102 protein-coding genes and 2 tRNA genes (1 of these 104 only partly in view) are annotated in these 113,302 nt (G+C 60.9%); 46 read left to right on the forward strand and 58 right to left on the reverse strand.

Translation table 11 applies throughout. The features are described from left to right. Positions 1-42 precede the first annotated feature (42 nt). The 5 genes from M0808_RS04265 to M0808_RS04285 form a co-directional block, all read right to left on the reverse strand. On the reverse strand, positions 43-369 hold the full coding sequence (locus M0808_RS04265) for a DUF3077 domain-containing protein (protein WP_247840038.1): 327 nt from the start codon (positions 367-369) through the stop codon (positions 43-45). A 735-nt stretch (positions 370-1,104) separates the two neighbouring features. Beyond that, positions 1,105-2,397 (reverse strand): AcvB/VirJ family lysyl-phosphatidylglycerol hydrolase, encoded by a 1,293-nt coding sequence (locus M0808_RS04270; protein ID WP_247840040.1) that lies wholly within the window; start codon positions 2,395-2,397, stop codon positions 1,105-1,107. Continuing rightward, complete coding sequence (gene mprF, locus M0808_RS04275) at positions 2,397-5,036, reverse strand: bifunctional lysylphosphatidylglycerol flippase/synthetase MprF (RefSeq protein ID WP_007964392.1); 2,640 nt, start codon at positions 5,034-5,036, stop codon at positions 2,397-2,399. The genes M0808_RS04270 and mprF overlap by 1 nt, the downstream gene beginning before the upstream one ends. 279 nt (positions 5,037-5,315) lie before the next feature. Beyond that, a tRNA-Met gene (locus M0808_RS04280) sits at positions 5,316-5,392 on the reverse strand. Positions 5,393-5,612: 220 nt separating this feature from the next. Continuing rightward, a tRNA-Met gene (locus M0808_RS04285) sits at positions 5,613-5,689 on the reverse strand. A 280-nt stretch (positions 5,690-5,969) separates the two neighbouring features. Here M0808_RS04285 and dinB point away from each other — a divergent pair. After that, positions 5,970-7,031 (forward strand): DNA polymerase IV, encoded by a 1,062-nt coding sequence (dinB, locus tag M0808_RS04290; RefSeq protein ID WP_247840042.1) that lies wholly within the window; start codon positions 5,970-5,972, stop codon positions 7,029-7,031. A gap of 118 nt (positions 7,032-7,149) precedes the next feature. Here the strand turns inward: dinB and M0808_RS04295 are convergent, their stop codons facing one another. The 4 genes from M0808_RS04295 to M0808_RS04310 form a co-directional block, all read right to left on the reverse strand. After that, positions 7,150-8,103 (reverse strand): hypothetical protein, encoded by a 954-nt coding sequence (locus M0808_RS04295; RefSeq protein WP_027614341.1) that lies wholly within the window; start codon positions 8,101-8,103, stop codon positions 7,150-7,152. Positions 8,104-8,120: 17 nt separating this feature from the next. After that, entirely contained in the window at positions 8,121-9,836 is a 1,716-nt protein-coding gene (locus M0808_RS04300; protein WP_041070725.1) for a proline--tRNA ligase, read from the reverse strand. A 129-nt stretch (positions 9,837-9,965) separates the two neighbouring features. Beyond that, the gene (locus M0808_RS04305; protein WP_247840044.1) at positions 9,966-11,525 is read right to left on the reverse strand and encodes an AmpG family muropeptide MFS transporter; all 1,560 of its coding nucleotides are present in this window, start codon (positions 11,523-11,525) and stop codon (positions 9,966-9,968) included. A 43-nt stretch (positions 11,526-11,568) separates the two neighbouring features. Next, positions 11,569-11,922, reverse strand: a complete 354-nt coding sequence (locus M0808_RS04310; protein WP_247840046.1) for an MGMT family protein — start codon at positions 11,920-11,922, stop codon at positions 11,569-11,571. 166 nt (positions 11,923-12,088) lie between these two features. Between M0808_RS04310 and M0808_RS04315 the strand changes: the two genes are divergently transcribed. Next, complete coding sequence (locus tag M0808_RS04315) at positions 12,089-13,096, forward strand: DUF481 domain-containing protein (protein WP_027614345.1); 1,008 nt, start codon at positions 12,089-12,091, stop codon at positions 13,094-13,096. A 116-nt stretch (positions 13,097-13,212) separates the two neighbouring features. Here M0808_RS04315 and M0808_RS04320 read toward each other — a convergent pair whose 3' ends face one another. Continuing rightward, positions 13,213-13,422, reverse strand: coding sequence for a cold-shock protein (locus tag M0808_RS04320; RefSeq protein ID WP_002554837.1), 210 nt, complete (start codon positions 13,420-13,422; stop codon positions 13,213-13,215). A 353-nt stretch (positions 13,423-13,775) separates the two neighbouring features. Here M0808_RS04320 and dcd point away from each other — a divergent pair, with 353 nt between their 5' ends. Next, positions 13,776-14,342: a dCTP deaminase gene (dcd, locus tag M0808_RS04325; protein ID WP_003222308.1), complete on the forward strand. Its 567-nt coding sequence runs from the start codon at positions 13,776-13,778 to the stop codon at positions 14,340-14,342. 102 nt (positions 14,343-14,444) lie between these two features. Beyond that, the gene (locus tag M0808_RS04330) at positions 14,445-14,654 is read left to right on the forward strand and encodes a hypothetical protein (protein ID WP_027614346.1); all 210 of its coding nucleotides are present in this window, start codon (positions 14,445-14,447) and stop codon (positions 14,652-14,654) included. 46 nt (positions 14,655-14,700) lie between these two features. Here the strand turns inward: M0808_RS04330 and pdeM are convergent, their stop codons facing one another. From pdeM to M0808_RS04380, 10 genes are all read right to left on the reverse strand, one after another. Then, positions 14,701-15,357, reverse strand: coding sequence for a ligase-associated DNA damage response endonuclease PdeM (gene pdeM, locus M0808_RS04335; RefSeq protein WP_223007597.1), 657 nt, complete (start codon positions 15,355-15,357; stop codon positions 14,701-14,703). After that, complete coding sequence (locus M0808_RS04340; protein ID WP_247840048.1) at positions 15,354-17,843, reverse strand: ligase-associated DNA damage response DEXH box helicase; 2,490 nt, start codon at positions 17,841-17,843, stop codon at positions 15,354-15,356. The genes pdeM and M0808_RS04340 overlap by 4 nt, the downstream gene beginning before the upstream one ends. Before the next feature lie 191 nt (positions 17,844-18,034). Beyond that, on the reverse strand, positions 18,035-18,799 hold the full coding sequence (locus tag M0808_RS04345) for an ATP-binding cassette domain-containing protein (protein ID WP_123586990.1): 765 nt from the start codon (positions 18,797-18,799) through the stop codon (positions 18,035-18,037). Positions 18,800-18,812: 13 nt separating this feature from the next. Next, a complete protein-coding gene (locus tag M0808_RS04350) occupies positions 18,813-19,931 on the reverse strand; it encodes a succinylglutamate desuccinylase/aspartoacylase family protein (protein WP_247840050.1) in 1,119 nt (372 codons plus the stop codon). Between the two features lie 11 nt (positions 19,932-19,942). Further along, the gene (locus tag M0808_RS04355; protein WP_041070638.1) at positions 19,943-20,653 is read right to left on the reverse strand and encodes an ABC transporter permease; all 711 of its coding nucleotides are present in this window, start codon (positions 20,651-20,653) and stop codon (positions 19,943-19,945) included. Beyond that, positions 20,650-21,378, reverse strand: coding sequence for an ABC transporter permease (locus M0808_RS04360; RefSeq protein ID WP_003222319.1), 729 nt, complete (start codon positions 21,376-21,378; stop codon positions 20,650-20,652). Before M0808_RS04360 ends, M0808_RS04355 begins: the two co-directional genes overlap by 4 nt. 57 nt (positions 21,379-21,435) lie before the next feature. Beyond that, the gene (locus M0808_RS04365; RefSeq protein ID WP_003222321.1) at positions 21,436-22,218 is read right to left on the reverse strand and encodes a transporter substrate-binding domain-containing protein; all 783 of its coding nucleotides are present in this window, start codon (positions 22,216-22,218) and stop codon (positions 21,436-21,438) included. 457 nt (positions 22,219-22,675) lie between these two features. Beyond that, entirely contained in the window at positions 22,676-24,364 is a 1,689-nt protein-coding gene (locus tag M0808_RS04370) for an ATP-dependent DNA ligase (RefSeq protein ID WP_247840051.1), read from the reverse strand. Next, the gene (locus M0808_RS04375; RefSeq protein ID WP_247840054.1) at positions 24,361-25,395 is read right to left on the reverse strand and encodes a ligase-associated DNA damage response exonuclease; all 1,035 of its coding nucleotides are present in this window, start codon (positions 25,393-25,395) and stop codon (positions 24,361-24,363) included. The genes M0808_RS04370 and M0808_RS04375 overlap by 4 nt, the downstream gene beginning before the upstream one ends. Before the next feature lie 264 nt (positions 25,396-25,659). Continuing rightward, complete coding sequence (locus tag M0808_RS04380) at positions 25,660-28,107, reverse strand: penicillin acylase family protein (protein WP_247840056.1); 2,448 nt, start codon at positions 28,105-28,107, stop codon at positions 25,660-25,662. A 190-nt stretch (positions 28,108-28,297) separates the two neighbouring features. Here M0808_RS04380 and M0808_RS04385 point away from each other — a divergent pair, with 190 nt between their 5' ends. After that, complete coding sequence (locus tag M0808_RS04385) at positions 28,298-28,855, forward strand: cysteine hydrolase family protein (RefSeq protein ID WP_247840058.1); 558 nt, start codon at positions 28,298-28,300, stop codon at positions 28,853-28,855. Positions 28,856-29,004: 149 nt separating this feature from the next. Here M0808_RS04385 and M0808_RS04390 read toward each other — a convergent pair whose 3' ends face one another. From M0808_RS04390 to M0808_RS04405, 4 genes are read right to left on the reverse strand one after another with little or no spacing between them, the layout of a single operon-like run. Next, positions 29,005-29,208, reverse strand: a complete 204-nt coding sequence (locus tag M0808_RS04390) for an SEC-C metal-binding domain-containing protein (protein ID WP_003198420.1) — start codon at positions 29,206-29,208, stop codon at positions 29,005-29,007. Beyond that, positions 29,205-29,699, reverse strand: a complete 495-nt coding sequence (locus M0808_RS04395; protein WP_027614355.1) for an LEA type 2 family protein — start codon at positions 29,697-29,699, stop codon at positions 29,205-29,207. Before M0808_RS04395 ends, M0808_RS04390 begins: the two co-directional genes overlap by 4 nt. 43 nt (positions 29,700-29,742) lie before the next feature. After that, on the reverse strand, positions 29,743-30,219 hold the full coding sequence (locus M0808_RS04400) for a YchJ family protein (protein ID WP_027614356.1): 477 nt from the start codon (positions 30,217-30,219) through the stop codon (positions 29,743-29,745). A gap of 4 nt (positions 30,220-30,223) precedes the next feature. Then, positions 30,224-30,721 carry a DUF6231 family protein gene (locus M0808_RS04405; RefSeq protein ID WP_027614357.1) on the reverse strand — a complete coding sequence of 166 codons (498 nt, stop codon included), beginning with the start codon at positions 30,719-30,721 and terminating at the stop codon, positions 30,224-30,226. 197 nt (positions 30,722-30,918) lie between these two features. Between M0808_RS04405 and M0808_RS04410 the strand changes: the two genes are divergently transcribed. From M0808_RS04410 to M0808_RS04425, 4 genes are all read left to right on the forward strand, one after another. Further along, positions 30,919-31,614, forward strand: a complete 696-nt coding sequence (locus M0808_RS04410) for an OmpA family protein (RefSeq protein ID WP_027614358.1) — start codon at positions 30,919-30,921, stop codon at positions 31,612-31,614. 90 nt (positions 31,615-31,704) lie between these two features. Next, the gene (locus M0808_RS04415; RefSeq protein WP_007961895.1) at positions 31,705-32,427 is read left to right on the forward strand and encodes an OmpA family protein; all 723 of its coding nucleotides are present in this window, start codon (positions 31,705-31,707) and stop codon (positions 32,425-32,427) included. A 162-nt stretch (positions 32,428-32,589) separates the two neighbouring features. Beyond that, positions 32,590-32,865, forward strand: a complete 276-nt coding sequence (locus M0808_RS04420) for a DUF1145 domain-containing protein (protein WP_027614360.1) — start codon at positions 32,590-32,592, stop codon at positions 32,863-32,865. Further along, positions 32,858-33,616: a hypothetical protein gene (locus M0808_RS04425; RefSeq protein WP_098967549.1), complete on the forward strand. Its 759-nt coding sequence runs from the start codon at positions 32,858-32,860 to the stop codon at positions 33,614-33,616. Before M0808_RS04420 ends, M0808_RS04425 begins: the two co-directional genes overlap by 8 nt. Before the next feature lie 180 nt (positions 33,617-33,796). On the opposite strand, the gene M0808_RS04430 is transcribed toward M0808_RS04425, so the two are convergent. Further along, positions 33,797-34,261 (reverse strand): DUF2269 family protein, encoded by a 465-nt coding sequence (locus M0808_RS04430; RefSeq protein ID WP_247840060.1) that lies wholly within the window; start codon positions 34,259-34,261, stop codon positions 33,797-33,799. 99 nt (positions 34,262-34,360) lie between these two features. Here M0808_RS04430 and dinG point away from each other — a divergent pair, with 99 nt between their 5' ends. From dinG to pdxH, 5 genes are all read left to right on the forward strand, one after another. Beyond that, on the forward strand, positions 34,361-36,505 hold the full coding sequence (gene dinG, locus M0808_RS04435; protein ID WP_003222341.1) for an ATP-dependent DNA helicase DinG: 2,145 nt from the start codon (positions 34,361-34,363) through the stop codon (positions 36,503-36,505). A 92-nt stretch (positions 36,506-36,597) separates the two neighbouring features. Then, the gene (locus M0808_RS04440) at positions 36,598-39,093 is read left to right on the forward strand and encodes a beta-galactosidase (protein ID WP_247840062.1); all 2,496 of its coding nucleotides are present in this window, start codon (positions 36,598-36,600) and stop codon (positions 39,091-39,093) included. Between the two features lie 214 nt (positions 39,094-39,307). Beyond that, a complete protein-coding gene (locus tag M0808_RS04445) occupies positions 39,308-40,453 on the forward strand; it encodes a serine hydrolase domain-containing protein (protein ID WP_134785587.1) in 1,146 nt (381 codons plus the stop codon). Positions 40,454-40,566: 113 nt separating this feature from the next. Continuing rightward, positions 40,567-41,703: an OmpA family protein gene (locus M0808_RS04450; RefSeq protein WP_247840064.1), complete on the forward strand. Its 1,137-nt coding sequence runs from the start codon at positions 40,567-40,569 to the stop codon at positions 41,701-41,703. A 24-nt stretch (positions 41,704-41,727) separates the two neighbouring features. Further along, a complete protein-coding gene (pdxH, locus tag M0808_RS04455) occupies positions 41,728-42,375 on the forward strand; it encodes a pyridoxamine 5'-phosphate oxidase (protein WP_098967557.1) in 648 nt (215 codons plus the stop codon). A gap of 5 nt (positions 42,376-42,380) precedes the next feature. Here the strand turns inward: pdxH and M0808_RS04460 are convergent, their stop codons facing one another. After that, the gene (locus M0808_RS04460) at positions 42,381-42,617 is read right to left on the reverse strand and encodes a hypothetical protein (protein WP_096797521.1); all 237 of its coding nucleotides are present in this window, start codon (positions 42,615-42,617) and stop codon (positions 42,381-42,383) included. A 167-nt stretch (positions 42,618-42,784) separates the two neighbouring features. On the opposite strand from M0808_RS04460, the gene M0808_RS04465 reads away from it, so the two are divergent. Further along, complete coding sequence (locus M0808_RS04465) at positions 42,785-43,249, forward strand: glycine zipper 2TM domain-containing protein (RefSeq protein ID WP_007969461.1); 465 nt, start codon at positions 42,785-42,787, stop codon at positions 43,247-43,249. Positions 43,250-43,323: 74 nt separating this feature from the next. On the opposite strand, the gene M0808_RS04470 is transcribed toward M0808_RS04465, so the two are convergent. Further along, on the reverse strand, positions 43,324-43,575 hold the full coding sequence (locus tag M0808_RS04470) for a pyocin S6 family toxin immunity protein (RefSeq protein ID WP_027614368.1): 252 nt from the start codon (positions 43,573-43,575) through the stop codon (positions 43,324-43,326). 11 nt (positions 43,576-43,586) lie between these two features. Then, on the reverse strand, positions 43,587-44,780 hold the full coding sequence (locus M0808_RS04475) for an S-type pyocin domain-containing protein (protein WP_247840066.1): 1,194 nt from the start codon (positions 44,778-44,780) through the stop codon (positions 43,587-43,589). Positions 44,781-45,109: 329 nt separating this feature from the next. Here M0808_RS04475 and M0808_RS04480 point away from each other — a divergent pair, with 329 nt between their 5' ends. After that, entirely contained in the window at positions 45,110-46,210 is a 1,101-nt protein-coding gene (locus tag M0808_RS04480; protein WP_247840068.1) for a PLP-dependent cysteine synthase family protein, read from the forward strand. Between the two features lie 139 nt (positions 46,211-46,349). On the opposite strand, the gene M0808_RS04485 is transcribed toward M0808_RS04480, so the two are convergent. The 3 genes from M0808_RS04485 to M0808_RS04495 form a co-directional block, all read right to left on the reverse strand. Continuing rightward, positions 46,350-47,963 carry an NAD(P)/FAD-dependent oxidoreductase gene (locus M0808_RS04485; protein ID WP_247840070.1) on the reverse strand — a complete coding sequence of 538 codons (1,614 nt, stop codon included), beginning with the start codon at positions 47,961-47,963 and terminating at the stop codon, positions 46,350-46,352. Positions 47,964-48,060: 97 nt separating this feature from the next. Continuing rightward, positions 48,061-48,714: a hypothetical protein gene (locus tag M0808_RS04490; RefSeq protein WP_247840072.1), complete on the reverse strand. Its 654-nt coding sequence runs from the start codon at positions 48,712-48,714 to the stop codon at positions 48,061-48,063. A gap of 59 nt (positions 48,715-48,773) precedes the next feature. Next, a complete protein-coding gene (locus tag M0808_RS04495; protein ID WP_247840074.1) occupies positions 48,774-49,373 on the reverse strand; it encodes a short chain dehydrogenase in 600 nt (199 codons plus the stop codon). Between the two features lie 103 nt (positions 49,374-49,476). Between M0808_RS04495 and M0808_RS04500 the strand changes: the two genes are divergently transcribed. Continuing rightward, on the forward strand, positions 49,477-50,391 hold the full coding sequence (locus tag M0808_RS04500; protein WP_027614374.1) for a LysR family transcriptional regulator: 915 nt from the start codon (positions 49,477-49,479) through the stop codon (positions 50,389-50,391). A gap of 107 nt (positions 50,392-50,498) precedes the next feature. On the opposite strand, the gene M0808_RS04505 is transcribed toward M0808_RS04500, so the two are convergent. The 4 genes from M0808_RS04505 to M0808_RS04520 are packed head-to-tail and all read right to left on the reverse strand — an operon-like array spanning position 50,499 to position 52,948. Then, positions 50,499-50,975, reverse strand: a complete 477-nt coding sequence (locus tag M0808_RS04505) for a DoxX family protein (protein ID WP_247840076.1) — start codon at positions 50,973-50,975, stop codon at positions 50,499-50,501. Continuing rightward, on the reverse strand, positions 50,972-51,730 hold the full coding sequence (locus M0808_RS04510; RefSeq protein ID WP_247840078.1) for a DNA-binding domain-containing protein: 759 nt from the start codon (positions 51,728-51,730) through the stop codon (positions 50,972-50,974). The genes M0808_RS04505 and M0808_RS04510 overlap by 4 nt, the downstream gene beginning before the upstream one ends. After that, a complete protein-coding gene (locus tag M0808_RS04515; protein ID WP_247840080.1) occupies positions 51,727-52,614 on the reverse strand; it encodes a DUF692 domain-containing protein in 888 nt (295 codons plus the stop codon). The genes M0808_RS04510 and M0808_RS04515 overlap by 4 nt, the downstream gene beginning before the upstream one ends. 25 nt (positions 52,615-52,639) lie before the next feature. Further along, a complete protein-coding gene (locus M0808_RS04520; RefSeq protein ID WP_007969475.1) occupies positions 52,640-52,948 on the reverse strand; it encodes a DUF2282 domain-containing protein in 309 nt (102 codons plus the stop codon). 305 nt (positions 52,949-53,253) lie between these two features. Here M0808_RS04520 and M0808_RS04525 point away from each other — a divergent pair, with 305 nt between their 5' ends. Both M0808_RS04525 and M0808_RS04530 read left to right on the forward strand, forming a co-directional pair. Beyond that, positions 53,254-54,627 carry a DUF2599 domain-containing protein gene (locus M0808_RS04525; protein WP_247840082.1) on the forward strand — a complete coding sequence of 458 codons (1,374 nt, stop codon included), beginning with the start codon at positions 53,254-53,256 and terminating at the stop codon, positions 54,625-54,627. A 30-nt stretch (positions 54,628-54,657) separates the two neighbouring features. Continuing rightward, on the forward strand, positions 54,658-55,896 hold the full coding sequence (locus tag M0808_RS04530; RefSeq protein WP_247840083.1) for a DUF2599 domain-containing protein: 1,239 nt from the start codon (positions 54,658-54,660) through the stop codon (positions 55,894-55,896). 184 nt (positions 55,897-56,080) lie between these two features. Here the strand turns inward: M0808_RS04530 and M0808_RS04535 are convergent, their stop codons facing one another. From M0808_RS04535 to M0808_RS04555, 5 genes are all read right to left on the reverse strand, one after another. Then, the gene (locus M0808_RS04535; protein WP_003222380.1) at positions 56,081-56,782 is read right to left on the reverse strand and encodes an ABC transporter ATP-binding protein; all 702 of its coding nucleotides are present in this window, start codon (positions 56,780-56,782) and stop codon (positions 56,081-56,083) included. Beyond that, entirely contained in the window at positions 56,783-57,550 is a 768-nt protein-coding gene (gene livG / locus M0808_RS04540) for a high-affinity branched-chain amino acid ABC transporter ATP-binding protein LivG (protein ID WP_007969480.1), read from the reverse strand. After that, entirely contained in the window at positions 57,547-58,803 is a 1,257-nt protein-coding gene (locus M0808_RS04545; RefSeq protein WP_007969481.1) for a high-affinity branched-chain amino acid ABC transporter permease LivM, read from the reverse strand. Before M0808_RS04545 ends, livG begins: the two co-directional genes overlap by 4 nt. Further along, a complete protein-coding gene (gene livH, locus M0808_RS04550) occupies positions 58,800-59,723 on the reverse strand; it encodes a high-affinity branched-chain amino acid ABC transporter permease LivH (RefSeq protein WP_027614381.1) in 924 nt (307 codons plus the stop codon). The genes M0808_RS04545 and livH overlap by 4 nt, the downstream gene beginning before the upstream one ends. Positions 59,724-59,953: 230 nt before the next feature. After that, entirely contained in the window at positions 59,954-61,081 is a 1,128-nt protein-coding gene (locus M0808_RS04555; protein ID WP_247840084.1) for a branched-chain amino acid ABC transporter substrate-binding protein, read from the reverse strand. A gap of 351 nt (positions 61,082-61,432) precedes the next feature. On the opposite strand from M0808_RS04555, the gene M0808_RS04560 reads away from it, so the two are divergent. Further along, positions 61,433-61,738 carry a DUF2288 domain-containing protein gene (locus M0808_RS04560; RefSeq protein ID WP_047292130.1) on the forward strand — a complete coding sequence of 102 codons (306 nt, stop codon included), beginning with the start codon at positions 61,433-61,435 and terminating at the stop codon, positions 61,736-61,738. 295 nt (positions 61,739-62,033) lie between these two features. On the opposite strand, the gene M0808_RS04565 is transcribed toward M0808_RS04560, so the two are convergent. Then, complete coding sequence (locus M0808_RS04565; protein ID WP_027614384.1) at positions 62,034-64,232, reverse strand: hypothetical protein; 2,199 nt, start codon at positions 64,230-64,232, stop codon at positions 62,034-62,036. 195 nt (positions 64,233-64,427) lie between these two features. Here M0808_RS04565 and M0808_RS04570 point away from each other — a divergent pair, with 195 nt between their 5' ends. After that, positions 64,428-65,324, forward strand: coding sequence for an NAD(P)-dependent oxidoreductase (locus tag M0808_RS04570; protein WP_247840086.1), 897 nt, complete (start codon positions 64,428-64,430; stop codon positions 65,322-65,324). Here the strand turns inward: M0808_RS04570 and M0808_RS04575 are convergent. After that, positions 65,215-67,497: a bifunctional diguanylate cyclase/phosphodiesterase gene (locus M0808_RS04575; RefSeq protein ID WP_247840088.1), complete on the reverse strand. Its 2,283-nt coding sequence runs from the start codon at positions 67,495-67,497 to the stop codon at positions 65,215-65,217. The genes M0808_RS04570 and M0808_RS04575 overlap by 110 nt on opposite strands. A gap of 148 nt (positions 67,498-67,645) precedes the next feature. Then, entirely contained in the window at positions 67,646-68,014 is a 369-nt protein-coding gene (locus tag M0808_RS04580) for a YkgJ family cysteine cluster protein (protein ID WP_098967577.1), read from the reverse strand. 301 nt (positions 68,015-68,315) lie between these two features. On the opposite strand from M0808_RS04580, the gene M0808_RS04585 reads away from it, so the two are divergent. Next, positions 68,316-69,665: an MFS transporter gene (locus M0808_RS04585; RefSeq protein WP_027614388.1), complete on the forward strand. Its 1,350-nt coding sequence runs from the start codon at positions 68,316-68,318 to the stop codon at positions 69,663-69,665. 162 nt (positions 69,666-69,827) lie between these two features. Here the strand turns inward: M0808_RS04585 and rapA are convergent, their stop codons facing one another. After that, positions 69,828-72,674 carry an RNA polymerase-associated protein RapA gene (gene rapA / locus M0808_RS04590; RefSeq protein ID WP_150370417.1) on the reverse strand — a complete coding sequence of 949 codons (2,847 nt, stop codon included), beginning with the start codon at positions 72,672-72,674 and terminating at the stop codon, positions 69,828-69,830. Between the two features lie 252 nt (positions 72,675-72,926). Here rapA and M0808_RS04595 point away from each other — a divergent pair, with 252 nt between their 5' ends. The 3 genes from M0808_RS04595 to ccoM all read left to right on the forward strand — a co-directional run bounded on the left by M0808_RS04595 (position 72,927) and on the right by ccoM (position 73,804). After that, positions 72,927-73,268: a hypothetical protein gene (locus M0808_RS04595; protein ID WP_003222394.1), complete on the forward strand. Its 342-nt coding sequence runs from the start codon at positions 72,927-72,929 to the stop codon at positions 73,266-73,268. Positions 73,269-73,290: 22 nt separating this feature from the next. Further along, positions 73,291-73,542, forward strand: a complete 252-nt coding sequence (locus M0808_RS04600; RefSeq protein ID WP_247840299.1) for a hypothetical protein — start codon at positions 73,291-73,293, stop codon at positions 73,540-73,542. A 148-nt stretch (positions 73,543-73,690) separates the two neighbouring features. Continuing rightward, entirely contained in the window at positions 73,691-73,804 is a 114-nt protein-coding gene (gene ccoM, locus M0808_RS28455; protein ID WP_003222396.1) for a cytochrome c oxidase subunit CcoM, read from the forward strand. 1,046 nt (positions 73,805-74,850) lie between these two features. Here the strand turns inward: ccoM and M0808_RS04605 are convergent. Continuing rightward, the gene (locus tag M0808_RS04605) at positions 74,851-76,326 is read right to left on the reverse strand and encodes an inorganic phosphate transporter (protein WP_003222397.1); all 1,476 of its coding nucleotides are present in this window, start codon (positions 76,324-76,326) and stop codon (positions 74,851-74,853) included. A gap of 376 nt (positions 76,327-76,702) precedes the next feature. Further along, positions 76,703-76,903: a hypothetical protein gene (locus tag M0808_RS04610; protein WP_003222398.1), complete on the reverse strand. Its 201-nt coding sequence runs from the start codon at positions 76,901-76,903 to the stop codon at positions 76,703-76,705. A gap of 653 nt (positions 76,904-77,556) precedes the next feature. Between M0808_RS04610 and pcaR the strand changes: the two genes are divergently transcribed. The 11 genes from pcaR (at position 77,557) to pcaC (ending at position 88,574) form a co-directional block, all read left to right on the forward strand. Further along, a complete protein-coding gene (gene pcaR / locus M0808_RS04615; protein WP_098967581.1) occupies positions 77,557-78,399 on the forward strand; it encodes a pca regulon transcriptional regulator PcaR in 843 nt (280 codons plus the stop codon). Positions 78,400-78,693: 294 nt separating this feature from the next. Then, positions 78,694-80,040 carry an MFS transporter gene (locus tag M0808_RS04620; protein ID WP_247840090.1) on the forward strand — a complete coding sequence of 449 codons (1,347 nt, stop codon included), beginning with the start codon at positions 78,694-78,696 and terminating at the stop codon, positions 80,038-80,040. A 273-nt stretch (positions 80,041-80,313) separates the two neighbouring features. Next, positions 80,314-81,171: a CoA transferase subunit A gene (locus M0808_RS04625; protein ID WP_003222404.1), complete on the forward strand. Its 858-nt coding sequence runs from the start codon at positions 80,314-80,316 to the stop codon at positions 81,169-81,171. Continuing rightward, on the forward strand, positions 81,171-81,950 hold the full coding sequence (locus tag M0808_RS04630; protein ID WP_027614392.1) for a CoA-transferase subunit beta: 780 nt from the start codon (positions 81,171-81,173) through the stop codon (positions 81,948-81,950). Before M0808_RS04625 ends, M0808_RS04630 begins: the two co-directional genes overlap by 1 nt. Further along, positions 81,947-83,152: a 3-oxoadipyl-CoA thiolase gene (gene pcaF, locus M0808_RS04635; RefSeq protein ID WP_247840092.1), complete on the forward strand. Its 1,206-nt coding sequence runs from the start codon at positions 81,947-81,949 to the stop codon at positions 83,150-83,152. Before M0808_RS04630 ends, pcaF begins: the two co-directional genes overlap by 4 nt. 37 nt (positions 83,153-83,189) lie before the next feature. After that, a complete protein-coding gene (pcaH, locus tag M0808_RS04640) occupies positions 83,190-83,894 on the forward strand; it encodes a protocatechuate 3,4-dioxygenase subunit beta (protein WP_027614394.1) in 705 nt (234 codons plus the stop codon). A gap of 1 nt (position 83,895) precedes the next feature. After that, complete coding sequence (gene pcaG, locus M0808_RS04645; protein ID WP_247840094.1) at positions 83,896-84,462, forward strand: protocatechuate 3,4-dioxygenase subunit alpha; 567 nt, start codon at positions 83,896-83,898, stop codon at positions 84,460-84,462. 198 nt (positions 84,463-84,660) lie between these two features. After that, positions 84,661-85,956, forward strand: coding sequence for an MFS family transporter (locus M0808_RS04650; RefSeq protein WP_041070509.1), 1,296 nt, complete (start codon positions 84,661-84,663; stop codon positions 85,954-85,956). A gap of 46 nt (positions 85,957-86,002) precedes the next feature. Beyond that, positions 86,003-87,367, forward strand: a complete 1,365-nt coding sequence (locus tag M0808_RS04655; protein WP_247840096.1) for a 3-carboxy-cis,cis-muconate cycloisomerase — start codon at positions 86,003-86,005, stop codon at positions 87,365-87,367. 12 nt (positions 87,368-87,379) lie between these two features. Then, entirely contained in the window at positions 87,380-88,171 is a 792-nt protein-coding gene (gene pcaD, locus M0808_RS04660) for a 3-oxoadipate enol-lactonase (RefSeq protein ID WP_247840098.1), read from the forward strand. Positions 88,172-88,181: 10 nt separating this feature from the next. Beyond that, positions 88,182-88,574: a 4-carboxymuconolactone decarboxylase gene (pcaC, locus tag M0808_RS04665; protein WP_027614399.1), complete on the forward strand. Its 393-nt coding sequence runs from the start codon at positions 88,182-88,184 to the stop codon at positions 88,572-88,574. A 122-nt stretch (positions 88,575-88,696) separates the two neighbouring features. Here the strand turns inward: pcaC and M0808_RS04670 are convergent, their stop codons facing one another. The 5 genes from M0808_RS04670 to emhA all read right to left on the reverse strand — a co-directional run bounded on the left by M0808_RS04670 (position 88,697) and on the right by emhA (position 97,224). Continuing rightward, complete coding sequence (locus M0808_RS04670; RefSeq protein WP_247840099.1) at positions 88,697-89,503, reverse strand: methyltransferase domain-containing protein; 807 nt, start codon at positions 89,501-89,503, stop codon at positions 88,697-88,699. Positions 89,504-89,782: 279 nt separating this feature from the next. Next, positions 89,783-91,042 (reverse strand): OprD family porin, encoded by a 1,260-nt coding sequence (locus M0808_RS04675; protein ID WP_247840101.1) that lies wholly within the window; start codon positions 91,040-91,042, stop codon positions 89,783-89,785. 417 nt (positions 91,043-91,459) lie between these two features. Continuing rightward, the gene (gene emhC, locus M0808_RS04680; RefSeq protein WP_027614404.1) at positions 91,460-92,920 is read right to left on the reverse strand and encodes an efflux RND transporter outer membrane subunit EmhC; all 1,461 of its coding nucleotides are present in this window, start codon (positions 92,918-92,920) and stop codon (positions 91,460-91,462) included. After that, positions 92,917-96,066 carry an efflux RND transporter permease subunit gene (gene emhB, locus M0808_RS04685; protein ID WP_210557946.1) on the reverse strand — a complete coding sequence of 1,050 codons (3,150 nt, stop codon included), beginning with the start codon at positions 96,064-96,066 and terminating at the stop codon, positions 92,917-92,919. Before emhB ends, emhC begins: the two co-directional genes overlap by 4 nt. 3 nt (positions 96,067-96,069) lie before the next feature. After that, positions 96,070-97,224 carry an efflux RND transporter periplasmic adaptor subunit EmhA gene (gene emhA, locus M0808_RS04690; protein ID WP_115988058.1) on the reverse strand — a complete coding sequence of 385 codons (1,155 nt, stop codon included), beginning with the start codon at positions 97,222-97,224 and terminating at the stop codon, positions 96,070-96,072. Positions 97,225-97,491: 267 nt separating this feature from the next. Between emhA and emhR the strand changes: the two genes are divergently transcribed. After that, the gene (gene emhR / locus M0808_RS04695; RefSeq protein WP_027614407.1) at positions 97,492-98,124 is read left to right on the forward strand and encodes an efflux system transcriptional repressor EmhR; all 633 of its coding nucleotides are present in this window, start codon (positions 97,492-97,494) and stop codon (positions 98,122-98,124) included. Positions 98,125-98,489: 365 nt separating this feature from the next. Here emhR and M0808_RS04700 read toward each other — a convergent pair whose 3' ends face one another. From M0808_RS04700 to M0808_RS04715, 4 genes are all read right to left on the reverse strand, one after another. Next, on the reverse strand, positions 98,490-98,939 hold the full coding sequence (locus M0808_RS04700; RefSeq protein ID WP_247840103.1) for a hypothetical protein: 450 nt from the start codon (positions 98,937-98,939) through the stop codon (positions 98,490-98,492). Positions 98,940-99,098: 159 nt separating this feature from the next. Then, entirely contained in the window at positions 99,099-100,148 is a 1,050-nt protein-coding gene (locus M0808_RS04705; RefSeq protein WP_096797051.1) for an alkene reductase, read from the reverse strand. A gap of 30 nt (positions 100,149-100,178) precedes the next feature. Next, entirely contained in the window at positions 100,179-101,345 is a 1,167-nt protein-coding gene (locus tag M0808_RS04710) for an MFS transporter (protein ID WP_003222434.1), read from the reverse strand. A gap of 5 nt (positions 101,346-101,350) precedes the next feature. Further along, positions 101,351-101,671, reverse strand: a complete 321-nt coding sequence (locus tag M0808_RS04715; RefSeq protein ID WP_003222436.1) for a helix-turn-helix transcriptional regulator — start codon at positions 101,669-101,671, stop codon at positions 101,351-101,353. A gap of 169 nt (positions 101,672-101,840) precedes the next feature. On the opposite strand from M0808_RS04715, the gene M0808_RS04720 reads away from it, so the two are divergent. Then, positions 101,841-102,419 carry an ACP phosphodiesterase gene (locus M0808_RS04720; RefSeq protein WP_247840105.1) on the forward strand — a complete coding sequence of 193 codons (579 nt, stop codon included), beginning with the start codon at positions 101,841-101,843 and terminating at the stop codon, positions 102,417-102,419. A 110-nt stretch (positions 102,420-102,529) separates the two neighbouring features. Here M0808_RS04720 and M0808_RS04725 read toward each other — a convergent pair whose 3' ends face one another. Together M0808_RS04725 and olsB are read right to left on the reverse strand one after the other, a co-directional pair. Then, positions 102,530-103,324, reverse strand: coding sequence for a lysophospholipid acyltransferase family protein (locus M0808_RS04725; protein WP_247840107.1), 795 nt, complete (start codon positions 103,322-103,324; stop codon positions 102,530-102,532). Continuing rightward, positions 103,324-104,079, reverse strand: a complete 756-nt coding sequence (gene olsB, locus M0808_RS04730; RefSeq protein ID WP_007963187.1) for an L-ornithine N(alpha)-acyltransferase — start codon at positions 104,077-104,079, stop codon at positions 103,324-103,326. The genes M0808_RS04725 and olsB overlap by 1 nt, the downstream gene beginning before the upstream one ends. Positions 104,080-104,232: 153 nt before the next feature. Here olsB and M0808_RS04735 point away from each other — a divergent pair, with 153 nt between their 5' ends. The 5 genes from M0808_RS04735 (at position 104,233) to M0808_RS04755 (ending at position 108,594) form a co-directional block, all read left to right on the forward strand. Continuing rightward, entirely contained in the window at positions 104,233-105,111 is an 879-nt protein-coding gene (locus M0808_RS04735; RefSeq protein WP_247840109.1) for an acyl-CoA dehydrogenase family protein, read from the forward strand. A gap of 149 nt (positions 105,112-105,260) precedes the next feature. After that, positions 105,261-106,340 (forward strand): serine hydrolase, encoded by a 1,080-nt coding sequence (locus tag M0808_RS04740; RefSeq protein ID WP_247840111.1) that lies wholly within the window; start codon positions 105,261-105,263, stop codon positions 106,338-106,340. After that, positions 106,337-106,654, forward strand: a complete 318-nt coding sequence (locus M0808_RS04745; protein WP_225137814.1) for an amidase — start codon at positions 106,337-106,339, stop codon at positions 106,652-106,654. The genes M0808_RS04740 and M0808_RS04745 overlap by 4 nt, the downstream gene beginning before the upstream one ends. 190 nt (positions 106,655-106,844) lie before the next feature. Beyond that, positions 106,845-107,435 carry a YceI family protein gene (locus M0808_RS04750; RefSeq protein WP_096797056.1) on the forward strand — a complete coding sequence of 197 codons (591 nt, stop codon included), beginning with the start codon at positions 106,845-106,847 and terminating at the stop codon, positions 107,433-107,435. Position 107,436: 1 nt separating this feature from the next. Continuing rightward, positions 107,437-108,594, forward strand: coding sequence for a phosphatidylserine/phosphatidylglycerophosphate/cardiolipin synthase family protein (locus M0808_RS04755; protein WP_115988050.1), 1,158 nt, complete (start codon positions 107,437-107,439; stop codon positions 108,592-108,594). Positions 108,595-108,747: 153 nt separating this feature from the next. Here the strand turns inward: M0808_RS04755 and bglX are convergent, their stop codons facing one another. Beyond that, positions 108,748-111,039, reverse strand: coding sequence for a beta-glucosidase BglX (gene bglX, locus M0808_RS04760; RefSeq protein ID WP_098967613.1), 2,292 nt, complete (start codon positions 111,037-111,039; stop codon positions 108,748-108,750). Positions 111,040-111,297: 258 nt separating this feature from the next. Here bglX and M0808_RS04765 point away from each other — a divergent pair, with 258 nt between their 5' ends. The 3 genes in view from M0808_RS04765 to M0808_RS04775 are tightly spaced (at most 33 nt apart) and all read left to right on the forward strand, a layout consistent with a single transcriptional unit that may run on beyond the window. After that, positions 111,298-111,906, forward strand: a complete 609-nt coding sequence (locus M0808_RS04765; RefSeq protein ID WP_007963199.1) for a LemA family protein — start codon at positions 111,298-111,300, stop codon at positions 111,904-111,906. Positions 111,907-111,919: 13 nt separating this feature from the next. Further along, positions 111,920-112,678: a TPM domain-containing protein gene (locus M0808_RS04770; RefSeq protein ID WP_247840113.1), complete on the forward strand. Its 759-nt coding sequence runs from the start codon at positions 111,920-111,922 to the stop codon at positions 112,676-112,678. A gap of 33 nt (positions 112,679-112,711) precedes the next feature. After that, a protein-coding gene (locus M0808_RS04775; RefSeq protein ID WP_095138499.1) for a hypothetical protein crosses the window boundary here: on the forward strand, positions 112,712-113,302 show its 5' portion. The gene runs 27 nt beyond the window's last position; 591 of the gene's 618 nt are visible here — the first part of the coding sequence; its start codon is at positions 112,712-112,714; the stop codon falls past the right edge of the window.

The following is a 113,302-nucleotide window of genomic DNA, read 5'->3' on the forward strand; positions in this document are numbered from 1 at the left end:
GGTGGTTGATCCACCGCATTCGCGAGCAAGGATTCTGTGGTGTCAGTGGCTTTCAGGCAATTCTTCTTCAGATTCGGTCTTCGTCCGCGCAGGTCGCGGCATCAGCGCTTGGATCACGTCATCAATCAAGGCTTTGCCCATCACCGTCAGGTAATGCGCAGCCCAGGCATGGCGGTCGGTGTCTTTGATGAAGGCAGCGTCTTCGGTGAATGATTTGGCGAGGGACAGCAGGTCGGAGGATTGGGACAGTGCATCGAGAATCGGGATGCCAGAGCGGACATTGAAGAACGCTTGATCCGAGTGGTAGAGGAAGGGGGTGAAGCCGATGGTTTTAACGTTTGCGGGTCCGTGCAGATCAGTTTCGGTCATCGTGTTACTCCTTGGTTCGAAGTGCCGAGACTTTCGTTACCACACGAAAGGGAGGCAACTGTACGCAGGGTGGTAAACCGGGAACCAAGGAAACCGGCACGCTCGAAAGCGTCCCACGCACAGCCGCCATTACTCGATGAGCGGGCTCTTGCGCTGGTTTCTCCGGGTTACCACACCCGATCGCTGAATGGGTCAGCGACGTCCGGAGAGTATCCCGTCAAAAAACAGCGCAATAGAGCCGCAAAGCGCCCGAACACGAGTTTCGGAGTTTGCCTACAAGGTCTGTGGGCGTCATCCGATATTGCGAAACTGGAAGTAAACGATACTAAACGTCTGACACGAACTGGCGTGTGCAAATAAGCGAGGCATGTATGACGGCATCATCGGAACAAGAAAAGCATGATGATCTCGAGAACTTTCGGATTGAAGCGCAAGCTATGGAGCGATTGATCAACTTCGATCCGGCTCAAGCGATCAGCCATGACTATATGCGGGCAAGATACGCTTGCCAGGACTAACGATTATTTGGGTCCAGCGTAATTCCCGAGTGGGAGCGGGCTTGCTCGCGAAAGCGGAGTGTCAGTCGACGAATAGGCTGACTGATAAACCGTATTCGCGAGCAAGCCCGCTCCCACAGGGGATTTGGGATGTTCCCGAGAATGGGGTGATCCCCTTGAATGTAAAAAGCCCCCGCAACTGCGAAGTTGCGGGGGCTTTTTGTTCTGCCGGCGCAGATCACTCTGTCGGCTGATCCTTGCTCTGACGCTTCTCGATCAGGTCCACCAGACGCTTGGCCAGCGCCGGGTAGTTCTCGTCGAAGTGGTGGCCGCCGGGCAGTTTCACTGCTTCGCCGACTGCTGTCTTGTCGGTGCAGCCGCTTTCGTCGGTTTCTTCGGCGCCGTAGATGCACACCACTTTGGCGGCAGGCAGCTTGGCCATTTCCGGGCCGGTGGCGGCTTCTTTGCCGGCGTTGCCGAGCCAGCCTTCGACTTCGATTTCGAAGCTGCCGGTGCGGGCGAAAGCCAGCAGAATGATGGCGTCGACGCGTTGCTTCTCGGTGTCCGGCAGGCGGTTGTAGATCGCTGGCAGGACGTCGGCACCGAACGAGTAACCGGTCAGGATGAAGCGTTTGGTGCCCCATTTCTGCCGGTAGTGCTGCATCAGTTCGGTCAGGTCCAGCGCGCTTTGCTCGGGGCTCTTGTGCTGCCAGTAGTAGCGCAGGGTGTCGATGCCGACCACCGGGTAGCCAATCTTGGCCATCTCGCCCGCTACGTCGCGGTCGAGGTCGCGCCAGCCGCCGTCACCGGAGAGGAACAGGGTCACGGTGTCCTTGGCTTGACCGGCCGGCACTTCCACCACCGGGATCGCCAGACCGCCGTTGGCCTTGTCGCCGCCGACGAGGATCTTGCGCAGCTCGTTGTTCAGCACTTGCGGCAGGTTGATGTCGTAGTCGCTGATGCTGGTTTCGGCGTTCGGTTGATCGCGCACGAAACCGGCGCTGGTGTCGTCCGGGTTGTCGTTCCACGCCACCAGCCAGTGGCCATGAGCCGCGGATTTCGGCAGCAGGTGAGTGCAACCGGGTTTTTCCAGCGCCAGGTCAACCGAGATCGCCTGGGCCTTGTCGTCCTTCTGCTCGGACAACCAGCGCCAGGCCAGTACCGCGCCAGGGCCAATACCGCTGACCAGCGTGGCCGGGCCATTCAGTTCGCGCAGGCCGGTTTGCAGGGCGCGGCTCTGTTGCAGGCAGTCCTTGGGCAGAATCACCTGAACGATCTGCGCCGAGGCGCTGCGGCTCAGGGTGCTCAGTTGGTTGTCGGTCAGCTTCTGGTCGTCATTGACCGCGACCAGCACCTGCGCTTTGGGCTGAGTGCCGGGTATGACGCGGGTCATGACCGTGCCGTCGGTGGCCGTCAGTGGTTGCAGACTCGGTTGCGGTGCCGGGCGTTTGAGGTACCAGTAACCGCCGCCGGCAATCACGGCCAGCACGATCAGTGCGGCCAGGATGTACTTCAGGGAGCGTTGAATCATCAGCGTTTCACCAATCCAGTCAAGCCGCCCGCGATCAGGGCAGCAGTATCGGCCAGCGCCACCAGCGGATCGAGTCCGGCGGGCACTGCCATATAACGGGGTTCCCAGTCAGGCTGGAACTTGTCTTTGAAGCGGCGCAAGCCTTGGAAGTTGTACAACTGCTCACCACGGCGGAAGACCATCGAGCCCAGGCGCTGGGTCAGCGGTGCACCACGCCGGGGTTGCAACCCCGACAACGGCACCATGCCCAGGCTGAAGCGCGCGTATCCGTGACTCTTATAGTGTTGAATCAGGCCGACCATCAGGAACTCCATGGTCAGCTTGGGGGCGTCCGGGTGCGAGCGCATCAGGTCGAGACTGGCCAGGTCATGGCTGAAGGTCTCGAGCAGGTTGGCGAACGCCACCGGGCGACCTTCGAAGCGAATCACCGCAATACGGAAATGCTTCAGGTAATCGTCGCTGAAACGACCGAGGGAGAAACCTTTCTCGCGCACATTCTTGCCGGTCAGCCACGCATCGGAAATCACTTTCAACTCGTCCATCGGCGCCTGGCCCGGCTCATGGATTTCCAGCGACAGACCATCGCGGGTACCACGGTTCCAGGTGTAGCGCAGGTCCTTCATCTCTTTGCCCTTGGCTTCCAGGTCAAAGCGCTGCAGATCGACCCGGGCTTCTTCGCCGAGCTTGATCGCGGTCAGGCCGATGTCCATGTAGTACGGCAGGTTTTCCGCACGTACCTGATAGAACACAGGGCGAGCGTGATGGATGTCGCACAGGTCGCGGAACTGCCAGATCATCTCGGCGCGTTGCTGGCCGGGGCCGATCGGGTCGTACAGCGCCACCAGGCTGCGGCCACGGCGGGCATACATCAGGAAGGCTTCGTCGTTCTGGTGAAACAGCAACGCCTTGTCACCGGTCAGCGCGAGGCCGCCATCGGGTTGCGACGAAGCCATCAGGATTTTCGCGGCGCGATCCAGTTCGTCCGGGGTCGGCAGGTGGATCACCGGGCGCGCGGTGCGCAGCAGCCAGGTCAGCGCGATCACCAGTAACAGCACGGCGGCGCCGAGCAACGAACGCAAGCCGCGCGGGGCGTCTGCGTCGAGGGTGAACTGCCACCACAGTTGATGGCTGTACGGCACGTCCTGATAGGCGAACAGCAGCAACCAGGTCGAAGCGCCGAGGACACAGAGGCTGGCCACCAGATACAGCGGCGAGAACGGCAGTTCGGTCAGGCGGCTCGGACGATAGAACGAACGGCGGAACACCCCCAGCAACGCTGCGGTGAGTGTCATCAGCGTGGCTTCTTCCCAGTCGAAGCCTTTGAGCAGCGAGAGTAGGGCGCCGACCAGCAACAGAATGGTGGTCAGCATCCACGCCGCCGACAGGCGCCGGCGCAGGCCCTGCGCCAGCATCAGACACAACACACCGATCAGACTGGCGCCGAAGTGCGAGGCGTCGACCAGGCGATGCGGAATCAGAAAACCGATGTGTTCGAGACGGGTGTCGATCTCCGGGGTCGCGCCGGAAAACAGCAGCACCACGCCGGACAGAAACACCAGCACCGCCAGAATCGGCGCGGCCAGACCGGATGCGGCGCGCATGGTCTGGGTCTGGAACAGGCGCTGGCCTTCGTTGATCAGCAAGAACAGGCAGGCCACCAGCAGCGGCAGCACGACGTAGATCAGACGGTAGAGCAGCAGGGCGGCGGCGAGTGGCGCGGCCCCGAGGGTGTCGGCAAACGCGGCCAGCAGGATTGCTTCGAAGACCCCGACACCCCCCGGCACATGGCTGAGGACGCCGGCGGCCAGGGCCAGCAGGTACACCAGCAGGAAGGCGCCGAACGGCGGGGCTTCCGGCAGCAGCAGATAGAGCACGGTGGCCGCTGCGGCGACGTCAAGGGCGGTGATGATCAGTTGCAGGAAGGTCAGGCGTCGGCCGGGCAGGCGCAGCGTCCGGCGACCGGCCCTGACCAGCAGGTTGTCGCGGTACGGTTGCTCCGGCAGACGGCGGCGATAGATGCCGATCGCCAGAATCGCGCCCAGACCCAGCACCACCATGGCGATCGTGCCGAGCAGGCCTTCTGACAGGCCCAGCGCGGCGGAGGCGGCGGGCAGGTCGCTCAGGGTCGCGAGAGCCGCCAGCGGTGGCAGGGCGCAACCCAGCGACAGGCTGGCGAACAGGGTCATGTGCGCGACTTCGGAGGCGCCCAGCCCATGGCGTGCATATAAACGGTAGCGCACCGAGCCGCCGGACAGCAGCGACAGGCCGATGGCGTTGCCAATCGCAAATGCGGTGAAGCCGCCCAGCGCCAGAGTGCGCGGCGGCAGTGTCACGCCGGCATAGCGGCTGGCCGACCATTCATAGCCCAGCAATATGATGAAGCCGACCACCGTCGCAGCCACTGCGCCGAGCAGGGCCGGTTTCGGCACCGCCAGAATCGAGTCATGCAGGGCATACAGATCGAGTTCGCTCAGCAGATGGCGGCAGGCAATCAGCGCAATGGCAAACAGCAGCAACGTGACCGCCAGACCGATCGGCTGGCGATATTTGCTCAACCGATCCAGCAAGCGCAGGCGCTCGGGTTTGATCGGATGTTCTGCTGTGACGGTGTCTTGTGAATCAGACGAGTTGGCGCGCATCAATCACCTCTTGGATTGTGCGCGACAGGATGGAGGTATCCAGCCAAGTTACCAATCCCTGTAGAAAAAAATAATCACAAAATACTACGCCTCTCATCCGGGATCGGCGAGGGCGGGTCATGGATTGCAGACGTCTTGCCTGCGACTCAAGCATAGTCGCAACGGGGCGGGTCTGATGATCCTGAGCGTTTCACTGCAGCGTGACAGATCATTGTTGCGAAAGGACTTTTTCCACAGATACAAAAAAGGCCACTCTTTCGAGCAGCCTTTTTTGATGTTTGGTTGCGGGAGCCGGATTTGAACCGACGACCTTCGGGTTATGAGCCCGACGAGCTACCAGACTGCTCCATCCCGCGTCTGTGTGGCGGCATTCTACAGGCGAACGGCGAGGTGTCAACCGCTAATCCCGTAAAGGGTCAAATAAGTGTGAATTTGCGTCAAACGGTCGCAGCGGCGCGGTAAGTTTCGGAAATGCAACGAATTCCTGTTCGCCCCGATGTGCGTGATGCAGAGGCTGGTCTGAAAAACAGACAGACACAAAAAAGGCCACTCTTTCGAGTAGCCTTTTTTGATGTTTGGTTGCGGGAGCCGGATTTGAACCGACGACCTTCGGGTTATGAGCCCGACGAGCTACCAGACTGCTCCATCCCGCGTCTGTGTGTCGGCATTCTACAGAGGATCGCCGGGGTGTCAACCTTGAATCTGGATAAATCTGTTCCTGTTCAATCGGTTAGCGCTATTTTCTGTGCGGATGAAGAGGGCGCAGGGCAGGCGGGGCAAGGGTTTCAGCTCTATCGGCGGGAGATTTTCGATTGAGAAAATAAATTCGTGGTTGTTTTCCTACAGCGTGAAAAGAACATTCAGACCACTGGTGCTATATACAGGTGTCAGTGAGATACTGCGTTTCCGGCTCGCCATGTTTCCTTTTCTGTCATGACCCAGCGAAAAATCATCCACGTCGACTGTGACTGTTTCTACGCCGCCATCGAGATGCGCGACGACCCGAACCTGGCCGGCAAACCGCTGGCGGTGGGCGGGTCGGCGGATCGGCGTGGGGTGATCGCCACCTGCAACTATGAAGCGCGGGCGTACGGCGTGCGTTCGGCAATGTCGTCCGGGCATGCCTTGAAGCTCTGCCCCGACCTGACCATCGTCAAGCCGCGCATGGAGGCCTATCGCGAAGCCTCGAAGGAAATCCACACGATCTTTCGCGATTACACCGACCTGATCGAGCCACTGTCGCTGGACGAGGCCTACCTCGACGTCTCCGACAGCGCGCATTTTGGCGGCAGTGCCACGCGCATCGCGCAGGATATCCGCCGGCGGGTCTCCAATCAGTTGCACATCACCGTGTCTGCGGGCGTGGCCCCGAACAAGTTTCTGGCCAAAATCGCCAGCGACTGGAAGAAGCCCAACGGGTTGTTCGTGATTACTCCGGACCAGGTCGAGGATTTCGTCAGTGGCTTGCCGGTGAGCAAGTTGCACGGCGTCGGCAAAGTCACTGCCGACAAGCTGGGCAAGCTCGGTATCGTCGATTGCCTGCAACTGCGCGAGTGGGACAAGTTGGCGCTGGTGCGTGAATTCGGCAGTTTCGGTGAGCGACTGTGGAGTCTGGCCCGTGGGATCGATGACCGGTTGGTGCACAACGACAGTCGCCGTCAGTCAATCAGCGTGGAAAACACCTACGACGTTGATCTGCCCGATCTGCGCAGTTGCCTGGACAAATTGCCGGAGCTGCTGGAAACCCTGAAAAATCGCATGGAGCGGATCGACAGCAGCTATCGTCCGGGCAAGCCGTTCGTCAAAGTGAAGTTCCATGACTTTACCCAGACCACACTGGAACAGGCCGGGGCGGGGCGCGATCTGGGCAGTTATCAGTTGATGTTGACCCAGGCGTTCAACCGTGGCGGGAAACCGGTGCGGTTGTTGGGGGTTGGGGTCAGGCTGGAGGATTTGCGGGGTGGGTTTGAGCAGATGGAGTTGTTTGAGCGCTAATTGCTGCGGTGTTGCTGATGCCGCTTTCGCGAGCAAGCCCGCTCCCACATTTGATCGAGTTCCTTCAGTGGAATGCAATCAACTGTGGGAGCGGGCTTGCTCGCGAAGCTTTTCAGCCTTAATTCGGTCCCGGATCCGCCACCAGACGCCCCGCATCCTTGGTCAGCGACTTGAGAAACTCGGCCTGCAACTCAGGATCGTTGCGCGTCAGTTCAATGAGGCTTTGTTCCAGCTCGCTGGCCTCTTCCTCCAGACCCAGTTCCGACAGACGTTTGACCCGGTGAACCCACTGGCTCACTTCGTCGTCTTCCAGATCGTCGTAAATCAACCCGTGCGCTTCGAGCAACTTGCTGCGCAAATGGCTGCTGATCGCCAGGGATGAGTCGCTGTGCACGTCATCCTTGCCGTCTTCGACGCTGATCTGCAGCTTGCCGATATGATTCAGGTCATTTTCGGCGAACGGACTGTCCAGCAGGTTCAGGCGCAGCACGCCGTTGCGGTCGGTGGTCATGTCGAAGGTCTGCTTGCCGGCCTTGACCTGCACCGGACGCTCGCTCCACGGCAGGCTCGAATACTCCGTGCGCTTGTCGCGCTGGACTTCATCGATACCGGCCAGGTTCTGTTGCGCACGACCGTGGGACTGCACGTTCATGAACGGGTTGACCCCGGCAATGCCGTAGTTCAACCAGTCCTTGGTCACGCTGTCCGGCAGGTTGCCCAGAGCGAATACGTTGACCACATTGGCGCCAATACCGGCGACCACGGCCACTGCACCCAGCGGTATCTCGTAGATTTCGCGCCAGGGCTGATATGGCGTGTAGCGATCGTAACGACGGGTGACCTCAAACTCGGTGACTTCGAAGGTCTTCTGTTCGTTGATTTTCACGCGACGCTGCGGCAGTTCGAGCACCTTAGGCTCACCGACATCGATCTGCAGGCTGTGATCGAGCAATTTGCGCTCGACCCGCTCTTCGTGCTCGCTGCGCTGTGACATCTGATTGGCACAGCCGCTGACCAGCAGGGCGCCGCACAAGGCGGCGCCACCGAGGCCCAAGGTGTTTCGCTTGAACATGAGGTCTCTATCTGGATTCAGCGGCGGATACGGGCCTGAAGGAAGGACAGCACATCGGCAACCGGCAGCGCTTGCGCTTCGGCTTCGGTGCGGCTCTTGTATTCCAGGTTGCCTTCGGCGAGGCCGCGGTCACTGACCACGATCCGGTGAGGAATGCCGATCAGCTCCATGTCCGCGAACTTGATGCCCGGGCTGGTTTTCTTGTCGCGATCGTCCAGCAACACTTCGAAACCGGCCGCCGTCAGTTCTGCGTACAGCTTGTCAGTGGCTTCGCGCACCTGCTCGGTTTCATAACGCAGCGGTACCAGAGCGATCTGGAACGGCGCCAGGGTGTCGCTCCAGATGATGCCTTTGTCGTCGTTGTTCTGCTCGATGGCGGCAGCGACCACGCGGGATACGCCGATACCGTAGCAACCCATTTCCAGGGTAACCGGTTTGCCGTTCTCGCCCAGCACTTCGCACTTCATCGCCTTGCTGTACTTGTTGCCCAGCTGGAAGATGTGCCCGACTTCGATGCCGCGCTTGATTTCCAGGGTGCCTTTGCCGTCCGGGCTTGGGTCACCGGCCACGACGTTACGCAGGTCGGCAACGGTTGGAACCGGCAGATCGCGTTCCCAGTTCACGCCGAAGTAGTGCTTGTCGTCGATGTTCGCGCCGATACCGAAGTCGCTCATCAGTTCGACCGAGCGGTCGATGATGATCGGCAGCGGCAGGTTCAGCGGGCCGAGCGAACCGGCGCCGGCGCCAATGGCGTCACGCAGTTCGGCATCGGAAGCCATGACCAGCGGGCTGGCCACGCCTGGCTGGTTGGCGGCCTTGATTTCGTTGAGTTCGTGGTCGCCACGGATGATCAGGGCAATCAGCTTGCCTGGCTCTTCGGCATGGACGATCAGGGTCTTGATGGTCTTTTCAATCGGCAGATTGAATTTTTCCACCAGCGCGGCAATGGTCTTGGTGTCTGGAGTGTCGACCAGGCGCAGCTCTTCGGCCGGTGCTGGACGCGAGGTTTCGCGTGGCACGGCTTCGGCTTTTTCGATGTTCGCCGCGTAGTCGGAACCGTTGCTGAAGACGATATCGTCTTCGCCGGATTCGGCCAGCACGTGGAATTCGTGGGAGCCCGCGCCACCGATCGAGCCGTTGTCGGCTTCAACCGGACGGAATTTCAGGCCCAGACGGGTGAACACGTTGCAGTACGCCTGATGCATGCGGTCGTAGGTGACCTGCAGCGAAGCCTGATCGGCGTGGAACGAGTAGGCGTCCTTCATGATGAATTCGCGGCCGCGCATCAAGCCGAAGCGTGGGCGGATTTCGTCACGGAATTTGGTCTGGATCTGGTACAGGTTGATCGGCAGCTGTTTGTAGCTGCTCAACTCATTGCGCATCAGATCGGTGATCACTTCTTCGTGGGTCGGGCCCGCGCAGAAGTCGCGACCGTGGCGGTCTTTGATGCGCAGCAGCTCAGGGCCGTATTCTTCCCAGCGCCCCGATTCCTGCCACAGCTCGGCCGGTTGGGTGCTCGGCATCAACACTTCAAGAGAACCGGCAGCGTTCATTTCTTCGCGAACGATGGCTTCAACCTTGCGCATTACCCGCAAGCCCATCGGCAGCCAGGTGTACAGGCCCGAAGCGAGTTTGCGGATCATGCCGGCGCGCAGCATCAGCTGATGGCTGACGACGACCGCATCGGAAGGCGTTTCTTTCTGTGTGGCGAGCAAAAATTGACTGGTGCGCATGGTTGGCCGTTGTCGGTTGCTATGACTGGAAATGACGGAGCAGTGTACCGGCGAGATTTGCCGACGTACAGGATTGCGCTCGGCGGTGAGGCTCAACGGCGGGAATCCTCCCGCCGTATCTGAATTGTCCTACGACTCTTCGACCACGGTGGTCGGCACAGGCTCGGGTGTCGGCGTCGGGCCCGCACGGCGATTTTCCTGGAACCAGTGCAGGGCGATCAACAGGAGGGTCGGCACGCCGAGCAGTGCGGTGATCATGAAGAAGCTGTGGTAACCGAACTTCTCGACCATCACTCCGGAGTAACCACCCATCAGACGCGGTAGCAACAGCATGATCGAGCTGAGCAGGGCGTACTGGGTGGCCGAGAACTTCAGGTTGGTCAGACTCGACAGGTAGGCGACGAAGGCTGAGGTCGCCATGCCCGAACTGAAGTTGTCGAGGGAGATGGTCACCACCAGCATCTGCAGGTTCGGGCCCATGTCAGCCAGCATCACGAACAGCAGGTTGGTTGCCGCCGAAGCTGCGCCGCCAATGAACAGGATCGGCAGGATGCCGAAGCGCACGATCAGCAGGCCGCCCATCCCGGCGCCGAGGAGGGTCATGATCAGGCCGAAGATCTTGCTGACGCTGGCGATTTGATCCTTGGTGAAGCCCTGGTCGATATAGAACACGTTGGCCATCACGCCCATCACCGTATCGGACATCCGGTAAGTGGCGATCAGCCCGAGCAACAGCAACGCCTGCCAGCGGTAGCGCAGGATGAAGTCGTTGACCGGGGTCAGCACCGGCGCCAGGCCGCGACGGCCCATGGTCGACAGGCACAGGCCGGTGAGCAGGGTGTAGAGGATGGCGCGCAGGAAGGCGCGGTCTTCGAGCAACAGGTCGAGGGGGCTCATATTGCCGAACAGCACGCCGGCGAAATCGGTGTTGTAGAGCTGGGTGAACATCGCCGGAACCGACACCAGCAACACGATCAGCACGAATACCGAGGCCAGTTGATGCCCGAAACTGTAGCGGCCGGCCTGCAACTGCGTGCGCAGTGGCACTGGCGGTTCGCGCATCAGCAGCGAGGTCAGCAGGGCAGGGATCATCAATACCCCGAACAGGGCGTAGGTGCCGGTCCAGGCCGAGTGTTGATAGTTGAAACCGGTGGAGCCGAAGCCCTCGGCAAAGAACAGCGCGCCCGCCGTGGCGAGCAGGGCGGCGACGCGGTAGCCGGACATGTAACTGGCAGCCAGCGCGGCCTGGCGGCTGTCGTCAGCGATTTCCAGGCGATAGGCGTCGACCGCGATGTCTTGGGTGGCGGAGGCGAAGGCGACGATGACGGCAATGGCGATCAGCCAGGACAGGTGTTTCTGCGGATCACAGAAGCCCATGCCGATCAGCCCCAGAATCACCAGGGTCTGCGAGAGCACCAGCCACGAACGGCGGCGGCCAAGCTTGCCCAATAAAGGCAGGCGCCATTGGTCGAGCAGCGGTGACCACACCCATTTGAAGGCGTAGGCCAGGCCGATCAGGCTGGCGTAGCCGATGGTTTCACGGGCAACACCGGCTTCACGCAGCCAGACGGAAAGCGTCGAAAATACCAGCATGTACGGCAGGCCGGCAGCAAAACCGAGCAACAACAGCACGAGCGTCGAAGGACTGGCATAGGCGGCGAGCGCGGCGCGCCAGGTTTTACGGGGCATGGGCTGAAGTCTGCCTCAAGATTGCGAAAACAAAGCGCGCACTCTAACCGCTGTGCTCTATCGGACGCCAGCCATGGCGCTGAATATCCACACGATTGTTCAGGACGGTGACGCCTTCAGAACGCAATCGTGCCCGTTGTTCGTCCCCCGAGGGGCTGTCCAGTGGCAGACTGATCCGACCGCCGGCACCCAGTACCCGGTGCCACGGCAGTTTGGTATCGCCGGGTAATTGGCTCAGGGTCCGGCCGACCCAGCGGGCGGCGCGCCCCAACCCTGCGAGTTCCGCCAATTGACCATAGCTGACCACCTTGCCCTCAGGCACTTGGGCAAGGGTGGAATAAAGCGCCGTGCGTCGGATTTGCGCTTCGCTTTCCTCGGGATGATTCGGCTCTTTCACCAGCGCGGTTCCTGAACAATAGTCGTATCGATGGGCTCAAGCGTAATCGCTCGTTGGCCAGATGAGAAATGAACTCAATGGAAATCGCTCGGTCAGTCCTTGTCAGGGTCTTATTCCTACGGATAATGCCGACCTTTTTTCGCAAACTTGAGCCCTCGATCCGCTTATGTTGTCAAGAACCCTGCTGTGCCTTGCTGTCTTCAGTGCCTCCACGCCGCTGCTTGCCGATACCGTCTGGTTAAAGAACGGTGACAAGCTGAGCGGTAAGATCTCCGTTTTCGATGGCGGCAAATTGCTGATCCAGACCCAGTATGCGGGTGCGGTCAGCATCGACTGGAAAGAGGTCAAGACCCTGCAAAGCGATCAGGAACTGCTGGTCAAACAGGACGCCTACAACGGTGAAAAAGCCAAGTCGCTGACCGCCGCCGATGACGGCAAGGTCACCCTGGCCAACGGCGAGGCGCCTAAGACCGTCGAGCTGGCGAGCATTCAGCAGATTCTCAAGCCGAAACCGGTGGTCGAGGATCTGGTGTGGAAAGGTAATATAGGCCTGGCGATGGATTATCAACGGGCGGAAAAGGACACCGACGACTACGACATCGACTTCAAGACCACCGCGCGTCATGGCCGCTGGCGGCACACCGCCGAGGGCGAATACAACCGCGAAGTGCAGGACGAGCAGGTCACCACCAATAACTGGCGCGCCGAATACGCACTTGACCGCTTCCTCACCGACAAATGGTTCTGGCAGGGGCGCCTGAACTACAAGCGCGACTACGTTGAAGAGCTGTCGCGTCAGCGTGTGGTCGGTACCGGTCCGGGTTACCAGTTCTGGGACGACGAGCTGGGCGCGTTCTCGCTCGGTTCGCTGCTCAACCGCACCGATTACGAGTACAGCGATGGCGGCAAGGACAACTTCTATTCGGTCGCCATGAAGTGGGATTACAACCGCTACCTGATCGGCAAAAAAGTCGAGTTCTTCACCAATGGTGAGCTGGGCAAGCCGCTGTCTGACGTAGCCAATTACGCGCTGGATGCCGAGATGGGCCTGCGCTACAAGGTCACCGACTGGGCGTCGCTCAACCTCAAGGCCGAACGCGACATCATCAGTGGTACCAAGGATGCAGATTTGAACAAGACCCGCTACACCGCAGGGTTTGGCGTGGCCTGGTAAGGCAAGTCGAAAAAAAGCAGTCGTGAGGGCTGCTTTTTTTGTGGCCGTTAAAAAACACACGCCCACAAAAAAGCCCCGCTTTTGAGGGCGGGGCTCTTTTCTAAAGAAGCTACAAGTTAGATAACTTGTACTTCTTCAGCTTGCATGCCTTTCTGACCGCGGGTAGCGATGAAAGAAACCTGTTGGCCTTCTTTCAGGCTTTTGAAGCCGTCGGATTGGATAGCTTTGAAGTGAACGAACAGGTCGTCACCGGATTGTGGAGTGATGAAGCCGAAGCCTTTTTCATCGTTGAACCACTTAACGGTACCGGTTTGGCGATTAGACATGGTGTAACTCCTTGAACAAAGATAACTGCGACTCAGGAAGAACCCTGGCCGAGACTGAGTGCAAAGAGCAGGAAAAATTCTTGTAGATGGTTGGATCGAAATTCAACATATCGTGTAGAGATTCTCAGTGACACAAGCAACACAGTGGCGCCACCTTAACCCTTTTTCCGGAACGTGCCAATGTTTCTTGCGAAGGTTTCTCTGTTTTAGGGATCGACGGTGTGACGGTTCGTCGCCAGAGCCTGTATTTCCAGGGTGTTCGGCGAGAATTTCAGCGCGGACTTTGAACCCGGCGGCGCGCCCGGTAAGATGCCGGACAGATTTTTTCCACCTCGCTATTCAGGACACCCGCCATGAGCATCAAATCGGACAAGTGGATTCGCCGCATGGCGCAGGAACACGGCATGATCGAGCCTTTCGTCGAGCGCCAGGTGCGCGGCAGCGACGACAGTCGTGTGATTTCCTACGGTGTGTCGAGCTACGGCTACGATGTGCGCTGCACCAACCATTTCAAGGTGTTCACCAACATCAATTCGGCGATCGTCGATCCGAAGAACTTCGATGCCGGCAGCTTTGTCGACATCCACAGCGACGTCTGCATCATCCCGCCGAACTCCTTCGCCCTGGCCAGCACCGTCGAATACTTCCGCATTCCGCGCAACGTATTGACCATCTGCCTGGGTAAAAGCACCTACGCGCGCTGCGGCATCATCGTTAACGTCACCCCGCTCGAGCCTGAGTGGGAAGGCCACGTGACCCTGGAATTCTCCAACACCACCAACCTGCCGGCGAAAATCTACGCCAACGAGGGCGTGGCGCAGATGCTGTTCCTCGAATCCGACGAGCAATGCGAAGTTTCGTACAAGGATCGCGGCGGCAAATATCAGGGCCAGCGTGGCGTGACCCTGCCGCGTACCTGATCCATCCGGCAGTTCGCGGGAATTCTTTGGCGGGCAGACACTCTATGGGGTGTACTGCCCGTTTTTGCTTCTGGCAAAGCGGGCCTTCGCCGAGGAGGTTGCATGAAGATCGATCCGCATATCACCGCCCAACTGGCAAGGCTTGAGCCCAATCAGGTTGGCGTTTTGGCCTGGTCATTGTTGGCACACCCGGCTTTCCATATGGCAGGCGGCATTCCCGGTCAGCCTGATCCCGACACCCCTAACGAACAACCGACCGAACCCGGCGAGCCGACGCTGCCGGACGAGCCGCCACCCGCACCAGTGGCCTGAGTCGCTACTCCATGAATGGCCAGTCGGCTGAGGTTTGCCCAAGACCTCAACTGACGGGCCATATTTCGTTGTCGCCGATGACGAAAATCCTGCACTGAGCGTCTTTCTCGACCTGATAACCACCGGTAAAGGCACCAAAGGCCGGCAGCAGGCTCAATCGCTCACCCAGTCGAAAACATGCCAGGCGCAAACGCTGCCGCCCCTTGCCGTTGAGCCGATAGACCGGATGCACATGCCCGGCCAGCACATGCCGCTCGGGATGTGGATCCGGTTCGTGTTGCAGGGCAAACGGCCCGAGCAGCAGGGGCTCCGGAACCACGCGGATATTCAGCGCCGTCGGTGGATCCCCGGCACGTTTGTCGTGGTTGCCGCGAATCAGCGTCATCGGCAGATCCGCGTGCCGTGCACGCCATTCGGCCAGGGCATTCAGCGTACCCGTCGCATGCGAACCGGGGCCGTGCAGAAAGTCACCGAGGAAAATCAGCTGCCGACAGGGCAGTCTGGCCAGCAAGCGGTCGAGCACTTCGATATTCGCCGTCGTGGTGCCCTGGGGCACCGGCTGGCCGAGGCTGCGATAGGCCGCGGCCTTGCCGAAATGCACATCGGCGATCAGCAGTGCTTGCTGCGCCGGCCAGTACAGGGCCTTTTCCGGCAGCAGCCATAGCTCCTCACCAGCCAGGCGCACTGGATACGCTGCACTCATGAGGCTTGACCCTTGTCGGCGGATTTCTCCAGATCGCCGACCATGCGCCGGATGCGGTCGGCGAGTTTTTCCGAACTCATGCTTTCGCGCATGCGCTCCACCAGCAACGGAAAGCCTAGCGGTGTAGGACGTTTGATCAGGTGCATGTCCAGTTTCATCCGGTTGATCCGCTCCAATGTCTGTTCCAGACGACGAATATCCAGTTCTTCCCGTAAGACTTCTTCCCCGGCTTGAGCCAGCAGCAGGTTGTCAGCGTCGTATTGTTTGAACACTTCGAAGAACAATCCGCTGGAAGCCTGTACCTGGCGGGTACTTTTCGGCGCGCCGGGATAGCCGGCGAACACCAGCCCGGCGATCCGCGCGATCTCGCGAAAGCGCCGCAACGCCAGCTCCCCGGCATTGAGGCTGGCCAGCACGTCGCGCAGCAGATGCTCGGGGCTGAGCAGCGCCGCATCGAGTTGCTCGAACCAATCGACCGGCGTGGCGCTGAGCAACTCCAGCCCGTAATCATTCACCGCAATCGAGAACGTCAGCGGCTGGCGCTGACTCACGCGCCAAGCCAACAGGCTGGCGAGCCCCAGATGCACCTGGCGCCCGGCAAACGGATAAAGGAAAAGGTGCCAGCCTTCACGGGATTTCAGCGCTTCGGCCAACAGACTGTCGGAGGTGGGCAGACCCGACCAGCGCGCCTGTGTTTGCAGCAACGGTTGCAGCGCGTGCATTTCCGGGCCGACGAACTCACCCCGCGCTGCTGCAGTGAAGCGGCTGACCACGGCGGCGGCCAGTTCGTTGGAAAGCGGCATCCGCCCGCCATTCCAGCGCGGCACGGCGGCTTTTTTCGCGGTGCTGCGTTTGACGTACGCGGTCATGTTTTCCACCCGCACCAACTCCAGCAGGCGCCCGGCAAAGAGAAAGCCATCGCCCGGTTTCAGCCGCGCGATAAAGCCTTCCTCGACACTGCCTAACTGCTTGCCACCGCCACCCTTGCTCCAGAATTTCAGATTAATGCTCGCGTCGCTGACGATGGTGCCGATGCTCATGCGATGACGGCGCGCCAATCGCGCATCGGGTACCCGCCAGACGCCGTGTTCGTCCGGTTCGACCCGGCGGTAATCCGGATAGGCTGTCAGAGAAAGCCCGCCGTGACGTACGAAAGCCAGCGCCCAGGCCCAATCCGCCAAGGTGAGATCACGATAGGCCCAGGCGCCACGCACTTCTTCGTACAATTCTTCGGGAATAAAACCACCGCCCAGCGCCATGCTGACCAGATGCTGCACCAGCACATCCAGCGGTTTGTGCGGCGACAGACGCGGTTCGATGAGTCGTTGCTCCACCGCGTCACCTGCGGCAGCGGCTTCGATCAGTTCCAGGCTGTGGGTCGGCACCAGCGTCACGCGCGAGGTGCGCCCCGGCGCGTGACCGGAGCGCCCGGCGCGTTGCATCAGCCGCGCCACGCCTTTGGCCGAGCCGATTTGCAGCACCCGTTCCACCGGTAAAAAGTCCACGCCCAGATCCAGGCTCGAGGTGCAGACCACGGCTTTCAGCTTGCCGTCCTTCAACGCTTGCTCGACCCAGTCGCGGGTCTCGCGGGACAGTGAACTGTGGTGCAGCGCGATCAGCCCGGCCCAGTCCGGCCGCGCTTCGAGCAACGCCTGATACCAGATTTCCGACTGCGCGCGGGTGTTGGTGAAGACCAGGCTGCTGGCGCAGGCGTCCAGTTCGGCAACAACCTGCGGCAGCATCTTCAGACCGATGTGCCCGGCCCAGGGAAAACGCTCGATGGCCGGTGGGATCAAGGTGTCGACCTTGAGTGATTTTTCGCTCTGGCCCTGCACGCTGATGCCGCCGCCCTGTGGGATCAGCACCTGTTCGGCGTGGGCTTGATTACCGAGGGTGGCAGAAACGCCCCAGACGATCAGTTCGGGTTGCCAATGGCGCAGACGGGCGAGGGCCAGTTGCAGTTGTACGCCGCGTTTGTTGCCGAGCAGTTCGTGCCATTCATCGACAACGATCATCCGCAGGCTCGACAACGCAGTCCTGGCGTCGGCTCGGGCAAGCAGCAGGGTCAGGCTTTCCGGGGTGGTGATCAGCGTGGTTGGCAGGCGCCGGCCCTGACGCGCACGTTCGGCGCTGCTGGTGTCGCCGGTGCGCAGACCGATGCTCCACGGAATCTGCAAATCGCTGACTGGCGCTTGCAGGGCGCGTGCGGTGTCGGCGGCGAGGGCACGCATCGGCGTGATCCACAGCACGGTCAGTGGTTCGGCTGGTGCTTTGCGTTTTTTGCTGTCTGCAGCGCTGGGTTTGATGCGGGCGAAGCGGTTGAGCGCGGCGAACCACACCGCATAGGTTTTACCGGCGCCGGTGCTGGCATGGAGCAACCCCGACTGACCTTGTTTGACGGCGGCCCACACCTGCTTTTGAAAGGCGAACGGCTTCCAGTTGCGTGCGCTGAACCAGAGTTTTGCGAAGTCGGTGGAGGTCGGCATACCGGCGGCGTGCGCTCTGAAGGTGTTCCTTCAGTGACCGCGCCGTTGAGGGACAAGTTTAATTTTGTGCGAGTACATACACCCTTGTGGGAGCGGGCTTGCTCGCGAAAGCGGTGGGTCAGTCAAAACAATGCTGACTGACCCACCGCTTTCGCGAGCAAGCCCGCTCCCACAGGTTTTATGTGCGCCAGTTACTTGAGGTTCCCGCTGAGGAACTGCTTCAGCCGTTCGCTGCGCGGATTGCCCAGCACATCTTCCGGCGCGCCTTCTTCTTCCACCAGCCCTTGATGCAGAAACAACACCTGGCTGGAGACCTTGCGGGCGAAGCTCATTTCATGGGTCACCATGATCATCGTCCGACCTTCTTCAGCCAGACCCTGAATCACCCGCAACACCTCACCCACCAGCTCCGGGTCGAGTGCCGAGGTCGGTTCGTCGAACAGCATCACTTCCGGCTCCATCGCCAGCGCCCGGGCAATCGCCACCCGCTGTTGCTGGCCGCCAGAGAGAAACGCCGGGTACTGATCGGCAACCCGCGCCGGCAGGCCGACCTTGTCCAGGTAGCGGCGGGCGCGGTCTTCAGCTTCCTGCTTGCTGCAACCCAGCACCCGGCGCGGGGCCATGGTGATGTTTTCCAGCACGGTCATGTGGCTCCACAGGTTGAAGTGCTGGAACACCATGGCCAGTCGCGTGCGCAGGCGTTGCAGTTCATTCGGGTCGGCGACGTGCATGCCGTGGCGGTCGGTGACCATGCGGATCGCCTGGCCATCGAGGCTCATGGCGCCGTCGTTGGGTTGTTCGAGGAAGTTGATGCAGCGCAAAAAGGTGCTTTTACCCGAGCCGCTGGCGCCGATCAGGCTGATCACGTCGCCGGTCTTGGCCTTGAGCGAAACGCCTTTGAGTACCTGATGGTCGCCATAGCTTTTGTGCAGACCTTCAACAGTCAATTTGTACATGGGGCAGACATCCTCAAGGCGAAAGTAGGTAGCCGCTGCGATAGGCTTCGGCGCCCGCCACGTGGGCGATCACCATGCCGGCAGTAGCCATGCGCCGCAGCGAGCGGGCGTACAGCAGGCCGGCGGCAGTGCAATGAATGGGGGTGACCCGGTCGTGGATCGGGTCGATGATTTCGGCAATCTGTTGCCCGGCTTGCAGGTATTGCCCGGCCGTAGCGGTGTACACCAGCAAGCCGCCCACCGGCGTGGTCACCGGTTCGACGCCGGCCAGCGGCGTGGCGGGGAACGGCAGGGGCGGCTGCGGTTTGGTCTCGCCGACGATCGCATCGAACTGGATCAGGTAATCGATCAAGGCCTGGCAGTCACGACTGGCCATTGGGTGATTGACGTCACCCTGGCCGCGCAACTCCACGGTCACCGAAAAGCTGCCCAGCGGAATCTCGAAGTGTTCGCCAAAGCGCTCTTGCAGTTGCCACCACAACAGGGTGAAGCATTCGTCGAATGACTGGCCGCCGGAATCGGTGGCCAGCAGACTGGCCTGAGCTTCGATGTAACGCGCCAGCGGCTCGACCTGCGGCCACGCTTCGGGCGTGGTGTAGAGATGAACCACGGATTCGAAATCGCAGTGCAGATCCAGCACCATGTCGGCATCGCACGCTAGCCGTTGCAAGGTCAGGCGCTGGGATTGCAGTTGCGTGCCGGGTGTCTGGCGGGCGAGGGCGTTGCGCAGGCTGGTGCGGATCAGCTCAAGGTTGCGCTGCGGGTCGTCGCCCAGCTTGCCCTCGATGTCGTTGCCGATTTCTTCGCTGAGGTCGACGAACCAGCGATTGAAATTCTGCCCGCTCTCCATCTCGTACCGGCCCAGCGGCACGTCCATCAGAACTTGTTCGAGGCCGACCGGGTTGGCCACCGGCACCAGCACAATCTGGCTGCGCAGGCGCCCGGCGGCTTCCAGCTCCGCCAGTCGCTGCTTGAGGTGCCAGGTCACGAGCATGCCGGGCAGTTCGTCGGCATGCAGCGAGGACTGGATGTAGATCTTGCCTTGGGCCTGCTCCGGGCCGAAGTGGAAGCTGTGGATCTGTCGTGCGGTCCCCGGCACCGGGGCCAACAGGTCATGGATCTGGTGTCGCATTACAGGTTTTCCTAGTGGGTCGGCCCGAGGAATGCCAGCCATCGGCGTTCGGCGAGGCGGAACAGGCCGACCAGCGCGAAGGTGATGGTCAGGTAGATCAGCGCGGCGATGCCGAACGACTGAAAGGTCAGGTAGGTCGCCGAGTTGGCGTCCCGCGCAACTTTCAGGATGTCGGGGATGGTCGCGGTGAAGGCCACGGTGGTCGAGTGCAGCATCAGGATCACTTCGTTGCTGTAATACGGCAACGACCGGCGCAGCGCCGAGGGCATGATCACGTAGGCGTACAGCTTCCAGCCGGTCAGGCCGTAGGCCTTGGCCGCTTCGACTTCGCCATGGTTCATGCTGCGGATCGCCCCGGCGAAAATCTCCGTGGTGTAGGCGCAGGTGTTGAGGGCGAACGCGAGGATCGTGCAGTTCATCGCATCGCGAAAGAAACTGTCGAGCAACGGCTGCGCGCGCACGGCGGCCAGGCTGTAGATCCCGGTGTAGCAGATCAGCAGCTGGATGTAGAGCGGCGTGCCACGGAACAGGTAGGTGTAGAACTGCACCGGCCAGCGCACATAGAAGTGCGAGGACACCCGGGCGATCGACAACGGGATCGACACCAGAAAACCGATGAAAATCGAGGCGCTGAGCAGCCACATGGTCATCGCCAGACCGGTGATGTTGGTACCGTCGGTATAAAGGAAGGGTTTCCAGTATTCCTGCAGGAGTTCGATCATCGTACGGCCTCCCGGGCACCGGCGGCGTAACGGCGCTCGAGCCAGCGCAGGATGACGTTGGATGCACTGGTGATCAGCAGATAGATCAAGGCGGCGAGTACCAGGAAGTAGAACAGTTGATAGGTGCTTTTACCGGCGTCCTGCGCGGCTTTGACCAGATCGGCCAGGCCGATGATCGACACCAGCGCGGTGGCCTTGAGCATTACCATCCAGTTGTTGCCGATGCCCGGCAGGGCGAAGCGCATCATTTGCGGGAACACCACGAAGCGAAAGCGCTGGCCGCGTTTGAGGCCATAAGCGGTGGCCGCTTCGACCTGACCGCGTGGTACGGCGAGGATTGCCCCACGGAAGGTTTCGGTGAAATACGCGCCATAGATGAAGCCCAGGGTGATCACCCCGGCGGTAAAGGAGTCGATCTCGATGTAGTCCCACTCCATGACGTCGGTCAGGGCGGTCAGCCAGGTTTGCAGGCTGTAGAAAATCAACAGCATCAGCACCAGATCCGGCACCCCGCGAATCAGCGTGGTGTAGAGCTGGGCAGGCAGGCGCAGCAGTTTGGATTTCGACAGTTTGGCACTGGCGCCCAAGAGACCGAGCAACACGGCCACCAGCAGCGACAACGCGGACAATTTGATGGTCATCCAGGTGCCTTCCAACAGCAACGGACCAAAGCCCTTGAGGCTGAAGGCGGAGAGCCCCAGATTTTGTAGGAGGTTTTCGAACATAAATCAGCAACCTGAGCGGATGGAAAAGGCGCCCATCGAACGATGGGCGCCAGGGCATTATTTACCGCTGTACAGATTCAGATCGCCAAAGTGTTTCTTTTGAATCTCGGCGTATTTGCCGTCATCGTGTAACGCTTTGATACCTTTATCTAAAAGCGCCTTCAGCTCTTTGTTACCTTTCTTAATACCGACAGCGGTTTTGGCTGGCAGCAATTCGCTGTCGACCGGCTTGCTGACTTCATAGTTGGCGCCATCCGGCGACTTCAAAAAGCCCAGTTCGGCTTGCAGCATGTCCTGGATCGAGGCGTCGAGACGGCCGTTTTTCAGGTCGGCGTAGACCTGATCCTGGTTGGCGTAAGCCTGGATTTTTACCCCGGCCTTCTCCAATACGGCCTTGGCGTAGGCTTCCTGGATGGTGCCTTGCTCGTAACCGACGGACTTGCCCTTGAGGGAAGCGACGTCATCGCTAAGGCCGGAGCCCTTCTTGAACACGTAGGAAGTCGGGCCGGAGAACAGCTCGCTGGAGAAGTCGATCGCCTTTTCACGGGCCGGGGTCACGGTCATCGACGAGATCACACCGTCGAATTTGTTGGCGTTGAGGCCCGGAATCATGCCGTCGAAGTCACTTTCAACCCATTTGCACTTGACCTTCAGCTCGGCGCAGATCGCGTTGCCCAGGTCGATGTCGAAGCCCACCAGGCTGCCGTCGGCCGCTTTCGACTCGAACGGTGCGTAGGAAGGATCAACGCCAAAACGCAGCTCTTTGTATTCCTTGGCCAGCGCGGAGCCGGCGGCCATGCACAACGCCAGTGCAGAAAGGGTCAGCAATGCTTTTTTCATTATTCAATCCCTAAGAACCAATATGAGCGCTTGTGGCGCAGAATTATTGTTACTGGAACGCGTACGACCTATAGAAAGTAGCAATTTCCGAACCAGAGTCCCGAACAAGTGTTTTAAAAGGTTGGGGGAGGGAGGAGGGAGAGGGATTGGTGCACGGGAATGGGCGTGGGGATTGAGCTGCACCAAGTTGGGTCGATGCAGGTATTTTTTAATGATTCAGAATACTTGTAGCGAGGGGATTTATCCCCGAACGGCTGCGCAGCAGTCGCAAATCCGGTACACGCGGTTTACTGAAAAAATGATGGGGGGCCGCTTCGCGGCCCATCGGGGATAAATCCCCTCACCACAAGATCCCCTCACCACAAGATCTCCTCACCACAAGATCTCCTCACCAGAAAATCCACTCACTACAGGATGTTCATTCAGGACGATTGGAGGTTTGTCCCGGAAAACTGGGTCAGGCCAGCAAATCCTGCAACGTTGCCAGGCTATCGGCCTCATCCACCGTCTTGTCCTGCCGCCAGCGCAGCATCCTTGGAAAACGCACGGCGATCCCGCTCTTGTGCCGTCGCGACAGGGCGATGCCTTCGAAACCCAGTTCGAACACCAGACTCGGCTTGACGCTGCTGACCGGGCCGAATTTTTCCACGGTGGTCTTGCGCACGATGCTGTCGACCTGGCGCATTTCCTCGTCGGTCAGCCCCGAATAGGCCTTGGCGAACGGCACCAGCGCCCGCTGGCTGGACTCGGGCGGGCCGTCCCACACGGCGAAGGTGTAATCGCTGTACAGACTGGCGCGCCGGCCATGTCCGCGCTGGGCATAGATCAACACCGCATCGACGCTGAACGGATCGACCTTCCACTTCCACCACACGCCCATGTCCTTGGTCCGGCCTACGCCATACAGGGCGTCGCGGGCCTTGAGCATCATGCCCTCGACACCGAGGCGCCGTGAGGCTTCACGCTGCTGGGCGAGGTCGAACCAGTCACTGCCAGTGAGAATCGGCGAGGCCAGTAACACCGGGTTGTTACCGTGAGCGATGACCTGCTCCAGTTGCGCGCGTCGTTCGGCCTGCGGACGGTTGCGCCAGTCTTCGCCTTGCCACTCCAGCAAATCGTAGGCGAGCACCACCACCGGCACTTCTTCAAGGATTTTCTTGTCGAGGGTTTTGCGCCCGATGCGTTGCTGCAGCAGCGCGAACGGTTGCACCGCCGGCGGTGCGCTCGATTGCGGATCGAAGGCGTCTGCGGTGCTCGGATGGGTACTTTTCCAGACCACGATTTCGCCGTCGATTACCGTGCCGTCGGGTAACGCGTGGACCAGTGTGTCGAGCTCGGGAAAGCGCTCGGTGACCAGTTCTTCACCCCGCGACCAGACCCACAACCGACCCTCGCGCTTGACCACCTGCGCGCGGATGCCATCCCACTTCCATTCCACCTGCCAGTTGCTCGCCGGCCCCAGCAGCGCTTCAAACTCCTCCACCGGTTGTGACAAGCCATGCGCGAGGAAGAACGGGTAGGGTTGGCCGCCACGTTGCGCATGTTCATCGGCGGATTCCGGCGCGATCAGTTTCAGGTAGCTGGTCGCGTTCGGCCGGTTCGACAGGTCGGTGTAACCCACCAGGCGCTGCGCCACGCGTTTGCTGTCGAGGCCGGCCATCGACGCCAGAGCGCGGGTGACCAGCAGTTTCGACACGCCGACGCGGAAACTGCCGGTGATCAGCTTGATGCACAGCATCAGGCTCGGCCGATCCAGTTGCGCCCACAGCGCGGGCAGGTGGCGGGCGAGGTATTCCGGGGGTTCACCGCGCAGTGGCAGCAGCTTGTCTTCAATCCATTCGGCAAGACCGGCCTCGGAGCTGTGCGGATTTTCCGGCAGCACCAGGGAAATGGTTTCCGCCAGATCGCCAACGGATTGATAACTTTCCTCGAACAGCCACGGTTGCAGTCCCGAGACTTCCACCGCCAGTTCGCGCAGGATGCGCACCGGCACCAGTTGCCGCGGGCGTCCACCGGACAGAAAGTACACCGCCCATGCCGCGTCCTGTGGTGCTGCTTGAGCGAAGTAGGTTTGCATCGCTGCCAGTTTGGCGTTGCTTGACGTGGTGGCGTCGAGTTCGGCGTACAGCTCGGCGAAAGCTTTCATGCTTGCACCTCGGCGATAACCGGCTCGGCGCCAATGTTCTCCTCTTCGTCGTCGCCGTATTCGGTGTTGAAACCCTGCGCGTCCAGGCCTTGTTCGCGCAGATGCCGGACCAGCACGCCGATCGAGCCGTGGGTGACCATCACACGTTCGGCGCCGGTCTGTTCGATGGCCCAGAGCAGGCCCGGCCAGTCAGCGTGATCCGAGAGCACGAAACCGCGATCCACACCGCGCCGCCGGCGGGTGCCGCGCAGGCGCATCCAGCCGCTGGCGAAGGCGTCGCTGTAGTCACCGAACCGGCGCATCCAGGTGCTGCCGCCTGCCGAGGGCGGGGCGATCACCAGCGCCTGACGCATGATCGGGTCGGATTTTTTGATGTCGCCGGCGTAGATCGTCGGCGGCAGGTACACGCCGGCCTCGCGGTAGACCCGGTTCAGCGGTTCGACGGCACCGTGACTGAGGATCGGGCCGAGGCTGGCGTCGATGCCGTGCAGGATCCGCTGAGCCTTGCCGAACGAATAACAGAACAGCACGCTGGCCTTGCCCGCCGCGATGTTCGCCTGCCACCACTGGTTGATCTCGCTGAACACCTGCGCCTGTGGTTGCCAGCGGTAGATCGGCAGGCCGAAAGTCGATTCGGTGATGAAAGTGTGGCAGCGCACCGGTTCGAACGGCGCGCAGGTGCCATCGGGTTCGATCTTGTAATCTCCCGATGCGACCCAGACTTCGCCGCCGTATTCCAGACGCACCTGGGCCGAACCGAGCACATGCCCGGCGGGATGGAAACTCAAGGTCACGCCGTGATGGGTCAGCCGCTGGCCGTAGGCGAGGGTTTGCAGGTTGATCTCCTGACCCAGACGCGCACGCAAGATCCCTTCGCTGGCGCTGCTGGCAAGGTAGTGCTGATTGCCGTTACGGGCGTGATCGCCGTGGGCATGGGTGATCACCGAGCGCTCGACCGGGCGCCACGGATCAATGTAGAAATCCCCGGCAGGGCAATACAAACCTTCGGGGCGGGCGATAACAAGGTCCATGTCGTTACCAGAATGGGGGGCTTGTTAGCTATGAGGTTGGCGCGAGTCCGGAAGTTCTATCGATTTTCAAAGCTCCCTCACCCCAGCCCTCTCCCGGAGGGAGAGGGAGCCGACCGAGGTGTCTGGCGAGCTACATCGACCTGAAAGTCCGCGTCGATTATGGATTCGGCGCGACGGTTCAGGTCGGTGTATTGCGAAAGAACAACTCCGTCGGTCCCCTCTCCCTTGGGAGAGGATTAGGGTGAGGGGCTTTTGATCTGTGCCTTACTTGCCCGGTGTGAGGGTCAAACGCGTCTTGCCATACACCCGGTCAAAGTTCTGCGGCTGCATCGGCAAGCCGATGTACTGACCCTTGAGCCAAGCGTCGATGCCGTTGAGGTAGTTCGGGCTGGCCGGGTTGCCGGACTGGCCGGTGCCGTTCTGGCCCATCAGCGGCTCAGCCTGGCTGAAATCGACGATGAAACGCATCGACGGCGCCCGCGTGGTGTTGAAGTCCTGACCCCAGGCAAACGCCGCGGTATTGAGCGTAGTGTGATCGCCGCCGGCTGCCAGCGGGCCACGAACGGTCTGGCCATTGGCGTTTTTCCACGTGTAGCTGTGCAGTTTGCCCCACTGCCAGGCCTTGCGATCGCCACCCAGCTGACTGTCGCCAGCGTTGATCGCGGCGGCCAGACTGCGCGCCAGAATCACGGCTTTGTCTTCTTTCTGCGGGGTACGCAAGTCATCCCAGAACGGGCTGTCTTCGCGCCCGAGCAGGTGATCGGCCTGCGCCGCGTAGGACAAGTCGCCATTGGCAACAAAGGCTTTCCACGCCGGACTCGACTCCGGGCCGAGCTCATCGAGGAAGATCTGCTTCATGCTTTCTTGCAGGAACAGTTCATAGATCGCCGCATCCGCCGAGGTCGGGTTGAGCTTGCCGTCAAACGCCATCAATCGGGTGAACGCCTCGCGCGCCTTGCTGCGATCGGCTTCCGGCAGGGCGTCGATCGCCTGTTTCAGCGGCTGCTTCATGCCCGGCGCTTCGAACATTTTCTTCAGCTTGGCGGCAAACGTCGTGGTCTGGTCGTACTGCATGGCGATTACGCTGCGACCGTCCTGTTTGCCGCTGCCGGCCAATTCCGCCAAGCGTTCGCCGCGCTCTGGCGCTGCCCATGAGTTGGACAACTGCATGCCGTAGCCGTGAGGAATGACCCGCTGGTTGGCGGTGCCGAGCCAGCCCTGGGTCGGGTCCTGATCGTACGGGTGCAACATCGGGTCGGCGTAACCATCCCAGTCATAACGACCTTCCCAGCCCGGCGATGGCAGCAGGCCTTCGCCTTCGCGCCGGTTGGGGAAACGCCCGGTGACCTGCCAGCCGATGTTGCTGGCGTCGGCGAATACCATGTTCAGGGCGATGGCGCGGATCTCGCGGCTGGCGTCTGACGCGCGTTCAACGTTCTGCGCACGGGTCAGGTCGAAAAATGCGTCCAGCGATTTGTCGTCGGTGAAGCTCGGGGTTTGCAGGGCCAGGCCAAAACCGTTGCCCTGTACGGCCTGAGCACTGTTGAGCAGCGCGCCGTGGCGGGTTTCGTACACCGCTTCGCGAATTGGTCGCTGGCCTTTGACGAAATAGGTTTCGTTGCGCACGCCCAGCGGCTGCCATTTGCCGTTGACCTCATAGGTCAGGTTGTTGCCCTGACGGCGGATCTTTTCCAGGAACAGGTCCTGGTTGTCGCCGAGCACGCTGGTGGCGCTCCACGCGACTTTGCCGTTGAAGCCACCGAGCACCATCGGCAGACCGGCGACAGTGACACCGGCAGCCTGATATTTCGGCGCGCGGATCTGCACGAAGGTCCACAGCGACGGTGCCGCCAGCGGGCCATGGCTGTCGCTGGCGAGAATGCTCTTGCCGCTGCGGCTGCGTTGCGGGGCGATGGCCCAGTTGTTCGAGGTGCTGGCGCCGAGCAGATTTACCGCCGCCAGTTGATGGCTGGCGTTGCTCAGCTCGGTGAGGCCTGGAATCTGCCCGTTGAGCTTGAGGCCTTGCAGCTTGTCGGCTTCGGCCATTGGCAAGTTCTCGTCCGGTGCGGACGGGGTCAGCCAGGCGAGTTTGTCGCTGCTCACGGTTTGCGCCAGCACCAGCGAGGAAATCTCTTCCGGCAGGTTGGCCGACTGGCTGAAGTTCAGCAACGCGAACATCAGCGCCGAATCCTCCGGTTTCCAGTATTCCGGCTTGTAGCCGCTGGCGGCGAGATCGCCCGGCAGTTTGTCGGCGTAGCGGAACAGGTAGGCGTTGACGCCCCGCGCATAGACTTCGAAGAACCGCTTGAGGCGTGGCGACGAGGCCTTGTACAGCTCGTCGGCGCTTTTCTTCAGGTTGACCGCGCGCATGTAGCGGTCGGCGTCGAGCATCGAGGCGCCGGACATTTCCGCCAGACGCCCCTGGGCCAACAGGCGCAGGGTGACCATCTGGTTGATGCGGTCGCTCGCATGCACGTAACCGAGGGTGAACAGTGCGTCGTGGAAGCTGTTGCTTTCGATCAACGGCATGCCCATGGCATTGCGTCGCACCGAAACGTTCTGCGCCAGGCCCTTGAGCGGTTGCACGCCGGAGGTGGGCGGGAGGGTGTCCTGAGCGTTCCAGGTCTGGCAACCGGACAGGCTCAAGACACCGGTCACTGCTGCGGCAACGCCGAACCGGGGAAGAAAATGTGTAAGGGCTGGCGAGGCCATGGCAAAGCTCCTGCGGGGGTGTAGAGGCTGGGGGCGCAATAAAGCCGCTACGTTAGTGAGCAGGAGATGGCCGCGCAAGCGGGGCGAGTGGTTATTTCTTGCCATTGATCGATGATTGTCTGATGACTTGCTTATTTGCAGGGGTGGGTGATGAAGTGCGGGAATCAAATGACTCTCGTGAGAAGACGCCATGGAGCTCAAGGCCAACGCTGCACTGATCATCATCGACCAGCAACAAGGCATTCTGCAGCCGCGACTGGGTAGGCGGAATAATCCACAGGCCGAAGAACGCATGCTCGATTTACTGAGGGCGTGGCGCAGTAGCGGGCGGCCGGTGATTCATGTGCAGCATCTGTCGCGTGAACCGGATTCGGTGTTCTGGCCCGGGCAGTCAGGGGTGGAATTTCAGCAGCGATTCATGCCGCAGGACGGTGAATGGCTGACCCAGAAACAGGTACCGGATGCGTTTTGTGCCACGGGGCTGGAAGCGCAGCTGCGTGAGGCGGGGATCGGGCAATTGATCATTGTTGGTGTAGCGACCAACAACTCGGTGGAATCCACAGCGCGCACGGCGGGCAATCTGGGGTTTGAGGCGTGGGTGGCGGAGGATGCGTGTTTCACCTTCGACAAGGCCGATTATTTCGGCACACCGCGTTCAGCCGAAGAAGTGCACGGGATGTCGCTGGGGAATGTGCACGGGGAGTATGCGACGGTGGTCAGCGCTGCGCAGATTCTGGCGGCTGTCTGAACATTTTGGGGGTGAATGTACCGGCCCTTTCGCGAGCAAGCCCGCTCCCACAGTCGACTGCGTTCAGTCAGTAGGAATGCGGTCAACTGTGGGAGCGGGCTTGCTCGCGAAGGCAATGTGTCAGGCGAAGAAGATCTTCACCTGAAGCATCAAGCGCCGTGGCACTTCTTGAATTTCTTGCCGTTGCCGCATGGGCAAGGGTCGTTGCGGCCGACGTCTTTCAGGGCGTTGCGCACCGGTTCCTGGTGGGCGTGGCCGCAGTTCGGGCCGTGGACATGGCCATGGTCGTGATCGTGATGATGGTCATGATCGTGGTTGCAGTCAGGGCCATGGACATGAGGTTGCTGAGTCATCGGTTGTGCTCCGGAATTAAATCGGCGGGGATTATCACGCCATTGCGCTCCAGGTGCACGTAGTGGGCGATGAATAAACCGGTTTCCATCTCACCCTGCAATCGATAGGGCACCTGCTGGTGCTGACTTTTCAGCATTTTCACCACGTCCTTGACCCGCGGCCACAGGTTGGTGCGGATCGGTATCCGATAGAACGCGCTGCTTTTCGGCCCTACCGTGATCCAGTGTTCATGCTCCCCTTCGGCCAGCAACAGGTCTGCCAGATGAATGCGATATTCCATGCCGCGCACCGTCAGGTCGCTGTCGTTGGGGTTGTCGATGCGAAAGTGCAGGATGAATTTCTGTTCGAGCAGCTTGGCCCGCACCACCTCGACTTTTACCAGGTGCACGGCGGGGTCGACGCTGTCGTCGCTGAACCATGAGGCGCAACCGCCGAGGTTCAGGATCAGCATCAATAACAAGCCATGCAGTGTGCGACAGTGACCGAGCATCGAAAAAACTCCCTTTGTGCCCCAGTCTAGTCGGCACTTCCCTTTATGCGCCGAAATACCCCGCACAGCACTTCTTGAACTTCTGCCCGCTGGCACACGGGCACGCGTCATTGCGCCCCAGCTTCAACTGCACGGTCGGGTCGATGAAGTACCAGCGCCCGGCGTTCTGCACGAACGAGGAGCGCTCGCGGTGGCTGTGTTCGCCCTGGCTGTCGTGCCAGCGCGCGGTAAAGGTGACGAAGGCATGCTCGGGTTGGCCGCCGAACACTTCCGAGCTTTCGACCTCAAGGCCGAGCCAAGTGCTCTGCGCGCTCCAGGCGCTGATCGACTGGCGATCCAGACCGGCCTGCTGGGCGGGCAGGGTGGTGGCCACCAGATAATCGATCAGCCCCAGCACGTAGGCGCTGTAGCGCGAACGCATCAGCGCTTCGGCGCAAGGCGCCGGGTGGCCTTCGTGATAGTGGCCGCAGCAGGCCTCCAGCAGGTTGCCGCTGCCGCACGGGCAAATGGCTGTACTCATTGCATTACCACCAGTATTTGCCGAAGTTTTCCGGATTGGCCCAGAATCGCGAGTTGAGCCAGTCGGGGACTTGTTTGTAGTCAAGCAGATCATAGGTGAACAGGGTCAGTACCTGATCGTCACGCTGGAAGCGTTCACTGGCCTGCAGCGCCAGCGAGTAGAAATCGGTTTCCTGCCAGCCGCTGGCCGGCAGATCCGCCAGCACTGCAATGCGGCTGGCGTTGAGGTTGCGAATCCCGCCCAGCAGATTCAAGCCGTCACGCTTTGGCAGGTGCTCCAGGCAATCGACCACCAGCGCCAGGTCGAAGCGCCGCGCCGCGAGTTCGGCGGGCAATGCACCGGGTGCGGCGTGGGCCACGCAGGTGTCCGGATGTGCCTGCTTGAAAGCGGCGAGCGCCGGAAATTCGCTGGCGCCGATCAGCAGTAAACGCGCCGGGGCATAGCGATCCAGTAAAGCAGCCAGCGCCTGTTGCGGCGTGCGCGAAGAAATGGCGACGTTCATCGAAGCTCCTCAATCAGATCGCCAAGACTAGCGCGCCAGACGGATCCGGCCTAGACCCCGATTTGCCGCGGGCGGCAAAAGTGCCGAATCCCTGTGAACACGGTCCCAAATGCCAGTGGCCTATTGCTGGCGGAGATTAAAACTCCGGTCTTTACTCCGTGAATCGGTTCTAAGCCGATCCCTCAGGAGAAAACCAGATGAGCATAGTTCGGACAGCATTACCTTTGATTCTGCTAACCAGTGTGTTGACTGGTTGCGCAGGTTTGCAGAAAACCGACTGGCCGACCTGTGCGGCGGTCGGTGGTGTGGTCGGCGCGGGCCTCGGGGCGACGGAGAGTTCGTCGTGGGCCGGCTACGGCGCGCTGATTGTCGGTGGTACGGCAGCCGCCTATTGCTGGGTGCACGGTGATGGCGACGAAGACGGCGATGGTGTGCCGGACAGTCGCGACAAGTGCCCGCACACGCCTAAAGGCGTGCAGGTCGATGCTGACGGCTGTCCACCACCTGCCCCTGCGCCAGTGGTAGAAGAGGCCGTTGTGGTCAAGGAAGAAACTATCGTCATTCGCGATGTGCACTTCCAGTTCGACAAAGCCACCCTGACCGGCTCCGACAAACAGGTGCTGGATAAAGTCGCCACGCGCCTGAAACAAGAGTCGTCCACGGCGCAACTGACCGTGACCGGCCACACCGACAGCGTCGGCAGCGATGCCTACAACAAGAAACTGTCGGATCGCCGTGCGCACTCGGTGGTGGAATACCTGATCCAGCAGGGTGTGCCGCGTGCCAGCTTCGTTTCGGTCTCGGGCATGGGTGAAAGCCAGCCAGTGGCGGATAACAAAACCGCAGACGGTCGCGCACAGAACCGTCGTACCGAAATCAAAATCGTCCGCTAGCCCCTCTCGCATCCGCGGCTTGTGCAGTCGCGGATGCGGGTCTTTACTCCTGTGTAACCGGTATGGGCCGGTGACACAGGAGCTTTCACAATGACTGTTTTCTCAAGGTCCGTCTTGCCGGTGCTGCTGCTGGGCAGCCTGCTCACCGGTTGCGCCACTCATAGCGATGGCGATGCCCCCCTCAATCAACGTACGTGGCCGATCTGCAGCCTGATCGGCGGGCTGGTCGGTGGCGGTCTTGGCGCCATTGAAAGTGGCGGCTGGGCCGGTGGCGGTGCGGCGTTGGGGATTCTGACTGGCGGGCTGATCTGTTATGCCCAGGATGGCGATGAAGACGGCGATGGCGTGTTCGACCGCCGCGACCGTTGCCCTGACACCCCGGCCAATACCCCGGTCGATCATCGCGGCTGTCCGCTGCCGCAATATCCGGTCACTGCAAAAGCTCCCGAACCTGCGCCGCAATCGGAAGTCATCACCCTCAGCGATGCCGGTAATGTGTTGTTCGATTTCGACAAGTCGGATCTGACCCCGGCCGCCAAGGCCCAGCTCGATACGCTGATGGACAAATTGCGCAACGCCGACGTGGTCAGCATCAAGGTTATCGGCCATACCGACAGCAAAGGTTCGGACGCCTACAACCAGGCACTGTCGGAACGACGCGCCAGCAGCGTGGCGGCGTACCTGCTGAGTCAGGGCCTGGCGCCGGACAAACTGACCAGTGAAGGGCGCGGCGAGAGCGAGCCGGTGGCTGACAACGCAACGGACGAGGGACGGGCAAAAAACCGTCGGGTGGAGTTGCATATCAATCGCTAGGACTTGTTTGTAGTCCGCAGGCTAGAGCTGCCGGTCGACGATCGTCGTCGAACCGGCAGCGATCCGACGACTGACAAATTTTTTTTCTTTTGCCCCTCTGGCTTATCCCCCGCGTAAGCCGTTACTGTGCGCCCAAAGAATAATTCCGACACGGGGGAGCGTATGAAGGTTTTCTGGGGGCTGGGGCGTTTGCTGACCCTGCTGTTCTGGTGCGTGGTGGTGGTCAATCTGCTGCTGCCGTTTGTGCATCCGCTGCATGCGCTGGTCAATCTGGCCGGTGCCTCGCTGCTGGCGCTGCATGTGCTGGAGTTGCTTTTCTCGCGCCTCAAAGGGCGTCCCAACCCGTGGCGCGACCGTCTGCGCATCCTGCTGTTCGGCGTTTTTCACCTGCAAACCATCCCGGCCCCGGCCGCTCCGGAGGCTTCTTCCCATGCGTAAACTTTGCCTGCTCGCTGCACTCATCAGTCCTCTGGCCTGCGCCCAGGTGGTCAGCGTCGAAACCAACTCCCTGATGCGTTTGCCCAACACCGCCAGCACCTTGCAGCTGGAACGGCTGGACGTGGCGGACTACGGCACCTTGCTGATTCCTGCCAATGTGACCGAGCTGACCGTCGGTGAATTGCGTCTGGGCCATGAAGCGCGCATTGCGATCGTCCCGAGTGAACAGGCGCTGGACATGAAAGTCATTCGTGCCGAACTGTCCGAAGGCAGCCTGATCACCGCACGCGGCGCGCCGGGCACCTATGAAAAAGCTGCCCGTGCCGGGCGCAATCTGAATTTGCAGTTCAAGGCGCTGAACGCGCCAAAACTGTTTGTCGATGCCCGTGGCGGCACCGGCGCACCGGGTTTCGTCGGCCTGGATGGCGGCAACGGCGAAGATCCGGGCTGTACCTGGGGCGCGGCCGGTCATGGTTTTGACGGCAGCAATGGTAGTGACGGCCAGCCGGGTGCACCGGGTGCGTTGGTGCGTCTGGAAGTGCCGCGCGAGTTTCCGGCCGAGCTGATCAAGGTCAACGTTGCGGGCGGCGCCGGTGGTCCAGCGGGTGTTGGCGGTAAAGCGGGCAAGGGCGGCCAGTCCAAGGGCTGCCTGGTGTATCGCGCCGATGGCGGCAAGAACGGCAAGGCCGGGGCGGATGGTCAGCCTGGGCCGGTGGGTGCGGCGGGGGCGGTGACTGTGCAGCGCCTCTAAAACACCGTATTTCTTAATTGTGGTGAGGGGATTTATCCCCGATGGGCTGCGAAGCAGCCCACTCCAGATACCGCGTTTCTTCAGATTGAACGCGTCAGCTGATTTGGGGCCGCTTCGCGCGCCATCAGGGATAAATCCCCTCACCACAACAGTGTTCACAGCGCAAGAAAATGGGGTGGGTCAGACCATCGGCCGCGCCGCGGCAATCGCCACCAGCACCAAACCGACAATCAAGTTGATCCCCACCACCCGGCGAATCCGCCCCAGCACTGCCGCGCCCGCCGGCCAGTCCTTGGCTTCCACCGCTTTACGCAATTCCGGCAGCATCAAACCCTGAATCCGGATGAACAGCGCCGTCATCACCACGTATAGCCCGATCATCACCTGGACGTACTTCGGCGCGGTCTCGAAACCGACCTGCTGTAAATGCAACATGCCCACGCCGCTGATCGGCAACAGGATCACCGCGACCCAGACCCAGCGGAAAAAACCTTGAAACACTTCCACCCACAAGGTCAGGCGGCCAGGGCCGTCGAGAGCCTTTACAGCCGCCGGGCGCAGGACCATCCAGGCGAAAAACATGCCGCCGACCCAGACCAGGGCGGACAGGACATGCAGCGGATAAACGAGGCTAAAAGGTGTCATTGGGGCACTCCGTTCTGCGCGGGATTAATTAGCGGGGTATGATAGCCGCCATCCGAAACCACTGAAAATTTATCCAGCGTTTTTAGCGCCCGACAATCAATGATCAGCACTGAACTCAAAACCACGATCCAGGGCGCCTATTCGCGTTTTCTTGAAGCCAAGAGCCTCAAGCCGCGTTACGGCCAGCGCCTGATGATCGCTGAAATCGCCAAAGTCCTCGGGGATATCGACACCGACGACGAAGGCCGGCGCAGTGGCGACCCCGCGATTGTCGCGGTGGAAGCCGGCACCGGTACCGGCAAGACCGTGGCCTACAGCCTGGCGGCGATCCCGACGGCGAAACTGGCCGGCAAGCGCCTGGTGATCGCCACCGCGACCGTGGCCCTGCAAGAGCAGATCGTCTACAAGGACTTGCCCGACCTGATGCGCAACAGCGGGCTGAACTTCAGCTTTGCGCTGGCCAAGGGCCGTGGCCGCTACATGTGCCTGTCCAAGCTCGACATGTTGCTGCAGGAAGGCCACGCGCAAACCGCCACCGCCCAGTTGTTCGAAGAGGAAGGTTTCAAGATCGAGGTCGACGAGGCCAGTCAGAAGCTGTTCACCAGCATGATCGAGAAGCTCGCCGGCAATAAATGGGACGGCGACCGCGACAGCTGGCCCAACGCGCTGGAAGATGCCGACTGGGCGCGCCTGACCACCGATCACAGCCAGTGCACCAATCGCCACTGCCCGAACTTCGGCCAATGCGCTTTCTACAAGGCGCGCGAAGGCATGGGCAAGGTCGACGTGATCGTCACCAACCACGACATGGTGCTGGCTGATCTGGCCCTCGGCGGCGGTGCGGTGCTGCCGGATCCGCGTGACACCATTTACGTGTTCGACGAAGGCCATCACCTGCCGGACAAGGCCATCGGCCACTTCGCCCACTACACGCGGCTGCGTTCCACCGCCGACTGGCTGGAAACCACCGCGAAGAACCTCACCAAACTGTTGGCCCAGCATCCGTTGCCGGGCGATCTCGGCAAGCTGATCGAACAAGTGCCCGAGCTGGCGCGCGAGATCAAGACCCAGCAGCAGTTCATGTTCACCGCGTGCGAGCAGATTGCCGATTTCAAACCCGGCGAAGACGTCGAAGGCCGCGAGCGGCCACGCCATCGTTTCGTCGGCGGGGTGATTCCCGAGCACATGCGCGAAATGGGCATCGAGCTGAAAAAGGGCTACTCGCGGCTCAATGATCTGTTCACCCGTCTGACCGACCTGCTCAAGGAAGGCATGGACGGCGAGGTCAACATCGGCATCGCCAGCAATCAGGCCGAGGAGTGGTATCCGCTGTTCGGCAGCCTGTTGTCGCGGGCGTCGGGCAACTGGGAGTTGTGGACCGCGTTCACCGCCGAAGACCCGGAAGACAGCCCGCCGATGGCGCGTTGGCTGACCCTGGCCGAAAGCGGTTCGCTGTTCGACATCGAGGTTAACGCCAGCCCGATTCTCGCCGCCGAGACCCTGCGCCGCAGCCTGTGGAACGTGGCCTACGGCTGCCTGGTGACCTCGGCAACCTTGACGGCACTGGGCACTTTCGACCGTTTCCGCATGCGCGCCGGCCTGCCGAAAAAAGCCGTCACCGCCGTGGTGCCGAGCCCGTTCCATCATGCCGACGCCGGCGTGCTGCGGGTGCCGGATCTGAAGGCCGACCCACGCGACGCCGCAGCTCACACCGCGGCGATCATCCGCGAGTTGCCGGATCTGGTCGAAGGCTCGCGCGGCACGCTGGTGCTGTTCTCTTCGCGCAAACAGATGCAGGACGTGTTCGATGGCCTCGACCGCGACTGGCGCAAGCAAGTGTTCATTCAAGGCAACCTGTCGAAACAGGAAACCCTGAACAAGCACAAGGCGCGAGTCGATGGCGGCGATTCCAGCGTGTTGTTCGGCCTCGCCAGTTTCGCCGAAGGCGTGGACTTGCCGGGCGCCTACTGCGAGCACGTGGTGATCGCCAAGATCCCGTTCTCGGTGCCGGACGACCCGGTCGAGGCGGCGCTGTCGGAGTGGATCGAGGCCCGGGGCGGCAATCCGTTCATGGAAATCTCGGTGCCCGATGCCTCGCTGAAACTGGTTCAGGCCTGCGGGCGTCTGCTGCGTACCGAAGAGGATCGCGGCACCATCACCTTGCTCGATCGGCGCCTGGTCACCCAGCGCTACGGCAAGGCGATCCTCAATGCGTTGCCGCCATTCCGTCGTGAAATATCCTGAGACAACGGTGGGCAGTTTTGCCCGCCGCGCTGTCTATCTCTCTGCCATGCTTTTCCATTGGCCTTTTGGTCGTTAGGGAGAACTCCGTTCTTATGATTCGCCGCTCGTTGCCTGCCGTGTTTGCCTTGATCTTCGCCGCCCCGTTGCTGGCGGCGCCTGCCGGTCAGCAGACCCTGTTCAACTTCGTCCGTCCTGCCGACGTGGTGAAAGTCGTCACCGAAAACACTGACCTGCCACAAGCCAACGCCGAGCAAACCCCCGAAGGTGAAGTGCTGCGCCGGGTGACGTTTAACCCGGTGGCTCGCCCGACCCTGCGTCTGACTCCGCAAACCGGCGCCTGGGACTGGTCGCAGTCGGGCATGATGAGCCTGCGTCTGCAAAGCGCAATGAACTGGGCCGTGACGGTCTATGTGCAAATCCAGAGCAACAACGGCCAGACCCTGACCAGCCGCGTCGACCTGCCGGCCGGCCCAGCGCAAACCCTTTTGGTGCCGCTGGTGGCGACCTCGCCGCTGAGCCAGGGCATGAAGGCCGGGCCGCCGATGCCGATGACTGTCGATGGCCAGCGAATTCTGCTGGCCAGCAGCAGCGGTGAACTGGATCGCAGCCAGGTGGTGTCGGTGAGTCTGTGGATGGATCAGCCGAAAGCCGCGCAGAGCCTGCTGCTCGAGCGATTCGGCGTGCAGGACGGCGATGCTGTGACCCAGGCCGTCTACGGCAATCTGGTGGACGCCTACGGTCAATCGACCCGCAGCAAATGGCCGGAAAAAATCAGCAACGACGAACAACTGAAATCCGCCGCCGCCAAGGAACAGCAACAGCTGAAAACCTGGCTGGCCGAGCGCGAAAAGTCCTCGCTGGACAAGTTCGGTGGCTGGAATAAAGGCCCGGCGTTCAAGGCCAGCGGTTTTTTCCGCACCGAAAAGCGTGACGGTCGCTGGTATCTGGTGACCCCTGAAGGGCATCCGTTCTATTCGCTGGGGGTGAACACCGTCAGCCCGCAGGTCAACCAGACTTACGTCGCCGGGCGTGAGTGGATGTTCGAATCCCTGCCCAAGGCCGACGAGCCGCTCGCCAGCCATTTCGGCGAGGGCGACAACCGTGGCGGCAACGGTGCCGATCAGGGCCGCGGCTATGGCAACGGGCGCTGGTACGACTTCTATGGCGCCAACCTGCAGCGGGTTTACGGCGAGCCCTGCAAACCGGACAGCGATACCAAGGCCGGAATTGCTGAAGCGGCCAAGGCTGGTGCGGTTGAAGAAACCGCAGTAAAAGCTGCCGAGCCTGTGCCAAAGTCAAATGAGGCGAAGGCCGGTGTCGCCGCAGCGGCGAAAACAGACGCCGTAGCGACGACTGCTGAAAAGGCTGCCGATCAACCCGTCGCTGCGCCGTGCAAGGCCACGGTCGATCAGCAGAAGTGGGCCACGCACACCCTCGATCGTCTGCAGGCCTGGGGTTTCAACACCGTCGGCAACTGGAGTGCCGACTCGCTCGCCGACGCCGAGCGGGTGCCGTACACCTTGCCGCTGTCGATCGTCGGCGACTACACCAGCATCAGCACCGGCAGCGACTGGTGGGGCGGCATGCCTGACCCGTTCGACCCGCGTTTCGCCATGGCCACCGAGCGTGCCGTGGCCATTGCTGCCCGCGATCATCGTGATGATCCGTGGCTGATCGGCTACTACGCCGACAACGAACTGGCCTGGGCCGGCCCCGGCGACGACCCGCAGTCGCGCTACGCCCTGGCCTACGGCACATTGAAAATGACCACCGACGTGCCGGCCAAGCGCGCATTCCTCAAGCAACTGCGCGACAAGTACCGCAATCAGGCGGGCCTGTCGAAAGCGTGGGGCATTGATCTGCCGGCGTGGGAATTGATGGAAGACCCGGGTTTCGTGCCGCCGATGCCGAATCCGGAGCACCCGGAAATCGAAAACGACTTCAAATACTTCCAGAAAGTGTTCGCCGACACCTACTTCAAAACCATCTCCGATTCGCTGAAATGGCACGCGCCGAATCAGTTGCTGCTCGGTGGCCGTTTCGCCACCAGCACCCCGGAAGCGGTGGCGTCCTGCGCGCAGTATTGCGACGTGTTGAGTTTCAATATGTACACGTTGAAACCGCAGGACGGCTATGACTTCGCCGCTCTGCGCGCGCTCGACAAACCGGTGCTGATCACCGAATTCAACTTCGGCTCCAGTGATCGTGGCCCGTTCTGGGGTGGCGTGACGCAGCTGGCGCGGGAAGAAGATCGCGGCCCGGCGTATGCCAACTTCCTCAAACAGGCGTTGAGTGAACCGTCGATTGTCGGCGTGCACTGGTTCCAGTATCTGGATCAACCGGTGACCGGGCGTCTGCTCGATGGCGAGAACGGGCACTTCGGCCTGGTGGGGATTACCGATCTGCCGTATCAGGGCTTTGTCGAGGCGGTACGCAAGAGCAACCTGCAGGCAGTTGATCAGTTGGGCAAAGAGGCTGAGAAGGCCGCGGCCGCCGCCGGTCATGAAGCGGAGGGCGGGCGCAAGGGTGAAGCCGGCAAAGGCCCGGGGGCCGGGCATGTGGGTGGGCATTCGGGCAATGGTCATTAAGGTTCAGACCGCGTTATCGTTTTTCGCGAGCAAGCTCGCTCCCACACTGGATCTCTGCCACACCAAAGAATCTCTGTGGGAGCGAGCTTGCTCGCGAAGGCGTCAGCCGCGTCACCGCATCATTCAACCGTCCGGCCCGCAGCTGTTCCCAAATCCCTCAAGGGCTGGAACAATGCGGGCCACTTTGTAGAGCGTTTTCGCGGGGGAGTTGCGGGTGCAGATTCAGGGACATTACGAGCTTCAATTCGAAGCGGTGCGCGAGGCTTTCGCGGCACTGTTCGACGATCCCCAGGAACGCGGCGCAGCCCTGTGCATCAAGGTCGGCGGAGAAACCGTCCTCGACCTCTGGTCCGGTACGGCCGACAAGGACGGAACCGAGGCCTGGCACAGCGACACCATCGCCAACCTGTTTTCCTGCACCAAGACGTTCACTGCGGTCACGGCGTTGCAACTGGTGGCCGAAGGCAAACTGCAACTGGATGCACCGGTTGCCCGCTACTGGCCGGAATTCGCGGCTGCCGGCAAAGAATCCGTCACTTTGCGCCAATTGCTCTGCCATCAGGCCGGTCTGCCGGCCCTGCGCGAGTTGCTGGCGCCCGCTGCCCTTTACGAATGGCAAACCATGGTTGATGCCCTCGCGGCCGAAGCGCCGTGGTGGACGCCGGGTACCGGCCACGGTTATGCCGCCATCACCTACGGCTGGCTGGTCGGCGAGTTGCTGCGTCGCGCTGACGGTCGTGGGCCGGGCGAGTCGATCGTCGCCCGCGTCGCCAAGCCGCTGGGGCTGGATTTCCACGTCGGCCTGGCTGACGAAGAGTTCTACCGCGTGGCGCACATCGCTCGGGGCAAGGGCAACGTCGGCGATGCCGCGGCCCAGCGCCTGTTGCAAGTGACCATGCGCGAACCGACCGCCATGACCACTCGCGCCTTCACCAATCCGCCGTCGGTGCTCACCAGCACCAACAAACCGGAATGGCGCCGCATGCAGCAGCCGGCCGCCAATGGTCACGGCAACGCGCGCAGCCTGGCCGGTTTCTACGCCGGTTTGCTCGACGGCAGCCTGCTTGAAAGCGAAATGCTCGAAGAGCTGACCCGCGAACACAGCTACGGCGAGGACAAGACCCTGCTGACCCGCACCCGCTTCGGTCTGGGCTGCATGCTCGATCAACCGGACATGGCGAACGCCACCTACGGCCTCGGCCCGCGGGCGTTTGGTCATCCGGGGGCGGGCGGTTCGGTGGGTTTTGCTGATCCCGAGCACGATGTCGCGTTCGGTTTTGTGACAAATACCCTTGGGCCGTACGTCTTGATGGATCCGCGCGCGCAGCAACTGGCGCGGGTACTTGCCACTTGTCTGTAAAGCTTTACATGAGGTTCCAGGGTTGGAACCAGATCCGGTTTTTCGATTCAAAGCGTCAGTTTATCCGGGCAAAAGAGCTCTGATTTTTCATTACTTCACTTTGTGGATTTTCAATGTCATCCAAAAAAACTCTCGCCCTGGCCCTGTGTGTTGCGATCACCGGTTGTGCACAGACTCCTAAAAACGATGCGGACGGCGGTAGCTGGTGGCCGTTCGGTTCCTCCGACAAAGTGGCGGCCAAAGAGCCGGCCCCAGCCCCGGCTCCTGCCGCAGCCCCGGCGCCGCTCAAACCTGCCGCGACCGCACCTGTGGCCAAGACTGAAAGCAGCAGCCACTGGTACTGGCCGTTCGGCGGTTCCGATGATGCGGCGGCCAAAGCCGAGGTGAAACCCGAAGTCAAACCCGAAGCCAAACCGGCGGTAGTGGCCAAGGCCGATGCCGACACCGGCACGAAGTGGTGGTGGCCGTTCGGCGGCAAGGATCAATCGACTGCCAAAGTGGTGCCGATGCCTGACCCGAAAGTCACCCAGGCCTGGCTGGATGACTACGAGCCACGTCTGCGTGCAGCGATCAAGGACAGCAATCTGCAACTTGAGCGCCGTGACAACGTGCTGGTGGTGATCGCGCCGGTTGAAGGCTCGTTCAACCCGAAGCGTCCAGCGATGCTGCTGCCGGTGACCCTCAGCCCGTTCACCAATGTCGCGAAAATCCTCGAAGCTGACCCGAAAACCGCAGTCCTGGTGCTTGGTCACAGCGACAACACCGGTGCCGCGCCGGCCAACGTCAAACTCAGCCAGGAGCGCGCCCAATCCGTGGCGGCGATCTTCCGTCTGAGCGGCTTGCAGCGTGATCGCCTGATGCTGCGTGGCATGGGTGGCGATGCCCCGCGTGCCGCCAACGACAGCGCCGAAGGCCGTGCCCTGAACCGTCGCGTCGAACTGCTGGTGACCCCGCAAAACACCATGGTTGCGCTGCTGAGCAAGTACAACATGCCAGCGCCGGCACCGACCACGATGATTGCGGCTCAGGACGTCAAGCCTGCAGCCAAACCGGTAACCCCGGCGCCGGCAGCGGCGAAAGCTGCGGTGCCTGCGAGCAAAAAGGCACCAGCGAAGAAAGCGGCGGCCAAGGCACCTGCGAAGAAGGCGGCAACCAAGGCTCCGGCGAAAGCTCCTGCCAAGAAAACCGCTCCAGCCAAAGCAGCAACGGCTGACAAGAAAGTCGCCGCCACCGATACTTCCAAGCAGTGATCCGCTAACGAAAAGGAATGCGCCATGACCCAGGCTCTGGCAGATATGCGTCGTGATTACACCCGGGACGGACTGACCGAGGCGCAAGCCCCGGGCGAACCGTTTGCGCTGTTCCACCAATGGTTTGCCGACGCGGTAAAAACCGAACAGGCACCGGTGGAGGCCAACGCCATGACCCTGGCCACGGTCGATGCGGACGGTCGACCGCATTGCCGCATTCTGCTGCTCAAGGGCCTGGACGCGCAGGGCTTCACCTTTTTCACCAACTACGACAGCGCCAAGGGCCAGCATCTGGCGGCGAATCCTTTCGCGGCCATGACATTTTTCTGGCCAACCCTGGAGCGCCAGGTGCGCATCGAAGGGCGGGTGGTCAAGGTCACGCCGCAAGAGTCCGACGCGTATTATCAGGTGCGACCGCTGGGCAGCCGGCTCGGCGCCTGGGCCTCACCGCAGAGCCGGGTGATCAACGGGCGCGGCGAGCTGGAAGATCTGCTCAAGGCGACTGAACAGCGCTTCAGCGACACCCAGCCCGACTGCCCGGAACATTGGGGCGGTTACCGCCTGCTGCCTGAGCGCATCGAGTTCTGGCAGGGCCGTCCAAGTCGTCTGCACGATCGCCTGAACTACCGTCAGCAGGGCGCCAACTGGATTCTTGAACGTCTGGCGCCCTGAGCAGTCTACCGAGCGGGATAGCCTGCCGCAGCGGCCTCAAGCCACTTCGGCAGGTCCCGACGCTTGATCTTCTGCACGCGGGCATCGGCCAGTCGTTCCAGCATGAAGGCGCGTTTGTCTTCATCCTTGCCCGCCAGCGACAGGGCCAGATCACGATCCATCCAGCGTTTGATCCGCACGTACAGCCACCAATGGAAGTACAGACCGGCGACGGTGGTGACGAAAATGATCAGGTAATCCATGAAAATCCTTGGGTCGGCAGGGCGGATTGAGCGATTTGGCGCTACTGTTGGGTGAGTTTGCAGGTGCCTGTACCGGGCCTGAATAAAATCAAGTTTATCCGGGCTGCGTCGTGACAGGCGTCAAGCAGCGGGGTTTAATGAACACATGTTCTTTTGGAGTTGATGCTATGCGTAAGTCTGTTCTGCTGGTTGCTTCCTTTTCCACGATGGCGATGTTGCTGACCGGCTGCCAGTCGAGCCTGACCGGTGACTCCTACTCCCGTGACGAAGCGCGTCGTGTGCAGACGATTCGCATGGGCACCATCGAATCCCTGCGTCCGGTGAAAATCGAAGGCACCAAGACCCCGATCGGCGGCGCTGCAGGCGCAGTGGTCGGCGGTGTCGGCGGCAGCGCCATCGGTGGCGGCAAAGGCAGCATCGTGGCGGCGGTCATCGGTGCTGTAGCCGGTGGTCTGATCGGTTCGGCGACTGAAGAAGGCCTGACCCGCACCCAGGGCGTGGAAATCACCGTGCGCGAAGACGACGGCAGCATGCGCGCCTACGTGCAACAGGTTCAGGAAAACGAAGTGTTCCGTGTCGGTGAGCGCGTGCGCATCTCCACCGTCGGTGGCACCAGCCGCGTTTCGCACTAAGCGGCAACGAGCGGTAAAGAAAAACCCCGATCAGGTGACTGGTCGGGGTTTTTTGTTTGTTTCAATTCGACTGCTTAGTGCTGGGCACAGGTACCCATAAAATACTCCAGACCCTTTGGGAAGCTGACTTTCAGAAGGACCTCCAATGCGCTTACTTGATCCCGGCTCAATAACAACTCTCCAGGCTCCAGTTCGTTAAGTGGCTTGGATTCAATGAGCTGTGCAACCTTTTCATTCATTTCGCTACCGTTGATATCCATTTCAAACTGTAGCGAGCTGTCTTGGAATTCGTCAGGGTAAAACCCGGTTATTGAAAGGTAACGCATGTTTTAGTCCCTTAATTTCTAGAGGTTCTTCTATCCGGCTCGGCAGGCCCGGTTTGTTCACCAGTAATATGATTGAACTCACCCAAATGAGTGGTTCCCAGTTTGTCGTATTTTTCTACAGCATTGCTTTTGTAATCCCATTCATAGATCCGACCTTTGCGGTCTACCCAGCGTGCTCGCCGCTTTCCTCCACCCTGAACCGATGACTTGGACTTCACTCTGACTGCATCAGGAAACGCAGGTAGCGTCTTCGGGTGGTCGTAGTAGGCATGGTCGCGAGCTCGACTGAGCACAATGTAAACCGGCTTAACCCCCGAATCCGCCGGAAACACCAGAATGAAATCCCGATACTCCGGCGGATAAACCGGATTCACCAGAATCCCGTCCGCCGCTTTCGTTGGTGGGTACACCCAGATATGCGGTGCCTGCGGAGCGGCCTCCAGCGCGGGGATGCCGAGGATGTCGGAGCCGTCCACGGCGGGCGTCCAGATCAGTTCGATGCCTTCGCCGAGGTCTGCGACAAAGCGGTTATCACGTGCGGTGAACTGCGCGACATCGACCATTTCCCAGTCGCGATTCTTGCCGGTGTAGAAACCATAACCCTTGAGGCTGCCGTCGGCCTGTTGTTCGACATGTAGGCGCACGCGGGTTCGAGCCTGTCTGAGGGCGAGCAACTGGTCTTCGGTGTAGAGGGCGCTGTCGCCCAGGTTCGATGGCATGAGCAACGCCACCAGCCCGACCAAAGGGGTCACAACGGCGGCGGAAGCGATGGCGGGCAATGCCTTGAACGCCTCACCCGCAAGGGCGAAGGTGCCCAGGCCTGCCGGGATGGCAGTGCCGCTGATTTTCTTGAGTGGAACGCCGCCGCTGTCATCGGCTTCACGGCCGCCGAGCAGGACCAGATCTCCGTAATCTTTCAGGCTGTCGGTGGGTACCATCCCCGAAGGATTCGAGTAGTCGATGATCGCGTCCGGCAATTTGCAGGACTTGGCGAACACGCACCCGGCGCGTACGGGATCAGGCTTTTTCGCCGCAACCTCTCGACTGCGTTCGAAGGCCTCCTGCCGCGCCAGCATGGCGTCGTATGCATTTTGTCGGGCGTCGCGCTCGGCCAGTTCAGTGGCCGTCATGTAGCGCCAGGTGACGTGATGACCGTCGCCCGCCGGCGGGTTGGGGACCCGGGGAATGTCCTTGTTGCGAGCCACTGAGCGTCCTTTCGTTCATCCATCGACAACCCTTCGAAAGGGCTGTGCGACGTTAACGAAGCGGACAAATGCTGGCTGTAGGACGGATCTTTGATTAAGTGCGGATTGTTCGCTATTTGTCAGGCAGGGGGGCGAGCAGGCCGCTTCAGTTCAAAGAACGGGGGATAGGTTCTGCGCAATTACAGCAAAAGCCTGATACCCATTTGCCCAGAACCTGGCAGTTGGTGGATGAATTGAGCCTCAGCTGTATCTGTGAGCCTTGCCGGTTTTTTCCTATGCTGGGGGACTGAGCCTGTGACAAGGCTACTCCTGCCCGACTCAACGAGAGCATGACCATGAGCGACAACCGCCAGTGGGCCCGCGAAGCCATCCGCATCATCGAAGCGGACTTCCAGCGCAGCGCCGACACCCATCTGATCCCCTTGCCGCTGCCGGGGTTTGCAGGCATCGAGTTGTATTTCAAGGACGAGTCGAGCCATCCCACCGGCAGCCTCAAGCATCGCCTGGCGCGGTCGTTGTTCCTGTATGCGTTGTGTAATGGCTGGCTCAAGCCCGGCGCGCCGGTGATCGAGGCGTCCAGCGGCTCGACGGCGATTTCCGAAGCGTATTTCGCGCGCATGCTCGGTTTGCCATTCATTGCGGTGATGCCGGCAACCACCTCGAAAGAGAAGATCGCGCAGATCGCCTTCTATGGTGGCCAGAGCCATCTGGTCAAGGATCCGACGCAGATTTACGCCGAATCCGAACGTCTGGCTCGCGAGCATGGCGGCCACTTCATCGACCAGTTCACCTATGCCGAGCGGGCCACCGACTGGCGGGCGAACAACAACATCGCCGAGTCGATCTTCCAGCAGATGCGTTTCGAGAAACATCCGGAACCGAGCTGGCTGATTTCCAGCCCCGGCACCGGCGGCACCACCGCGACCCTGGGTCGTTACGTGCGTTATCGCCAGCATTGCACCCGCGTGTTGTGCGCCGACGCCGAGCGCTCGGTGTTCTTCGATTACTACCAGACCGGTGACGCGAGCCTGCGTCTGGACTGCGGTTCGCGGATCGAAGGCATTGGCCGGCCACGGGTCGAGGCGTCGTTCCTGCCCAAGGTCATCGATGCGATGGTCAAGGTGCCGGACGCCTTGTCGCTGGCGGCCATGCATTATCTGGCGCAGCGTCTCGGACGGCATGTCGGCGGGTCGAGCGGCACCAATCTGATCGGCGCGCTGATGGCGGCGCAGCAGATGAAAGCGGCGGGGGAGTCGGGGTCGATCGTGGCGATTTTGTGCGATGGCGGCGAGCGCTATGCCGACACCTATTACGATCAGACGTGGCTCAAGGCGCAGGGCTATGAGCTGGAGGGATTGATTGCGGCGGTGGCGGCGAGTGCCGAACGGGGTGAGCCGCTGCCAACCACAGTGCTGCGCGCAAATATCTAAAGCCAGACTCGGAAACCAATGTGGGAGCGGGCTTGCTCGCGAAGGCGCTGTGTCAGTCAACATTGTCGTCGACTGACACAGCGCCTTCGCGAGCAAGCCCGCTCCCACAGGAGGTTGGTGTTACTTCAAGACAGATGTATCAGGCTTCCAGACCGAGAATGTCGCGCGCCACGGCCTCGGCAATCCGAATCCCGTCGACCCCCGCCGACAGAATCCCGCCGGCATAACCCGCACCTTCACCCGCGGGGAACAGACCTTTGACGTTCATGCTCTGCAGCGACTCGTTACGCGTGATGCGCAGCGGCGACGAGGTGCGGGTTTCGATCCCGGTCAAGACCGCATCGTGCAGCGAGTAGCCGCGAATCTGCTTTTCGAACGCCGGCAACGCTTCACGAATCGCTTCGATGGCAAAGTCCGGCAGCGCCAGGGCCAGATCGCCCAGGGCTACGCCCGGTTTGTACGACGGCTCGACTTCGCCCAGTTCGGTGGACGGGGTGCCGTTGATGAAGTCGCCGACCAGTTGCGCCGGGGCCTTGTAATCGCTGCCGCCGAGGATGAACGCGTGGGACTCCAGACGCTCCTGCAACTCGATACCGGCCAGCGGGCCGCCCGGGTAATCGACTTCCGGGGTGATGCCGACGACGATCCCAGAGTTGGCGTTACGCTCGTTACGCGAGTACTGGCTCATGCCGTTGGTGACCACACGGTTCGGCTCGGAGGTCGCTGCAACCACGGTGCCGCCCGGGCACATGCAGAAGCTGTAGACCGAACGACCGTTCTTGGCGTGGTGCACCAGTTTGTAGTCAGCGGCACCGAGTTTCGGGTGGCCGGCATATTTGCCCAGCCGCGCACGGTCGATCAGCGATTGCGGGTGTTCGATGCGGAAACCCACCGAGAACGGCTTGGCTTCCATGAACACGCCACGGCTGTGAAGCATGCGGAAGGTGTCGCGGGCACTGTGGCCGAGGGCCAGGACCACGTGTTTCGAATGCAGGGTTTCGCCGCTCGCCAGTTCGACGCCGACCAGTTGACCGTCTTCGATCAGCACATCGGTGACGCGCTCCTGGAAGCGCACTTCGCCACCCAGGGCGCGGATCTCTTCACGCATGGTCTCGACCATGCCGGTCAGACGGAACGTACCGATGTGCGGTTTGCTGACGTAGAGAATCTCTTCCGGCGCGCCGGCCTTGACGAATTCGTGCAGGACTTTGCGACCGAGGAACTTCGGATCCTTGATCTGGCTGTACAGCTTGCCGTCGGAGAACGTGCCCGCGCCGCCTTCGCCGAACTGCACGTTGGACTCGGGGTTGAGCACGCTTTTACGCCACAGGCCCCAGGTGTCCTTGGTGCGCTGACGAACTTCGGTGCCGCGCTCGAGGATGATCGGCTTGAAGCCCATCTGCGCCAGCAGCAGGGCGGCGAAAATCCCGCACGGGCCGAAACCGACCACGATCGGGCGCTGGCTCAGGTCGCTCGGCGCCTGACCGACGAATTTGTAGCTGACATCCGGCGCCACGTTGACGTTACGGTCGTCGGCGAACTTGCCCAGCACCTTGGCCTCGTCGCGCACGTTGAGGTCGATGGTGTAGATGAAGCACAGTTCGGAGGACTTTTTTCGCGCGTCGTAGCTGCGCTTGAACAAGGTGAAATCGAGCAAGTCATCGCTGGCGATGCCCAGGCGCTGCACGATGGCAGCACGCAGGTCTTCTTCGGGATGGTCGATTGGCAGCTTGAGTTCGGTGATTCGTAACATGGCGAGGATCCGGATTCGCGGGGCGCACAACTGCGCCAGGGCGTTTGAAGGCCGCGATTATAAGCCGCAAAGGCCGGATCCGGTGAGGCTAAAACGCTCAGTCGTTGCGCGATCCGCCGAAATACCCGCAACCACGCTCGACCTTGCCGTCGATGCGCAGCTCGGCGCTCATGTGCTGCACGCTGCCGGTGCTGCTGTCGACGCAGCGTTGCGGCGCAACCCACAACTCGATGCGCTGGTTGTTGGCTTCGCTGCTGAGGTTGAAGCGACCGTCGCCCAGTTGCTCTTCGACATAAGGCACGGCCAGTGCCGGCTGGCCTTCGCGGTCGATGACCATGCCCTTGCCGCTGACTTTGACGTTCCATTCGGGACCGTGGCCGGCAGCACGCAGGATCAACAGCTTGAAGTTCGGGTCATCGCACGCAGTGCCAGAGCGCTCGACCCGGTACAACTGGCCGAGGTCGAGGCGGTCGCCGACGAGCTTGCCGCGCACATCGGCAAACAGCTTGCCCTGTTGGTCGGCGAGGGTCGCAGCCTCTTGCAGCACGCTGGTGCCGCCGATGTCGTTGACCACGTACTGACGCTGTTCGCCACACGGCTGGAACACCAGTTTGCCCTCGGCTGCCGTCAACTGCCCCTGCATCCGGGTCTGCCCGACGTGGGACGCGCTTTCACGCGGGCCATCGAGCAATTGGCAGGCGGCGAACAACGGCAGCAGGGCAACAACGATCAACGAACGGGCAACACGCATCTTCGGCTCTCCAGACAAGTGCCGCCACGTTACGCAGGCTGACCGTTGATCACAAGGGTTTAGCCCACGTGAAAGGTCTGGCCGGTTTGCAGGCCTTCGACACTTTTCGCGTAGGCCAATGCCACATCGGCTGCCGGAACCGGCTTGTAGCCACGGAAGTACGGGGCGTAGCTGCCCATCGCTTCCTGCAGCACGGTCGGGCTGATCGAGTTGATGCGCAGGCCACGCGGCAATTCGATGGCGGCGGCTTTGACGAAACTGTCCAGGGCGCCGTTGACCAGTGCCGCCGAGGCGCCGGAGCGGATCGGGTCGTGGCTGAGCACGCCGGTGGTGAAGGTGAACGAGGCGCCGTCGTTGGCGTATTCGCGACCGATCAGCAGCAGGTTGACCTGGCCCATGAGCTTGTCTTTCAGGCCCAGGGCAAAACTGTCGGCGTTCATCTCGCCCAGAGGGGCGAAGGTCACATTGCCCGCAGCGCAGACCAGCGCGTCGAACTTGCCGGTTTGCTCGAACAGTTTGCGAATCGACGCGCTGTCGCTGATGTCCACCTGGAAGTCGCCGCTGCTGCGACCGATGCGAATCACTTCATGACGCTGACTCAGCTCTTTATCCACGGCCGAACCGATGGTGCCGGCGGCACCGATCAACAGAATCTTCATGGGCTGTTCCTCAATGGGTTGAACGAGGTTTCAGTCTAGAGTGGTTTTTTCTGCGGATAAGCGCACTAATAGGCAACCTTTGGTTTTCAAATGGAAACAATCCATGAGCGAAATGGATGATCTGGCGGCGTTCGCGGTGTTGATCGAGGCCGGCAGTTTTACCCTGGCGGCGCAGCAACTGGGTTGCAGCAAGGGCCAGTTGTCCAAGCGCATCAGCCAGTTGGAAGCGCAGTTTTCGGTGGTGTTGCTGCAACGCACGACGCGTCGTTTGAGCCTGACTGCCGCCGGCGCCGCTTTGCTGCCACAGGCGCAGGCGCTGGTCGTCCAGGTGGAGCGCGCGCGGCAGGCATTGGCGCGTTTGAAGGACGACATGGCCGGCCCGGTGCGGATGACGGTGCCGGTGTCGCTGGGGGAAACGTTTTTCGATGGCTTGCTGCTGGAGTTCTCGCAGAAATACCCCGAGGTGCTGATTGAGCTGGAGCTGAACAACCACTATCGCGACCTGTCCCGGGATGGCTTCGATCTGGCGATTCGCTCCGAGGTGGCCAATGACGAGCGGCTGGTGGCCAAGCCGCTGCTGGCGTGGCAGGAAATGACCTGCGCCAGCCCGGCCTATCTAGAACAGTTCGGCGAACCGCTGACCCCGCAGGAGCTGGCCGAACACCGTTGCCTGCTCAACAGCCACTACAGTGGTCGCGAGGAATGGCTGTATCACCAACAGCACGAATTGCTGCGGGTGCGGGTGTCGGGGCCGTTCGCCAGCAACCATTACAACCTGCTGAAGAAAGCCGCACTGGCCGGCGCCGGTATCGCACGATTGCCGTCGTACCTGCTGCAAACGGAGTTGGCTGATGGCCGGTTGCGCTGGCTGCTGCGCGATTTTCAGACGCGCCGGATGCCGATGTATCTGGTGCACCCATACCAGGGCGGTTTGCCCAAACGCACGCAAGTGCTGGCGGATTATCTGATTGGCTGGTTCAAACGCAGCGGCGAGGCGTTGGATCGACTTCAGCGCTAACTCATTTTCTGTAGGAGTGAGCCTGCTCGCGATTGCGTAAGCAAATTCAACAGAAATGTTGGCTGGATTACCGCTATCGCGAGCAGGCTCACTCCTACAGTTTGTGGTCAGCTGACAAAACGTCGTGCGATCAGATGATCAATCGACAATTTCCCCGGTCCGGTCGCCATCAGGTACAGCAACACTGCCGCCCAGGTGCCATGGGTCGGGTAGGCATCGGGGTAGACAAACACCTCGATGACCAGCGTCATGCCCAGTAGCGCCAGCGCCGAAAACCTCGTGGCGAAGCCGATCAATATCAGCACCGGAAAAAAGTGTTCGGCAAACGCCGCCATGTGTGCAGCGACTTCCGGTGCCAGCAGCGGTACGTGGTATTCGCTCTGGAACAACGGAATCGTCGAGTCCGCCAAGCGTGGCCAGCCGAGTTGAACGGTGCCGTCGATCAAGTCGATGGCCAGCCCCTCGACCTTGGTCTGCCCGGACTTCCAGAACACCGCGGCAATCGAGAATCGCGCGATGAAGGCGATCAGGCTGTGGGGGATTTTTTCCATTAATCCGATGGCGCGAATGATGAGGTTGTTCATGGCGATACCTTGGTGTTCAGGTCGGTGATGGCGTTGTGGCCGATCAGCAGGGCGAGCGTCTGCGGCAGATCGAAAGGTGGACTGTCTTGCGCGGCTTGCAGCAGCGGTCGGTGATGGAGCAGATGGCGGATGAATACGCTGGCGCCGTGATCGAGGGCAAACACCTCGACCTCCAGACCGTTGCGCAGCACCAGTGCGTGTTGCCCTTGATGGATGTCGATGCCTGCCAGCGTCGCTTCTCCTTGATGCGCCGCCCAGATCGAAACCACCGCGTAAGCCGAATCGAGCAGGTGCAGCGAGGGATGCAGGGTGATGTCCAGTTCGGCGAGTGTTTGCGGATCGGCCAGTGCAGCGCTGATCTGTTGCGCACTGACCGTCGCGGCATCGGCGGCGTGATAAGCGCGGGTGCGCAAGCGTTCGAGCCGTGCGACATCGGCCAGATACGGCACCTCGGCCGCCGGTTCGAATGCGTCAATGAAGTCCGCCAGACCGTCGCCGTAACGGCTCATCAACGGACTGTGCGGCGGCTGCTGCTGGATGAATATGCCGGCCATGCCACGAAAGAATTCCTCGCCGACCAATTGCTGCACCACCGGATAACTGTCGGCCAGCGCGTTGATCAACGAACCTTGCACGTTATTGCGATACACCGAGAATCGGCTGGCAGGATCGGCACCGTTGGCGCTGCACAGGCCGGCGGGGCAGGGCAGGCGAGTGTCGAGCAGGGCGGCGCTGAAGTCGGCTTGCGTGCTCATGGCCGACTCCCAGCGTGCAGCAACAACGCTTCGGCCTGCTGCGCCTCGGCCAGCAGCACATTGAACGCCGGAACCTGATTGTCCCGCTCGATCAAGGTTGCCACCGGGCCAACGCGTTCGAGCGCCTGTCGGTATAGCGCCCAGACCGCGTCATCAATCGGCGCGCCGTGATCGTCGATCAGCAAACGGTCGCCGAGGCTGTCGGCATCTTCGGCGAACCCGGCCAGATGAATCTCGCCAACCGCGTGCAACGGCAGCGCGTCGAGGTAGGTCAGTGGATCGCGTTGATGATTGATGCACGAGACGTAGACGTTGTTGACGTCGAGCAGCAAACCGCAGCCGCTGCGGTGGATCACCTCGGTGATGAACGCCGGCTCGTCGATGGTCGAGCGCTCGAAGCCGAGATAGGTCGCTGGATTCTCCAGCAGCATCGGCCGCTTGAGGCTGTTCTGCACTTGATCGATGTGTTCGCAGACGCGGTTCAGCGTCGGCGTGTCATACGCCAGCGGCAGCAGGTCATTGAGGAACACCGGGCCGTGGCTCGACCAGGCCAGGTGTTCGGAAAAGGCTTGCGGTTGATAACGCTCGATCAGTGTTTGCAGGCGTTGCAGGTGCTGAATGTCCAATGGCCCTTCGGCCCCGATGGACAGCCCGACACCGTGCAGCGACAGCGGATACTGCTCGCGGATCAAGCCGAGAAAATGATGAAACGGACCGCCGTCGACCATGTAGTTTTCGGCGTGGACTTCAAAGAAACCGATGTCCGGTTGGGTGCCGAGCACTTCAACAAAGTGCCCGGTCTTGAGCCCCAGCCCCGCGCGGGGCGGGAGCCCGCAGAGGGCTGCCCGAGTGCGCGGTGGGACAGGTTCGCTGGTGGTGAACATGGGCGTCACTCGGGCAGGCAATGGATCAGGACTTGGCTTTGAAGGCTTCCATCTGACCGAAACCGGTCGGCGAGGTCTTGCTCTCGGTGGTGGTGCAGGTGCCTTTCGGCACGAACTTCCACGAATTGGCCTGGTAGTCCATCTTCGCTGTGCCGGCACAGGTAGTGCCCGCGCCCGCGGCGCAATCGTTGTGACCCTTCATGGCCACACCGAAGCATTTTTCCATGTTGCTGTTGTCGGCGGCATTGGCGCTGGAAACGGCAGTCATGCTCAGGGCGGAACCAAGAGCCAGAACCAGTGCAGCGGCGGACAGGGTGCGAGTGGTAGCAGTCATGATGTTTCTCCAGATTTGAGCTTGGGTTTTACAAGCGAAGTGCGCTTGCTTACCCCACTAGAGAACGCTCATGGCGATGCGTTACAGCGCAGTGCAAAGTTTTTTCGAAAAGATTTTCGAACACTGCAATCCACTGTGTGAGCGGGCTTGCTCGCGAAGGCGGTGTGTCATCAAACATCAATGGCGTCTGACACTACGCCTTCGCGAGCAAGCCCGCTCCCACACTGGATTGTGTTCACTCTCGCCTGTTCTATAGTCATTTCAACGGCCAACTCTGACAGGCCGATTTACCAGGACGGTATCTCATGACGAAGGATCGCTCAGCCCGCGCTGCGCTATTGCGCACGACTTCATCTTTTACGCTCGCCTGCACGCTGCCCCTGCTGTTCGGCACGGCTTGCGCCCAGACGCAGGTTGATCCGCTGGACACGCTCAAGCGCATCAACAGCAACTACAACACCCTCAAGGACGCTTGCCAGGAACCCGATACCGGTGCTGCGCGCGGGTTGTATTACTGCAGCGGCGTGACCTTGCGCATGGTCAATGACGGGCCATTCAATCCGTGGGATTACAGCCCCTATGCGATCAAGATCGGCGCGACGTCCTACTCGTGGATCCGCAGGGATCTGAGCACGCGCATTCTGATTCACCCAGCCGGTTTCATCCTGCGCACGCCCACCGATGCCGCGGCATTGAAGCTGCCGGTCAAAGAGCAGGGCTTTACCTGCATCTATGCGTTCGATGGCGGCACCGGGCCGGAGCGCAAGTGGTATGGCTGCGGTTTCTTCGACAGCCGCGAACCGCCTCGCGCGGCGCAAGGCACGCTGAACAATCGCAATGCCGCGCTGGCATACGGCACCTGCGCCGAGGCCGGTGTCACCACTGCCGAGCAGTGGACGCAGAAATACACCGGGCTGATGAAGGGGCCGATCCAGTACGGCCAATGTTCGTGGAACGCGGAAAAACCCAGCGACTGGCACGCGATGATCCGCGTGCACGAGTCGCGGCCGAACACCACCAACAAGGATCCTTTTGCCTTCAGTGCCCAGGTCAACGAGTTCATGTTGAAGAACGCCACCGCGAGCAACGATGGCAGTGAAAACATGAAGTACATCGATGCCTTCATCTACAACGTCAACAGCACGCAGAATTTTGCGACCCGCGGTGATCAGGCGCCGCCGAAACCGGAGAACGGTCTGAACAGCGCGCGCAATTTCCAGAAAAAACTCCAGGCCCAGGGCTACAGCGTGCCGATCCTGCGTCTGGACTTCACCAAGCCAGCCGAACAGCGTTTCAGCTATGTCGCTGCCGATCAGGCGATCGCCGAAATGGTGGTGGGTGGGGCCCCGGTGCCGCAATACATTGCCTCCGCCGACTGGATCAAACGTTACGACCCCGGCACCCGCAAGGATGAATGGAGCCTGAGCATCGTGCCCACCGCGGCGGGGCGCGCCTTGCCCGGTGAGCAGGTCGGCGCTCTGTACGATCAGTTGTTCGCCCTTAAGGGGCCGGACAGCAACTGGCGCGACAACGAAAAGTCCGCTGGCAGCATGCGTCAGCAACTGCGCTGCGTGATGGTCAATTACCGCAACAAGACGCCATGGAATCTGGAACCGTTCAGGCCGGCGTTGTCGAACAGCGAGACTCGCGCCGCGGGTTGCAACCCGGTCCCGCGTTGAGTGTGTTGGCTAATCAAGGAGATGCAAGCCATGAAGAAACGTCTGAACAGGATCGCCCCGTTGCTCGTGTTGCCGCTGTTGGTGCATGCGGCATGGGCCAATGCCGAGTCATGCGACGAAACGCTGAGGAAGGTTGAAAAACTCTACAACAATACCGTCGACAGTTGCGGTCAGGACCCCGCGTCGGACTGCTCAGGGCTGCTGGTGCGCGGCACGCACCGGGCCGATCCGGCCAAGGGGCAAAAGTGGGACGTCTGGAACCCCAGCCCGAAAGCCGTGGAGCTGGGCACATTTGCCGCCTCGTTCATGCGCGCCGACGGCATCAGTTATGAAGACCCTGGCATGAGCACGCAGAACGGCTACCTGATTACGCCCCGGGATCTGGTGAAAGACCCCGAGACGCCGGTGCATGTCTATTGCGCGTTTCCCAACGATGCCTGGACCGACTTTCGCAACGATCGTGGCTGTGGCGACAACAAGAACACCGCCCCGACCGAGGCAGTCTGCCAGGCCATGAAGCCACCTATCACGAGTCCGAATACCTGGGTGGCGCACTTCACCCAATACAACAACAATCGTCAGCAGGATCAGTTGCAGTGCGGCTTCAACATGCGCAATCCGATGAGCAGCAAGGAGCGAGTTGACGCCTTTCGCAACTTCATGGGCGCGCGCAAAGTCATCAACAGCCGTGAGTTTCAGACTCAGACCGAGCTGCGCCTGGGCAATCCGAAAACCGATGAACTGCCGATTCTGGCGTTTTTCTACAGCGATCAGCGCGGCTTGAATGATGCCTTGGCCAATCAAAAGGATTACAAGGCCAAGACCGGCAAGGATCGCAACATCATCAAGATCGACTTCCCGAGAACGCCGGTGGCCAAGGCCTCTTTCTCGTGCATCCAGACCTCGACGCCGACAGAACCGAAATTCTGCGACAAGTACATCGAGTCCAGCACCTGGGTACAGCGTCCCGATCCGAAACTGGGGCCGAAGACCTGGTCGCTCTCGGTCGTACCGACTGCATGTGGTCGGGCGATCAAGGACGACCAGACCGACCGGATGTTTGCCGAGCTGTACAACAAGCACAAAGACGATCCGCAGTGGCGAGAATACAGCGTCAATGGCGGGTCGTTGCGGCGGCAGATGGTCTGCCATCTGGCGGCGGTCTACGACGGCAAGCCTGTGAGGAACAAGCCTGAGTGGAACCTTGAGCCGGCACGGCCTTATGTCGATCAGGCGAAGGCGGTGGCGCAGTACTGCAACCCCTACTGACGGCTTTTGATTGTGTGGGAGCGGGCTTGCTCGCGAAGGCGTAGTGTCAGACACCATTGATGTCGGATGACACAGCGCTTTCGCGAGCAAGCCCGCTCCCACAGGGGATCTGTGTTGGATTCAATCTATCTGCCAGGCACAAAAAAAACGGCCCGAAGGCCGTTTTTCTGTTCAGCGAAAAGGATCAACCGCCGAGGTACGCCTCGCGCACTTTCGGGTCGGTCAGCAGCGCTTCACCGGTGCCTTGCATGACCACGCGGCCGTTCTCCAGAACGTACGCACGGTCAGCGATTTTCAGCGCCTGGTTGGCGTTCTGCTCGACCAGGAACACCGTTACACCGTCCTTGCGCAGCTGTTCGATGATGTCGAAGATCTGCTGGATGATGATCGGTGCCAGGCCCAGCGACGGCTCGTCGAGCAGCAGCAGTTTTGGCTTGCTCATCAGCGCCCGGCCGATGGCAAGCATCTGCTGTTCGCCGCCGGACATGGTGCCGCCGCGCTGGTTGAAGCGTTCTTTCAGGCGCGGGAACAGGCCGAGGACCTTGTCCATCTGCTCCTGATAGTCGCCCTTGTCGGTGAAGAAGCCGCCCATCGACAGGTTCTCTTCGACGGTCAGCCGGGCGAATACCCGACGACCTTCCGGCACCACCGCGATGCTCTTGCGCATGATCTGCGAAGAGTCCTGGCCGACCAGTTCCTCACCCATGTAACGGATGCTGCCGCTGTGCGCCTGCGGCGAACCGCAGAGCGTCATCAGCAACGTGGACTTGCCGGCACCGTTGGCGCCGATCAGCGTCACGATCTCGCCCTGACGGACTTCGACGTTGACGCTGTGCAGGGCCTGGATCTTGCCGTAGAAGGTGGAAACGTTTTCGAACTGCAGCATTTACGCTTCCCCCAAGTAGGCTTTGATCACTTCAGGATTGTCGCGGATCTGTTCCGGCGTACCGTCAGCCAGAGGTGTGCCCTGGTTGATCACGACGATGTGGTCGGAAATGCTCATGACCAGTTTCATGTCGTGTTCGATCAGCAGCACGGTGACGTTGTGCTCTTCACGCAGCACGCTGATCAGCGCCTTGAGGTCTTCGGTTTCCTTCGGGTTCAGACCGGCGGCCGGTTCGTCGAGCATGAGGATCCGTGGGCGGGTCATCATGCAGCGGGCGATTTCCAGGCGCCGTTGCTGACCGTAGGCCAGGGTGCCGGCGGTACGGTTGGCGAACTCTTTCAGGTTGACCTTTTCCAGCCAGTATTCGGCGTATTCCATGGCCTCGCGTTCGCTCTTGCGGAACGCCGGGGTCTTGAACAGGCCGGACAGGAAGTTGGTGTTCAGGTGACGGTGCTGGGCGATCAACAGGTTCTCGACCGCCGTCATGTCCTTGAACAACCGCACGTTCTGGAAGGTGCGCACCACGCCCTTGAGGGCAATCTTGTGCCCCGGCAGGCCCTGGATCGGCTCGCCGTCCAGCAGGATGCTGCCGCCCGATGGCTGGTAGAAACCGGTCAGGCAGTTGAACACGGTGGTCTTGCCCGCGCCGTTCGGCCCGATCAGCGCCACCACTTGTTTTTCCTTGACGGTCAGGGCCACGCCATTGACCGCCAGCAAGCCGCCGAAGCGCATGCTCAGATTTTCAACCTTCAGGATCTCGCGGCTCATTTTCGCAACTCCATGTGTGGGCGTTGCATCGGCAGCAGACCTTGTGGACGCCAGATCATCATCAACACCATCAGCGCACCGAACATCAACATCCGGTATTCGCTGAACTCACGCATCATTTCCGGCAACAGGATCATCACCACGGCCGCGAGAATCACGCCCAGCTGCGAGCCCATGCCACCCAGCACGACGATGGCGAGGATGATCGCCGACTCGATGAAGGTGAACGACTCCGGCGTCACCAGACCCTGACGGGCAGCGAAGAAGCTACCGGCGAAACCGGCGAAGCTCGCACCCAAGGTGAACGCCGACAGCTTGATGATCGTCGGATTCAGACCCAGTGCACGGCAGGCGATTTCATCTTCACGCAGCGCTTCCCACGCACGGCCGATCGGCATGCGCAGCAGGCGGTTGATGATGAACAGCGCTGCCAGCGCCAGCAACAGGGCAACCAGGTAGAGGAAGATCACCTTGTTGATCGAGTTGTATTCGAGGCCGAAATACTCGTGGAAGGTTTGCATGCCTTCCGCCGCTTTACGTTCGAAGGTCAGGCCGAAGAACGTCGGTTTCTCGATGTTGCTGATGCCGTTCGGACCACCGGTGATATCGGTCAGGTTACGCAGGAACAGACGAATGATTTCGCCGAAACCGAGGGTCACGATCGCCAGATAGTCACCGCGCAGACGCAACACCGGGAAGCCCAGCAGGAAGCCGAACGTCGCCGCCATCAGACCGGCAATCGGCAGGCAGATCCAGAAGCTCAGGCCGTAGTAGTGCGACAGCAGCGCGTAGCTGTAGGCGCCGACGGCATAGAAACCGACGTAACCGAGGTCGAGCAGACCGGCCAGACCGACGACGATGTTCAGACCGAGGCCGAGCATCACGTAGATCAGGATCAGCGTGGCGATGTCCACCGCTCCGCGGGAGCCGAAGAACGGCCACACCAGTGCACCGAGGATCAGCGCAATGATGATGTAGCGTTGCGTGGTCGGCAGGGTCAGGAAGTTGCTGGCCTTGGCCGGGATCAACGGCAGGCCCGGCGAGGATTTCCACGCCTTGCTGATCTGCTGGTTGAACAGCACGCGCAGGAACATCAGCACCGAGCACACGGCGATGGTCGCCAGAATGGCCGGGCTGGTGCCGTGCACTTCGAGGTTGATGCCGACGATGGTCAGTTTCAGACCGAGTACCGGGTAGGCCACGGCCCACACCAGCAAGGCACTGAACAGTGCCTGTTTAAGATTCCTAGTCATACTTTCTCAACCTCCGGACGGCCCAGAATGCCGGTCGGACGGAACAACAGCACCAGAACCAACAAGCCGAAAGCCACGACGTCCTTGTACTGGTCGCCGAAGATATCGGCGCCAAAGGCTTCCGCCACCCCAAGCACCAGCCCGCCGAGCATGGCGCCGGGGATGCTGCCGATCCCGCCCAGTACCGCAGCGGTGAAGGCCTTGAGGCCGACGAGGAAACCGGCGTTCGGGTTGATCACGCCGTACTGCATGCTCAGCAGCACAGCCGCAACGGCTGCCAGCGCAGCACCGATGACGAAGGTCAGGGCGATGATGTTGTTGGTGTTGATGCCCAGCAGGTTGGCCATCTTGATGTCTTCGGCGCAGGCACGGCAGGCGCGACCCAGGCGAGAGCGGGAGATGAACAGCGTGAGGCCGAGCATGGCGACCAGGGTCACCACGAACACCACGATTTGCATGTAGGAAATCAGCACTTCATGTGCACCACCTGGCCCGATGGAGAAGTTGCCGGGGATCAGGTTGGGGATGGATTTGTCCTTGGAGTCTTGCGCGAGCAGAACCGTGTTCTGCAGGAAGATCGACATACCGATCGCGGAAATCAGCGGGATCAGACGGTTGCTGCCGCGCAGGGGGCGGTAGGCGATCCGTTCGATGCTGTAACCGTAGGAACTGGTGACGACGATGCTCGCGATGAACGCGGCGGTCATCAACAGCGGGACGTTGTCGATTCCCATCATGGCCAGCCCGGCGATGGCGATGAACGCCACGTAGGAACCGATCATGTACACCTCGCCGTGGGCGAAGTTGATCATTCCAATGATGCCGTAAACCATCGTATAGCCGATGGCGATCAGGGCATACGTGCTGCCAATGGTCAGGCCATTAACCAGCTGTTGGAAGAAGTGATAGATGTCAGGCATTACAACGCTCCTAAAAACCTGATACGCATTTCACTGGTGGAGTCATTTTCCCGCCCGGCCCCGTGGATCTTTATCCACTTCGAATCCGGGTTTTGCCAGCGAACCGCTGATGACGGTTTTGAGATTTTCAGGTGGGGAGACTGGCGGATCACGCCAGCGCGGCCCATACATTCGTAAAACAAAGCCCACGGCACGCCGTGGGCTTTATTGGCAGTCAGTCAGGGCGCGCCTTACTGAGGCGAAACTTCAGTTTTCGGTTTGCCGAAGTGCCACTCGTAAACCACAAATTTGAAGTCCTTCAGGTCGCCCTTGGCGTCGAAGCTCAGGTCGCCGGTAGGGGTCTTGAAGGTGCCGGCGTGGATGGCTTCGGCCACTTTGGCAGGGTCTTCGGATTTGGCTGCGGTGATACCGCCGGCAATCACTTCAACCGCCGAGTAGGAAGGGAACACGAACGGGCCGCTCGGATCTTCTTTCTTCGCCTTGAAGGCATCAGCCAGGGCAACGTTGGCCGGATCCTGGTCGAAGGATTTCGGCAGGGTCACCAGCAGGCCTTCGGAGGACTCTTTGGCGATCTGCGAAATGGAGTCGTTACCCACGCCTTCCGGACCCATGAACTTGGCTTTCAGGCCTTTTTCCTGGGATTGACGCAGGATCAGACCCAGCTCCGGGTGGTAGCCGCCGTAGTAGACGAAGTCGACGTTAGCTTGCTTGAGCTTGGCGATCATCGAGGAGAAGTCCTTGTCGCCGGCGTTGACGCCTTCGAACACGGCGACTTTCACGCCTTTCTTCTCCAGAGTCGCCTTGACTGCGGTAGCGATGCCTTCACCGTATTGCTGCTTGTCGTGCAGGACGGCAACGATTTTCGGCTTCACGTGGTCGGCGATGTAGTTACCGGCGGCAGGGCCCTGGGCGCTGTCCAGACCGATGGTGCGGAAGACCATTTTGTAACCACGGGCGGTGATGTCCGGGCTGGTGGCAGCCGGGGTGATCATCACGACGCCTTCGTCTTCGTAGATGTCCGAAGCAGGCTGAGTGGAGCTGGAGCACAGGTGACCGACCACGAACTTGACGCCGTCGTTGACGACCTTGTTCGCGACCGCTACCGCTTGTTTCGGATCGCACGCGTCATCGTATTCAACGGCTTCGAGTTTCTTGCCGGCGACGCCGCCCTTGGCGTTGATCTGCTCGATGGCCATTTTCGCGCCACTGAACTGCATGTCGCCGTATTGGGCTACAGGACCGGTTTTAGGGCCGGCGATACCGATCTTGATGGTGTCAGCGGCGAACGAATGGCTGGCAACCCCGGCCAGAACCATAGCGGCAAACAGTTTGGAAATCTGCTTAGTAGCCTTAGTCATAGTGCTCCACTCTTACTGTTGTAATTTTTTTGAGTTCTGGCGCCGTAGCTGCAGAACCGGGTCAGATATCTTTGCGATACCCTCCGGAAATGCCCCCGGCAACTGTACCGGTACAGTGTAGAGCGCCGGTTGTTGGCCTGGGAAGCAGGCGCCGAGGGGCAAAACTTGGGGGTGTCGCATTTTTGAATGAAAAAGACAGAATTGCGGCGGGGCTTTCGCGGGCATATATCCCAAACACCAGCATTCCTTGGCGTTCCTGCTCTTTTCGTTCGGTGAAGCCATTTGCAACCGGGTTTTTCTGCCGGACCACCGACGTTATCATTCGCGTCGATTTCTTTTCCGGACAGTCCCATGAATCAAGAACCTAGCACCCTCTATGCCAAGCTGCTTGGTGAAACCGCATCTATTACCTGGAAAGAGCTGGAGCCGTTCTTCGCCAAGGGTGCCCTATTGTGGGTCGACCCGGCCCTGGATTTGATCGCCGCTGCCGAGGCCGTGGCGTCGGATGATGGCGAGAAAGTCGCCGCCTGGCTGGCCGAAGACAAGGTCGCCAAGCTGTCTGAAACGCGGGCGCTGGATATTTTCGAGCGTGATCCAGCGCTGTGGGCGGTGGTGGTGAGTCCGTGGATTCTGATCCAGGAAAGGGCGGTCGCTTGAACTCCCGCACCTTTGTAGTGCGTGAGACCATCAGCGAAAAGTGTGTAGCCGAGTAGCGTGATGGCACGTTGCCGTAGAGAAAGGCCACAAGCGTGGGTGGCCTCACGGTGACGTAAACGTAACGGGAACAGTTTATTGAGCAGCCGGAGGGCTGCTTAATTGTTTCTGGATATTGGAACGACTGAAAGTTATCAGGGAATTTGAGGGCCTCTTCGCGAGCAAGCTCGCTCCCACATGAGAATGCATTTCCCTGTGGGAGCGAGCTTGCTCGCGAATGGGGCGACTCGGTCTGGGATCAGACCGAGTAAGTCTTCCCGGTATGGTTATTCAGGGAAATAACCTTGGTCTTGCCGATTCGGTGACGGTAGATCTCGCGCAGGTACTTGATCGACTTCTTCACGCAATCGCGCGACAGGCGAATGTCGTTGATCGAGACGAACTTGTCCTTGTCGTTGATCAGCTCGCGGTACTTCTTCTCGTACATCGGCTTGATCGCGTACCAGTTGGTGTCGAGGATCTTCGCCGGGTTCTCGAACTCGTTGAGCAGATCGTCGATGCGGTCTTCGTCGAACTCTTCATTAATGATGAAGTCGAGGATCGAGTTGTCCAAAGTCTCGTCAAAACGGTACGGAGTCTTGGCAAAGCAGCGCTTGATGAACGCCACGATCAGGGTCAGGAAGTCGTCCGACAGGCACGGGCTCTTGGCGATCAGGGTGGTCAGCGACAGGTTGGCCGAGGCACCGATCACCAGCGCATAACGCTTGAGCGTGGTGTTGGGGAACAGGCTGTTGAGGTGGGTCTTCAACCGGTTCAGGTCCATGTACGACAGCTTGTAGTCTTTGGGCAACGAGACGATCGACACCACCGACGAGCAGTTCTTGAAGAAGTGCAGGTCGTGCAGCGCCGCGGCGTCGTAGCCGGAATTCTTGTACTGCTCGAGCGAGGCGCGATAGCGCTTGGATTCGATCGGCAGCAGGCTGATGCCTTCGATGGCCTGGGTGACCTTGTTGAAGTGCGGCAGGTCGATCGAACGGAAGAACAGGTCGTCGATGTTCAGACGCTGTGGCTCTTTGTCGAAGACCTTGAACTTGTCGCTGCTCGGCGGCGGGGTTTCCGGCACCACCGATTCGGCGTAGGCAATCGCCACCGGGCCGGCCAGACTCATGAACAGGTCGTTGGCATCCAGGCGAATGGTTTCGCCGATGTCGATGCCGGCGCGGCGGAAGTAGTTCTGGTCGTAGTCGGTGGTCACCGCCTGCGCCGTCAGAATGTTGAAGATCTGCTGCGAGATGTACTGGTTGGCGTGCTTCTCCATCGCATTGACATCAATGTTCTGGATGTTGCCGTCATCGCTCTCTTCGGCGTAACGCATGATGTCGTTGGAGATCAGCATCATCGCGTTCCATGGGCGGATACGGCCCATGACGCTGGCTTCGCTGCTGTCTTCATTGGCGAAGTTGTAGGAGAAATCCCATTCCTCCGACAGGTATTTGCACAGCAGGCGTCCGGCGTTGATGTGCAGCGCCTCGGACATTTCACTGCGGTGATCGGAAATGTTCGGCAGCACGCAGATGCCGCTGGTGAAGATCGGCTCGAACACGAACGAATGCCCGCTCTTGCCGTCGTGTTCGTCCATCGGCTTGGTGTCGAACGTCTTGTTCATGTACGAGTGCTGCTGGGCCAGACCGAATTCCGAAGCCATGCCCGAACCGGTACCGCCGCCGGCACTGAAGATCGAGAAGTACAGGCGCGACTGGTTGGCTTTGATGCCGCAGCTGTCGATCAGGTACGAGTGGATCATTTTCCAGTCAGGGCTGGAGAAGCGCTGGGTGTCCTTGTTGAGGATGATCTTCGCCAGATACTGGCCGAGGATCGGCGCGTTACCGGCGCCACCGGCGTGGACTTCGGACAAGTCCATGATCTTCATTTTGCTGTAATCGCGCAGGAAGCCGCTTTTCTCGCCCTTGCGCGAGAAGCGGATGCGCCCGGCGATGTCCTTGTCGAGGTCGCCGAGCATCACCAGCGGTTCGACGAGGAACACCGGTTTGCTCGACTTGTTGGTGCCGATCCGCAGGTTGTTTTTGATCCACTGCGCCGGGCTGTAGCCCTTGTCGGCCAGACGGCGGTCAGCAGCGCGGTCTTCGTTGTTGAATTCGTTGAGGTAGAACTTGCGCGCGTTGTACACCAGCTCCGCGACGTCGAGTGCGATGTTCGAGCCGCAGCGACCGAGGCCGATCAGGCACACCGACGGAAACTCCTGATCGTTGTGCTGTTCGTTGTCGCCTTCCAGGTGCGGTGGACGCGGGAACACCAGATCACGCAGGCCATCGAGGTTGTCGAGGATGCGGTCGGTGTTGGTTTCGGTGTAGTACAGATATTGCTGAGTGCCCAGCGGGCGCGAGGGAGGCAATGGCTTCGATGATGACGGGCTGTTTGCGGCAGGGCTCAGGGTCAGATCGGATACCGCGGTGGCGGGATTGTTTTTAGAAGTCATTGTGCGCCATATACCTGGACTGGTTGGTCCGCTGACCAGTGTCAGCGAGCCTCACGGAATAAGATCTCGCGTCTTTTATTGCGCGAATTTGGCCCGGGCGTCAGGGGCTTGGCCTGATCGTCGCACGGGGGAATCCTTTCCTGATCGCTCATGAATCGGCCATTATTCAGTGATCTTTAATCAAAAAGAGGCGAAATGATGTCAACGCTCCCTTCGTTGGGTTTTGCCGGAATCGGCCTGATGGGCCTGCCGATGTGCCGCCGTTTGCTGGCTGCCGGCTACCCGTTGACCGTGTGGAATCGCAACCCGGCCAAGTGCGCGCCACTGGTCGAAGCCGGCGCCCGGCAGGTGGCAAGCCCCGCTGAACTGTGCGAACACGCGGACGTGGTGATGCTCTGTCTGGCTGACACGGCGGTGGTGCGCGAGGTGGTGTTTGGCGCCGGGGGTGTCGCTGAAGGTGCGAAAAGCGGCCAGTTGCTGGTGGACTTTTCCAGCCTCGAACCGACCGCTACCCGCGAGATGGCAACCGAGTTGGCCGACAAGACCGGGATGAGCTGGCTCGACTCACCGGTGTCCGGCGGCGTGGTGGGTGCCGAGGCCGGCAGTCTGGCGATCATGGTCGGCGGCGCGGTGGCGAATCTGGAGCGGGTGCGCCCGGTGCTGCTCAACCTTGGTCAACGGGTCACGCACATGGGTGGCATCGGCGCCGGGCAGGTCACCAAGGCTTGCAACCAGATGATCGTCGCCTGTAATGCGCTGGTGATCGCCGAAGTAGTGGCGCTGGCCGAACAGGCCGGAGTCGATGCGAGCCTGATTGCCGAAGCGCTGGCCGGTGGTTTTGCCGATTCCAAACCGTTGCAGATCCTCGCCCCGCAAATGGCCGAGAGCCGTTTTGAACCGGTGAAATGGCACGTGCGCACGCTGCTCAAGGACCTCGATACCGCAGTGAAATTCTCCCGCGAACAAGGCTCGGCCACGCCGATCAGCGGATTGGCCGCACAATTGATGCGCCTGCATGGGGCGCAGGGCTTTTTGCAGAAGGATCCAGCGACACTGGTACAAATGTACCGCGCGCCAGACTCAACGGATTGACCGCGTGCGAGTGTTTGCGCTGATTGATTTCTTCCAGCACCGGGCGTAATTCGTCCAGCGGCACCGGGCGGCTGAGCAGGTAGCCCTGAATGAAATCGCAGCCTGAGCGCTCGAGGAATTCGTACTGTTCCAGGCTCTCCACGCCTTCGGTCACCACCTGCAAATGCAGGGTGTGGGCCATGACGATGATCGCCTGGACGATCTCCATGTCGGCGGTCGCCGTGGGAATGTCGAGGATGAACGAGCGGTCGATTTTCAGCGTATTGAGCGGCAGGCGCTTGAGGTAGGCCAGCGATGAATAGCCAGTGCCGAAGTCGTCGATCGACAGCGACACCCCGAGGGCGCGGATCTGCCGCAGCAGCACCAGGGTGTTGGCGATGTTGCCCATCAGCGCGTTTTCGGTGACTTCCAGTTCCAGCCGTTCCGGCGCAACGCCAGCGCTGCGCAGTGCGCTTTCGATCTCATCGGCCAGCTCTTCCCGGGCAAGGTTGAGCGGCGAGCAGTTCCAGGCGATTTTCAGGTCGTTGCAGCCATGCCGCGTCAGTTCGCCAAGGTCAGTGCAGGCCCGGCGCAACACCCAGTTATCCAGTTCGGCGATCAGGCCATTGGTTTCGGCAATCGCGATGAAGCGATCCGGGGCCAGCAAGCCATGCACCGGATGCTGCCAGCGAATCAGCGCTTCGAGTTTGGTCACTCGACCGGTTTTCAGTTCGAAGATCGGTTGGTAATACAGCGTCAGCCCGTTTTCTTCGCGCAGGGCCTGGCGCAGTTCTTCTTCCAGTTGCAGTTCGAGGCTGGCGCGGGTCTTCATGTTGGCACTGAAAAAATGCAGGCCGTTACGCCCGGCGCCCTTGGATTGATACAGCGCCAGATCCGCGTGCTTGAGCAGTTCTTCGCAGGTGGTGCCGTCGTCCGGGAACAGGCTGATGCCGATGCTGGTGGTCATCACCATACGGCGGCCGGCCAGTTCGATCGGCTCCTTCATTTTCAGCATGATCCGTTGCGCCATGTTGCGCGCTTCCTCACGTTCACGCAGGCTGATCAGGATGCAGAACTCGTCACCGCCGAAGCGGGCGACCACGTCTTCATGGCTGCGCACCGAGCCTTTGATGTGATTGGCGATGACTTTGAGCAGGGCGTCGCCGGCGTCATGGCCGAGGCTGTCGTTGATTCGCTTGAAGTGGTCGATGTCGAGAAACATCACCGCGAGCATGCCGCCCTCGCTGGTTTTCTGGTTGAGTTTCTCGGCGAAAAGCTGGTTGAAACCGCGGCGGTTGATCAGGTTGGTCAGCGCGTCGTAATTGGCCACTTGCTGCAATGACATCCGCGCCTGATCGAGCTGGCCGAGCAGGGCGTTGACCCGGCGCAGATCCTGCTCCTTGTTCTGCAGTTTCTTGTCGGCGAGTGCCGCGCTGATCGCGCTGCCGAGAATCAGCAGGATGATCAATGCGACGGTCAGGCCCAGTTGCAGGTAATTGGTTTCGCCACTCAGGGGCGGCACTGCGCCCTCGGGCACCACCAGATGCAACGCGGCCATGCCGGTGAAGTGCATGCTGATGATGCCGGCGCCGAGGATCACTGCGGCGGCGTATTTGAGCAACTGATGAAAACGGCCGCTGCCTTCACGCAGATAACCGGCGACCCACAGCGCGGCGAAGATGGCGCCGATGGCAATCACGATCGACAGGCAGAACAGCAGCGGCTGGTAATACGCAGTGGCCACCGAGTGCATCGCCGCCATGCCGACGTAATGCATGCCGGCGATGCCCAGGCCAATAACGATGGCGGTTTTCAGGTATTGCATCAGCGAGGGTTGAGGCACGCTCAGGGTGTGCATCGCCAGCCATGAGGCGAGCAGGGCGATCACCAGGGAAAACAGAGTGGTGGCCAGTTCGTAATGGATTTCCAGCGGCGCCTGGAATGCCAGCATGGCGATGAAGTGCATGGCCCAAATGCCGCCAGCCAGGCAGGTGGCGCCGATCCAGCGCCAGACCCGTTGCGAACCCGGATCTTCGGCGTGGCCAACCCGCTCGGCCATGTCGAGGGTGGCAAAACTCGCGGCGCAGGCGACCAGATAGGCCACCAGCACCAGCAAGGGATTGTGTGTGCAATCGAGAATGACCTGCCCGCTCTGCGGCAGCTCGGTAACAAACTGCAAACCAAGCCACTCCATAGCATCCCCGTCTGTGAAGTCGTCCCTGCTGCGTCAGCAACGCAGGCGAATGAGAGGAGTATAGAGGCGGTTTTTGCCATGCAAGCGGTAGTGGCACATTGGCGCCAACCATTTCGGCATGAGCCTTATAGCGATTGGCGCTAAACCATCAGGCGCTTTGGTCGTAAGGGATCTGATTCCATTCCGGTTCGAGCGGCGGCAAGCCGAAGCGGGCGCGCGCCTTGTCGCAATCGACATTCTGTTCGCCGTATTCCCAGGAAGCATCGAATTCGCGGCAGGGACTGGAGCGTTGCTCGTAAATCGAGCACTGCACGTTACTGCCCACTTCACCGATCAACGCCGTACACCGCGGCGATTTGCAGTCGGTGCCGTTCATCGCTACCCGACTGGGACTGATCTGCGTCACCAGTTCATCGGGCACTGTACCGCCGGAGGAGGCGCATTCACCCCAGAAAAAAGACACGCGAAAATGGGAACAGCAGGCACCGCAATTCAGACACGGACTGACTTCGGACATGGGGAGGGTATCAAAGGGGTTGATCGGCGAATCCGGACGGATCCGGCGGCTATTCTAGGCTTCGCCATGAACTTGGGAAGGGGGGCGCGAAAGTATTTTTTTGTAGCCGGGTTTTGCCGCAAAACCCCAGGTTTATGGGGGATTGCTGACTTATCAAGGGCTTACGTTTCTTTACAGTGCCATGCCTCGTTATCAGCTTGACGAATGATCACAGACAGCCCCGGCAGGCCTGTCTAGATTGCAGGTTCCGGGCTCGGATGCGTCGGCAGTGAAGCCCACATAACAATAAAGAGACGGACCCATGCAGAACTCGACCCAAGCGGCGAATGCCTGGCGCATTCTGTTCCTGTTATTCCTTGCCAACCTGTTCAATTTCTTCGACCGCACCATTCCGGCGATCATCATCGAGCCGATCCGCATGGAATGGCACCTCAGCGATTTTCAACTGGGAATCGTCGGCACCGCGTTCACCCTGGTTTATGCGATCGCCGGCCTGCCGCTGGGGCGCATGGCCGATACCGGTTCGCGCAGCAAACTGATGGGCTGGGGCCTCGCGACCTGGAGCGCGCTGACGGCGGTCAACGGTCTGGTCGGCAGTTTCTGGAGTTTTCTGCTGGTGCGCATGGGCATCGGCATTGGCGAGGCCAGTTACGCGCCGGCCGCCAACTCGTTGATCGGTGACCTGTTCCCGGCGCACCGTCGGGCGCGGGCCATGGGTATTTTCATGCTCGGTCTGCCGTTGGGCCTGTTGCTGGCATTCTTCACCATCGGCGCGATGGTCAAGGCCTTCGACAGCTGGCGCGCGCCGTTCTTTATCGCGGCGGTGCCGGGGCTGATCCTCGCGGTGTTCATGTTCTTCATCAAGGAACCCAAACGCGGCGCGGCGGAAACCGTGCAGGTGTCCCAAGAGAGAGTCGACAAGCCTATCCGCCGGGTGCTGGCGGTGCCGACATTCCTGTGGCTGGTGATGGCCGGTTTGTGTTTCAACTTCGCCACCTATGCCTGCAACTCGTTTCTGGTGCCGATGCTGCAGCGCTACTTCCTGATGCCGTTGCAGGAGGCGGCGGTGGCGACCGGCGTGATCGTCGGTGTCACCGGGTTGATCGGTCTGACCCTCGGCGGCTGGATCGCTGACAAGATTCATCAACGAGTCGCCAACGGCCGGCTGCTGTTTGCCGGCTTCAGCCTGATCATCTCGACCCTGTGCACCGCGTGGGCGCTGCACGCCGGACGGGTCGAGATCGGCGTGTTCGTCGCGGTGTTCAGCGTCGGCTGGCTGTTTGCCTATAACTTCTACACCTGCGTGTACACGGCGATTCAGGACGTGGTCGAACCGCGCCTGCGGGCCACGGCGATGGCGCTGTTCTTTGCCGGGCTGTACCTGCTCGGCGGCGGCTTGGGGCCAGTGGTGGTGGGGGCGTTGTCCGACCATTTCGCCAAATCGGCGATGCTCTCGGCGGGGGCCGAGCAGATGACTGAAGCGTTCAAGGCTGTGGGGCTGCATGACGCGATGTACCTGATTCCGGTGGCGCTGTTCTTCACCATGGTGTTTCTGTTTCTGGCGGCGCGGTGTTTTGTGCGCGATGCGCAGCGGATGAAGGAGGGGTTGGTTGCGGTGGTTGAGCCTGATGTTTCTGTAGCGACTGCATAACCGCCTTCGCGAGCAAGCCCGCTCCCACATGGGAACGCATTCCAAATTGTGGGAGCGGGCTTGCTCGCGAAGGGTCCATCAGCATCAGCCGATAAATACCAGACAAACAAAAAGGCCCGCATCGCTGCAGGCCTCTTCATTTATAGCGGCAGAGCAGGGGACTTAACCCGCCACCAACACCCGGATCGCTTCCAGACGCAATGCCGCTTTATCCAGCATCGCCAGACCCAGTTCACGCTGCTTGCGCAACGCATCCAGTTCGCTGTCGCGTACAGTCGGGTTGACCGCTTGCAACGCGGTCAGGCGCGCCAGTTCTTCGTCGGTGTCCGCCGCCAGACGACGACGGGCCTCGGCCACGCGCTCGGCGTGACGCGGGGTGATCTTGTCTTCACCGGCGTTGATCCGTGGCGTCAGCTGATCGCGTTGGGCCTGGATGAACTTGTTGGCGCTGGCGCGTGGCACGCTTTCCAGTTGATCGTTCAAGGTTTCGAACGAGACGCGGGCCGACAGATCGTTGCCGTTGGCGTCGAGCAGGCAGCGCAGGGCGGCCGGTGGCAGGTAGCGGCCCAGTTGCAGCGAACGCGGTGCAACCACTTCGCTGACGTAGAGCAGTTCCAGCAACACCGTACCCGGTTTCAGCGCCTTGTTCTTGATCAGGGCGACGGCGGTGTTGCCCATCGAGCCGGACAGCACCAGGTCCATGCCGCCCTGCACCATCGGGTGTTCCCAGGTGATGAACTGCATGTCTTCGCGCGACAGCGCCTGGTTGCGGTCGTAGGTGATGGTCACGCCTTCGTCGTCGCCCAGCGGGAAGCTGGCGTCGAGCATCTTCTCGCTCGGCTTGAGGATCAGGGCGTTTTCCGAATGGTCTTCGCTGTCGATGCCGAACGCGTCGAACAGGGTTTCCATATAGATCGGCAGGGCGAACTGATCGTCTTGCTCAAGGATGTCCTCGACCAACTGATCGCCTTCGCCCGAACCGCCGGAGTTCAGCTCCAGCAGACGGTCGCGGCCGGTGTGCAGCTCGGCTTCCAGACGCTCACGCTCGGTGCGCGCTTCGTCGATCAGCGCTTGCCACTCACCGTCGTCGGCTTCTTCAAGCAGCGGCAGCAGGCGCGGGCCGAACTGATGCTGCAAGGCGTTGCCGGTCGGGCAGGTGTTGAGGAACGCGTTCAGGGCTTCGTGGTACCACTGGAACAGGCGCTCTTGCGGGCTGGTTTCCAGGTACGGCACGTGCAGTTCGATGATGTGCTTCTGGCCGATCCGGTCGAGACGACCGATACGCTGCTCAAGCAGGTCCGGGTGCGACGGCAGATCGAACAGCACCAAGTGATGGGCGAACTGGAAGTTGCGACCTTCACTGCCGATTTCCGAGCAGATCAGCACTTGCGCGCCGAACTCTTCGTCGGCAAAGTAGGCGGCTGCGCGGTCACGCTCAAGGATGTTCATGCCTTCATGGAACACCGTGGCCGGGATGCCGGAACGCACGCGCAGGGCGTCTTCCAGGTCCATCGCGGTTTCGGCGTGGGCGCAGATCACCAGCACTTTGGTGCGCTTGAGCATTTTCAGCTGATCGATCAGCCACTCGACACGCGGGTCGAATTTCCACCAGCGCTCTTCTTCGCTGGCGTCCGGCTGGGCCTGGAAGCTGACTTCCGGGTACAGCTCGGCGTGATCGCCCAGCGGCAGTTCGAGGTATTCGTCCGGGCATGGCAGCGGGTACGGATGCAGTTTGCGCTCGGGGAAACCCTGCACCGCGGCGCGGGTATTACGGAACAGCACGCGGCCGGTGCCGTGGCGGTCGAGCAACTCGCGCACCAGACGCGCGCTGGCTTCGCTATCGCCATCGTTGACCGCAGTCAGCAGGGCTTCGCCTTCGTTGCCGAGGAAACCGTGGATGGTCTTGTGCGCTTCCGGCGACAGGCGCCCTTTGTCGAGCAGTTCCTGAACGGCTTCGGCCACCGGGCGATAGTTCTCGCTCTCGGCGCGGAACGCGGCCAGGTCATGGAAACGGTTCGGGTCGAGCAGGCGCAGACGGGCGAAGTGGCTGTCCTGACCGAGTTGTTCCGGGGTCGCGGTGAGCAGCAGCACGCCGGGAATCACTTCAGCCAATTGTTCGACCAGCGAGTACTCGGGGCTGGCCTTGTCTTCGTGCCACACCAGGTGGTGGGCTTCGTCGACCACCATCAGATCCCAGCCGGCGGCGAACAAGGCGTCCTGCGCCTTCTCGTCTTCGACCAGCCACTCCAGGGCAACCAATGCCAGCTGGGTGTCTTCGAACGGGTTGGTGGCATCGCTTTCGATGAAGCGTTCTTCGTCGAACAGCGCGACCTGCAGGTTGAAGCGGCGGCGCATTTCCACCAGCCACTGGTGCTGCAGGTTTTCCGGCACCAGGATCAGCACTCGGTTGGCGCGGCCCGAGAGCAGTTGGCGATGGATCACCAGACCGGCTTCGATGGTTTTCCCCAGACCCACTTCGTCCGCCAGCAGAACCCGCGGCGCGATACGGTCGGCGACTTCACGGGCGATGTGCAACTGGTGCGCGATCGGTTGCGCACGCACGCCGCCCAGGCCCCAGAGCGAGGACTGCAACTGGCGGCTGGTGTGTTCCAGGGTGTTGTAGCGCAGGGAGAACCACGACAGCGGGTCGATCTGCCCGGCGAACAGACGGTCGCTGGCCAGACGGAACTGAATGAAGTTCGACAGCTGGGTTTCCGGCAGGGTGACGGCTTCGTTCTGCCCGTTGAGGCCGTGATAGACCATCAGCCCGTCGACGTCGTCGACTTCGCGCACGGTCATCTTCCAGCCTTCGAAGTGAGTAATGGTGTCACCCGGCGAGAACCGTACGCGGGTGAGGGGCGCATTCCGTAGCGCGTACTGGCGGGTTTCGCCAGTGGCCGGGTAAAGCACGGTCAACAAGCGGCCGTCCTGTGCCAGAACGGTGCCTAAACCAAGCTCTGCTTCGCTGTCACTGATCCAGCGTTGCCCCGGTTGATACTGCTGCGCCATGCTGCCTGACTCCCACCTTGAAAAAGCGGGCTATCTTAACGGAATGCAGGCTTCAGGGCCAAAGATTACTGGGCAGAAGCTGCCGCAGGCTTCGATCTTTTGATCTACGGAAACACCTGAGTTCTACGTTGTCCCATGAAAAGATCGCAGCCTTCGGCAGCTCCTACAGTGCCAACCCGGTCACAAGTTTGCGACCAGTGGCTCAAGGCGCCTTTGCCGCAGCCGATAGCCTGCTGACAGGAGACCCTTTATATGCTGCCACCGATGCTCCCCCTGAGCGCTGTGCCGATCACTTCCCAGCAGGATCCGATTCGCCAGCGGCCGGACATTCCTCCGGTGGTGCCGGTGCAGGAAAGCTCCAACGAAAGCACGATCGACCTGCAAAAACGCGACCCTGAAGAGGATCGACTGCTGGCGCGCGAAGAACAGCGTCGCCAACAGGAACGTGATCGTCGCCGCCGCGAAGCCGACGAAGACCCGGAAGAACATCTGGCCGTGCCGGGCACCGAGCTGAATGCCGACAACACCGTGCCGGTGGTGCCGCTGATGGAAGATCAGCCGCGTCAGGGCTTGTGGGTCGATATCGAGATCTGAGTCTGCTTATTTACATCAATTGTTGTCGAGCGCTGGCGTCAGGCTGCATGATTGGCGCAGTCCTGCCTCTGATGCGGCAGTTGTGTTTTCTTCAAGTGATGCGCTGAACGCCATGAGCCAAGATGAAAAACTGATCGACCTCGGCACCGAGCGCGCCAAGCGTGTGCATGATCTCAACGAAAAGCGGCTGAACGAAGTGCGCAAGGCCTTTGAGCAAGCCATGCCGTTGGGAAAAGCTCAGAAAAAGCCGAAAAAGAAACCGAAAAAGCGTTGATCTTCCCCTGCATCCTTTGATGCAGGTCAGTTATTTTCCCGCCTTTGCCTTCTGTGTTGTCCGGACTTGATCCTGGTCAATTTCTGCGCCTGCGCGATTGGTTAACTTAGCTCCATCGCAGCAAAGCAGGGGCCAGGAGGCCACAGTCATGTTTTTCGATAACGTGGTGTTTGCCGGGGTTCTGACCGTGGGGCTCATGGTTCTGTTTTTTGCAGGGTTTGGATTTTTTATCTGGAAGGATGCGAATAAGCGCAAGAAGTAGGTCTTTCCGGGTTTGATGAGCACGCAAGGCATTTTGGGCGACTTCGGTTGCCCTTTTTTTTGTGTCTTGGCGGCCTTTGGGCCGACCAGACTTTGGGTGTGCTTTGTGAATATCCGTTGCTGTGGTAACGGCGGCTTAGGGTTCCGCCCTTACGGCGGGTCACCTTTTCCAAACGCCGAAAAGGTAACCCAAAAGGCTTTACCCTGACGTTCGGCCCTCGCCTAGGCTCGGGTTCCTTCGCTGCGGGATTCATCCGGGGGGCAGCGCCTACGGTTTGCTTCGCTGCACCTCCTCTCGCTGTGTTTGGCTGCGCCAAACGGTCGCTGCGCTCCCACCCCCGGATAAATCCCTCCACTCAGCCTGCCGACGGGCCCTCAGATCAAAAGCTTTACTCGAGCTAACGCTCATCGTGTTGAGTGGTGGAAAAGCGTGCGCTCGGCTTTTGCTTTTTTGTAGGAGCCAGCCTGCTGGCGATGGCGGCCTACGAGCCGACCGATCTCCAACTGAATACACCCACTCCAACTGTGGGAGCGGGCTTGCTCGCGAAGGCGTCCTGTCAGCCAACCAATCTCCAACTGAAAATACCCAATCTCAAGTAGGAGCTGCCGAAGGCTGCGATCTTTTGATCTGCTTTGGCTTTGGCTTTGGCTTTGGCTTTGGCTCTTGCTCTTGCTCTTGCTCTGGCTCTTGATGTGGCTTTTGATCTTCAGCCCCTTCGGCAGGCCGAGCGAAGGTGTCCATCAGGGGGTTAGGCGCGCAGCGCCATGCGGCGAAGCCGCATACATCGAGAGGAGGTGCAGCGAAGCAAACCGGAGGCGATGCCCCCTGATGGACACCGTAGCGAGGGAACACTGAGCCTCAGCGAAGTGCCGTACGCCGGGGCAAAGCCTTTTGGGTTACCTTTTCGGCGTTTGGAAAAGGTGACTCGCTGTAAGAGCGAAACCGCCAGCGGCAGCACCCGCAGCAACGGATATGCTCACAAAACCAAACCCAAAAAAAAAGGCGCGATCCTCAAGAATCGCGCCTTTCTCATGTGCTGCGGTCTATCAGCTACCCAACGCTTTGGACGCCAACCAGAACAACCCAGCCGACAGCGCCACAGTCGCCGGCAAGGTCAGAACCCACGCCAGCAGGATAGTGCGAACAGTCCCACCCTGCAGGCCGCTCTTGTTGGCGACCATGGTACCGGCCACGCCCGAGGACAGAACGTGAGTGGTGGACACTGGCAGGCTGAAGATGTTGGCCATACCGATCAAACTGGCGGTAGTGATCTGCGCCGACATGCCTTGGGAATAGGTCATGCCTTGCTTGCCGATCTTCTCGCCGATGGTCAGTACCACGCGTTTCCAGCCGACCATGGTACCCAGGCCCAGGGCCAGGGCCACCGCCAGAATCACCCAGAACGGGGCGTATTCAGTAGTGGTGGTCAGGTCTTTGCGCAGTTTGTCCAGGTCAGCCTTCTCACGCGCTTCGAGGCCTGGCAGCTTGCCGACTTTCTTCGCGGTGTCGTCCAGGCACAGCAAGTAGCGACGGACTTCGATGCGGCTTTCCGAGGACAGCGAATGGTAGTCCGCTACACCTTTAAGGGTGCCAAGCAGGGCGTTGATGGTCGGTTCGGTCTGCTGCGGGTTGCAGCGGAATTTCTCCGGCAGATCGCCTTCAACACTTTTGCCCAGGGCCAGGAATTCGCCCAGGGAATCGGCATTGCGCTTGTAGAACTGGCTCAGGTGCAGGGTCGCGTCGCGGGTGCGCTCGATCTGGTAGGTGGTGCTGCTCAGGTCGAGGACGAACTGCGCAGGCACGATACCGATCAATACCAGCATGATCAGGCCGATGCCTTTCTGACCATCGTTGGAACCGTGCACGAAGCTCACGGCCATGGCCGAGATTACCAGGACCAGGCGGTTCCAGAACGGCGGGTGCTTTTTGTCGTCGATCTTGCGGCGCTGTTCCGGGGTCTTGTGCATCTTCGACAGCGGACGCCACCACTTCAGGCCGATCAGGATCAGCGCGGCGATCAGGAAACCGGCCATTGGCGAGAACACCAGCGAGGCGCCAATGTCGATCGCTTTCTGCCAGTTCACGCCGTCGGCCAACGGGATGTTGTTGATCAGGGCATTGGCCAGGCCGACGCCGAGGATCGAGCCGATCAGGGTGTGGGAACTGGAGGCCGGGATACCGAAGTACCAGGTGCCCAGGTTCCAGGTGATCGCCGCGGCGAGCAACGAGAACACCATCGCCAGGCCATGGCCGGTGTTCACATTGATCAGCAGTTCTACCGGCAGCAGGTGAACAATGGCATACGCCACGCCAACGCCGCCCAGCAACACGCCGAGGAAGTTGAACACACCGGAGAAGAACACCGCCAGGTGAGGCGGCATGGCTTTGGTGTAGATAACAGTGGCTACCGCGTTAGCGGTGTCATGAAATCCATTGATGAACTCGAAGGCGAGGACAAACGTCAGGGCGAGCAAGAGGCTCACAAGCACCCAAGCATCCAGTCCGCTGAATAAATCGATCATGAAGGTTTTCTGACCCGGTCATAAGGGGGCGCGATTATGCCAGAAAAGACTGGAAATCGATCCCCTACCTGCTCATCGGTAGCAATCAATGTCGAATTAAATTGTTGCAAGGTGCAATCCCCGAGCATGTTGCAGGGTTTTTCAAGTGTTTGATTAGCTTGAAAAAACCTTCGGGCAGCAGGCATTTCATCGAGCGCGCGCGAGCCTCAAACGCTTGTGTGAAATATCTCTGAAACGAGTCAGACACGCTCCTTTCCCGTGCAGGCCGGGGGAGGTGGGCCGCTGCCCGCGGATAGCGGGCGCGCAAGGCATGGTCGGGTCACCGTGCTTTTAGCCGGTGGCGACGCAGACCCTCGAAAATCTCAGGATCGCCCGTTCAGGGCTCTTCGGTTTTGAGTTCTTCTTCCATCTTTTTCAGTTCTTGCTGGAAAACCTGATCCTGAACGGTGGGGCGTTTGCGCCATGCCTTGCGTTCCGGTTCGGGTTGCGCGGCGTAGGTGGTGACTTCCCCGCCGTAAACTTCCTTGTAACGTTGTTCCTGGCGCTCAAGTTCCGCGCGCAGTTCGTCTTTCGTCACAGTGCTACCTGTTTGAGTTGAGATAAATATCTGGTGAAACGCACGGCAACGAGTCGATTGAACACGTTCACCAAAGGGCCATGCCGGTTCAGGCATTGGCGTTATCGGCAGGGCGATCAAGACTTCCATGTTGCAGGCGGCTACGGCACCAGATTAAAACTGACGCAGCATCAGTTTCCTGTTTCAGCAAGCGCGCTGGCGGTGCATGAATAATGAGCGTCAGGCGCTGGCCGGGCTGACGGCAATAGGCATCGGGTCAGCGGGCGGCACCCTCGGCCAGTGAAAACGTGGCGCCACTGAGGTGCATTATAGCGGTCGATTCGGGAATGACTATCTTTGCCAAGTTAAAAACGGTTCGGGATGTGTGATCGTTTTGTTACTGACAAGTTTTATCGCTAGTTGAAATTCGCCGAAACCTTTTAAGGACTCGCGTTCAGTTTCTGGCGCCATTAAGTCGATCAACTAATGAGGCATGCGAAGTTGGATGAACAGGCAGGTGAATGAATGAAGAAGCCAAGAAGGACAGAGGCTGATGGATTGCGATAATCGGTCGGCGGTTCGATAATCGCCCAATCTTGGCGTCTCGACTCTTGTGCATCTGCTGGCGAGCCGCTTGTATAGCCATTGATTCGTGCCGGAAACAAGGACAAGAAATGAACGATCAAATGCGCAACTCCTTCAGCTCCGTGGCGCCGCCGATCGTCGCTTCGCCGGCCAAACGCATCCAGGCGCTGACCGGCGATCCGGATTTCATGACCTCGCTGGCCCGTGGTCTGGCAGTGGTGCAGGCGTTTCAGGAGCGCAAGCGGCACCTGACCATCGCCCAGATCAGCCATCGCACGGAAATTCCCCGCGCTGCTGTGCGCCGTTGCCTGCACACTCTGATCAAACTGGGTTACGCCACCACCGATGGCCGCACGTACTCGTTGTTGCCCAAAGTGCTGACCCTCGGCCACGCGTATCTGTCGTCGACGCCGCTGGCGGTGTCGGCCCAGCCGTACCTCGACCGCATGAGCGAGCAACTGCACGAAGCCTGCAACATGGCCACGCTCGAAGGTGACGACATTTTGTACATCGCCCGCTCGGCGACCACGCAACGGCTGATCTCGGTGGACCTGTCGGTGGGCGGGCGTCTGCCGGCCTATTGCACATCGATGGGCCGCATCCTGCTGGCGGCGCTGGACGACACCTCGCTGCGCGAATACCTCGACCATGCCGAACTGGTGGCCAAGACCAGCCGCACGCTGCACACACCCGAAAGTCTGCTCGAATGCCTGCAGGAAGTACGGCAGCAGGGATGGTGCATCGTCGATCAGGAACTCGAGCAAGGCCTGCGTTCGATTGCCGTGCCGGTTTACGATGCGTCGGGCCAGGTGGTGGCGGCGCTTAATGTCAGCACCCACGCCGGCCGCGTCAGCCGTACCGAACTGGAACAACGCTTCCTGCCGGGCCTGCTCAGTGCCAGCCGCGACCTCAGCGCGCAGTTGTTCGCCTGATGAAGCTGTTCGATAAACGCACAGTGTTGCGTTTATCGAATTGACGCTAAAAGCCCCGGATCATTAATGTCGCGGCAGCGTCATCCGGCGCAGATTTGAATGAGCCTGCCGGATTGTCGACTCCCATAATAATGACAAGAGGCAACTCACCATGCGCATGCTCCCCGACTGTCTCAGCTCCGTTCCCTGTTGCCGGATTCACCGCAACGCCTGATTTCGATCTTCTATTCTTGTGACCGTGCCGCTCCTCGGCCGGCCGCCGTTCGACTGCGTTTTTTGCGTGGAATAAAAATAATGAACCAGCCTCAGTCCGCTGTAGGTAACTGCCTCGACGTGCAGACCTTCATCAATGCCCAACCGATCTCGCGCTATCAGTGGCGGGTGGTGATCCTGTGTTTCCTGATTGTATTTCTCGATGGTCTCGACACCGCGGCGATGGGTTTTATCGCGCCGGCACTGTCCCAGGACTGGGGCATCGACCGCGCCAGCCTTGGCCCGGTAATGAGCGCCGCGTTGATCGGCATGGTCTTCGGCGCACTGGGTTCCGGCCCGCTGGCTGACCGCTTCGGACGCAAAGTGGTGCTGGTTGGCGCGGTGCTGCTGTTCGGCGCTTTCAGCCTGGCCTCGGCCTACAGCACCAACGTCGAGCAACTGCTGGTGTTGCGCTTCCTCACCGGCCTCGGGCTGGGCGCCGGCATGCCCAACGCCACCACGCTGCTCTCGGAATACACCCCGGAGCGCAAGAAATCCTTGCTGGTGACCAGCATGTTCTGCGGCTTCAACCTCGGCATGGCCGGTGGCGGATTCATTTCGGCGAAGCTGATCCCGGCGTTCGGCTGGCACAGCCTGCTGCTGATCGGCGGGATTCTGCCGCTGATCCTCGCGGTGGTGCTGCTGTTCTGGCTGCCGGAATCGGCGCGCTATCTGGTGGTGCGCAATCGCGGCACCGACAAAGTCCGCAAGACCTTGTCGCCGATCGATCCGGTCACCGTCGCGCAGGCCTCGAGTTTCAGCGTGCCGGAACAGAAAACCGTCAAGGCGCGCAACGTGTTCGCGGTGATTTTCTCCGGCACCTACAGCGTCGGCACCTTGCTGCTGTGGCTGACCTACTTCATGGGCCTGGTCATCGTTTATCTGCTGACCAGTTGGCTGCCGACCCTGATGCGTGACAGCGGCGCGAGCATGGAGCAGGCGGCGTTCATTGGCGCGTTGTTCCAGTTTGGCGGGGTGTTGAGTGCGGTCGCTGTGGGTTGGGCGATGGACCGCTTCAATCCGCACAAGGTCATCGGCACGTTCTACCTGCTGGCCGGGGTGTTTGCCTACGCGGTGGGGCAGAGCCTGGGCAACATCACGCTGCTCGCGACCTTGGTGTTGGTGGCGGGTATGTGCGTCAACGGCGCGCAATCGGCGATGCCTTCATTGGCGGCACGGTTTTATCCGACCCAGGGGCGCGCGACCGGGGTCTCGTGGATGCTCGGGATTGGCCGCTTTGGCGCGATTCTCGGGGCGTGGATGGGCGCGACGTTGCTGGGGTTGGGCTGGAATTTCGAGCAGGTGCTGACGGCGCTGGTGATTCCGGCGGCGTTGGCGACGACGGCGGTGGTGATCAAAGGCATGGTCAGTCATGCGGATGCGACTTGAGTCGAGTCATTTTGATTGGCGTTGAATGTTCCGACGCCTTCGCGAGCAAGCCCGCTCCCACAGGGAAAACACATTTCAAATGTGGGAGCGGGCTTGCTCGCGAAGCTTTTGCTTGTGATTGATAGGGTGATAACAATCCGTTCGATAAACGAACACTCAGTCGATTATCGGATTGTTTGGCGATTTTCAGCGGCTTAATCTGCAGTGACTCCGGCGCTGAACCTCGCGCCTTTTTCTCACTGGCGATTCACTACAAAAACGGGAGCCTGCTCCATGGCTGAGATCCTTTCGCTGCACGACGCGGTGAAGCAATTCGTCAACGACGGCGACACCGTCGCGCTCGAAGGCTTCACTCACCTGATCCCTACGGCGGCAGGTCATGAAATCATTCGGCAGGGCAAGAAAGATCTGACCCTGGTGCGGATGACGCCTGACCTGATCTACGACCAACTGATCGGTGCCGGTTGTGCACGCAAGCTGATCTTTTCCTGGGGCGGCAATCCGGGTGTGGGTTCGCTGCACCGTCTGCGCGATGCGGTCGAGAAGCAGTGGCCGCATGCCCTGGAAATCGAAGAGCACAGCCACGCCGACCTGGCCAACGCCTACGTCGCCGGCGCTTCCGGCCTACCGTTCGCCGTGCTGCGGGCCTACGCCGGTTCCGACCTGCCGAAGGTCAACCCGCTGATCAAGTCCGTGACCTGCCCGTTCACCGGTGAAGTGCTGGCGGCCGTGCCGTCGGTGCGGCCGGACGTCACCGTGATCCACGCACAGAAGGCCGACCGCCAAGGCAACGTTCTGCTGTGGGGCATTCTTGGTGTGCAGAAAGAAGCGGCACTGGCGGCCAAGCGCTGCATCGTCACCGTCGAGGAAATCGTCGACAACCTCAACGCCCCGATGAACGCTTGCGTGCTGCCGACCTGGGCCTTGAGCGCGGTTTGCCACGTACCCGGCGGCGCGCATCCGTCCTACGCCCACGGTTACACCGAGCGTGACAATCGCTTCTATCAGGCGTGGGATCCGATCGCCCGCGACCGTGAGACGTTTACCGCGTGGATCAACGAATACATCCATGGCTGCGCTGACTTCAGCGAGTTTCAGGCCAAGTTGGCCGCTGCTTCGGAGGCCAAGTAATGACTTACACCACCAATGAAATGATGACCGTCGCTGCGGCCCGTCGCCTGAAGAACGGCTCGGTGTGCTTCGTCGGCATCGGCCTGCCGTCGAAAGCCGCCAACCTTGCGCGCCTGACTTCGTCGCCGGACGTGGTGCTGATCTACGAATCGGGTCCGATTGGCGCCAAGCCGAGCGTGTTGCCGCTGTCGATCGGTGACGGCGAGTTGGCGGAGACCGCCGACACTGTCGTCCCGACCGGTGAGATTTTTCGCTACTGGCTGCAAGGCGGGCGCATCGACGTCGGTTTTCTCGGCGCCGCGCAGGTTGACCGTTTCGGCAACATCAACACCACTGTGGTCGGCGACTATCACGCGCCGAAAGTGCGCCTGCCGGGTGCCGGTGGCGCGCCGGAAATCGCCGGTTCGGCGAAGAGCGTGTTGATTATCCTCAAGCAGTCGGCGCGTTCGTTCGTCGACAAGCTCGACTTCATTACCTCGGTCGGTCACGGCGAGGGCGGCGATTCGCGCAAGCGTCTGGGCCTGCCGGGTGCCGGCCCGGTCGGGATCATCACCGACCTGTGCATCATGGAACCGGAGCAGGGCACCCACGAATTCGTGGTCACCGCCCTGCATCCAGGGGTGACCCGCGAGCAAGTGGTCGCCGCCACCGGTTGGGCGATCCGCTTTGCCGACAACGTTGAAACCACGGCGGCACCGACCGAGGTCGAACTGACTGCACTGCGCGATCTCGAAGCGCGCACCGCCGCCGCCCACGGCCAGGCACCGGGAGAAGCATGATGCGTGACGTGTATATCTGCGACGCGATTCGTACCCCCATCGGCCGTTTTGGCGGCGGTTTGTCCGCCGTGCGCGCCGACGATCTGGCCGCCGTGCCGATCAAGGCGCTGATGGAGCGCAATCCCTCGGTGGACTGGAACGCGATCGATGAAGTGTTCCTCGGCTGCGCCAACCAGGCTGGTGAAGACAACCGCAACGTGGCGCGCATGGCGCTGCTGCTGGCGGGTCTGCCGGACAGCGTGCCGGGCGTGACCCTCAACCGTCTCTGCGCTTCGGGCATGGACGCGATCGGCACTGCTTTCCGTGCGATTGCCAGCGGCGAGATGGAGCTGGCGATTGCCGGCGGCGTCGAGTCGATGTCCCGCGCGCCGTTCGTGATGGGCAAGGCGGACGCAGCGTTCTCGCGCAACATGAAACTGGAAGACACCACCATTGGCTGGCGTTTCATCAACCCGCTGATGAAAGCCCAGTACGGCGTCGATGCGATGCCGCAAACCGCCGATAACGTCGCTGACGACTATAAGGTTTCGCGTGCCGATCAGGACGCTTTCGCCCTGCGCAGTCAGCAACGCACGGCCGCTGCACAAGCGGCGGGCTACTTCGCCGAGGAAATCGTCGAAGTGCGGATCGCCCACAAGAAGGGCGAAACCGTGGTCAGCCAGGACGAGCATCCACGCGCCGACACCACGCTTGAAGCGTTGGCCAGATTGAAGCCGGTCAATGGCCCGGACAAGACGGTTACCGCTGGCAACGCGTCCGGCGTCAACGACGGTGCTGCTGCGCTGATTCTCGCGTCTGCCGAAGCGGTGAAGAAACACGGCCTGACCGCCCGCGCCAAAGTGCTCGGCATGGCCAGTGCCGGTGTCGCACCTCGGGTAATGGGCATCGGCCCGGTGCCAGCGGTGCGCAAACTGATCGAGCGTCTTGGTGTGGCGGTCAGCGATTTCGATGTGATCGAACTCAACGAAGCCTTCGCCAGCCAAGGCCTGGCGGTGCTGCGTGAACTGGGTCTGGCCGACGATGCGCCGCAGGTCAACCCGAACGGTGGCGCGATTGCCTTGGGTCACCCGTTGGGCATGAGCGGCGCGCGACTGGTGCTGACCGCGTTGCATCAGCTGGAAAAGACCGGCGGCAAGAAAGGTCTGGCGACCATGTGCGTCGGCGTCGGGCAGGGTCTGGCCCTGGCCATCGAACGCGTCTGACGCAGCGCGTCGACTGATAAGAACTGAGGAAAGCGAAATGACTGACAAGCCTGGCTACCGTCGTCCGCAGGAAGGCACCCAGCCTGAATACCTGCACCCGACGTATCAATCCACCAACCTGCGCTCGCCGTCCAAGCCGTTGGTGTTTCTGCCGCATTCGTTGTCGGAGATCACCGGCCCGACCATCGGTGCCGAACGCGTCGCCGAGAAAGACAACGACCTGACCGCGCAGCACGACGGCGAGCCGTTGGGCGAGCGCATCATCATTCACGGCCGTGTGCTCGACGAAAACGGTTTGCCGGTGCCGGGGATTCTGGTGGAGATCTGGCAGGCCAACGCCGCCGGTCGCTACAACCACAAGCGCGACCTGCACGACGCACCGCTGGACCCGAACTTCACCGGCACCGGCCGCACCGTGACCGACGCCGATGGCTGGTATCAGTTCCAGACCATCAAGCCCGGCGCCTATCCGTGGGGTAACCACCACAACGCGTGGCGCCCGGCGCACATCCATTTCTCGCTGTTCGGGCCGAGCATCCTCACTCGTCTGGTGACACAGATGTACTTCCCCGGCGATCCGCTGCTGGCCTACGACCCGATCTACAACTGCGTGCCGGACACCTCCGCCAAGGAACGTCTGATCGCCGCTTTCGATCTGGAAAAAACCATTCCGTCCTACGCCCTCGGCTATCGCTGGGACATCGTCTTGCGCGGCCGCGACGCCACGCCGATGGAGAAATAAGATGACGCTGACTGCCACCACGTCCCACACCGTCGGGCCGTACTACCACATCGGCCTGACCTGGCTGAACCGCGAAAATCTCGCGGTCGAACAAACCCTCGGCGAGCGCGTGGCGATCACCGGCCAAGTCGTTGACGGCAACGGCGATGTGGTCAACGACGCGATGCTCGAAGTCTGGCAGGCCAACGCCGCCGGCAAGTACGCGCACCCGGAAGACGAGCAGGACAAACCGCTGGATCCGCATTTCGAAGGTTTTGGCCGGGTGCCGGTGGACGCCGAAGGGCGCTTCCGTTTCACCACGATCAAACCGGGCACGGTCGAAGGCCTGAAGGGCTCGACCCAGGCCCCGCATCTGGTGGTGCTGGTGTTTGCCCGTGGTCTGGTCAAGCACTTGCTGACACGCATCTACTTCGAAGGCGACCCGGCGAACGTCGATGATCCGCTGCTGGAATGTGTGCCGGCGGAGCGCCGCGGGACGTTGCTGGCGAAGCCGGATGCGGCGGGTGTTTATCAGTGGAATGTGATTTTGCAGAGCACAGAGGCTGAGACGGTGTTCTTCGATTATTGAAGGGACAACATACATCCTCTGTGGGAGCGGGCTTGCTCGCGAAGAGGGCGTGTCAGGCGATATTAATGTTGACTGACCCACCGCCTTCGCGAGCAAGCCCGCTCCCACAGGGGGAAAACTGTGTTGCTGATTCGATGTGGAACGGGACTGTTGCGAAGTGTGTCTAGACTCTCACCTGTCCCTTCAGAGTAAAAAACAATGACCACTACCACCGCTCATTACACCGGCGAGGAGCGCAGCAAGCGCATCTTCGCCATTGTCGGTGCCTCGTCCGGCAACCTCGTCGAATGGTTCGACTTCTACGTCTACGCCTTCTGCGCGATCTATTTCGCCCCGGCGTTTTTCCCCTCCGACAACCCCACGGTGCAACTGGTCAACACGGCCGGGGTGTTCGCTGCCGGGTTTCTGATGCGCCCGATTGGCGGCTGGATCTTCGGGCGGCTGGCGGACAAGAAGGGCCGCAAGACCTCGATGATGATTTCGGTGCTGATGATGTGCTTCGGCTCCCTGCTCATCGCCTGTCTGCCGACCTACGCCAGCATCGGCGTCTGGGCACCGTTGCTGTTGCTGTTCGCGCGGCTGTTGCAAGGCCTGTCGGTGGGTGGCGAATACGGCACCACCGCCACCTACATGAGTGAAGTCGCGCTCAAGGGCCAGCGCGGCTTTTTTGCCTCGTTCCAGTACGTGACGCTGATTGGCGGGCAACTGCTGGCGGTGTCGCTGGTGGTGATCCTGCAGCAGTTTCTCAGTGAAGATGAACTGCGTGCTTACGGCTGGCGGATTCCGTTTGTGGTCGGTGCGGTGGCGGCGGTGATTTCGCTGTTCCTGCGTCGCTCCCTGAAAGAAACCACCAGCAAGGAAATGCGCGAGAACAAGGACGCCGGCAGCATCCGCGCGCTGTTCCGTGATCACAAAGCCGCGTTCATCACCGTGCTCGGTTACACCGCCGGTGGCTCGCTGATTTTCTACACCTTCACCACGTACATGCAGAAGTACCTGGTGAACACCGCCGGCATGCACGCCAAGACCGCCAGCTACATCATGACCGGCGCGCTGTTCCTGTATATGTGCATGCAGCCGCTGTTCGGCATGCTCGCCGACAAGATCGGCCGACGTAATTCGATGCTCTGGTTCGGCGCGCTCGGTACGCTGTTCACTGTGCCGATCCTGTTGAGCCTGAAAAGCATCAGCAGCCCGATTCTGGCCTTTGTGCTGATCACCGTGGCGCTGGCGATTGTCAGTTTCTACACCTCGATCAGCGGCCTGGTGAAAGCCGAAATGTTCCCGCCGGAAGTCCGCGCCCTTGGCGTCGGTCTGGCCTATGCAGTGGCCAACGCGATCTTCGGCGGTTCGGCGGAATACGTGGCCCTGAGCCTGAAAGCCGGGGGCATGGAAAACGCGTTCTACTGGTACGTCACGGTGATGATGGCGGTGGCGTTCCTGTTCAGCCTGCGCCTGCCGAAACAGGCGGCGTACTTGCACCACGATCTGTAAACCGATGTGCGCGGGCCGCATTGGCACGCGCCGGCAAGGACTGTTTATGACTCAGCGACCGGGCAATCAATTGTTCGATGCCTACTTCACGGCCCGCGACATGCGCGAGGTGTTCTGCGATCAGGGCCGGGTGCAGGCCATGCTCGATTTCGAAGCGGCGCTGGCCCGGGCCGAGGCGCGGGTCGGGGTGATTCCGGCGTCTGCCGTGGCGCCGATTGCCGCCGCTTGCAATGCCGGTCTGTATGACTTCGCGGCGCTGGGCGAGGCGATTGCCACGGCCGGCAACTCGGCGATTCCACTGGTCAAGGCATTGGGCAAGCAGATCGCCGCGAGCAGTGCCGAGGCCGAGCGCTATGTGCATCTGGGCGCTACCAGTCAGGACGTGATGGATTCCGGGCTGGTCCTGCAATTGCGGCAGGCGCTGGAACTGATTGAATGTGATCTGGCAGCGCTGGCCGATTCGCTCGCCACCCAAGCCAAATGTTATGCGGCGACGCCACTGGCCGGGCGCACTTGGCTGCAGCACGCCACGCCCGTCACCCTCGGGATGAAGATTGCCGGTTGGCTCGGCGCGGTAACCCGCAGCCGTCAGCGTCTGCGCGAACTCAAACCACGGCTGCTGGTGCTGCAATTCGGCGGTGCTTCCGGCACCCTCGCGGCGCTCGGCGAGCAAGCGCTGCCGATCGCCCAGGCGTTGGCCGAAGAGCTGCAACTGACTTTGCCTGAACAACCGTGGCACACCCAGCGGGATCGCATCGTCGAGTTCGGCGCGGTACTCGGTTTGATCGCCGGCAGCCTCGGCAAATTGGGGCGCGACGTCAGTCTGTTGATGCAGACCGAAGCGGCGGAAGTGTTCGAGCCGTCGGCACCGGGCAAGGGCGGTTCCTCGACCATGCCGCACAAGCGCAATCCGGTCGGCGCGGCGGTGTTGATCGGCGCGGCGACGCGGGTGCCGGGGCTGGTTTCGACGCTGTTCAGCGCCATGCCGCAAGAGCACGAGCGCAGCCTCGGTCTGTGGCATGCGGAATGGGAAACCCTGCCGGAGATCTGCTGCCTGGTGTCCGGTGCGCTGCAACAGGCGCGCTTGCTGGCCGATGGTCTGGAAGTCGATGCCGAGCGCATGGCGCGCAATCTGCAATTGACCCAAGGGCTGGTGCTGGCCGAAGCGGTGAGCATCGTCCTCGCGCAACGGGTCGGTCGCGACACCGCGCATCACTTGCTTGAACAGTGCTGCAAACGCGCGGTGGCCGAACATCGCCACCTGCGTGCGGTGCTCGGCGACGAGCCGCAAGTGACCGCCGAACTGAGCAGCACCGAACTGGATCATCTGCTCGACCCCGCGCATTACCTCGGCCAGGCACAAACCTGGGTCGAGCGCGCGGTGGCCGAACACAACGCATTGTCTGTCTGAAAGGAGAGGGCTGTGGCTTTCGTTCAACTCGCCGATGGCGAACTGCATTACGTTATTGAAGGCCCGGTCGATGCGCCGGTGCTGGTGCTGTCCAACTCGCTGGGCACCGACCTGCACATGTGGGACGCGCAGATGCCGGCATTCACCGAGCATTTCCGGGTGCTGCGTTTCGACACCCGTGGTCACGGCCAGTCGCTGGTGACGCCGGGGCCTTACAGCATCGAGCAACTGGGCCGCGACGTGCTGAGTCTGCTGGATGCGCTGCACATCGAGCGTGCGCATTTCTGCGGATTGTCGATGGGCGGGTTGATCGGCCAGTGGCTGGGGATCAATGCCGGTCATCGTCTGCACAAACTGATTGTGTGCAATACCGCCGCGAAGATCGGCGACCCGTCGGTGTGGAATCCGCGCATCGAAACCGTGTTGCGTGATGGCCCGGCAGCGATGGTCGCATTGCGTGATGCGTCGATTGCCCGTTGGTTCACGCCTGATTTTTCCGCGGCCAATCCGGCCGCGGCGAAGAAAATTACCGACATGCTCGCGGCGACTTCGCCTGACGGTTATGCGGCCAATTGCGCGGCGGTGCGCGATGCCGATTTCCGTGAGCAACTGGCCTCGATCAACCTGCCGTTGTTGGTGATTGCCGGTACTGAAGATGCGGTAACGCCACCGTCCGGTGGGCATTTCATTCGGGAGCATGTGCGCGGCGCCGAGTACGCCGAGTTCTATGCCGCGCACCTGTCCAACGTGCAGGCGGGTGCCGATTTCAGTGATCGTGTGTTGGCGTTTCTGAACGCTCAGTGAGGGGAAGTTTGTGGACGAGAAACAACGTTACGACGAAGGCCTGCAAGTACGCCGTGCGGTATTGGGCGATGCCCACGTCGATCGCAGCCTGAATGCGCTGACCGAGTTCAACTCGGAATTCCAGGAGATGATCACCCGTCACGCCTGGGGCGACATCTGGACCCGCCCGGGCCTGCCTCGGCACACGCGCAGCCTGATCACCATCGCCATGCTGATCGGGATGAACCGCGAGGCCGAGCTGAAATTGCATCTGCGTGCGGCGGCCAACAACGGTGTGAGCCGGAGCGAGATCAAGGAAGTGATCATGCAGAGCGCGATTTATTGCGGGATCCCGGCGGCGAATGCGACGTTCCATCTGGCGGAGTCGGTGTGGGATGAGCTGGGCGTCGAATCCCGGGAGTGATGGTGCCTGAACTGACGCCTTCGCGAGCAAGCCCGCTCCCACATTTAGAATGCATTTCCCTGTGGGAGCTGGCTTGCTCGCGAAAGCGGCAGACGCCGTGATGCATCAATCAGCACAGACACTCAGACCTTGGCGACAATAAAAATCCGCTTGAACGGAAACAGAGTCTGCCCGTTGTTCTCCGGCGGGTAATGTTTATGCACCCGCATCAGGAAGTGATAGATAAACCGCGCCTGTTCCTGAGACGTCAGCGTCTGCATCACCGGCCGCAGCGCCGAGACCTTCACCCAGTCGTACACCGGCGATTTGCCGCCAACCACCTGCAATTGCTCGGTTTCCCAGATCTCCAGCGACGTGGTCAGCGGCGCCAGCACGCGGTAATAGTCCTCCAGTGTCAACAATGACCGCGCAGCCATGCACTGGCGCAGTTGCGGTGTGCCGATGGGGGTGTGTCCCGGTCCCGCGTCGTCGAGGGTGTCGAGCATCAATCGATACCACAAGGCATCGCGCCAGTCCGGCATGTGCACCGCCAGACAGCCGCCCGGGCGCAGATACCCCAGCAGGCGCGGCAGCAGGTGTTGATGATCGCCAATGAAATGCAGCACCGCCGCCGCGAGCAGCAGATCGGCCGGTTGTTCGGGTTGCCAGTCGAGCAGGTCGCACTCTTGCCATTGAGCGTTGATCGGCAGGCACCGGGCCTGATCAAGCATCTGCCGCGAGCTGTCGACACCCAGCAACTGCGCACGCGGCCAGCGCTCGGCCAGCAGTTGAGTGGCGATGCCGGTGCCGCAGCCCAGGTCACAAATTCTTCTGGGATCGGGCAGATCGATACGGTCGAGCAATTCGTTGACCGGGCGTTGCCTGAGACGGGAAAACTGCTGGTACGCCTTGGCGTCCCAGTCGGGGGCTGCGTTGAGTGGGTTGATCATGAGGTGGTCCTCCGATGATCAGCAGTGTCTTCCGATGACAACCTGGCCAAATCTTGAGGACCAACAACTTTGGATAGCGGAAGTGGGGAGGGTGTGGCGCCTGAGTCCTTCAGGTGTTTCCTACTCTACCCGAGGCTTTGCTAAGTGCCACAGATCCTGACGGATGGCACAACACCCCTGTGGGCGCGGGCTTGCTCGCGAAGGCGGAGGGCCAGGCAGCATTGACGTGACTGGTAAACCGCTTTCGCGAGCAAGCCCGCTCCCACAGGGGCTTGGTGTTTACAGCAAGCTGATCGGATAGCTGATGATCAGACGGTTTTCGTCGAACTCGTTGTTGCTGAAATCGCGGCGCATGGTCGAGTTGCGCCAGCGCACGTTGAGGTCGCGCAGGGCGCCGCTCTGTACGGTGTAGCCCAGTTCCGATTCGCGGCCCCATTCCTTGCCGTCGGTGATCGTTCCGGTGTGTACGTTGTCGCCGCTGATGTAGCGGTTCATCAGGGTCAGGCCGGGGATGCCCAGGGCGGCGAAGTTGTAGTCGTGGCGCACCTGCCAGGAACGTTCCTGAGCGTTGTCGTAGCTGGAATTGTAACTGTCGTTGGCCAGGGTGCCGCCGCTGGTGCCGTTGACCCGCATCCAGGCGCTGTCGCCAGTGAGTTTTTGCAGGCCGACGTAGAAGGTGTTGCCGCCGTAGCGGGCCGAGAACATCCCCGACCAGGTCTTGTTGTCGAGTTCGCCGGCGCGGGCGCTGCCGTCGTCCTTGCCGTAGAAGAAACCAAGGTTGGCGCCCAGCGTCCAGTCGCCGAGTGGCTGGCTGTGAGTCAGGTTGAGGTATTGCTGGCTGTAGATGTCCTTGAGTTCGGCGTTCCACAGGCCGATCTGCGTGCGTTTTTCGTTGAAAACGTACTCGCCGCCCTGAAAGTTGAAGCGATCAGAGGTGAACGCCGCTTTGCCGAACATCGACATGTCGCTCATGCTGCTGTCGTCGCGCGGGCTGTTGGCGCGGAACTGCCCGCCATACAGGGTCAGGCCGTTGATTTCCTTTGAGGTGATCTGCCCGCCACGGAAGGTTTGCGGCAGCGAACGGCCGTCGTCCGAACGCAGGATCGGCAGCACCGGCATCCATTCGCCGACCTTGATTTCGGTCTGCGACAGTTTGGCCTTGAACGCGACGTTGGTGCGGCCGAAGTTGTCCGCCGGTCGCCCGTCGTGATCCAGCGGCAGCAGTTGCGTGCCACCGGTGCCTTTGCCGCCATCGAGTTTCACCGAGTACAGGCCGAGCACGTCCATGCCGAAGCCAACGGTGCCTTGGGTGAAGCCGGATTTGGCGTCGAGGATGAAGTTCTGCGTCCACTCTTCAGCCTTGCCCTGAGCCTTGGTCGGGTTGGTGAAGTTGCGGTTGATGTAGAAGTTGCGCAGGTTGAGGTTGACCTTGGCACCTTCGACGAAACCGGCTTCTTCGGCTGCGGCGGGGAGGGCGACGCCGGTCAAGGCCAGGGCGATCAGGCCGGGGAGTGCGTACGGCGCAGTGGGATGAGTCATCGCAGGGTCTCTTGTTATTTTTTTTAGGTCGAACAGAGCCGTTGCCGCCATTTTCGGGGCGGGCACGAGCTTGCAGAATCAGGGATGAAGCGGCGGCGATCAGCCGGACGGGACAGGGCGCGGGAGCATGGTGTCGAACCTGTTGTTATTGGTTTTGTGGAGCGAATGGTGCGGGGGGCGATGGGCGGGATTCAATCGGGCAAAGCGGGTTTTGGGCGATTATCGAACGCAAGATTGAGCCGGGTTTTTTCTCGCGTCTATCAGGGCCTCTTCGCGAGCAAGCCCGCTCCCACAGGAGAATGCATTCCAAAAGTGGGAGCGGGCTTGCTCGCGAAGAGGCCGGCTCAGACGCCACAATATTTCTGACAGGCAACAAAAAGCCCGCCAAGTGGCGGGCTCCTTGTGTTCACCGGATGATCAGAACAGCTTCATCTTCGGTGCTTCTTCTTTCAGCGGTTCGTTCTGCGCGGTCTGCGCATTCCAGCCACCACCCAGGGCCTTGTACAGGTTGACCGCACTGGTCAGCTGCGCGAGGCGGTCGGTGATCAGTGCCTGTTGCGCGCTGAACAACTGACGCTGGGCGTCGAGGAAGGTCAGGTTGCTGTCGACACCGATGCGGTAACGACGCTCGGCCAGGCGGTAGTAATCCTGGTTGGCCGCGACGAAGTCACGCTGCGCCTGCAACTGCTCGGTGTAGGTCTGGCGGGCAGCAAGGCCGTCGGCGACTTCCTGGAAGGCGGTTTGAATCGACTTCTCGTAGTTCGCCACGCCAATGTCCTTCTGGATCTTGGCATAGTCGAGGCTGGCACGCAGGCTGCCGGCGTTGAAGATCGGCAGGTTGATCTGCGGCTGGAACAGCCAGGTACCCGAGCCGCCCTTGAACAGACCGGACAGGTCCGGGCTCAGGCTGCCCGCGTTGGCGGTCAGGCTGATGCTCGGGAAGAACGCTGCACGGGCGGCGCCGATGTTGGCGTTGGCCGCTTTCAGGTTGTACTCGGCTTGCAGGATGTCCGGACGACGCTGCAGCAGGTCCGAAGGCAGACCGGCCGGTACATCGCTGAGCAGGTCATCCGACAGCGGTTTGGCCGCTTGCAGATTGGCCGGGATGCCGGTGCCGAGCAGCAGGGTCAGGCTGTTTTCGTCCTGAGCCACCTGACGGGTGTACTTGGCCAGTTGCGCCCGGGCGTTTTCCACCGAGGTGCGCGACTGCGCCAGGTCCAGCGCCGAGGCCACACCGACTTCATTGCTGCGGCTGGTCAGCTTGTAGCTTTCTTCAAAGGCACCGAGGGTGTCTTGCGTCAGCTTGAGCAGTTCCTTGTCGGCCTGCCAGGTCATGTAGGCGTTGGCGACACTGGCCACCAGACTGATCTGCGTGCTGCGGCGCGCTTCTTCGGTGGCGAAGTATTGTTGCAGCGCTTGTTCGCTCAGGCTGCGCACCCGACCGAACAGGTCGAGTTCGTAGGCGCTGATGCCGACGGTCGCGGTGTAGGAGCTGCTGATGTTCGCTTCACCGGTCTGCGAGGCGCGGGCCGGAACCCGCTGACGGCTGCCGCTGGCATTGGCCGATACCGCCGGGAACAGGTCAGCACGCTGGATGCGGTATTGAGCCGCATAAGCGTCGATGTTCAGCGCCGCGACACGCAGGTCGCGGTTGTTTTCCAGTGATACCTGGATCAGCTGTTGCAGGGCCGGGTCATGGAAAAACTGCTTCCAGCCCTGCTCGGCAGCGGCTTGCGCCGGAGCCTGGGCCGGCGAGTACGCCGGGCCCTGCGGGTACTGGCCCGCGACCGGTGCTTCAGGCTGCTGATAATCGGGGATCAGCGAGCAACCGCTCAGCACGAAGGCGGCGACTGCGATGGAGAGTAGCGACTTGCTCATTGGCCAGCCTCTTTAGGAGTTTCAGTCGTCTCGTCCGGGTCGGCGATTTTACGCTGGCCGATGGACGAAACCGTGACGAAGAACAGTGGGACCCAGAAGATCGCCAGGATCGTGGCCGTGAGCATACCGCCAATCACGCCAGTACCGATCGCGTGCTGGCTACCCGAACCGGCACCGGTGGAGATCGCCAACGGTACTACACCGAGGACGAACGCCAGCGAGGTCATGATGATCGGTCGCAGACGCATGCGGCACGCTTCGATCGCCGCATCGCGCAGACTGCGCCCTTGTTCATGCAGCTCCTTGGCGAACTCGACGATCAGAATGGCGTTTTTAGCCGCAAGACCGATGGTCGTCAACAGGCCCACCTGGAAGTACACGTCGTTGGACAGCCCGCGCAGGCTGGTGGCCATCAGCGCACCGATGATCCCCAGCGGTACCACGAGCATGACCGCGATCGGAATCGACCAGCTTTCATACAGCGCCGCCAGACACAGGAACACCATCAGCAGCGACAGGGCGTACAGCGCTGGCGCTTGCGAGCCCGACAGACGTTCCTCGTAGGACAGACCGGTCCAGGAGATACCGACACCGGCCGGCAGCTTCTTGGCAATCGCTTCGACTTCGGCCATCGCTTCACCGGTGGAGTAACCCGGCGCCGGAGAACCGAGCACTTCCATCGCTTCGACGCCGTTGTAACGGGCCAGTTTCGGCGAACCGTAGATCCACTCGCCCTTGGCGAACGCGGAGAACGGCACCATGGTTCCGGCGCTGTTGCGCACGTACCACTTTTTCAGGTCTTCAGGGCTCATGCGTGCGCCGGCCTGGCCTTGCACGTACACCTTCTTCACTCGACCACGGTCGATGAAGTCGTTGACGTAGCTACTACCGAAGGAGATCGACAGGGTGCTGTTGATATCGGAGAGACTCAGACCCAGGGCCTGGGCTTTCTCATCGTCGATTTCCAGATGGTATTGCGGCTCGTCGTTCAGACCGTTCGGACGCACCTGGTAGAGCACCTTGCTCTGCGCGGCCATGCCGAGGAACTGGTTGCGGGCTTCCATCAGTTTTTCGTGACCGATACCGGCGCGGTCCTGCAGGAACACGTCGAAACCGGTGGCGTTACCCAATTCCAGTACCGCAGGCGGGGCGAACGCAAACACCATCGCATCGCGGAAACTGAAGAAGTGTTGCTGCGCACGCTGTGCCAGGGCAAACACGCTGTTGCTCGAATCACGCTCGTGCCACGGCTTGAGCATGATGAACGCCAGCCCCGAGCTCTGACCACGACCGGCGAAGTTGAAGCCGTTCACGGTGAACACCGAGGACACCGCACCCGCTTCTTTATCCAGCAGGTAGGTACGCATCTCATCGATCACGACTTGAGTACGTTCCGCACTGGAGCCGGCCGGGGTTTGTACCTGGGCGAACAGTACGCCTTGGTCTTCTTCCGGCAGGAACGCGGTTGGAATGCGGGTGAACAGCCAGATCATGCCGACGACGATCAGCAGGTACGCCAGCAGGTACGGGGCTTTGCGCGACAACATGTTGCCGACACCGCGCTCGTAACTCCTGACACCGCGATCGAAATTGCGGTTGAACCAGCCGAAGAAACCTTTTTTCGGCGTGCCGTGGTCACCCTTGGCGATCGGCTTGAGCATGGTTGCGCAGAGCGCCGGGGTGAAGATCAGTGCAACCATTACCGACAGGGCCATGGCCGAGACGATGGTGATCGAGAACTGCTTGTAGATCACACCGGTGGAACCGCTGAAGAACGCCATCGGCAACAGTACCGCCGACAGCACCAGGGCGATACCGACCAGGGCACCCTGGATCTGGCCCATGGATTTCTTGGTCGCTTCCTTCGGTGACAGACCTTCTTCGGCCATCACCCGCTCGACGTTTTCCACCACGACGATGGCGTCGTCCACCAGCAAGCCGATGGCCAGCACCATACCGAACATGGTCAGGGTGTTGATGCTGAAACCGGCGGCGGCGAGGATGCCGAACGTACCGAGCAATACCACCGGCACGGTCATCGTGGTGATGACGGTAGCGCGGAAGTTCTGCAGGAACAGGAACATCACCAGGAACACCAGCACGATCGCTTCGACCAGGGTTTCAACCACACCCTTGATCGACTCGGTCACGACCGGAGTGGTGTCATACGGGAACACCACTTCCATGCCTTGCGGGAAGAACGGCTTGAGGTCGTCAATCGTCTTGCGCAGCGCTTTGGCTGTGTCGAGGGCGTTGGCACCGTTGGCCAGTTTTACCGCCAGACCGGACGCCGGGCTACCGTTGAACTGCGCGGAAATACTCGAGTTTTCACCGCCCAGACCGACGTCGGCCACGTCGCCGACACGGACCTGGGAGCCATCCTGATTGACCTTCAGCAGGATCGCCTTGAACTGCTCGGCAGTCTGCAGACGGGTCTTGCCGATGATCGTGGCGTTCAGTTGCTGACCTGGCAGCGCCGGCAAGCCGCCGAGCTGACCGGAAGACACCTGGACGTTCTGCGCCGAGATCGCGGCGCTGACATCCGACGGCGTCAGGTTGTACTTGTTCAGCTTGGCCGGATCGAGCCAGATGCGCATCGCGTACTGGGCACCGAAGACCTGGAAGTCACCGACACCGGCGGTCCGCGAGATCGGGTCCTGCATGTTCGACACGATGTAGTTGGACAGGTCGTCCTTGGTCATGCTGCCGTCACGCGACACCACGCCGATCACCAGCAGGAAGTTCTTCACTGCCTTGGTCACGCGGATACCCTGTTGCTGCACTTCCTGCGGCAGCAGCGGGGTGGCCAGGTTCAACTTGTTCTGAACCTGAACCTGCGCGGTGTCGGAGTTGGTGCCTTGCTCGAAGGTCGCGGTGATGGTCATGCTGCCGTCGGAGTTACTTTCCGAGGACACATAACGCAGGTTGTCGATACCGTTGAGCTGCTGCTCGATCACCTGGACCACGGTGTCCTGCACGGTTTGCGCCGAAGCGCCCGGGTAGGTCACGGAGATCGCGATGGCCGGCGGTGCAATGCTCGGGTACTGGTTGATTGGCAATTTCAGGATCGATAGTGCCCCGACCAACATGATCACCAGGGCAATTACCCAGGCGAAAATCGGACGGTCGATAAAAAATTTCGACATGAGTTACTCCCCTTTGCCGCCAGCGGCTTTGTCAGCTGCTTGAGCGGGGGCCGGGTTCTTGGCTACGTTGGTCGCTTCGGTCGGGTTGACCTGAGCACCTGGGCGAACGTATTGCAGGCCTTCGGTGATCAGACGATCGCCGGCTTTCAGGCCATCTTCGATCAGCCACTGGCTGCCAACGGTACGGCTGGCCTTGAGCTGACGCAGTTCAACCTTGTTGTCCGGGCCGACGACCAGTGCGGTCGGGGTGCCCTTGAGGTCACGGGTCACGCCTTGTTGCGGCGCCAGAATGGCCGCGGCGTTGACCCCGGCCTGCAACTGGGCGCGGACGAACATGCCTGGCAACAGGGTGTGATCCGGGTTCGGGAACACGGCGCGCAGGGTCACGGAACCGGTAGTCGGATCAACCGATACTTCGGAGAATTCCAGCTTACCGTCGAGCTTGTACTGGCTGCCGTCCTCAAGGGTCAGCTTGACCGCTGCCGAGTTGTCGCCGGCCTTCTGCAGACGACCGCTTTCCAGCTCGCGGCGCAGTTCCAGCAGCTCAACCGAGGACTGGGTAACGTCGACGTAGATCGGGTCCAGTTGCTGGATCGTCGCCATCGCGTCGGCCTGACCATTGCTGACCAGTGCGCCTTCGGTCACCGAGGAACGGCCAATGCGGCCGGAGATCGGCGCGTAGACCTTGGTGTATTTCACGTTGATCTGCGCACTCTGCAACGACGCTTCCGATTCCATGCGATTGGCGACGGCGGTGTCGTATTCCTGGCGGCTCACGGCCTGCTCGTCGACCAGTTGCTTGTAGCGGTCGGAGATCGACTTGGTCGAACGCAGGCTGGCTTCGGCGCTTTTCAGGGTCGCTTCATAGACTGCCGGATCGATCTGATACAGCTGCTGGCCGGCTTTGACGTCGCCGCCTTCTTTGAACAGACGTTTGAGAATGATGCCGTTGACCTGTGGTCGAACTTCAGCGATGCGGTACGCACTGGTGCGCCCCGGCAGTTCCGACGTGAGGGTGAACGCTTGTGGTTGCAGGGTGACGACGCCGACCTGAGGAGGCGGAGCGGCTGGGGCCGCTTCTTCCTTTTTACATCCGCTGAGCAGCGATGCCAGGGCGACGGCAGTGACCAGAGCGGTAACAGCTGGCTTGAATTGCATGAAGATCCTCGGGTCAGGCGCGCACATTGCGCACAAGAAGTGTGAAAGGGTAAAAAAATCGGGTCGAGTGGATAAGTAGCTTGCTAAGGAATATACTTACGTTCATGGTTGTTTGTAAATAGCTTGGCGTCGTACCCACCCTGTTACAAAATGCGTCGCAAGGTTTGAAATTGTAGGCCGGGGAGCCGATTCGTGAGAGATCAGCCCCCTCTTTATTCAGCGGATATTCAGCCATCCCTGAAACATCCTGTTTGAGGTTTTACTGCCATGGTCCGTCGTACCAAAGAGGAAGCTCAGGAAACGCGCAGCCAGATTCTCGAAGCGGCCGAGAAAGCGTTTTATGAAAGGGGTGTGGCCCGCACGACCCTGGCGGATATCGCGACAATGGCCGGCGTGACGCGCGGTGCCATCTATTGGCATTTCAGCAACAAGGCCGATCTGGTGCAGGCGATGCTCGACAGCCTGCATGAACCGCTGGATGAATTGGCCAAGGCCAGCGAGAGCGAGGACGAACTCGACCCGTTGGGGTGCATGCGCAAGCTGTTGATCCATCTGTTTCATCAGGTAGCCCTGGATCCGAAGACCCGTCGCATCAACGAGATTCTGTTTCATAAGTGCGAATTCACCGATGAAATGTGCGATCTGCGCCAGCAGCGCCGCACGGCCAGTCTCGATTGCAACCTGCGCATCGGTCTGACCCTGCGTAATGCGGTCAATCGCGGCCAGTTGCCGGAAGATCTCGACACTGCCCGGGCGGCCATCAGCATTCATGCGTATATCGATGGCCTCCTGTATGGATGGCTGTTGGCGCCGGACAGCTTTCAATTGCATGCCGAAGCCGAGCGCTGGGTCGATACAGGGCTTGATATGCTGCGCCTGAGCCCTAGCCTGCGCAAATGAAACAAAATGCGTAATTGAATCTGTCCGTGTCAAGACTTGAAGCGGGGAAATGTCCCTGCTTCAAGTCTTTTTGTAATGGAGTGCTTTTATATACGTACGTTGGCCAGGTTGATAGGTAGCGAGCTACGTATTTTGTAGGGGTTTTGTGTCGACTGTGTGAATGAATGTTAACGACTCGGGCTAAAAGGGCGCCGAGCAGCCGATACGCACCAACCGATCCGTTTCGTTTTTGAGTTCCCTTTGCCCGATCCTCACCACCAGGCTGCGTTACTTCCGATGGGCTCGAGCCACGGCCTTTAGTTTGCTCGCGCCTCTATAATGTCAGCGTTGTCCGTACCGTTACTGCATGAGCAGGTAACTCTCTATCAGGCCGATGGCGTCATGAATGCGATCATCTTATAGCTGTAAGGGTAAACCGGGTTTTCATTTTCCAATGCTGCGCCGCAGGTGATGGGGTCGGCGCCAACAGAGAACGCGTTGGTATCCCAGAAAAGTTCGACTTTTGGAGCCCTGTGCCCCGCCATTTGTCGGTAGCAATAACTGAGCGTAGTGTCGAACCGTACTTTCTGCTTGTAGTTGGTGTAGCAGATGTAAGTGTTGAATACCTCTTTTTTTATATCGTAATCAATAACGATGTCCTGTTTCAGATGAGGATCTCCTTCAAACAGCATAAAGACGGTCTGGTAGGGGAGGATCTTGTCGATACGCGTCAAGGGTGGGTGCTTTGGAGAGGCATCGTCAAGCCAGAAAGTAGAGTCCGTGGCATTGGTGATTTGCAGAAGGAATGTAAGTTTGTTTGGATCTATCTCATTCATTTTTATATAACCTTGCTTGATTAAGTTGGTGGGTTGTAATTGATGAGTTGCTGGGCGGAGCTTAGGTTTATATTGTTCTGATGGCGAATCTTTAAATGTATGAAAATAAAAAAAGCCCCGCCTCTTTCGAGGCGGGGCTTACTTGTTAGTTGTTGTTGTTTACAGCGTTGGATAATCGATATAACCGACCGGGCCTTTCGCGTAGAACAACTCGGGACGTGCGTCGTTCAGCGGTGCGTCGGCCTTCAGGCGTGCCGGCAGATCCGGGTTGGCAATGAACGGTACGCCGAACGCTACCGCGTCAGCCTTGCCTTCAGCCAGCCACGCATTGGCGCTGTCCTTGGTGAAGCGTTCGTTGGCGATGTACGCGCCGCCGAAAGCTTCTTTCAGCTGTGGGCCGAGGCTGTCGGCGCCTTCTTTCTCGCGGGAGCAGATGAAGGCGATGCCGCGCTTGCCCAGCTCGCGAGCCACATAAGTGAAAGTCTCGGCCAGATTGTCGTCGCCCATGTCATGGGAATCGGCGCGGGGTGCCAAGTGCACGCCGACACGGCCGGCGCCCCAGACGTCGATCGCTGCGTCAGTCACTTCCAGCAGGAGACGCGCACGGTTTTCCAGGGAGCCACCGTAGTTATCGGTGCGCTGGTTGGTGCTGCTTTGCAGGAACTGGTCGAGCAGGTAGCCGTTGGCGCCGTGGATTTCCACGCCGTCGAAACCGGCGGCTTTGGCGTTTTCGGCACCGGTGCGGTAGGCCTCGACGATCTCGGCGATTTCAGCGGTTTCCAGAGCTCGCGGGGTCGGATAGTCGGCCAATGGACGCACCAGGCTGACGTGACCTTTAGGCTGGATGGCGCTCGGCGCGACCGGGGTTTCGCCGTTGAGGTACGACGGATGCGAGATGCGGCCGACGTGCCACAGTTGCAGGACGATCTTGCCGCCGGCAGCGTGCACGGCTTTGGTCACGTTGGTCCAGCCGCGAACCTGGTCGTTGGACCAGATGCCCGGGGTGTCCGGGTAGCCGACGCCCATCGGCGTCACCGAAGTGGCTTCGGACAGGATCAGACCGGCGGAGGCGCGTTGCACGTAGTACTCGGCCATCAGCGCGTTCGGCACGCGGCCTTCGTCGGCGCGGCAGCGGGTCAGCGGAGCCATGATGATGCGGTTGGACAGCTCGAGGTCGCCCAGTTTGATCGGATCGAAAATAGTTGCCATGTGTACAACCCTCGTCAGTTAAGTGGTTAATCAGTGGGTAGCGGGGGCCAGACCGGCGTCGCCGTTCTGACGGAAAGTGATCAGGGTCACCAGCAGCGCGAGCACGGCCAGCGCGGCGGCGGCCAGGGGCACGCTGGTCAGGCCGAAACCGTGGGCGATGACGCTGCCACCGACCCAGGCGCCCAGGGCGTTGCCGATGTTGAATGCGCCGATGTTCAGGGTCGACACCAGGTTCGGTGCGGCCTTGCCGAAGGTCACCACGTTGACTTGCAGCGCCGGGACGGCGGCAAAGGAGGCGGTGGCCCAGAGGAACAGGGTGATTTCCGTCGGGATCAGCGCAACGCTGGTCCAGCTCAGCACAGTGGAGACCACCGCCATCGCCACGAACACGCCGATCAGGGTCGCGCCGAGACGCTTGTCCGCCAGTTTGCCGCCGATGATGTTGCCCACCGTCAGACCGAGGCCGATCAGCAGCAGGGTCCAGGTCACGCCTTTGGGCGAGACGCCGGTGACATCGCCGAGCAGCGGCGCGACGTAGGTGAAGAGGGTGAACATCGACGCGGCGAACAGCGCGGTCATGCTCAACGACAGCCAGATACCGGCGCCTTTCAGGGCGGCGAGTTCGGCGCGCATGTCGAGTTTTTCCTCGTCACGCTTGGCCGGCAGGAAGCGGATCAGACCGATCAGCGCCACTACACCAATCACAGTCACGGCCCAGAAGGTCGAACGCCAGCCGGCTTCCTGACCCAGCGCCGTGCCCAGCGGTACACCGAGGACGTTGGCCAGGGTCAGGCCGGTGAACATCAGCGCTACGGCGGATGCGCGCTTGTTCGGCGCCACCAGCCCGGCAGCTACCACAGAACCGATACCAAAGAACGCACCGTGGCACAGCGCCGTGACGACACGGGCAAACATCAGCACGTTGTAGTCACTGGCGATGGCACACAGCAGGTTACCGACGATAAAAATGCCCATCAGCGCTACCAGTGCGGCCTTGCGCGGCAGTCTGGCAGTGGCCAGTGCCATGAACGGCGCACCGATGGCCACGCCCAGGGCGTAACCGGTCACCAGCCAGCCGGCGCCGGGAATCGACACACCGAGGTCGGCCGCCACATCGGGCAGCAGGCCCATGATGACGAACTCGGTGGTGCCGATGGCGAAGGCGCTCAAGGCCAGAATGAGTAGCGAGAGGGGCATTTGAATCAATTCCTTGTGGGAGCGCTGAGCTCTTTGACGATGGCGTCGAGGAACGCCTGGATCACGTCCTCGTTGCGTTTGAAGAAGTGCCACTGGCCGGCTTTCTGGCTGCTGATCAGACCTGCGCGTTGCAGGGTCGCCAGGTGGGCGGAGACGGTCGACTGCGACAGGCCGCAGCGTTGATCGATCTGCCCGGCGCAGATGCCGTACTCGTGGTTGTGTATCTGCTCAGGAAACTGGGCTTTGGGGTCTTTCAGCCAGATGAGGATGTCTCGCCGTACTGGGTGCGCCAGGGCTTTTATTATTTCGTCGAGGTCGAGGTTCATGGCTTTATGCTCGTGATGTGTAGCGCTATATCGCGATGAGGCGAACTTTAAATCGGTATTTCGCGATATACCAATATGAATTTGATCTGACGACCGTATAAATCGGTATATCGGGTTATAACGATACGTGTGCTGTAACGATGAAAGCGCGCAGTGCTAAGCTGCGCCCATGAACTATCTCGCACATTTACACCTCGGAGGCCAGCACCCCGAGCAATTACTCGGCAGTCTGTATGGCGATTTCGTCAAAGGACGCCTGCAAGGGCAATTTGCACCGCAGATTGAAGCGGCGATTCAGCTGCATCGGCGGATTGATGTATTCACCGATCGCCACCCCTTGGTGGACATCGCCCTCGGGCGTTTCACCGAGACCCGGCGGCGTTACGCGGGGATTGTCCTCGATGTGTTTTTCGACCATTGCCTGGCGCGCGATTGGACGCTGTACGCCGATCGACCGCTGGAACATTTCACCCGCGATGTTTACCGGGTGCTGTCGAATGAACGGCAATTGCCAGAACGCCTGGCGAAAATCGCGCCGCACATGGTTGCCAATGACTGGCTGGGTTCGTATCAAGAGTTTGAAGTGTTGGAGCAGGTGCTGCGTGGGATCTCCCGCCGCCTGACCCGGCCTGAGGAGCTGGCGGGGGCGATGCAGGAGTTGCGGCGTTTGTATGAGCCGCTGAGTGAAGACTTCCGCTTGTTCTATCCGCAACTTCAAGAATTTGCACAAACGTCGACAACGCAGTAACCCCCTGTGGGAGCGGGCTTGCTCGCGAATGCGGTAGGTCATTCAACATGTGCATTGGCTGAACCACCGCTTTCGCGAGCAAGCCCGCTCCCACAGGGGGGATCTGTGTTTCAGGCAGCGATCAATTCGCCGGCGCGACGTGGTTCGGCCGGTTTGGCGATATCACCAAACAACGCCTTCTGCACCGCCTGCTGCGCTTCGAACGCCAGCGCCGCACGTTCGCGGCCCTGACAGGCGATCGGCTTGAGCAGATGCACTTCGACATCGCCGCAGTCGTGGCTGAACAGACGCATCAGATGCGACAGCAGATCATCGTCACCAATGAACGGCGCCAACGCGTCGATTTCGCCATTGCGCAGATAACGGATTGCCACCGGTTGCAGCATCACCTCCGAATCAATCGCCGCCGACAGCAGGCGACCATGAAAGGTGCGCAGCGAGCGGCCATCGGTGGTGGTACCTTCCGGGAACATCAGCAACGGATGTTGCGTTTGCAGGTGACGGGTCATCTGTTTGCGGATCAACTGGCTGTCACCCGAACCGCGACGGATGAACAGACTCCCAGCCTTGGCCGCCAGCCAGCCGGCCACCGGCCAGGTGCGCACTTCGGCCTTGGACAGAAACGACAGCGGCGTGAGCATGCCCAGCAGCGGAATGTCAGTCCATGACACATGATTGCTGACCCACAGCATCGGCTGCTTCGGCAAGTCGCCGTGCACGGTTACGCGAAAGGGCAGGGCATTGCTCAGACGCGCCATGAAAAACCGCGACCAGCGCTGCCGACGTTGCATCGAGTGCGCCAGGCCCAGACGTTCGAACATCCCGAAGACGCTGGCCATGGTCAAGCCCAGCGCCACCACCAGTAGCACCCGCGCGATCCGCGCGTACACGCGCAACCGGCTCATCACACGGCCGCCTTGAAGTGCTTGGCGTAGCGCGGGCAGAGTTCGTCGCGCTTGAGCAGGATGAACACGTCGGCGACCTGGAAGTCTTCGTCCCAGCACGGCTCGCCGCAGATCTTCGCACCCAGACGCATGTAGGCCTTGAGCAACGGCGGCATCTCGGCGATCACGTTCGATGGAATGTCCAGCGACGGCAGGGGATTCTTCGGCTCGGCGCGCAGGTGTTCGGTGCACAGATAACGCTCGCGCAGACGCTGCATGATCGCGTGGGCCTGCACGCCGCCGTCCTGCATCGGGATGCTCGCGCAACCCATCAGATAGCTGTAGCCGCCCTGATTCAACACTTCGGCCAGTTCACCCCAGAGCACGGCGATGGTGCCGCCGTTGCGGTAGGCCGGGTCGACGCAGGTGCGGCCGATTTCGAGGATCGGGCCTTGCAGATGGGCGAGGCCGTGCAGGCTGAATTCTTCTTCGCTGTAGAACTTGCCCAGGCTGCTGGCGGCGGTGTGATCGAGCAAACGGGTGGTGGCGACCAGACGCCCGGTGTTCAGGTCACGCACGCCGATGTGGCTGCAGTGAACATCATAGTCATCCATGTCCAGACCCAGTTCCGCGCCTTTCAGCTTGGCGTTGAACTCGCCGCTGAATACGCTGAAGCGCAAGGCCTGGGCTTGCTGCAAGGCCTCGGCGCCGATCAGGCGTTCGGCTTGCAGGCGGCGTTCATTGCCGGTGTCGCTGATGCGGGCGATCTGAGTCATTTGAATCTCCGTACGGGCCTTGAACCCGTCGTGGGTTGCAGCCGATCGACTTTCTTTATGCAGCCATGTTGTGCAAAGTCAGGCTATGTAGCCCCGGTGTCATCACCGTGAACGTTTGGTGATGCTTGTATGACAGCCCTCAAGGAGCCTCTTATGCCTTGGCCCAGCCTGCTCGAAAACCATGAACGCCTGCCCGCCGTGACTGATCTGGCGGAAGGTTTCGCCACCTTGTTGCAGCAAGTGGGCAACGTGACACCGTTCGAACTGGCGGTGGCCGGAGGGCGTCGGATGGCGACGCCGGGGCTGGCATTTCTGGTGGGGTATCAGGCGGCGTTGCGCATGCTCTGGCCGAGCGCGCCGCCGAGTCTTGGCGCGTTGTGTGCGACCGAACAGCGCAGCCTGCGCCCGGCGGACATGCAGACGCGCCTGACGGATTTGCGCCTCAACGGGCGAAAGGATTTCGTCACCGCCGGGGACGCCGCGGACTGGCTGCTCGTCGCCGCGCGCAGTGAAGAACCCGGCGAAACGCCGCGCCTGAGTCTGGCGGTGGTCTATCCCGGCGAGCCCGGCGTGCGCGTGGAAAAACTCCCGGCGCTGCCGCTGATGCCGGACATCAGTCACGGTCGGCTGCATCTGGACGGCGCGTTGTGCGAATTGCTCGCGGGCGATGGCTGGGACGCTTATGTGAAGCCGTTTCGTAGCCTGGAAGATGTCTATGTGCTGAGCGCGATGACCGCGTGGCTGTACGGTGTCGGTCAGGACAGCGGCTGGTCGCAGCCGCTGCTGTTGCGCTTGCTGGCGCTGTTGGCCGGGTGCGCGGAAGCGAGTCGCCAGGCACCGAACAACCCGGCCGGGCATGTGCTGTTGGGCGGTTTGTTTGCGCAGTTTGATGCGCTGAAGGGCGAGATCGATCAGGCGTTGCGCGCGGGTAATCCGGAGTGGGCGCAGATGTGGCAGCGTGATCAGGGGGTGATGCAGTTGGCGGCCGGTGCGCGGGCCAAACGCTTGGCCAAGGCTTTGGCGGTGGGCTGACTGGCCTCTTCGCGAGCAAGCCCGCTCCCACCCTTGGAAAGCGTTTCAAATGTGGGAGCGGGCTTGCTCGCGAAGGCGGTGGCAAAAACACCACACATCTGTCATGTGGCAAGACTACCCTCAGCAGGTTCTCCCCAAGAGCCCTCACCATGTGCAAAAGCCTGTCCCTGTTTCTGCTGCTGATCAGCTTCACGGTCCAGGCCGAGCAATGGCCAGATGAACAATGGCCGATTGGCGCAAAAATCAGCGGTGCAGCGGTCGAGGCATTAGAGACCTACGCCTTCCCACCCCGCGACGACGCCGGCCGCCAGGGCATCCGCACGGACGCTCTGCTGATCATCCGCGACGGCCAGTTGATCTACGAACGCTACGCCGGCCCGACCCGTGCCGAGACCCCGCACCTGACCTGGTCGATCAGCAAAAGCCTGATGGCCACGGTACTCGGCGTGGCGTATGGCGAAGGCCTGTTCAAACTGGATGATCCGGTTTCGAGGTTTTATCCGGCGCTGGAAAAACATCTGGCGATCACCGTGGCGGATCTGCTGCACTGGGCTTCCGGGCTGGACTGGCAGGAAGACTACGAATATGCGCCGCTGAAATCCTCGGTGGTGGCGATGCTCTACACCCGTGGGCACCGCGACATGCCAGCGTTTACTGCCGATCACGATGCCTACGCGCCACCGGGGCAGACGTTCCGTTACTCCAGTGGCGACAGCAATCTGCTGGCGGCGGGGCTGAAGAACATGGTGGGCCCGCAGCGTTATCCCGACTATCCATGGACCGCGTTGTTCGAGCCGCTGGGCATCCGCCACGCCGTGTGGGAAACCGATGCCGGCGGTACGTTTGTCGCGTCCTCTTATGCCTATCTCACGGCGCGGGATCTGGCGCGGGTCGGTCTGCTGATGGCTCGCGACGGACGTTGGCACGACCGGCAATTGCTGCCCAAGGATTGGGTCGCTTTCAACCGCACTGCCTTTGCCGGCTACAAGGCGCATCAGGACGAAGCGGTGCCCGGTGGTCAGTGGTGGCTCAATCGCCCGGCGGATGGCGCCGCCGCGCCGTGGCCCGACGCGCCGCCCGACACCTTCGCCGCCCTCGGCCACTGGGGCCAGGCGCTGTATGTGATCCCCAGCGAGAAACTGGTGATCGTGCGTTACGCCGATGACCGCGACGGCAGCTATCGCCACAACGAGCTGCTCAAACGCGTGCTCAAGGCGGTGCAGCTATGAAACTGTTGAAGCGGGTGTTGCTGCTGGCGCTGATCGTGCTGCTCGGCTGGATCTGGCTCGAACGGGAAAACCTCTGGGCGTTCCCCGACATCATCAGCGCCTACACGGCCAAGGAATATTGTTCGTGTCGTTACGTGATGAACAACGATGCCGAATACTGCCGGGGTTATGTGAAACAGTGGCTGCCAACCAGCGAATTCAGCGATGACAGCGCGAGCAAAACCATCACCGTCAGCGGCATGGGCCGCAGCAACCGCGCGCAGTGGCTGAGCGAACGGCAGGGCTGCCGCCTCAATCCTCAAGTCAATAGATAACCCTGTGGGAGCGGGCTTGCTCGCGAATGCGGTGTGCCATTCAGCATTTGTGTTGACTGATTCACCGCCTTCGCGAGCAAGCCCGCTCCCACAGGAGGTTTCACCAATCGATAGATTTGCGGCGATCAGTTTGCAATAACGGCGTGGGCGGTTAAGGTTCGTGCAGGTTTATCGCCCCCACGAGTATTCAATGTTCAACCGCTCCCTCTATACAGCCTTCGCCAGTCTGCTGCTGACTGCCGCCGCGCTGCCGGCGCAGGCCAACTGGTATCTGGATGGCGAGTCGTCGCGGCTGTCGTTCGTCAGCACGAAAAACGCCCACATTTCTGAAGTGCAGCGCTTTCTGGTGCTGCACGGCAAGGTCGATCCGGATGGCCGCGCTGAAGTCGAAGTCGAGCTGGATTCGATCAACAGCGGCATCCCGCTGCGCGACGAGCGCATGCGCAAGGAGCTGTTCCAGATCGAGCAATTCCCCGAAGCGACCATCAGCACCCGGATCGACCTGCGCCCGATCAACGATCTGGCCCCCGGTGCGCAGCTGGAATTGCGTCTGCCGCTGACCGTCAACCTGCACGGCAAGCAACATGAATACCCGGCAGAGTTGCTGGCCACCCGTCTCGATGACCGACGTTTTCAGGTGGTGACCCTGGAGCCGTTGGTGATCAACGCCGAGGATTTCGATCTGGCGCCGGGGCTGGAAACCCTGCGCAACCTGGCCGGCTTATCGGCCATCAGTCTGTCGGTGCCGGTGGGTGCGGTGCTGATTTTCACGGCGCGCTGACATGCGCGGCGCGGTGTTTCCATGGCGTGACGGCAACCGGTTCGAACTGTTGATTGACGGCCCGCAATTCTTCCCGCGCATGCTGGTGGAAATTGCCCGCGCCGAGGAGCAGGTCGAACTGGAGTTGTATCTGGTGGAGGCGGGCGCTTGTGCCGAGGCCGTGGTTCAGGCGCTGGTCCAGGCCGCCGAGCGCGGCGTGCGGGTACGCTGCCTGTTCGATGACTACGGCAGCCTCGCGTTTACCCTGCACCTGCGTCAGCGCCTGACCAAGGCCGGGGTCGAACTGCGTTTCTACAATCGCCTGAACTGGCGGCGCTGGGTCGGCAACTTCTATCGCGATCACCGCAAACTGCTGCTGGTCGATCAGCGTCTGGCGGTGGTCGGTGGCACCGGTGTCACCGATGAGTTCTGGACGCCGGGGCAGGACAGCAGCGAATGGCACGAGGTGATGGTGGAAATCAGCGGCCCGCTGGTGCTCGACTGGCAAGTGCTGTTCGACCGCCAATGGATCGCCAACCGCCATCGCCGGGCCTGGAAACCGTCGGCGCATGTCGGCCTGCCACGCTTGCCCAAGGTCCCGGACATGGGCGAGGGCATGGGCCGTGTGGCCTATGCCGATGCCCGTCAGCATCGCGACATTCTGCAGTCGCTGTTTCGTGCACTGAACAGCGGGCAGAAGCGCATCTGGATGGCCACCCCGTATTTCCTGCCGACCTGGAAAATCCGCCGCTCGCTGCGCAAGGCTGCTGCTCGCGGTGTCGACGTCCGGTTACTGCTGACCGGGCCGCGCACCGATCACCCGTCGGTGCGTTACGCCGGCCATCGCTACTACCCGCGCCTGCTCAAGGCCGGGGTGCAGATCTTCGAATACCAGCCGTGCTTCCTGCACCTGAAAATGGTCTTGGTGGACGAGTGGGTGAGTATCGGATCGTGCAACTTCGATCACTGGAACCTGCGCTTCAATCTGGAGGCGAATCTGGAGGCACTGGACCCGTCGTTGACGGCAGCGGTGGTGCAGAGTTTCGAGAAGGATTTCGGTCTGAGCCAGCAGGTCAGTCTGGAGGAGTGGCAGCGCCGGCCGTTGTGGCGGCGAGTGAAGCAGCGGATCTGGGGTTGGGTGGATCGGCTGGTGGTCAATATTCTCGACAGACGCGGTTAACGCCAATTCCGAACCCAATGGATTCCAATGTGGGAGGGGGCTTGCTCCCGAAGGCGGCATGTCATTCAGCATTAATTTAGCTGATACACCGCATTCGGGAGCAAGCCCCCTCCCACAAAGGCCCCTCTCACACGGGCATTGGTTACTGAATAATTACAGCAACTCAAAACTCTGCTGCGTCACATCCTGCGAATCCAGGCCGATCTGCACGTTGAACTTGCCAGGCTCGGCCGCGTACTTGAGCTGGGCGTTGTAGAACTTCAGGTCATCCTCGGTGATGGTGAAGTGCACGACTTTCTGTTCGCCGGCCTTGAGCATGACTTTCTGGAAGTTCTTCAGTTCTTTCACCGGGCGGATCATCGAACCGGCGACGTCCTGGATATACAGCTGCACCACGGTTTCGCCGTCACGTTTGCCGGTATTTTTCAGGGTGACACTGGCATCGAGCTTGCCGGTCTTGTTCAGCGTGGTTGACGACAACGCCATGTCGCTCAGCGTGAACTGGGTGTAGCTCAGGCCGTAACCGAACGGGAACAGCGGACCGGTGGTGTCATCGAAATACTGCGAGGTGTAGTTGCCCGGCTTGCCCGGCGTGAACGGCCGGCCAATGCTCAGGTGGTTGTAGTAGGTCGGGATCTGGCCCACCGAACGCGGGAAGGTCACCGGCAATTTGCCCGACGGGTTGTAGTCGCCGAACAGCACGTCGGCGATCGCGTTACCGCCCTCGGTGCCGCTGAACCAGGTTTCCAGAATCGCATCAGCCGACTGGTTCTCTTCGAGAATGGTCAGCGGACGGCCGTTCATCAACACCAGTACCAGCGGTTTGCCGGTGGCTTTCAGGGCACGGATCAGCTCGCGCTGATTTTCCGGGATGTTCAGGTCGGTGCGGCTGGAGGATTCGTGGGACATGCCACGGGACTCGCCCACAGCGGCGACGATCACGTCAGCGTCCTTGGCTGCTTTCACCGCTTCGTCGATCAACACGTTGGCCGGACGCGGGTCATCGACCACTTCCGGGGCGTCGAAATTGAGGAAGTTCAGGTAGTCCAGGACCTTCTTGTCGCTGGTGATGTTCGCGCCACGGGCGTAGATCAGGTTGGCCTTGTCGCCAATCACCGAGCTCATGCCGTCGAATAGCGTCACCGATTGCGCCGGCTTACCGGCCGCCGCCCAACTGCCCATCATGTCGATCGGCGCCTTGGCCAATGGACCGACCAGCATGACTTTCGCGTCTTTCTTCAGCGGCAGGGTTTCGTTCTGGTTCTTCAGCAGCACCAGGCTGCGGCGTGCCACGTCACGGGCTTCGGCGCGGTGCAGGCGGCTCTCGGCGTAAGTGTCAGCCGGATCATCCTCGGCCTTGCCGATGCGCAGGTACGGGTCCTTGAACAGGCCCATGTCGTACTTGGCGGCGAGCACTTCGCGCACGGCGTTGTCGATGTCTTTCTGTTCGATCTCGCCGGACTTGAGCAGCCCCGGCAGCTCTTTGCCGTACAGGGTGTCGTTCATGCTCATGTCGATGCCGGCCTTGATCGCCAGCTTCGCCGCTTCACGACCGTCGGCGGCCACGCCGTGCTTGATCAGCTCGAAGATCGCCCCGTGGTCGCTGACGGCCAGGCCCTTGAAGCCCCAGTCCTTGCGCAGCAGGTCGTTCATCAGCCAGGTATTGGCGGTGGCCGGGATGCCGTTGATCGAGTTCAACGCCACCATCACCCCGCCGGCACCGGCGTCGATCGCCGCGCGGTACGGTGGCAGATAGTCCTGGTACATCTTCACCGGGCTCATGTCGACGACGTTGTAGTCGCGCCCGCCCTCGACCGCGCCATACAGGGCGAAGTGCTTGACGCTGGCCATGATGCTGTCGGCTGCGCTCGGCGTGTCGCCCTGATAGGCCTTGACCATCACTTTGGCAATGCGCGAGGTCAGGTAGGTGTCTTCACCGAACCCTTCGGAGCTGCGGCCCCAGCGCGGATCGCGGGAGATGTCGACCATCGGCGCGAAGGTGATGTCGAGGCTGTCGGCCGCGGCTTCCTTGGCGGCAACGCGCCCGGACTGACCGATGGCGTCCATGTCCCAGCTCGATGCCAGGGCCAGCGGAATCGGGAAAATCGTACGGTGACCGTGGATCACGTCGTACGCAAAAAACATCGGAATCTTCAGGCGACTGCGCATCGCCGCGTCCTGCATCGGACGGTTTTCCGGGCGGGTGATCGAGTTGAACGTACCGCCAATGTTGCCGGCGGCGATCTCTTTGCGGATCAACTCACGGGGCATTTCCGGGCCGATGCTGATCAGGCGCAACTGGCCGATCTTTTCATCGAGGGTCATTTGTTTCATCAGATTGCTGATGAACGCGTCCTTGTTTTCCAGGGGTACCGGGGTCGTGGCGGCCAATACTTGATGACTGGCCAGGCTGACGAACAGGCCCAGCAAACACAGCTTCTTCATGAATATTTTTCTCAAGGGCCCAAGCGGCAATGCAATGCCGGCCAGCCAAAAGTTAGGGAGCGACTATTGTTGTTCGGGTGCAGGCTCAAAATGACCGAGCCAAAAACGCCCGCCGACACTCGGCAGCGTTTGCGCAGGGCCTCTTTTTAGCCCATCGGCCCGTTGCAATCCAGTGGCGCGGCCGATTATGCCCCAACCGCTGATGCAGAAGGTTTCACGGTCGGTTTTTTATGAAATACGCCAGGGAGCATTACTTTGATGAATGTCAGTCCAACCTACCGCTCGCGTCTGCAGGTCGCCACGCTGCTGGTGCTTGCCACGTTGTTGACCGCGTGCGGCATCAACAATATCCCGACCCTCGACGAACAGGCCAAGGCGGCCTGGGGCCAGGTCCAGAACCAGTACCAGCGCCGTGCCGACCTGATCCCCAACCTGGTGGAGACCGTCAGAGGCTACGCCAAGCATGAGGAGGCGACCCTGACCGCCGTGGTCGAGGCGCGGGCCAAGGCGACGTCGATCCAGGTCGATGCCAGCACCCTCGACAATCCGGAAAAACTCAAGCAGTTCCAGCAGGCTCAGGATCAGTTGAGTGGCGCGCTCAGCCGTTTGATGGTGGTCTCCGAGCGTTATCCGGACCTGAAGGCCAACCAGAATTTCCTTGCCCTGCAATCGCAGCTCGAAGGCACGGAAAACCGGATTGCCGTGGCGCGGCGCGATTTCATTCTGGCGGTGCAGAAATACAACACCGAGATCCGCACGTTTCCCGGGCGCCTCTGGCACAGCGTGATGTACAGCGACCTGCCGATTCGCGAAACCTTCGAAGCCACCACCCCCGGTGCGGAAAAGGCCCCGGAAGTGAAGTTCTGATTCGAGGTTGCCCATGCGTGTGTTGAAGATAGGCCTGGTGCTGATGCTCTGGCTGTTCGCCGTCAGCGCCCGGGCCGAGTTGACGTTCCCGGCGCTGAGCGGGCGGGTGGTGGACGAGGCGCAGATGCTCGAGCCGTCGGTGCGCGCCCAGTTGAGCCAGCAATTGCAGGCTCACGAGCAGGCCACCGGCGAGCAACTGGTGGTGGTCACGGTGCCTGATCTGCAGGGCACCACCATCGAGGATTACGGCGTGCAACTGGGCCGGCACTGGGGCATCGGCCAGAAGGACAAGAACAACGGCGCGCTGCTGATCGTTGCCCGGGACGAGCGCAAACTGCGCATCGAAGTCGGTTACGGTCTGGAGGATCGGCTGACCGATGCGCAGAGTTCGGTGATCATTCATCAAGTGATCACCCCGGCGTTCAAGGCCGGCAATTTCAGCAAGGGCATCAGCGACGGCGTGGCGGCGATGCTGGTGGTGCTCGGCGGCAATCCTCTGGACGAACCATCGACGGTGTACGAGTCGAGCGGCGATCCGCAGAGCGATTTTGTCTCGCGTCATCCGCTGTTGTTCGTTTTTCTGGTGGTGTTGTTCATCCTGACCGTGTTTGTCTGCCAGATGCTCGGTATCCTTCCCGCCGGCCGTGGCGGCTCCGGAGGCGGGGGCGGTTTCGGCGGTGGTGGATTTGGCGGTGGCGGTGGCGGTGGAGGCGGGGGCTTCAGCGGCGGCGGGGGCAGTTTCGGCGGCGGCGGTTCGTCCGGCGGCTGGTGAACACACAACAATAATGATCAGGCACTTTTCGACATGGCATTACTGACTGAACACGAACAACGCAAAGTCGCCGAGGCGATTGCCCGGGTCGAGCGCGACACCGACGCCGAACTGGTCACCGTGCTGGCGGCCCGCGCCGATGACTACGCGTACATTCCGCTGCTGTGGGCCAGTCTGCTGGCGCTGCTGGTGCCGGGCATCGTCCATTACCTGACTGGCTGGCTGACCATGCACAGCCTGTTGCTGGTGCAATGGGGGCTGTTCATCGTCCTGTGCCTGCTGTTTCGCCTGCCGAAGATCACCACCCATCTGATCCCGCGCCGCGTGCGCCACTGGCGGGCATCGAATCTGGCGCGGCGACAGTTCCTCGAACAGAACCTGCACCACACCGTCGGCAGCACCGGGATGCTGATCTTTGTCTGCGAGGCCGAGCGCTACGTGGAGATTCTGGTGGACGAGGGGATTTCCCGGCGGCTGGACAACAAGAGCTGGGACGCGATCGTCGCCGCGTTCACCGAGCAGGTGCGGCAGGGGCGCACGCTCGAGGGATTTGTCACCTGCATCGAGGCCTGTGGGGAACTGCTCAAGGTGCACGTGCCGGTGACGCAGGTGAGGAATGAATTG

The sequence above is a fragment of the Pseudomonas sp. MWU12-3103b genome, assembly GCF_023100615.1.
Classification (GTDB): domain Bacteria; phylum Pseudomonadota; class Gammaproteobacteria; order Pseudomonadales; family Pseudomonadaceae; genus Aquipseudomonas; species Aquipseudomonas putida_A.

Excerpts from the sequence above, each read along its gene's own strand:
- M0808_RS04265 (WP_247840038.1), bottom strand. The coding sequence starts at position 369 with ATGACCGAAACTGATCTGCACGGACCCGCAAACGTTAAAACCATCGGC.
- M0808_RS04270 (WP_247840040.1), bottom strand. The coding sequence starts at position 2,397 with ATGATTCAACGCTCCCTGAAGTACATCCTGGCCGCACTGATCGTGCTG.
- mprF (WP_007964392.1), bottom strand. The coding sequence starts at position 5,036 with ATGCGCGCCAACTCGTCTGATTCACAAGACACCGTCACAGCAGAACAT.
- dinB (WP_247840042.1), top strand. The coding sequence starts at position 5,970 with ATGACCCAGCGAAAAATCATCCACGTCGACTGTGACTGTTTCTACGCC.
- M0808_RS04295 (WP_027614341.1), bottom strand. The coding sequence starts at position 8,103 with ATGTTCAAGCGAAACACCTTGGGCCTCGGTGGCGCCGCCTTGTGCGGC.
- M0808_RS04300 (WP_041070725.1), bottom strand. The coding sequence starts at position 9,836 with ATGCGCACCAGTCAATTTTTGCTCGCCACACAGAAAGAAACGCCTTCC.
- M0808_RS04305 (WP_247840044.1), bottom strand. The coding sequence starts at position 11,525 with ATGCCCCGTAAAACCTGGCGCGCCGCGCTCGCCGCCTATGCCAGTCCT.
- M0808_RS04315 (WP_027614345.1), top strand. The coding sequence starts at position 12,089 with ATGTTGTCAAGAACCCTGCTGTGCCTTGCTGTCTTCAGTGCCTCCACG.
- M0808_RS04320 (WP_002554837.1), bottom strand. The coding sequence starts at position 13,422 with ATGTCTAATCGCCAAACCGGTACCGTTAAGTGGTTCAACGATGAAAAA.
- dcd (WP_003222308.1), top strand. The coding sequence starts at position 13,776 with ATGAGCATCAAATCGGACAAGTGGATTCGCCGCATGGCGCAGGAACAC.
- M0808_RS04330 (WP_027614346.1), top strand. The coding sequence starts at position 14,445 with ATGAAGATCGATCCGCATATCACCGCCCAACTGGCAAGGCTTGAGCCC.
- pdeM (WP_223007597.1), bottom strand. The coding sequence starts at position 15,357 with ATGAGTGCAGCGTATCCAGTGCGCCTGGCTGGTGAGGAGCTATGGCTG.
- M0808_RS04340 (WP_247840048.1), bottom strand. The coding sequence starts at position 17,843 with ATGCCGACCTCCACCGACTTCGCAAAACTCTGGTTCAGCGCACGCAAC.
- M0808_RS04345 (WP_123586990.1), bottom strand. The coding sequence starts at position 18,799 with ATGTACAAATTGACTGTTGAAGGTCTGCACAAAAGCTATGGCGACCAT.
- M0808_RS04350 (WP_247840050.1), bottom strand. The coding sequence starts at position 19,931 with ATGCGACACCAGATCCATGACCTGTTGGCCCCGGTGCCGGGGACCGCA.
- M0808_RS04355 (WP_041070638.1), bottom strand. The coding sequence starts at position 20,653 with ATGATCGAACTCCTGCAGGAATACTGGAAACCCTTCCTTTATACCGAC.
- M0808_RS04360 (WP_003222319.1), bottom strand. The coding sequence starts at position 21,378 with ATGTTCGAAAACCTCCTACAAAATCTGGGGCTCTCCGCCTTCAGCCTC.
- M0808_RS04365 (WP_003222321.1), bottom strand. The coding sequence starts at position 22,218 with ATGAAAAAAGCATTGCTGACCCTTTCTGCACTGGCGTTGTGCATGGCC.
- M0808_RS04370 (WP_247840051.1), bottom strand. The coding sequence starts at position 24,364 with ATGAAAGCTTTCGCCGAGCTGTACGCCGAACTCGACGCCACCACGTCA.
- M0808_RS04375 (WP_247840054.1), bottom strand. The coding sequence starts at position 25,395 with ATGGACCTTGTTATCGCCCGCCCCGAAGGTTTGTATTGCCCTGCCGGG.
- M0808_RS04380 (WP_247840056.1), bottom strand. The coding sequence starts at position 28,107 with ATGGCCTCGCCAGCCCTTACACATTTTCTTCCCCGGTTCGGCGTTGCC.
- M0808_RS04385 (WP_247840058.1), top strand. The coding sequence starts at position 28,298 with ATGGAGCTCAAGGCCAACGCTGCACTGATCATCATCGACCAGCAACAA.
- M0808_RS04390 (WP_003198420.1), bottom strand. The coding sequence starts at position 29,208 with ATGACTCAGCAACCTCATGTCCATGGCCCTGACTGCAACCACGATCAT.
- M0808_RS04395 (WP_027614355.1), bottom strand. The coding sequence starts at position 29,699 with ATGCTCGGTCACTGTCGCACACTGCATGGCTTGTTATTGATGCTGATC.
- M0808_RS04400 (WP_027614356.1), bottom strand. The coding sequence starts at position 30,219 with ATGAGTACAGCCATTTGCCCGTGCGGCAGCGGCAACCTGCTGGAGGCC.
- M0808_RS04405 (WP_027614357.1), bottom strand. The coding sequence starts at position 30,721 with ATGAACGTCGCCATTTCTTCGCGCACGCCGCAACAGGCGCTGGCTGCT.
- M0808_RS04410 (WP_027614358.1), top strand. The coding sequence starts at position 30,919 with ATGAGCATAGTTCGGACAGCATTACCTTTGATTCTGCTAACCAGTGTG.
- M0808_RS04415 (WP_007961895.1), top strand. The coding sequence starts at position 31,705 with ATGACTGTTTTCTCAAGGTCCGTCTTGCCGGTGCTGCTGCTGGGCAGC.
- M0808_RS04420 (WP_027614360.1), top strand. The coding sequence starts at position 32,590 with ATGAAGGTTTTCTGGGGGCTGGGGCGTTTGCTGACCCTGCTGTTCTGG.
- M0808_RS04425 (WP_098967549.1), top strand. The coding sequence starts at position 32,858 with ATGCGTAAACTTTGCCTGCTCGCTGCACTCATCAGTCCTCTGGCCTGC.
- M0808_RS04430 (WP_247840060.1), bottom strand. The coding sequence starts at position 34,261 with ATGACACCTTTTAGCCTCGTTTATCCGCTGCATGTCCTGTCCGCCCTG.
- dinG (WP_003222341.1), top strand. The coding sequence starts at position 34,361 with ATGATCAGCACTGAACTCAAAACCACGATCCAGGGCGCCTATTCGCGT.
- M0808_RS04440 (WP_247840062.1), top strand. The coding sequence starts at position 36,598 with ATGATTCGCCGCTCGTTGCCTGCCGTGTTTGCCTTGATCTTCGCCGCC.
- M0808_RS04450 (WP_247840064.1), top strand. The coding sequence starts at position 40,567 with ATGTCATCCAAAAAAACTCTCGCCCTGGCCCTGTGTGTTGCGATCACC.
- pdxH (WP_098967557.1), top strand. The coding sequence starts at position 41,728 with ATGACCCAGGCTCTGGCAGATATGCGTCGTGATTACACCCGGGACGGA.
- M0808_RS04460 (WP_096797521.1), bottom strand. The coding sequence starts at position 42,617 with ATGGATTACCTGATCATTTTCGTCACCACCGTCGCCGGTCTGTACTTC.
- M0808_RS04465 (WP_007969461.1), top strand. The coding sequence starts at position 42,785 with ATGCGTAAGTCTGTTCTGCTGGTTGCTTCCTTTTCCACGATGGCGATG.
- M0808_RS04470 (WP_027614368.1), bottom strand. The coding sequence starts at position 43,575 with ATGCGTTACCTTTCAATAACCGGGTTTTACCCTGACGAATTCCAAGAC.
- M0808_RS04480 (WP_247840068.1), top strand. The coding sequence starts at position 45,110 with ATGACCATGAGCGACAACCGCCAGTGGGCCCGCGAAGCCATCCGCATC.
- M0808_RS04485 (WP_247840070.1), bottom strand. The coding sequence starts at position 47,963 with ATGTTACGAATCACCGAACTCAAGCTGCCAATCGACCATCCCGAAGAA.
- M0808_RS04490 (WP_247840072.1), bottom strand. The coding sequence starts at position 48,714 with ATGCGTGTTGCCCGTTCGTTGATCGTTGTTGCCCTGCTGCCGTTGTTC.
- M0808_RS04495 (WP_247840074.1), bottom strand. The coding sequence starts at position 49,373 with ATGAAGATTCTGTTGATCGGTGCCGCCGGCACCATCGGTTCGGCCGTG.
- M0808_RS04500 (WP_027614374.1), top strand. The coding sequence starts at position 49,477 with ATGAGCGAAATGGATGATCTGGCGGCGTTCGCGGTGTTGATCGAGGCC.
- M0808_RS04505 (WP_247840076.1), bottom strand. The coding sequence starts at position 50,975 with ATGAACAACCTCATCATTCGCGCCATCGGATTAATGGAAAAAATCCCC.
- M0808_RS04510 (WP_247840078.1), bottom strand. The coding sequence starts at position 51,730 with ATGAGCACGCAAGCCGACTTCAGCGCCGCCCTGCTCGACACTCGCCTG.
- M0808_RS04515 (WP_247840080.1), bottom strand. The coding sequence starts at position 52,614 with ATGTTCACCACCAGCGAACCTGTCCCACCGCGCACTCGGGCAGCCCTC.
- M0808_RS04520 (WP_007969475.1), bottom strand. The coding sequence starts at position 52,948 with ATGACTGCTACCACTCGCACCCTGTCCGCCGCTGCACTGGTTCTGGCT.
- M0808_RS04525 (WP_247840082.1), top strand. The coding sequence starts at position 53,254 with ATGACGAAGGATCGCTCAGCCCGCGCTGCGCTATTGCGCACGACTTCA.
- M0808_RS04530 (WP_247840083.1), top strand. The coding sequence starts at position 54,658 with ATGAAGAAACGTCTGAACAGGATCGCCCCGTTGCTCGTGTTGCCGCTG.
- M0808_RS04535 (WP_003222380.1), bottom strand. The coding sequence starts at position 56,782 with ATGCTGCAGTTCGAAAACGTTTCCACCTTCTACGGCAAGATCCAGGCC.
- livG (WP_007969480.1), bottom strand. The coding sequence starts at position 57,550 with ATGAGCCGCGAGATCCTGAAGGTTGAAAATCTGAGCATGCGCTTCGGC.
- M0808_RS04545 (WP_007969481.1), bottom strand. The coding sequence starts at position 58,803 with ATGACTAGGAATCTTAAACAGGCACTGTTCAGTGCCTTGCTGGTGTGG.
- livH (WP_027614381.1), bottom strand. The coding sequence starts at position 59,723 with ATGCCTGACATCTATCACTTCTTCCAACAGCTGGTTAATGGCCTGACC.
- M0808_RS04555 (WP_247840084.1), bottom strand. The coding sequence starts at position 61,081 with ATGACTAAGGCTACTAAGCAGATTTCCAAACTGTTTGCCGCTATGGTT.
- M0808_RS04560 (WP_047292130.1), top strand. The coding sequence starts at position 61,433 with ATGAATCAAGAACCTAGCACCCTCTATGCCAAGCTGCTTGGTGAAACC.
- M0808_RS04565 (WP_027614384.1), bottom strand. The coding sequence starts at position 64,232 with ATGACTTCTAAAAACAATCCCGCCACCGCGGTATCCGATCTGACCCTG.
- M0808_RS04570 (WP_247840086.1), top strand. The coding sequence starts at position 64,428 with ATGATGTCAACGCTCCCTTCGTTGGGTTTTGCCGGAATCGGCCTGATG.
- M0808_RS04575 (WP_247840088.1), bottom strand. The coding sequence starts at position 67,497 with ATGGAGTGGCTTGGTTTGCAGTTTGTTACCGAGCTGCCGCAGAGCGGG.
- M0808_RS04580 (WP_098967577.1), bottom strand. The coding sequence starts at position 68,014 with ATGTCCGAAGTCAGTCCGTGTCTGAATTGCGGTGCCTGCTGTTCCCAT.
- M0808_RS04585 (WP_027614388.1), top strand. The coding sequence starts at position 68,316 with ATGCAGAACTCGACCCAAGCGGCGAATGCCTGGCGCATTCTGTTCCTG.
- rapA (WP_150370417.1), bottom strand. The coding sequence starts at position 72,674 with ATGGCGCAGCAGTATCAACCGGGGCAACGCTGGATCAGTGACAGCGAA.
- M0808_RS04595 (WP_003222394.1), top strand. The coding sequence starts at position 72,927 with ATGCTGCCACCGATGCTCCCCCTGAGCGCTGTGCCGATCACTTCCCAG.
- ccoM (WP_003222396.1), top strand. The coding sequence starts at position 73,691 with ATGTTTTTCGATAACGTGGTGTTTGCCGGGGTTCTGACCGTGGGGCTC.
- M0808_RS04605 (WP_003222397.1), bottom strand. The coding sequence starts at position 76,326 with ATGATCGATTTATTCAGCGGACTGGATGCTTGGGTGCTTGTGAGCCTC.
- pcaR (WP_098967581.1), top strand. The coding sequence starts at position 77,557 with ATGAACGATCAAATGCGCAACTCCTTCAGCTCCGTGGCGCCGCCGATC.
- M0808_RS04620 (WP_247840090.1), top strand. The coding sequence starts at position 78,694 with ATGAACCAGCCTCAGTCCGCTGTAGGTAACTGCCTCGACGTGCAGACC.
- M0808_RS04625 (WP_003222404.1), top strand. The coding sequence starts at position 80,314 with ATGGCTGAGATCCTTTCGCTGCACGACGCGGTGAAGCAATTCGTCAAC.
- M0808_RS04630 (WP_027614392.1), top strand. The coding sequence starts at position 81,171 with ATGACTTACACCACCAATGAAATGATGACCGTCGCTGCGGCCCGTCGC.
- pcaF (WP_247840092.1), top strand. The coding sequence starts at position 81,947 with ATGATGCGTGACGTGTATATCTGCGACGCGATTCGTACCCCCATCGGC.
- pcaH (WP_027614394.1), top strand. The coding sequence starts at position 83,190 with ATGACTGACAAGCCTGGCTACCGTCGTCCGCAGGAAGGCACCCAGCCT.
- pcaG (WP_247840094.1), top strand. The coding sequence starts at position 83,896 with ATGACGCTGACTGCCACCACGTCCCACACCGTCGGGCCGTACTACCAC.
- M0808_RS04650 (WP_041070509.1), top strand. The coding sequence starts at position 84,661 with ATGACCACTACCACCGCTCATTACACCGGCGAGGAGCGCAGCAAGCGC.
- M0808_RS04655 (WP_247840096.1), top strand. The coding sequence starts at position 86,003 with ATGACTCAGCGACCGGGCAATCAATTGTTCGATGCCTACTTCACGGCC.
- M0808_RS04670 (WP_247840099.1), bottom strand. The coding sequence starts at position 89,503 with ATGATCAACCCACTCAACGCAGCCCCCGACTGGGACGCCAAGGCGTAC.
- M0808_RS04675 (WP_247840101.1), bottom strand. The coding sequence starts at position 91,042 with ATGACTCATCCCACTGCGCCGTACGCACTCCCCGGCCTGATCGCCCTG.
- emhC (WP_027614404.1), bottom strand. The coding sequence starts at position 92,920 with ATGAGCAAGTCGCTACTCTCCATCGCAGTCGCCGCCTTCGTGCTGAGC.
- emhB (WP_210557946.1), bottom strand. The coding sequence starts at position 96,066 with ATGTCGAAATTTTTTATCGACCGTCCGATTTTCGCCTGGGTAATTGCC.
- emhA (WP_115988058.1), bottom strand. The coding sequence starts at position 97,224 with ATGCAATTCAAGCCAGCTGTTACCGCTCTGGTCACTGCCGTCGCCCTG.
- emhR (WP_027614407.1), top strand. The coding sequence starts at position 97,492 with ATGGTCCGTCGTACCAAAGAGGAAGCTCAGGAAACGCGCAGCCAGATT.
- M0808_RS04700 (WP_247840103.1), bottom strand. The coding sequence starts at position 98,939 with ATGAATGAGATAGATCCAAACAAACTTACATTCCTTCTGCAAATCACC.
- M0808_RS04705 (WP_096797051.1), bottom strand. The coding sequence starts at position 100,148 with ATGGCAACTATTTTCGATCCGATCAAACTGGGCGACCTCGAGCTGTCC.
- M0808_RS04710 (WP_003222434.1), bottom strand. The coding sequence starts at position 101,345 with ATGCCCCTCTCGCTACTCATTCTGGCCTTGAGCGCCTTCGCCATCGGC.
- M0808_RS04715 (WP_003222436.1), bottom strand. The coding sequence starts at position 101,671 with ATGAACCTCGACCTCGACGAAATAATAAAAGCCCTGGCGCACCCAGTA.
- M0808_RS04720 (WP_247840105.1), top strand. The coding sequence starts at position 101,841 with ATGAACTATCTCGCACATTTACACCTCGGAGGCCAGCACCCCGAGCAA.
- M0808_RS04725 (WP_247840107.1), bottom strand. The coding sequence starts at position 103,324 with ATGAGCCGGTTGCGCGTGTACGCGCGGATCGCGCGGGTGCTACTGGTG.
- olsB (WP_007963187.1), bottom strand. The coding sequence starts at position 104,079 with ATGACTCAGATCGCCCGCATCAGCGACACCGGCAATGAACGCCGCCTG.
- M0808_RS04735 (WP_247840109.1), top strand. The coding sequence starts at position 104,233 with ATGCCTTGGCCCAGCCTGCTCGAAAACCATGAACGCCTGCCCGCCGTG.
- M0808_RS04740 (WP_247840111.1), top strand. The coding sequence starts at position 105,261 with ATGTGCAAAAGCCTGTCCCTGTTTCTGCTGCTGATCAGCTTCACGGTC.
- M0808_RS04745 (WP_225137814.1), top strand. The coding sequence starts at position 106,337 with ATGAAACTGTTGAAGCGGGTGTTGCTGCTGGCGCTGATCGTGCTGCTC.
- M0808_RS04750 (WP_096797056.1), top strand. The coding sequence starts at position 106,845 with ATGTTCAACCGCTCCCTCTATACAGCCTTCGCCAGTCTGCTGCTGACT.
- M0808_RS04755 (WP_115988050.1), top strand. The coding sequence starts at position 107,437 with ATGCGCGGCGCGGTGTTTCCATGGCGTGACGGCAACCGGTTCGAACTG.
- bglX (WP_098967613.1), bottom strand. The coding sequence starts at position 111,039 with ATGAAGAAGCTGTGTTTGCTGGGCCTGTTCGTCAGCCTGGCCAGTCAT.
- M0808_RS04765 (WP_007963199.1), top strand. The coding sequence starts at position 111,298 with ATGAATGTCAGTCCAACCTACCGCTCGCGTCTGCAGGTCGCCACGCTG.
- M0808_RS04770 (WP_247840113.1), top strand. The coding sequence starts at position 111,920 with ATGCGTGTGTTGAAGATAGGCCTGGTGCTGATGCTCTGGCTGTTCGCC.